Annotated in this window: 100 protein-coding genes and 5 pseudogenes (2 of these 105 running past the window's edge); 56 read left to right on the top strand and 49 right to left on the bottom strand. The window is 43.9% G+C overall.

Annotated elements, in window-relative coordinates:
* A protein-coding gene (locus tag ACHUFI_RS02725) for an aminoglycoside phosphotransferase family protein (RefSeq protein WP_394246735.1) crosses the window boundary here: on the top strand, nucleotides 1-883 show its 3' portion. The gene continues 86 nt to the left of window position 1, outside the view; the window shows 883 of its 969 coding nt (coding positions 87-969); the start codon falls outside the window, past its left edge; it ends in the stop codon at nucleotides 881-883.
* A gap of 82 nt (nucleotides 884-965) precedes the next feature.
* Here ACHUFI_RS02725 and ACHUFI_RS02730 read toward each other — a convergent pair whose 3' ends face one another.
* Nucleotides 966-1,463 carry a GNAT family N-acetyltransferase gene (locus ACHUFI_RS02730; RefSeq protein WP_394246736.1) on the bottom strand — a complete coding sequence of 166 codons (498 nt, stop codon included), beginning with the start codon at nucleotides 1,461-1,463 and terminating at the stop codon, nucleotides 966-968.
* Between the two features lie 154 nt (nucleotides 1,464-1,617).
* On the opposite strand from ACHUFI_RS02730, the gene ACHUFI_RS02735 reads away from it, so the two are divergent.
* Entirely contained in the window at nucleotides 1,618-2,799 is a 1,182-nt protein-coding gene (locus ACHUFI_RS02735; protein ID WP_394246737.1) for an MFS transporter, read from the top strand.
* An 82-nt stretch (nucleotides 2,800-2,881) separates the two neighbouring features.
* Here the strand turns inward: ACHUFI_RS02735 and ACHUFI_RS02740 are convergent, their stop codons facing one another.
* Nucleotides 2,882-4,618 (bottom strand): SgrR family transcriptional regulator, encoded by a 1,737-nt coding sequence (locus ACHUFI_RS02740; RefSeq protein WP_394246739.1) that lies wholly within the window; start codon nucleotides 4,616-4,618, stop codon nucleotides 2,882-2,884.
* Between the two features lie 91 nt (nucleotides 4,619-4,709).
* Here ACHUFI_RS02740 and ACHUFI_RS02745 point away from each other — a divergent pair, with 91 nt between their 5' ends.
* Nucleotides 4,710-5,933, top strand: a complete 1,224-nt coding sequence (locus ACHUFI_RS02745) for an MFS transporter (protein WP_394246740.1) — start codon at nucleotides 4,710-4,712, stop codon at nucleotides 5,931-5,933.
* Nucleotides 5,934-6,073: 140 nt separating this feature from the next.
* On the top strand, nucleotides 6,074-6,982 hold the full coding sequence (locus ACHUFI_RS02750; RefSeq protein WP_394246741.1) for a LysR substrate-binding domain-containing protein: 909 nt from the start codon (nucleotides 6,074-6,076) through the stop codon (nucleotides 6,980-6,982).
* A gap of 44 nt (nucleotides 6,983-7,026) precedes the next feature.
* On the opposite strand, the gene ACHUFI_RS02755 is transcribed toward ACHUFI_RS02750, so the two are convergent.
* From ACHUFI_RS02755 to ACHUFI_RS02765, 3 genes are all read right to left on the bottom strand, one after another.
* A complete protein-coding gene (locus ACHUFI_RS02755; protein WP_394246742.1) occupies nucleotides 7,027-8,544 on the bottom strand; it encodes a DUF1254 domain-containing protein in 1,518 nt (505 codons plus the stop codon).
* 158 nt (nucleotides 8,545-8,702) lie between these two features.
* Nucleotides 8,703-9,218 (bottom strand): hypothetical protein, encoded by a 516-nt coding sequence (locus ACHUFI_RS02760; protein WP_394246743.1) that lies wholly within the window; start codon nucleotides 9,216-9,218, stop codon nucleotides 8,703-8,705.
* A gap of 205 nt (nucleotides 9,219-9,423) precedes the next feature.
* Nucleotides 9,424-10,110 carry a DNA-3-methyladenine glycosylase I gene (locus ACHUFI_RS02765; protein ID WP_394246745.1) on the bottom strand — a complete coding sequence of 229 codons (687 nt, stop codon included), beginning with the start codon at nucleotides 10,108-10,110 and terminating at the stop codon, nucleotides 9,424-9,426.
* A 147-nt stretch (nucleotides 10,111-10,257) separates the two neighbouring features.
* Between ACHUFI_RS02765 and ACHUFI_RS02770 the strand changes: the two genes are divergently transcribed.
* A complete protein-coding gene (locus ACHUFI_RS02770) occupies nucleotides 10,258-10,884 on the top strand; it encodes a hypothetical protein (RefSeq protein ID WP_394246747.1) in 627 nt (208 codons plus the stop codon).
* A gap of 86 nt (nucleotides 10,885-10,970) precedes the next feature.
* Here ACHUFI_RS02770 and ACHUFI_RS02775 read toward each other — a convergent pair whose 3' ends face one another.
* The 3 genes from ACHUFI_RS02775 to ACHUFI_RS02785 form a co-directional block, all read right to left on the bottom strand.
* Nucleotides 10,971-12,164, bottom strand: a complete 1,194-nt coding sequence (locus ACHUFI_RS02775; protein WP_394246748.1) for an EAL domain-containing response regulator — start codon at nucleotides 12,162-12,164, stop codon at nucleotides 10,971-10,973.
* 433 nt (nucleotides 12,165-12,597) lie between these two features.
* Complete coding sequence (locus ACHUFI_RS02780; RefSeq protein WP_394246749.1) at nucleotides 12,598-13,083, bottom strand: hypothetical protein; 486 nt, start codon at nucleotides 13,081-13,083, stop codon at nucleotides 12,598-12,600.
* Nucleotides 13,084-13,086: 3 nt separating this feature from the next.
* Nucleotides 13,087-13,947: a hypothetical protein gene (locus tag ACHUFI_RS02785; protein WP_394246750.1), complete on the bottom strand. Its 861-nt coding sequence runs from the start codon at nucleotides 13,945-13,947 to the stop codon at nucleotides 13,087-13,089.
* Between the two features lie 1,115 nt (nucleotides 13,948-15,062).
* On the opposite strand from ACHUFI_RS02785, the gene ACHUFI_RS02790 reads away from it, so the two are divergent.
* The 8 genes and pseudogenes from ACHUFI_RS02790 (at nucleotide 15,063) to ACHUFI_RS02825 (ending at nucleotide 22,882) form a co-directional block, all read left to right on the top strand.
* Nucleotides 15,063-15,428 carry a RidA family protein gene (locus ACHUFI_RS02790; protein ID WP_394246751.1) on the top strand — a complete coding sequence of 122 codons (366 nt, stop codon included), beginning with the start codon at nucleotides 15,063-15,065 and terminating at the stop codon, nucleotides 15,426-15,428.
* A gap of 146 nt (nucleotides 15,429-15,574) precedes the next feature.
* Entirely contained in the window at nucleotides 15,575-17,038 is a 1,464-nt protein-coding gene (locus ACHUFI_RS02795) for a serine hydrolase domain-containing protein (protein WP_394246752.1), read from the top strand.
* A 310-nt stretch (nucleotides 17,039-17,348) separates the two neighbouring features.
* Nucleotides 17,349-17,657 carry a PTS sugar transporter subunit IIB gene (locus ACHUFI_RS02800; RefSeq protein ID WP_394246753.1) on the top strand — a complete coding sequence of 103 codons (309 nt, stop codon included), beginning with the start codon at nucleotides 17,349-17,351 and terminating at the stop codon, nucleotides 17,655-17,657.
* A 96-nt stretch (nucleotides 17,658-17,753) separates the two neighbouring features.
* Nucleotides 17,754-19,088, top strand: coding sequence for a PTS sugar transporter subunit IIC (locus tag ACHUFI_RS02805; protein ID WP_394246755.1), 1,335 nt, complete (start codon nucleotides 17,754-17,756; stop codon nucleotides 19,086-19,088).
* Nucleotides 19,089-19,191: 103 nt separating this feature from the next.
* Nucleotides 19,192-19,491, top strand: a pseudogene (locus ACHUFI_RS02810) (PTS lactose/cellobiose transporter subunit IIA); the annotation flags it as partial.
* A 77-nt stretch (nucleotides 19,492-19,568) separates the two neighbouring features.
* Entirely contained in the window at nucleotides 19,569-20,909 is a 1,341-nt protein-coding gene (locus ACHUFI_RS02815) for a 6-phospho-beta-glucosidase (RefSeq protein ID WP_394246962.1), read from the top strand.
* A gap of 85 nt (nucleotides 20,910-20,994) precedes the next feature.
* Nucleotides 20,995-21,732, top strand: coding sequence for a chitin disaccharide deacetylase (chbG, locus tag ACHUFI_RS02820; RefSeq protein ID WP_394246756.1), 738 nt, complete (start codon nucleotides 20,995-20,997; stop codon nucleotides 21,730-21,732).
* Nucleotides 21,733-21,886: 154 nt separating this feature from the next.
* A complete protein-coding gene (locus ACHUFI_RS02825) occupies nucleotides 21,887-22,882 on the top strand; it encodes a LacI family DNA-binding transcriptional regulator (protein WP_394246757.1) in 996 nt (331 codons plus the stop codon).
* 112 nt (nucleotides 22,883-22,994) lie between these two features.
* On the opposite strand, the gene ACHUFI_RS02830 is transcribed toward ACHUFI_RS02825, so the two are convergent.
* Nucleotides 22,995-23,618, bottom strand: coding sequence for a heme-binding beta-barrel domain-containing protein (locus ACHUFI_RS02830; RefSeq protein ID WP_394246758.1), 624 nt, complete (start codon nucleotides 23,616-23,618; stop codon nucleotides 22,995-22,997).
* A 316-nt stretch (nucleotides 23,619-23,934) separates the two neighbouring features.
* Between ACHUFI_RS02830 and ACHUFI_RS02835 the strand changes: the two genes are divergently transcribed.
* Nucleotides 23,935-24,735, top strand: a complete 801-nt coding sequence (locus ACHUFI_RS02835; RefSeq protein WP_394246760.1) for a PhzF family phenazine biosynthesis protein — start codon at nucleotides 23,935-23,937, stop codon at nucleotides 24,733-24,735.
* 44 nt (nucleotides 24,736-24,779) lie between these two features.
* Nucleotides 24,780-25,808 (top strand): S66 family peptidase, encoded by a 1,029-nt coding sequence (locus ACHUFI_RS02840; protein ID WP_394246761.1) that lies wholly within the window; start codon nucleotides 24,780-24,782, stop codon nucleotides 25,806-25,808.
* Nucleotides 25,809-25,934: 126 nt separating this feature from the next.
* On the opposite strand, the gene ACHUFI_RS02845 is transcribed toward ACHUFI_RS02840, so the two are convergent.
* From ACHUFI_RS02845 to ACHUFI_RS02855, 3 genes and pseudogenes are all read right to left on the bottom strand, one after another.
* Entirely contained in the window at nucleotides 25,935-27,458 is a 1,524-nt protein-coding gene (locus tag ACHUFI_RS02845; RefSeq protein ID WP_394246762.1) for a phospholipase D family protein, read from the bottom strand.
* A 119-nt stretch (nucleotides 27,459-27,577) separates the two neighbouring features.
* Nucleotides 27,578-27,706 (bottom strand): annotated as a pseudogene (locus ACHUFI_RS02850) (helix-turn-helix domain-containing protein); the annotation flags it as partial.
* A gap of 86 nt (nucleotides 27,707-27,792) precedes the next feature.
* Nucleotides 27,793-29,377 (bottom strand): annotated as a pseudogene (locus ACHUFI_RS02855) (sigma-54-dependent Fis family transcriptional regulator); the annotation flags it as partial.
* A 268-nt stretch (nucleotides 29,378-29,645) separates the two neighbouring features.
* Between ACHUFI_RS02855 and exaC the strand changes: the two are divergent.
* The gene (gene exaC, locus ACHUFI_RS02860; RefSeq protein WP_394246763.1) at nucleotides 29,646-31,166 is read left to right on the top strand and encodes an acetaldehyde dehydrogenase ExaC; all 1,521 of its coding nucleotides are present in this window, start codon (nucleotides 29,646-29,648) and stop codon (nucleotides 31,164-31,166) included.
* Between the two features lie 202 nt (nucleotides 31,167-31,368).
* Here exaC and ACHUFI_RS02865 read toward each other — a convergent pair whose 3' ends face one another.
* Nucleotides 31,369-31,614: a Rho-binding antiterminator gene (locus tag ACHUFI_RS02865; protein WP_394246764.1), complete on the bottom strand. Its 246-nt coding sequence runs from the start codon at nucleotides 31,612-31,614 to the stop codon at nucleotides 31,369-31,371.
* 145 nt (nucleotides 31,615-31,759) lie between these two features.
* On the opposite strand from ACHUFI_RS02865, the gene ACHUFI_RS02870 reads away from it, so the two are divergent.
* On the top strand, nucleotides 31,760-32,257 hold the full coding sequence (locus tag ACHUFI_RS02870) for a hypothetical protein (RefSeq protein WP_394246765.1): 498 nt from the start codon (nucleotides 31,760-31,762) through the stop codon (nucleotides 32,255-32,257).
* A 1,038-nt stretch (nucleotides 32,258-33,295) separates the two neighbouring features.
* On the opposite strand, the gene ACHUFI_RS02875 is transcribed toward ACHUFI_RS02870, so the two are convergent.
* The 4 genes from ACHUFI_RS02875 to ACHUFI_RS02890 form a co-directional block, all read right to left on the bottom strand.
* Complete coding sequence (locus ACHUFI_RS02875; RefSeq protein WP_394246766.1) at nucleotides 33,296-33,565, bottom strand: hypothetical protein; 270 nt, start codon at nucleotides 33,563-33,565, stop codon at nucleotides 33,296-33,298.
* Nucleotides 33,566-33,668: 103 nt separating this feature from the next.
* Nucleotides 33,669-34,415 carry an NUDIX hydrolase gene (locus ACHUFI_RS02880; RefSeq protein ID WP_394246767.1) on the bottom strand — a complete coding sequence of 249 codons (747 nt, stop codon included), beginning with the start codon at nucleotides 34,413-34,415 and terminating at the stop codon, nucleotides 33,669-33,671.
* 185 nt (nucleotides 34,416-34,600) lie between these two features.
* A complete protein-coding gene (locus ACHUFI_RS02885; RefSeq protein WP_394246768.1) occupies nucleotides 34,601-35,257 on the bottom strand; it encodes an HAD family hydrolase in 657 nt (218 codons plus the stop codon).
* A gap of 148 nt (nucleotides 35,258-35,405) precedes the next feature.
* The gene (locus ACHUFI_RS02890) at nucleotides 35,406-35,849 is read right to left on the bottom strand and encodes a CopD family protein (RefSeq protein WP_394246769.1); all 444 of its coding nucleotides are present in this window, start codon (nucleotides 35,847-35,849) and stop codon (nucleotides 35,406-35,408) included.
* 395 nt (nucleotides 35,850-36,244) lie between these two features.
* Between ACHUFI_RS02890 and ACHUFI_RS02895 the strand changes: the two genes are divergently transcribed.
* The 6 genes from ACHUFI_RS02895 to ACHUFI_RS02920 are packed head-to-tail and all read left to right on the top strand — an operon-like array spanning nucleotide 36,245 to nucleotide 42,886.
* On the top strand, nucleotides 36,245-37,159 hold the full coding sequence (locus tag ACHUFI_RS02895; RefSeq protein ID WP_394246771.1) for a protoglobin domain-containing protein: 915 nt from the start codon (nucleotides 36,245-36,247) through the stop codon (nucleotides 37,157-37,159).
* A 14-nt stretch (nucleotides 37,160-37,173) separates the two neighbouring features.
* Nucleotides 37,174-37,524 carry an STAS domain-containing protein gene (locus tag ACHUFI_RS02900; protein ID WP_394246772.1) on the top strand — a complete coding sequence of 117 codons (351 nt, stop codon included), beginning with the start codon at nucleotides 37,174-37,176 and terminating at the stop codon, nucleotides 37,522-37,524.
* A 16-nt stretch (nucleotides 37,525-37,540) separates the two neighbouring features.
* Nucleotides 37,541-37,972: an anti-sigma regulatory factor gene (locus ACHUFI_RS02905; RefSeq protein WP_394246773.1), complete on the top strand. Its 432-nt coding sequence runs from the start codon at nucleotides 37,541-37,543 to the stop codon at nucleotides 37,970-37,972.
* Nucleotides 37,962-38,546 (top strand): SpoIIE family protein phosphatase, encoded by a 585-nt coding sequence (locus ACHUFI_RS02910; RefSeq protein ID WP_394246774.1) that lies wholly within the window; start codon nucleotides 37,962-37,964, stop codon nucleotides 38,544-38,546. Before ACHUFI_RS02905 ends, ACHUFI_RS02910 begins: the two co-directional genes overlap by 11 nt.
* Complete coding sequence (locus tag ACHUFI_RS02915) at nucleotides 38,539-41,787, top strand: hybrid sensor histidine kinase/response regulator (protein WP_394246964.1); 3,249 nt, start codon at nucleotides 38,539-38,541, stop codon at nucleotides 41,785-41,787. The genes ACHUFI_RS02910 and ACHUFI_RS02915 overlap by 8 nt, the downstream gene beginning before the upstream one ends.
* Nucleotides 41,780-42,886 carry a response regulator gene (locus ACHUFI_RS02920; RefSeq protein WP_394246775.1) on the top strand — a complete coding sequence of 369 codons (1,107 nt, stop codon included), beginning with the start codon at nucleotides 41,780-41,782 and terminating at the stop codon, nucleotides 42,884-42,886. Before ACHUFI_RS02915 ends, ACHUFI_RS02920 begins: the two co-directional genes overlap by 8 nt.
* Nucleotides 42,887-42,938: 52 nt before the next feature.
* On the opposite strand, the gene ACHUFI_RS02925 is transcribed toward ACHUFI_RS02920, so the two are convergent.
* The 4 genes from ACHUFI_RS02925 to ACHUFI_RS02940 form a co-directional block, all read right to left on the bottom strand.
* Nucleotides 42,939-43,340, bottom strand: a complete 402-nt coding sequence (locus tag ACHUFI_RS02925) for a hypothetical protein (protein ID WP_394246776.1) — start codon at nucleotides 43,338-43,340, stop codon at nucleotides 42,939-42,941.
* Between the two features lie 137 nt (nucleotides 43,341-43,477).
* Complete coding sequence (locus tag ACHUFI_RS02930) at nucleotides 43,478-43,810, bottom strand: DMT family transporter (RefSeq protein ID WP_394246777.1); 333 nt, start codon at nucleotides 43,808-43,810, stop codon at nucleotides 43,478-43,480.
* Between the two features lie 122 nt (nucleotides 43,811-43,932).
* Complete coding sequence (gene fghA / locus ACHUFI_RS02935; protein ID WP_394246778.1) at nucleotides 43,933-44,772, bottom strand: S-formylglutathione hydrolase; 840 nt, start codon at nucleotides 44,770-44,772, stop codon at nucleotides 43,933-43,935.
* 193 nt (nucleotides 44,773-44,965) lie between these two features.
* Nucleotides 44,966-46,114: an S-(hydroxymethyl)glutathione dehydrogenase/class III alcohol dehydrogenase gene (locus tag ACHUFI_RS02940; RefSeq protein ID WP_394246779.1), complete on the bottom strand. Its 1,149-nt coding sequence runs from the start codon at nucleotides 46,112-46,114 to the stop codon at nucleotides 44,966-44,968.
* A 356-nt stretch (nucleotides 46,115-46,470) separates the two neighbouring features.
* Between ACHUFI_RS02940 and ACHUFI_RS02945 the strand changes: the two genes are divergently transcribed.
* Complete coding sequence (locus tag ACHUFI_RS02945; RefSeq protein ID WP_394246780.1) at nucleotides 46,471-48,801, top strand: hypothetical protein; 2,331 nt, start codon at nucleotides 46,471-46,473, stop codon at nucleotides 48,799-48,801.
* A gap of 148 nt (nucleotides 48,802-48,949) precedes the next feature.
* Here ACHUFI_RS02945 and ACHUFI_RS02950 read toward each other — a convergent pair whose 3' ends face one another.
* On the bottom strand, nucleotides 48,950-50,857 hold the full coding sequence (locus tag ACHUFI_RS02950) for a bifunctional metallophosphatase/5'-nucleotidase (protein ID WP_394246781.1): 1,908 nt from the start codon (nucleotides 50,855-50,857) through the stop codon (nucleotides 48,950-48,952).
* 264 nt (nucleotides 50,858-51,121) lie between these two features.
* On the bottom strand, nucleotides 51,122-53,200 hold the full coding sequence (locus tag ACHUFI_RS02955; protein WP_394246782.1) for a bifunctional diguanylate cyclase/phosphodiesterase: 2,079 nt from the start codon (nucleotides 53,198-53,200) through the stop codon (nucleotides 51,122-51,124).
* A 290-nt stretch (nucleotides 53,201-53,490) separates the two neighbouring features.
* On the opposite strand from ACHUFI_RS02955, the gene ACHUFI_RS02960 reads away from it, so the two are divergent.
* On the top strand, nucleotides 53,491-53,964 hold the full coding sequence (locus ACHUFI_RS02960) for a PaaI family thioesterase (RefSeq protein WP_394246784.1): 474 nt from the start codon (nucleotides 53,491-53,493) through the stop codon (nucleotides 53,962-53,964).
* Between the two features lie 118 nt (nucleotides 53,965-54,082).
* Here ACHUFI_RS02960 and ACHUFI_RS02965 read toward each other — a convergent pair whose 3' ends face one another.
* Nucleotides 54,083-54,385, bottom strand: a complete 303-nt coding sequence (locus tag ACHUFI_RS02965; RefSeq protein ID WP_394246785.1) for a type 2 periplasmic-binding domain-containing protein — start codon at nucleotides 54,383-54,385, stop codon at nucleotides 54,083-54,085.
* Nucleotides 54,386-55,075: 690 nt separating this feature from the next.
* On the opposite strand from ACHUFI_RS02965, the gene ACHUFI_RS02970 reads away from it, so the two are divergent.
* From ACHUFI_RS02970 to ACHUFI_RS02985, 4 genes are all read left to right on the top strand, one after another.
* Entirely contained in the window at nucleotides 55,076-57,055 is a 1,980-nt protein-coding gene (locus ACHUFI_RS02970) for a methyl-accepting chemotaxis protein (protein ID WP_394246787.1), read from the top strand.
* Between the two features lie 278 nt (nucleotides 57,056-57,333).
* A complete protein-coding gene (locus ACHUFI_RS02975) occupies nucleotides 57,334-57,801 on the top strand; it encodes a hypothetical protein (RefSeq protein ID WP_394246789.1) in 468 nt (155 codons plus the stop codon).
* 268 nt (nucleotides 57,802-58,069) lie between these two features.
* On the top strand, nucleotides 58,070-58,885 hold the full coding sequence (locus tag ACHUFI_RS02980) for an arylamine N-acetyltransferase family protein (RefSeq protein WP_394246791.1): 816 nt from the start codon (nucleotides 58,070-58,072) through the stop codon (nucleotides 58,883-58,885).
* Nucleotides 58,886-59,145: 260 nt separating this feature from the next.
* Nucleotides 59,146-59,709, top strand: a complete 564-nt coding sequence (locus ACHUFI_RS02985; RefSeq protein WP_394246793.1) for an outer membrane beta-barrel protein — start codon at nucleotides 59,146-59,148, stop codon at nucleotides 59,707-59,709.
* 48 nt (nucleotides 59,710-59,757) lie between these two features.
* Here the strand turns inward: ACHUFI_RS02985 and ACHUFI_RS02990 are convergent, their stop codons facing one another.
* Together ACHUFI_RS02990 and ACHUFI_RS02995 are read right to left on the bottom strand one after the other, a co-directional pair.
* Nucleotides 59,758-60,780, bottom strand: a complete 1,023-nt coding sequence (locus ACHUFI_RS02990) for a GGDEF domain-containing protein (RefSeq protein ID WP_394246794.1) — start codon at nucleotides 60,778-60,780, stop codon at nucleotides 59,758-59,760.
* Between the two features lie 91 nt (nucleotides 60,781-60,871).
* Nucleotides 60,872-61,486, bottom strand: coding sequence for an outer membrane beta-barrel protein (locus ACHUFI_RS02995; protein ID WP_394246796.1), 615 nt, complete (start codon nucleotides 61,484-61,486; stop codon nucleotides 60,872-60,874).
* Nucleotides 61,487-61,873: 387 nt separating this feature from the next.
* Between ACHUFI_RS02995 and ACHUFI_RS03000 the strand changes: the two are divergent.
* Nucleotides 61,874-62,600 (top strand): annotated as a pseudogene (locus ACHUFI_RS03000) (response regulator transcription factor).
* A 13-nt stretch (nucleotides 62,601-62,613) separates the two neighbouring features.
* Nucleotides 62,614-63,954 carry a sensor histidine kinase gene (locus ACHUFI_RS03005; RefSeq protein WP_394246798.1) on the top strand — a complete coding sequence of 447 codons (1,341 nt, stop codon included), beginning with the start codon at nucleotides 62,614-62,616 and terminating at the stop codon, nucleotides 63,952-63,954.
* 113 nt (nucleotides 63,955-64,067) lie between these two features.
* On the opposite strand, the gene ACHUFI_RS03010 is transcribed toward ACHUFI_RS03005, so the two are convergent.
* The 3 genes and pseudogenes from ACHUFI_RS03010 to ACHUFI_RS03020 all read right to left on the bottom strand — a co-directional run bounded on the left by ACHUFI_RS03010 (nucleotide 64,068) and on the right by ACHUFI_RS03020 (nucleotide 65,714).
* A complete protein-coding gene (locus ACHUFI_RS03010; protein WP_394246799.1) occupies nucleotides 64,068-64,373 on the bottom strand; it encodes a DUF1330 domain-containing protein in 306 nt (101 codons plus the stop codon).
* A gap of 122 nt (nucleotides 64,374-64,495) precedes the next feature.
* A pseudogene (locus ACHUFI_RS03015) lies at nucleotides 64,496-64,615 on the bottom strand (cupin domain-containing protein); the annotation flags it as partial.
* Nucleotides 64,616-65,015: 400 nt separating this feature from the next.
* Nucleotides 65,016-65,714: a glutathione S-transferase family protein gene (locus ACHUFI_RS03020; protein ID WP_394246800.1), complete on the bottom strand. Its 699-nt coding sequence runs from the start codon at nucleotides 65,712-65,714 to the stop codon at nucleotides 65,016-65,018.
* A 260-nt stretch (nucleotides 65,715-65,974) separates the two neighbouring features.
* Here ACHUFI_RS03020 and ACHUFI_RS03025 point away from each other — a divergent pair, with 260 nt between their 5' ends.
* Both ACHUFI_RS03025 and ACHUFI_RS03030 read left to right on the top strand, forming a co-directional pair.
* Nucleotides 65,975-67,144 carry a MerR family transcriptional regulator gene (locus ACHUFI_RS03025; protein ID WP_394246801.1) on the top strand — a complete coding sequence of 390 codons (1,170 nt, stop codon included), beginning with the start codon at nucleotides 65,975-65,977 and terminating at the stop codon, nucleotides 67,142-67,144.
* A 16-nt stretch (nucleotides 67,145-67,160) separates the two neighbouring features.
* On the top strand, nucleotides 67,161-67,697 hold the full coding sequence (locus ACHUFI_RS03030) for a GNAT family N-acetyltransferase (RefSeq protein ID WP_394246965.1): 537 nt from the start codon (nucleotides 67,161-67,163) through the stop codon (nucleotides 67,695-67,697).
* A 75-nt stretch (nucleotides 67,698-67,772) separates the two neighbouring features.
* Here the strand turns inward: ACHUFI_RS03030 and ACHUFI_RS03035 are convergent, their stop codons facing one another.
* On the bottom strand, nucleotides 67,773-68,321 hold the full coding sequence (locus ACHUFI_RS03035) for a TetR/AcrR family transcriptional regulator (RefSeq protein ID WP_394246802.1): 549 nt from the start codon (nucleotides 68,319-68,321) through the stop codon (nucleotides 67,773-67,775).
* Between the two features lie 253 nt (nucleotides 68,322-68,574).
* Here ACHUFI_RS03035 and ACHUFI_RS03040 point away from each other — a divergent pair, with 253 nt between their 5' ends.
* Nucleotides 68,575-69,177 (top strand): hypothetical protein, encoded by a 603-nt coding sequence (locus tag ACHUFI_RS03040; RefSeq protein WP_394246803.1) that lies wholly within the window; start codon nucleotides 68,575-68,577, stop codon nucleotides 69,175-69,177.
* A gap of 151 nt (nucleotides 69,178-69,328) precedes the next feature.
* On the opposite strand, the gene ACHUFI_RS03045 is transcribed toward ACHUFI_RS03040, so the two are convergent.
* The gene (locus tag ACHUFI_RS03045; RefSeq protein WP_394246805.1) at nucleotides 69,329-70,477 is read right to left on the bottom strand and encodes an S-(hydroxymethyl)glutathione dehydrogenase/class III alcohol dehydrogenase; all 1,149 of its coding nucleotides are present in this window, start codon (nucleotides 70,475-70,477) and stop codon (nucleotides 69,329-69,331) included.
* Between the two features lie 298 nt (nucleotides 70,478-70,775).
* Between ACHUFI_RS03045 and ACHUFI_RS03050 the strand changes: the two genes are divergently transcribed.
* From ACHUFI_RS03050 to phnE (ACHUFI_RS03085), 8 genes are all read left to right on the top strand, one after another.
* A complete protein-coding gene (locus ACHUFI_RS03050) occupies nucleotides 70,776-72,881 on the top strand; it encodes a sensor histidine kinase (RefSeq protein WP_394246807.1) in 2,106 nt (701 codons plus the stop codon).
* 307 nt (nucleotides 72,882-73,188) lie between these two features.
* Nucleotides 73,189-75,132, top strand: coding sequence for an ATP-binding protein (locus tag ACHUFI_RS03055; protein WP_394246967.1), 1,944 nt, complete (start codon nucleotides 73,189-73,191; stop codon nucleotides 75,130-75,132).
* Nucleotides 75,129-76,481: a sigma-54-dependent transcriptional regulator gene (locus tag ACHUFI_RS03060; RefSeq protein ID WP_394246808.1), complete on the top strand. Its 1,353-nt coding sequence runs from the start codon at nucleotides 75,129-75,131 to the stop codon at nucleotides 76,479-76,481. Before ACHUFI_RS03055 ends, ACHUFI_RS03060 begins: the two co-directional genes overlap by 4 nt.
* 248 nt (nucleotides 76,482-76,729) lie before the next feature.
* Nucleotides 76,730-77,950, top strand: coding sequence for a glycerophosphodiester phosphodiesterase family protein (locus tag ACHUFI_RS03065; RefSeq protein ID WP_137359361.1), 1,221 nt, complete (start codon nucleotides 76,730-76,732; stop codon nucleotides 77,948-77,950).
* A gap of 278 nt (nucleotides 77,951-78,228) precedes the next feature.
* A complete protein-coding gene (gene phnD / locus ACHUFI_RS03070) occupies nucleotides 78,229-79,269 on the top strand; it encodes a phosphate/phosphite/phosphonate ABC transporter substrate-binding protein (protein WP_137359362.1) in 1,041 nt (346 codons plus the stop codon).
* A 97-nt stretch (nucleotides 79,270-79,366) separates the two neighbouring features.
* A complete protein-coding gene (gene phnC / locus ACHUFI_RS03075; RefSeq protein ID WP_137359363.1) occupies nucleotides 79,367-80,137 on the top strand; it encodes a phosphonate ABC transporter ATP-binding protein in 771 nt (256 codons plus the stop codon).
* Nucleotides 80,125-80,937, top strand: a complete 813-nt coding sequence (gene phnE, locus ACHUFI_RS03080) for a phosphonate ABC transporter, permease protein PhnE (protein WP_394246810.1) — start codon at nucleotides 80,125-80,127, stop codon at nucleotides 80,935-80,937. The genes phnC and phnE (ACHUFI_RS03080) overlap by 13 nt, the downstream gene beginning before the upstream one ends.
* Nucleotides 80,937-81,740 carry a phosphonate ABC transporter, permease protein PhnE gene (phnE, locus tag ACHUFI_RS03085; protein ID WP_137359365.1) on the top strand — a complete coding sequence of 268 codons (804 nt, stop codon included), beginning with the start codon at nucleotides 80,937-80,939 and terminating at the stop codon, nucleotides 81,738-81,740. Before phnE (ACHUFI_RS03080) ends, phnE (ACHUFI_RS03085) begins: the two co-directional genes overlap by 1 nt.
* 87 nt (nucleotides 81,741-81,827) lie before the next feature.
* On the opposite strand, the gene ACHUFI_RS03090 is transcribed toward phnE (ACHUFI_RS03085), so the two are convergent.
* From ACHUFI_RS03090 to ACHUFI_RS03100, 3 genes are all read right to left on the bottom strand, one after another.
* Nucleotides 81,828-82,607, bottom strand: a complete 780-nt coding sequence (locus tag ACHUFI_RS03090) for an HAD family hydrolase (RefSeq protein WP_394246813.1) — start codon at nucleotides 82,605-82,607, stop codon at nucleotides 81,828-81,830.
* Between the two features lie 160 nt (nucleotides 82,608-82,767).
* Nucleotides 82,768-83,196 carry a MarR family winged helix-turn-helix transcriptional regulator gene (locus ACHUFI_RS03095; protein ID WP_394246815.1) on the bottom strand — a complete coding sequence of 143 codons (429 nt, stop codon included), beginning with the start codon at nucleotides 83,194-83,196 and terminating at the stop codon, nucleotides 82,768-82,770.
* A gap of 5 nt (nucleotides 83,197-83,201) precedes the next feature.
* Nucleotides 83,202-83,849 (bottom strand): cytochrome b/b6 domain-containing protein, encoded by a 648-nt coding sequence (locus tag ACHUFI_RS03100; RefSeq protein ID WP_394246816.1) that lies wholly within the window; start codon nucleotides 83,847-83,849, stop codon nucleotides 83,202-83,204.
* A gap of 138 nt (nucleotides 83,850-83,987) precedes the next feature.
* Between ACHUFI_RS03100 and ACHUFI_RS03105 the strand changes: the two genes are divergently transcribed.
* The 3 genes from ACHUFI_RS03105 (at nucleotide 83,988) to ACHUFI_RS03115 (ending at nucleotide 86,775) form a co-directional block, all read left to right on the top strand.
* Entirely contained in the window at nucleotides 83,988-84,443 is a 456-nt protein-coding gene (locus ACHUFI_RS03105) for a c-type cytochrome (protein ID WP_394246818.1), read from the top strand.
* Between the two features lie 59 nt (nucleotides 84,444-84,502).
* A complete protein-coding gene (locus tag ACHUFI_RS03110) occupies nucleotides 84,503-84,949 on the top strand; it encodes a hypothetical protein (protein ID WP_394246819.1) in 447 nt (148 codons plus the stop codon).
* A 185-nt stretch (nucleotides 84,950-85,134) separates the two neighbouring features.
* On the top strand, nucleotides 85,135-86,775 hold the full coding sequence (locus tag ACHUFI_RS03115) for a methyl-accepting chemotaxis protein (protein WP_394246821.1): 1,641 nt from the start codon (nucleotides 85,135-85,137) through the stop codon (nucleotides 86,773-86,775).
* A 111-nt stretch (nucleotides 86,776-86,886) separates the two neighbouring features.
* Here the strand turns inward: ACHUFI_RS03115 and ACHUFI_RS03120 are convergent, their stop codons facing one another.
* Nucleotides 86,887-88,308, bottom strand: coding sequence for an aminotransferase-like domain-containing protein (locus tag ACHUFI_RS03120; protein ID WP_394246822.1), 1,422 nt, complete (start codon nucleotides 88,306-88,308; stop codon nucleotides 86,887-86,889).
* A gap of 96 nt (nucleotides 88,309-88,404) precedes the next feature.
* Here ACHUFI_RS03120 and ACHUFI_RS03125 point away from each other — a divergent pair, with 96 nt between their 5' ends.
* Nucleotides 88,405-89,313: a DMT family transporter gene (locus tag ACHUFI_RS03125; RefSeq protein ID WP_394246824.1), complete on the top strand. Its 909-nt coding sequence runs from the start codon at nucleotides 88,405-88,407 to the stop codon at nucleotides 89,311-89,313.
* 6 nt (nucleotides 89,314-89,319) lie between these two features.
* Here the strand turns inward: ACHUFI_RS03125 and ACHUFI_RS03130 are convergent, their stop codons facing one another.
* From ACHUFI_RS03130 to ACHUFI_RS03140, 3 genes are read right to left on the bottom strand one after another with little or no spacing between them, the layout of a single operon-like run.
* Nucleotides 89,320-91,026, bottom strand: a complete 1,707-nt coding sequence (locus tag ACHUFI_RS03130; protein WP_394246825.1) for a S8 family serine peptidase — start codon at nucleotides 91,024-91,026, stop codon at nucleotides 89,320-89,322.
* Nucleotides 91,027-91,064: 38 nt separating this feature from the next.
* Complete coding sequence (locus tag ACHUFI_RS03135; protein WP_394246827.1) at nucleotides 91,065-92,126, bottom strand: tail fiber protein; 1,062 nt, start codon at nucleotides 92,124-92,126, stop codon at nucleotides 91,065-91,067.
* A gap of 40 nt (nucleotides 92,127-92,166) precedes the next feature.
* On the bottom strand, nucleotides 92,167-93,705 hold the full coding sequence (locus ACHUFI_RS03140; RefSeq protein WP_394246828.1) for a carboxypeptidase regulatory-like domain-containing protein: 1,539 nt from the start codon (nucleotides 93,703-93,705) through the stop codon (nucleotides 92,167-92,169).
* Nucleotides 93,706-93,864: 159 nt separating this feature from the next.
* On the opposite strand from ACHUFI_RS03140, the gene ACHUFI_RS03145 reads away from it, so the two are divergent.
* The 4 genes from ACHUFI_RS03145 to ACHUFI_RS03160 all read left to right on the top strand — a co-directional run bounded on the left by ACHUFI_RS03145 (nucleotide 93,865) and on the right by ACHUFI_RS03160 (nucleotide 99,410).
* Complete coding sequence (locus ACHUFI_RS03145) at nucleotides 93,865-94,617, top strand: helix-turn-helix domain-containing protein (protein ID WP_394246829.1); 753 nt, start codon at nucleotides 93,865-93,867, stop codon at nucleotides 94,615-94,617.
* A gap of 137 nt (nucleotides 94,618-94,754) precedes the next feature.
* The gene (locus ACHUFI_RS03150) at nucleotides 94,755-96,815 is read left to right on the top strand and encodes a VIT and vWA domain-containing protein (protein ID WP_394246831.1); all 2,061 of its coding nucleotides are present in this window, start codon (nucleotides 94,755-94,757) and stop codon (nucleotides 96,813-96,815) included.
* A 226-nt stretch (nucleotides 96,816-97,041) separates the two neighbouring features.
* Nucleotides 97,042-99,009, top strand: a complete 1,968-nt coding sequence (locus tag ACHUFI_RS03155; RefSeq protein WP_394246833.1) for a CHASE3 domain-containing protein — start codon at nucleotides 97,042-97,044, stop codon at nucleotides 99,007-99,009.
* A gap of 170 nt (nucleotides 99,010-99,179) precedes the next feature.
* Nucleotides 99,180-99,410 carry a hypothetical protein gene (locus ACHUFI_RS03160; protein WP_394246834.1) on the top strand — a complete coding sequence of 77 codons (231 nt, stop codon included), beginning with the start codon at nucleotides 99,180-99,182 and terminating at the stop codon, nucleotides 99,408-99,410.
* Between the two features lie 57 nt (nucleotides 99,411-99,467).
* Here the strand turns inward: ACHUFI_RS03160 and ACHUFI_RS03165 are convergent, their stop codons facing one another.
* Nucleotides 99,468-100,412: an NADP-dependent oxidoreductase gene (locus tag ACHUFI_RS03165; RefSeq protein WP_394246836.1), complete on the bottom strand. Its 945-nt coding sequence runs from the start codon at nucleotides 100,410-100,412 to the stop codon at nucleotides 99,468-99,470.
* A gap of 106 nt (nucleotides 100,413-100,518) precedes the next feature.
* Here ACHUFI_RS03165 and ACHUFI_RS03170 point away from each other — a divergent pair, with 106 nt between their 5' ends.
* Nucleotides 100,519-101,439, top strand: a complete 921-nt coding sequence (locus ACHUFI_RS03170; protein WP_394246838.1) for a LysR family transcriptional regulator — start codon at nucleotides 100,519-100,521, stop codon at nucleotides 101,437-101,439.
* Between the two features lie 16 nt (nucleotides 101,440-101,455).
* Here ACHUFI_RS03170 and ACHUFI_RS03175 read toward each other — a convergent pair whose 3' ends face one another.
* The 6 genes from ACHUFI_RS03175 to ACHUFI_RS03200 all read right to left on the bottom strand — a co-directional run bounded on the left by ACHUFI_RS03175 (nucleotide 101,456) and on the right by ACHUFI_RS03200 (nucleotide 108,270).
* A complete protein-coding gene (locus ACHUFI_RS03175; RefSeq protein WP_394246840.1) occupies nucleotides 101,456-102,802 on the bottom strand; it encodes a heavy metal sensor histidine kinase in 1,347 nt (448 codons plus the stop codon).
* A 24-nt stretch (nucleotides 102,803-102,826) separates the two neighbouring features.
* Nucleotides 102,827-103,510, bottom strand: coding sequence for a heavy metal response regulator transcription factor (locus tag ACHUFI_RS03180; RefSeq protein WP_394246842.1), 684 nt, complete (start codon nucleotides 103,508-103,510; stop codon nucleotides 102,827-102,829).
* Between the two features lie 106 nt (nucleotides 103,511-103,616).
* Nucleotides 103,617-103,997 carry a DUF3316 domain-containing protein gene (locus ACHUFI_RS03185; RefSeq protein ID WP_394246843.1) on the bottom strand — a complete coding sequence of 127 codons (381 nt, stop codon included), beginning with the start codon at nucleotides 103,995-103,997 and terminating at the stop codon, nucleotides 103,617-103,619.
* A 161-nt stretch (nucleotides 103,998-104,158) separates the two neighbouring features.
* On the bottom strand, nucleotides 104,159-105,721 hold the full coding sequence (locus tag ACHUFI_RS03190; RefSeq protein ID WP_394246844.1) for a methyl-accepting chemotaxis protein: 1,563 nt from the start codon (nucleotides 105,719-105,721) through the stop codon (nucleotides 104,159-104,161).
* A 308-nt stretch (nucleotides 105,722-106,029) separates the two neighbouring features.
* Entirely contained in the window at nucleotides 106,030-106,377 is a 348-nt protein-coding gene (locus ACHUFI_RS03195) for a DUF3316 domain-containing protein (protein WP_394246845.1), read from the bottom strand.
* 273 nt (nucleotides 106,378-106,650) lie between these two features.
* Nucleotides 106,651-108,270 (bottom strand): response regulator, encoded by a 1,620-nt coding sequence (locus tag ACHUFI_RS03200; protein WP_394246846.1) that lies wholly within the window; start codon nucleotides 108,268-108,270, stop codon nucleotides 106,651-106,653.
* A gap of 261 nt (nucleotides 108,271-108,531) precedes the next feature.
* Here ACHUFI_RS03200 and ACHUFI_RS03205 point away from each other — a divergent pair, with 261 nt between their 5' ends.
* The 4 genes from ACHUFI_RS03205 to ACHUFI_RS03220 all read left to right on the top strand — a co-directional run bounded on the left by ACHUFI_RS03205 (nucleotide 108,532) and on the right by ACHUFI_RS03220 (nucleotide 111,619).
* Nucleotides 108,532-109,404 carry a LysR family transcriptional regulator gene (locus ACHUFI_RS03205; RefSeq protein ID WP_394246848.1) on the top strand — a complete coding sequence of 291 codons (873 nt, stop codon included), beginning with the start codon at nucleotides 108,532-108,534 and terminating at the stop codon, nucleotides 109,402-109,404.
* A 124-nt stretch (nucleotides 109,405-109,528) separates the two neighbouring features.
* A complete protein-coding gene (locus ACHUFI_RS03210; protein WP_394246850.1) occupies nucleotides 109,529-110,047 on the top strand; it encodes an RNA methyltransferase in 519 nt (172 codons plus the stop codon).
* 285 nt (nucleotides 110,048-110,332) lie between these two features.
* Entirely contained in the window at nucleotides 110,333-110,647 is a 315-nt protein-coding gene (locus tag ACHUFI_RS03215; protein ID WP_394246851.1) for a hypothetical protein, read from the top strand.
* Between the two features lie 132 nt (nucleotides 110,648-110,779).
* A complete protein-coding gene (locus tag ACHUFI_RS03220; protein ID WP_394246852.1) occupies nucleotides 110,780-111,619 on the top strand; it encodes an SGNH/GDSL hydrolase family protein in 840 nt (279 codons plus the stop codon).
* 18 nt (nucleotides 111,620-111,637) lie between these two features.
* On the opposite strand, the gene ACHUFI_RS03225 is transcribed toward ACHUFI_RS03220, so the two are convergent.
* From ACHUFI_RS03225 to ACHUFI_RS03240, 4 genes are all read right to left on the bottom strand, one after another.
* A complete protein-coding gene (locus ACHUFI_RS03225) occupies nucleotides 111,638-112,675 on the bottom strand; it encodes a sensor domain-containing diguanylate cyclase (RefSeq protein WP_394246853.1) in 1,038 nt (345 codons plus the stop codon).
* Nucleotides 112,676-112,851: 176 nt separating this feature from the next.
* Entirely contained in the window at nucleotides 112,852-113,007 is a 156-nt protein-coding gene (locus ACHUFI_RS03230; protein ID WP_394246855.1) for a DUF3012 domain-containing protein, read from the bottom strand.
* Nucleotides 113,008-113,136: 129 nt separating this feature from the next.
* Nucleotides 113,137-113,493, bottom strand: coding sequence for a ribosome hibernation-promoting factor, HPF/YfiA family (gene hpf, locus ACHUFI_RS03235; protein WP_394246856.1), 357 nt, complete (start codon nucleotides 113,491-113,493; stop codon nucleotides 113,137-113,139).
* Between the two features lie 446 nt (nucleotides 113,494-113,939).
* The gene (locus tag ACHUFI_RS03240) at nucleotides 113,940-114,821 is read right to left on the bottom strand and encodes a LysR family transcriptional regulator (RefSeq protein WP_394246858.1); all 882 of its coding nucleotides are present in this window, start codon (nucleotides 114,819-114,821) and stop codon (nucleotides 113,940-113,942) included.
* 157 nt (nucleotides 114,822-114,978) lie between these two features.
* Between ACHUFI_RS03240 and ACHUFI_RS03245 the strand changes: the two genes are divergently transcribed.
* Nucleotides 114,979-115,343 carry the 5' portion of a RidA family protein gene (locus ACHUFI_RS03245; RefSeq protein WP_394246860.1) on the top strand. It continues 34 nt past the right edge of the window, so only the first 365 of its 399 coding nucleotides appear in the window; the start codon lies at nucleotides 114,979-114,981; its stop codon lies beyond the right edge, outside the window.

Below are 115,343 nucleotides of genomic sequence, written 5' to 3' on the forward strand. Positions count from 1 at the left end.
TGGGTATGGTGAGTTAGTCAGATTACATTTCGAGGGTTACCCGAATGTGATTGTTAAGCACGTATGCTTACCGGATAAAACTGAGCACCCTAAAGGGTGGAATACAAAACTTTCTCACCAACGTAAGGTTCGCTCTTATCAAGTAGAAACTGCTTGGTACCAACACTACACACAGCAGCCAGATCCGCAATGTCCAATGCCTAAAGGTTTGTTGTGCGAGCAGTCCGATAAAGAGTGGCTAATTGTAATGGAGGACTTGGCTGAGGTAGGTTTTATCGATACCCATGCTGAGGCAGACTTTACTATTATTGATAGCTGTTTACGTTGGTTAGCCAATTTTCATGCGAAGAACATCGAAAATCCGGGAGCTGGGCTATGGGAGCAAGGTACCTATTGGCACTTAGCGACACGCCCTGATGAACTTGCTTCAATGACAGATGTGGCTTTGCAGGCTCAAGCTGATCGCATCGATGAAATATTACAAACCGCCCCCTATCAGACGCTAGTTCATGGTGATGCCAAGCTTGCAAATTTCTGCTTTAGTGAAGACGGCACTCAAGCGGCAGCTGTCGATTTTCAATATGTTGGGCGCGGCTGCGCAATGAAAGACGTCGCTTTATTTATGAGTAGTGCGATACCACCAGGCGAATGTGAAGCGCAAGAACATAGGCTGCTAGAGTGCTACTTTGGTCATTTAGAGGTGGCTTTGGCGCAATACAGACCTGATATTGAATTCAAATTGCTCGCTCAAGTTTGGCGCCCACTGTTTTATATTGCTTGGGCTGATTTTCATCGCTTTGTTAAAGGGTGGAGCCCAGAACATTGGAAAATAAACCCTTACACTGAGCAGTTAACGCAGCAGGTGATATTAAACTTGAAGTAGGAGTGAAAAGAGTAAGCTGAACATAGCTTTATGTTCAGCTTCTGGCCTCGCGAGTGTATAGCTAGGGCGAGGCCACAGCGTTTTATGCTTGAGGGCGTATTCTTGCCATGTAGTAAGTATTGACGAACTGTCCATCTCGGAATGAAGCGTCTTTTGCTTCCCCTTCGATTTCAAATCCCATCTTTTTATACAATCCAATGGCTTTTTCGTTGTCGACATTTACTTCGAGTTGAATGCGATGAATATTTAGCCAGTTATCGGCCAAATCGATCACCGTTTCAATGAGCTTAGTGCCAATACCTAGCCCATGATATTTGTCGTGAATGCCTAAACCAAACGACGCGGTGTGCTGTAGCCTTGGCCTTTGAGCATGGTGAAACCCAATATTCCCCACGACTTTGCCATCCACTTCTGCAACGTAGCTATAAATACCCTCTGGCATGTCGGTGAGTCTTTTCTGCCACATGGTGATCGAAGGGTTTGGGAGTTGTAATGTCTCTCGGATGGCTTGAGGTTGGGTATAGATTTCACACAAGCTTTCAGCATCAGAGACGAGTGTCGGACGAATATTAATTTCCATTTTTGAACTCCCATTAAAACTAAGTAATTAGTGAGATATTTCACTAACCTTATGATTGATATAACCTTATTTGAAATTATATGCAAGGTTAATAGGTTGTTAAAATAAATAAAACAGGAGTATGATGGAGCATTAAAGGCAAAGGGAATCGATCATGAATCAGCCAACAGCAACCTGGAAAACGCCTCAGAATTTTCTTCTGCTTATCTCGATAATTGTTCCCATCGCGTTTTCGAGTTGGATGGCGTTACTCAATAATTTTGTAATCGAGAAAGCGAACTTTGATGGCGCGGACATTGGTCTGTTGCAAAGTGTTAGGGAAATTCCAGGCTTTCTCGCGTTCACCGCTGTTTTTGTCTTATTGTTCATTCGAGAACAAAAGTTCATGTTGGTTTCCCTCGCGATGTTGACTCTGGGAACTGCCATGACAGGCTTCTTTCCTTCTCTGATCGGTCTTCTGTTCACAACCGTCTTAATGTCGATTGGTTTTCATTATTTCGAAACCCTCAAGCAATCTCTTTCTCTGCAATGGTTAAGCAAAGAAGAAGCTCCAGAAATGTTGGGTAAGTTGATTTCAGTCGGGGCGCTGGCTTCATTACTGACGTACGGTGCGTTATGGGTCATGTTAGAGCAATTCGCGCTCGAGTTTGTTTGGGTATACAGCATCATGGGCGGGATTGGTTTTGTGTTAGTCATGGTGATGGCGTTTGCGTTTCCTGAGTTCAAAACAGAAACCCCGCAAAATAAACATCTGGTGGTTAGAAAACGTTACTGGCTCTATTACGCTCTGACATTCATGAGCGGCGCAAGAAGGCAGATATTCACAGTGTTTGCTGGCTTTTTGATGGTAGAGAAGTTTGGTTATTCGGCGGCAGATATCACCTTACTATTCTTGATCAATTACTTGTTCAATTTCTTGTTCGCTAAACGCATTGGTAAATTCATTGGCGTGGTCGGTGAACGTAAAGCGCTGATGTTTGAATACATAGGCTTGATTGGGGTATTTGTTGGCTATGGACTGGTACAAAGTGCTGAATGGGCTGCGGCGCTGTATGTCATTGATCATCTATTTTTTGCGTTGGCGCTTGCGATTAAAACCTATTTTCAAAAAATCGCCGATCCGGCAGATATGGCCTCAACCGCAGGTGTATCGTTCACGATAAATCATATTGCTGCTGTGGTCATCCCGGTGACATTTGGCATCATTTGGTTGAGCTCTCCGGCCACGGTATTTTATATTGGCGCGGCAATGGCTGCGGTCTCTTTACTACTGTCATTGAACATTCCTAAAACGCCGCAAGAAGGGAATGAAGTGCGAGTCTTTAGCTGGCGATAAGCGATAGCTAAATTCAGTGACGATGATTGACTTTAAAGGAAAGCCGCGACGTTAAGTTAGCGGCTTTTTTGTTATGCGAATGCTACCTACGCATGGTCACTTGATTAAAATCGATCCAGCCATTGGCGAGTAACTCCATAGGGTTGACGGTTTCTGCTTGATTCAGCTGCTGCTTAACATGAAAAATTGGTCGGTAGATCCCTGCATTAATTAGTTGCTGTTCGATCTCAAGAAAAGCGGTTTGTCTTTGGTGGTGATCGCTGAGTGACCACACGTGTTCAATTTGTTGATGTAGCCAGGTTTGCTTGTCATCGGTTAGGCAGGTTGTCAGAGCGGAAGTCCCGAGTAGCCACCCCATCCAACTCCTATCTAGATTGTCTGAAAATACTTCTCCAGAGATGATGATATCTGCGTGTTCTAAGTTCTCTGATAAGCAGAATTCGGGAAATTCTAGTACTTCAAATTCGCATGATAACCCGAGCAGATTCAGCTGCTTGCAATAGTATTCAGCCACTTCAATGTGGTGGTATAACTGGTAAGTGAGAATTTTTAGAGCCTGTTTCGGCTTACTCATGCTCTTGGCTAAATTTGACGGGCAATCACTCGTAATTAGGTTGGCTTTCGATTGAGCGTTAGCTTCTAAGGTGTTTAAGCTCGGAGTGGATAGCATGCCTTTCGCTGGTTTAATATCGCCGACAATTAATGATTGGGGAATGTAGAGTAACAGAAGTAGCTCACTGAGTTGCTCGCAGTTATTTGGCTCGGATAACCATGCATTACCTTTTGGGTTAATCAAGGCGTACTCACACCCTCGCTCCCATTGTTCACTCTCTTGAAACTCAAGTGCATCCGCTGATTGGTAGTGCTGGTGAGCGTTGATGATGTCGCAGTGTAATTCGAAGTCTTTGGCTTGGTCGCCAATGTTCCACATTTCTACGCCATCTACCCATGGGCGTAGCCCGTGATAGTGTCTAAAAGCGGTGAGTCTTGTCAGCCATTGAGTTTGTTCTGTTAGCTCAAAACTACCACTGCCGATCACGCGCTCCTCATGCACTTTGGTGATCCCGGCTGCGCTGCTACTGACTAGCCCCTCTAAGTATCCAGAATAAGCATTGGTTTCGAACGCTATGTGTAATGGAGAAATAACAATGATGTTCGAAATGCAGTGAAATTGCTGGCTATTTTGATGATTGGCGTTGATTAGGCGTACAAAATGATTCTTTATATCTTGAGCGAAAATGGTGGAACCATCATGAAAAACTAGCCCTTTACGTAGGATGAAATGCCAAGTGTTCCCTTCTCTATACCAGCGCATCGCTAAGTCACCCACAAAGGTGTGTTGTTTGGCGTCAAACCTCAATAAATTGCTGAATAGGTAGCTGGTGATATGGCTTTCGGTGCGCCTTGACACGTATATGGGATCCAGACAGTGAGTGCCGCGATAAAAGGGTATTTGCAAGATGTCGAGTTTGTCTGGCGAAGCTTGGTAGCGGTCGATGTAACCACGTAGGAATAAGTCGCGCTTGTGTTCATCGACCAGTTCTAAAGCCTGTTCAACCTTGTTGTCTGCCAGTAAAGCATCGGCTCTGTGCTGGAGTGTTTCATTGAGGCATTTAAGCAGGGTGATTCTAGGAAGGTTTCCTCGTCCTATACCCGATTGCCAATCTATCCACTTTTCATTTACTAGTTTCTTCACAATCAATTGTGCATTGCGACGAGTGCAGCCTAGGGCTTCGGTGAATTCATCTAACGATAAATTGGTGATCTGATTGATTTCAAGTCGCGTGCGAAGAAATGCCAATGCCTTCCAATAATGCATAAAGGTGAAATCCTTATTTTATATTTCTATTTTTATTCATCTTTTAATTTCGATAATAGAACCCCTCGCTGATTTTTAAAAGGAAAGAAAAATGGAAACGGTAGAACAGGGACATAAACATAAACAACCTTCCATCTGGCAAGTTCCGAGTTTTATGGTGTTGTTTTCAAGTGCGTTTTTCGTAGCATTTGGCGCGAAAATTTATGACTTAGCGTTGCCATTATTGGTGTATGAACTGACTCAGTCGTCGCAGATGATGGGGTGGATGCGCGCTGTCGAGTTTTTGCCAAATTTATTGCTCGCGGTGTTCATCGGAGTTTGGGTCGATAAATTTAATAAAAAGCGCTGGTCGCAGTGTATGTTGCTCGGGCAAATGCTGATGCTGGTGGTGTCTTACTTGGCTGTTCGCTGGTTGCCTAATCCTTTGATTGCCTTATTTCCGTGCGCGTTTTTGATGATGGCGTTTAATTACGGTTATCACAACGCACGCATGGGCATGATGAAAAACGTGTTGCCACAAGCGCAGCAGAACACCGCTACCGCACGTATAAGTTCGTTGTATAGCTTTTTAGAAACGGTTGGCCCAGTGCTATCCGGTGGCTTGCTATTGATGTCTGCGATTCACAATGTGTTCTTGTTAGTGGCGGTTTTGTATTTACTGGCATTTTGGCAGTTAAACAAGTTGGAGCTAAAACCGAGCAGTTACGTGCCATCTCAACCTGTATTCAAAGCGCTGGCTGAAGGCTGGACGATCCTCTACGCCAATAAAAACATGTGGCACATTACTTTGGCAGTGATGGTGATTAACACCACTGGGGCAATTTTTTGGATTCAAGCCATTTACTTTGCAAAATCAGAGTTAGCACTCACACACATGGAAGTCGGTTATTTAATTGCCGCCTCGGGTATTGGTGGGCTATTAGGCTCGTTCACTGCCGATAGAATTCGCCTACGAATGGGGTTAGGAACTTTGCTTATTTGGTCTATTGCCTTGGAGTCGGTCGGCTTTATTTTACCTGTCGTTTTTGATGGTTCGTGGGCGCTGACTTTGGCCTTTTTATGGGTAAGTGCGATTGGCCTATACAGTAGCATTTGCATTTGGAGCTACCGCCAAGAGGCGTTTGATGAGCAGTATTTAGGACGTGTGACAGGCATTACTGGCTCGCTATTTAAGTTGCTCATGCCCTTTGGATTGGCCGCGTCAGGTTATTTGGTGGACTTAGTCAGTATTCAGAGCGTGTTCATTGGCTGTTTTGTCGCTCAACTGCTAGTGGCGCTGAGTCTTATGTTTAGTCCTGTGAGAAGACTTGACTGAGTGTTAACATTCAAAGTTGAACTTCTTGGTGTTTTTCAGGACTTAATAGCAGTTTAAAGTATTTGATGTTGAAGGTTTTAATAGTTCACGTTAATACTAAAGTGACTCAAATCGACTTACAGTGAAATTGGGAGCAGTCTTTGAAAAACACAATCGACCTAAATTTGTATCGGTTTTTAGATTTGCTCTATGAGCAAAAGACACAAGCAAAAGTCTGCCACATTTTGAATATTAGTCGTGCGACGTTTAATCGCCATTTGTCCGATTGTCGGGATTTGTTCGGTAATGAGTTGTTTATCGCGACGAAAGGTAACTATGCCCCGACTCTGTTTACCACACAGCTTATGGCCGTGGTTAAAGAGCCGTTGGAGCAGCTTGAACAGGTTCAACAATTGTCTCAGTCTTTTGAAGGTACGGATTCTAATATCGAGTACGTGTTTCATGCTGCGAACCCATTAAGCACTCTGCTTACAGTGCCGCTGTTACAGGGCCTGACCAAAGAAGGCAAAGCACCAAAGATCTCAATGATGGATTGGAGCTTGGAAGGCGTCGAGTTTCCTAAAGCGGGTTCATTGGCCATTGGCGTTGCGGGATACCCCAACGATGTAAATGAGCGAATTGTAGAAAGAAAAGTTGGGTCATTAGAGCTCTACTTATACGTGTCTATATCTCATCCGCTGGCGTCTAATGATTCTGTTGAATTGAGTGAGCTGCAAGCTTGGGAAACCGTGCGTGTTTCCATGGGGACACTCGACTCAAGCTCTTATTATGAACGCTTGAGAAAGCGAACGGGGGTGACATTGGATCAGAAGCTGACAGTGGCGTCGGTATTTTCAGCGTTAGAGTGTGTTGAAGTGAGTCAGTCAGTGTTTGTGTGTTTTGATATGGAGGCGAGCAGCTTACCGGAAGGGGTGAGCAAAGTACCACTCAACTTTAATGGTGAGAGAGTCTTGTTTGATGTTGGAATGCAGTATCACCGAGCTTGCTACCAACACCCTGTGGTAAAACGAATCGAAGGTATATTGGCAAAAAGCTTAAAGAATATTTAAAAAAATCGCGCCATCTAGGCGCGATTTTTGATTGAGGACTTGGATTATTTTACCAGCTCAATATCACTTGGTTTCCAAGTTTTGTCATACCAAGCCTCTTGCGGGCCATACAATCTCAAAATCGTGAACCATCCCTTTCCAGGTACGGTTTCGATCCAGTTAGATTCTTTCCCTTTAGGAGCTTTCGGCCCGAAGTATAAATCGACAGAGCCATCAGAGTTTTTCACGAGTTTATCTCGTTGGTTGTTCTTACTTGGCCACGGTTGACCTGTCTGCAATTCAGAACGTGTTTGTGGATCGTAAGCCACGACAGACCAGAAATTTTTCGCTGGTACATTCGCAGGAATGTTTAACTTGTACGTTTTACTGCCATCTAGGTAGTCGCCACCTTTTGATTTGTCGACTAAAGCATATTGTGAGCCTTTATCGATCATCTTGAGTGCCATCGCTGGCGTATTCACCGTGGCCATGTAGAAGAAATAGGTACGTGCATCTAGATTACGACCACCTTCCCCTTTATCTACCAACCATTGGTAATCTTTTCCGATAAATGCGGTTTTCCAAAGTCGGTCGCTGTAGATATACGCGCCTTTATCTCTAGGTTGGAACAGCAATGCACGAGCGGTTGCGTTACCAATTGCGACTCCGTCTTTCATCAGCTTTTGCATGCGTTCATCAGGTGCAAACGGTTTGTTCTTTTGAATACCGATACTCGACATCAATCCGCGTAGCTCTGGGTCAATGAAAGAAATCGGTTCTTTATCTAATACTGATTTTAGCTCGGTAAAGAAATGCTCGTCATTCGCATGAATGGTATTGAACGACTTGCCGCTTCCCGAGATGAACTCCATTTTTGGTTGATCGTTTTTCTTTGCGAGTGGATAAATTTTTAGTTTTTCTTTGTAAGCGGTGACCGCTGCATCGGTTTTGCCATCTTTCAAGAAACCGCGCGCGATAAACCAGTTGGTGTAGCTGGTAGAGCGAGAAACAAAGTAGCCTTCGGGTACATCCCCTTTGTAATCTGGCGGAAGGATCAGGTATTTACCGCCTTTTCCTTTATCTGGCCCAACAATACCTAGGTCGGTGACGAAGCGGAAAAATGCGTCATTGACGGTAGTCGGCCCCATACCTTCCGGCACTTCAATGACAGTCGGGCCGTCTTTCTCTAAATCTAGAAAAGCTGAAGCGTAAACGGTGTCAGTGTTACCCGTTAAAAACAGAGGGTTTGAGTCCATCAACTTGTCGAACACGACGACTTGGTTTGAAGATTTAACACCAATCTGTTCATGTCCTAGTCTAAGCGCCTCGATAGAAGCCATAGGGATGGCGTTTAAAAAAACTTCTGTTGAGCGAATGGTGTCTAGGTTGTCATAAACCTTCTGAGTGGTTTCTAGCGTCGGTGCACCATCGATAAAATTCAGTTCCCCAATGCTTGTTTCTACGGTGTCAGGCGTCATGATACTCGCGGGGATATCGGTATTGTAGTTCTCAGCTGCCAGAACCTGATTAGAGAAAATAATACTGGTTGCTAATGCAAGAGCTTTCAATTTGGATTTAAGCATGTGTTCACCTTGTGGGTCGATGTTGATGGGTTAACTATATGCTAGCTCACAAAATAAATTTGATATCCGGTAGGCTCAAAATTGAGCACTACAACAAAACAAAAAAGCCACTTTGCGAAGTGGCTTTTGTTTTTCAATGATTTATGAAGAAACAACGTTTAGAAATTAAAGCTTGCGGTGACTTTAACTACGTCTTCTTCGAATGGTTTGCCATCGACCATAGCGGAGTCGTTGATCTTGCCATAATCAACGGTTAGGCCAATCATACGCCAGTTGACGGTAGCGCCTACAGAGCCGTATACGTTGTCGATGTTGATGTCACTGGTCGAGGAATCATCGAAGCGCACGTCGGCATTTAAGTAGTTGATGCCCACTTTGGGGATGATATCGAACTCTGCGACTTCAAATTTGTAACCAATGTTTGAGTACAAGCCCCAGGCGTCTTGTGAGTTAGGTTCATCTAGCTCTACGGTATCTGTTCCTAGCATAAAGCCGCTCCCTACCACGATATTGTTGGAAAGTTCACGGCTATAACCGAAAGTGACGAGTTCTTGATTACCGATAAAGGTAGCACCACCTTCGATGGAATTGTTTCGATCATTGGCGAATGAAGGCAGCGATACACACACTGAAGAAATAGCAATAGCAGGTAGGATTAACGCATTCTTTTTCATGATGTTTTCTTTCTCATTTGGGGTTAATGGAAAGAAGCTTACTGAAAGGTCAGACTAAAATTTGAGTGTCTGGACCCTCAATTTTGAGTTCACGTTATGCTGACATCATGGGAATAAATTGACAAAAAAGAAGGGAACTTACACGAACTGGTATGGAAACCAGTTCGCATTACTCTGGGTATTCAAAGCGACGCTTAGGTTCGCGCTAAACTCGGTTGTCACCGCCACTGTAGGCAATAATTTGGCTGATTTCACTTAAGCTGCGCCCCGACTCTTGCTGCCATTGATTGAATGCCTTTGTGGCTGCAAGTTGGGCTCGTTTGGTGTCTCTGCCGCTATCAATGATGCCCGTATTTCTCAAATGGGCTTCCACATCTGAAGACAAGATAAAGGTGTCTTTCCCCATTTGACGCAGCGTGTAAGCACCTGTGTTTCCGCCTAACCTTTTGCCATGTTTTTTTAAATGCGCCCAGAGCCCAGTGATGTTCTCTGAAGGCCAGTGCGCCACCATTTCAGCAAACGAATTGGCGTCTTGCTTAGCAGCATTGATCATCGCGGCATTGGCAGGAATGGTCATTACTTTGGTTAAATGGCGAATGATTCGAGGGTCTTGCGCTTTTTGTTCCCACATCTCATTAGGAAGTAACAGCATTTTTTCGATATTGAAATTGAAAAATACTTCTTCGAAGTTAGGCCACTTCTTACGCACCACTTCCCAAGAAATGCCGCATTGAAATACTTTTTCGGTGAAAGCCGCTAGCCAGCGATCATCGGTAATCTGTTTGAGTTCTTCAACCGCCAAAGGCGCACGAACTATGCTTTCGAGTTGCTCTACTCCACCTTTTCGGTGAGCTGCGCGTTCATAAATATTTTGAAATTTTTCTTGAGGCATAGGTTTGATTTATCAATTTGATGTGGCTCTCAATAGTAGCGTCATCTCAAAAAAAATAAAAGTTTGCGTGTCGCGATTCGCTGATTGGAATGAGCAAATCATTGTATGTGCTATGGTTAATGCATAACAAAAACAGAGGGATAGAAAATGGAATTTGACTGGGTTGAATGGTTTGGTTACCTAGCATCTCTGGTGGTATTAGTGTCACTCACCATGACATCGATAGTGAAACTTAGGGTCATTAACTTTATAGGTTGTTTGCTCTTTGCGGCTTTTGCTTATTTTATTGATTCATGGCCGACCATGTTGATGAATTTAGGTATTGCAGCGATAAATGTGTATTACCTGTATCACCTGCATTTTACCAAAGAGCATTTTAAGTTGATCTCTGCCTCTGTTGACTCAGAGTATTTCGATCATTTCATCACCACAAATCAAAGTGAGATTGAACAACAAATCTCGATTGCTGATCTTAAATCCGCGGATACTTCTTTCTACATGCTTCGCAACAACAGTATCGCTGGCGTACTGGTAGGCAATAAGACATTAGATGGCACCATGAGTATTCTTCTGGACTACGTAACGCCCGAATTTCGTGACTTTAAGTTAGGGCAATACTATTACGAAGCTCACCCTGAAGTGATGAGAGCAAGAGGAATTGTTTCTCTACAGGCGGTTGCATCGAATGAAGAACATCGTCGATATTTGGAAACGGTGGGTTTTCATTATCATGTTGAAACTGATGGCGCAGAGGTGTACACCAAGAAGCTATAATCAGATTAGAAGCCCAAAAAACCTCAGGACATTCCCTGAGGTTTTTTATGCGCAATGCATGTCACGTTCAACCCTAAGTAGCTAAATTAGGCGCGAACTTTGGTCCAACTATGGTACCAATGAATTAAGCTTTCTAATGGCTTTGGCGGGCAAATCAGAAATCCTTGAACAAGCATATTTTGATACCGTTCTTCGAGGTAACTGAGCTCGTCGATACATTCCATCCCTTCCGCTATCAGCAAGAAATTGAGATTGTCGGCAATATCAACCAGTGTTTGTACGATGACTTGGTTAAACGGATCGTCGTGAATGCCTAAGATTAAGCTTCGGTCTATTTTCAGCTCCGTAAATGGTAAACTCCTTAGCTGTTGTAAGTTGGTAAAGCCAACCCCAAAGTCATCCAAAGACAGCCCAAACCCTCGCAACCGAAAGCGATTAAGTGACTCAAGCTGCTCTGTAGTTTTTACGGCGTATTCTTCAGTGATTTCAATGATGAACTGCTCATGCTTAAGATGGTGCTGATTGACCAATTTGTATAGGTTTTCGACATGAAAGCTGTCATTTAGTTGGCTTGGTGAAAGGTTCAATCCTATGTGAATATCGGCACCAAAGACTTTCATTATCATCGGCATATCGTGTAGTACTTGATCGATGATTTGTTCCGTGATTTGGTCAAGCAGTCCATGTTCAGAAGCGACACGAATAAATCGTGAAGGAAGGATTGCGTTGGCTTCTCCGGGCTTACAAATTCGAGCGAGCACTTCGATGCCCGAAATTTGTTGGGTATGTATATCAACCTTAGGTTGGTAGTAAGGGGTGACGTAGTGTTCGTTAAGGCATTGCTTGAGGTCTGCAGGTAAAAGCGCGGTTGTGTCTTTGCTGCGACGTAAATTCAGATAATGGATTTTTGAAATTGCAGTTTTGAGTTTCTCAGTGTCGACAGGTTTGGTGATGTTTCCGATTAAATGAATTCGGTGTTGCCTTGCAATGTTAGCAGCGAGGTTGATCACTCTGGCATCCATCTCCGAAACTATGCACACGCCACCTTGATAGTCTATTTCACCCAGTTGTTTGATCACTTCCATGCCATCAATATCGGGCATGTTAAGGTCGGTGAACACGGCACTGTATTTCTCGGGATTCGCTTTAATTTCAGAAAGGGCTTTCCGCGGATTAGAATAAGTAACCACATGTAAGAAGCCCAATTCAGCGAGCAGGGATTTGACTACCATAAGAATGGCAGGAGAGTCGTCGATGACGACGATATGCTTTTGTTTCATAAGCCAGCAACCTAGGTAAATTCTTGACGCTTCATCGTTCTAAATTATTGTTATTTTTGTCGAAGTACGTGGCACTCGTATGACATAGCCGTCTGTATTCATTGTTGTTTTTAAGTACGCCTTTCTGTACCTCTCCTTAAACTTAGCCAAGCCACATCAATTATCAAGAGTAACGTTTAATATTCATTTAGTTTTATATTGATTTTTAATGGTTGAACGAATTACTTTGTCTACTTGTCGAGTGACACTTTGCGCCTCAGTGGACACTAAGTGTGTTTTAGACGCTCTAGGGAAGTCTGGTTACTAAAGCCAAGAAAGAAGCTACTGATTGGGGGACTAGAGGGGAAAGGTTGCAAACAAAGAAAACCCCGCTTGGCTTTCGCCTAACGGGGTAAAGTTTCTTCGTAGAAAAATGGCAATCTAGTGTTGCAATTTATTTTTCAGAAATTTCTAGTTTAATAATCTGTCCTTCATAATGGGTAACGCGGACTGGAAGCCCTTCTTTAATTGGGCCTCCAATGTTCTTGGTTTTATTAAAAAAGCTCGTGAATTCATTATGTGAGTACTTAAATGTATATTCATTGATGGAAAACGATTCCTGATTACCATTTTTAACAATATAATTGACATTTTTCACAATCCCTGTACTTACATAAGCGTCCCCTTCTCTATATTTTTTCATTATCTCATTATATTCATATATTATACTAAACCATGAAGATATAAAAAGAAGTCCTGTGAATAAACCCATACCAATTGAAAATAATTTACCTCTCTGAATTTGTTCTTTTTTAATAAAAATATGCTTTGCTCGGAAAAATAAAAATATAGATCCTAGAAAGAAAGCAAGCATTAATGTAACAACGCCCAATTGCCCAAGATCCAAGCTAGAGGATTCGTAGTAAGTTGTGTATTTCATGATCTATCTCTCTGCTTGAGACCAAGCATTACCTTGGATCCAATTACTACTTAGAGGTGTTGGGGGATTCGCACCCATATAAAGTCTGTGTCCGAGTGCATTTGCTTGAATAAAACCATAGCTTGGGGGCCAGGACATTGGATGAATATCCCAAATACCATGACAATGGGCCTCGTTTCTTGGATCATTTTGTTTTGTGTTGTAAGAAGAACACCAAGACTCCCGAGCTAATACATCAAGGTAAATAATTCTATCGTTTGTATTAAATATATCTTTTAACTCAGGATCAGTTTTCATCCATTTTATCCAACCTGGTGAAATTGTTGTATAGCTGCAGGCTGGTGGCGTGTATATTTGACTAGAATTTTTGCGGTAATACTTGCTAGGTACTTCAATAATCCTATTATTCCATTCTGGGATTTGAATACGAAGCCCTCGTAAGAACTCCCAAGAGATATCTAGCCCGCAGGTTTCGGCTTTAGGGTCAGAGAATAGGGCGATGATTTTGTTTAGCTCCTTCTTAGAACTGTACTGTTTGACGATCTTCCCGGTTACAATTGCCATATCGACGCCTGGCAGACCTAGGAATCCTGCGGATACCCCCATCCCCCATACTTCACTATTGAGGCTTTGAACATATACACCTTCTAGCCCAATTCCAACAAATGGTCCTCCTGAAAAAACGGCTACTGGGCCTTCAGCAACACCACGAACGTCTCTAGAATTGTACGCTACAATAGACATTGTCATTTCTGCATCCAATGCTGTGTGGATGCCATATTCTCCTGCAACAACAATGTCTTCCATGTTTGATGTTACTGTTAAGCCAAGAGATTGATTTCCGGCTTGAGCGCTGACTCCCATTTGAATTGCGCCAATCTTTTCCGGTTCTACCCAACTCGACGGATGCGGACAGTGAGATCCGCATTGGGCACTTGAACGAACCCGGCGTGAGTTAACATTATGTGTTGGGGCGGGTTCAAAGTATCTATTGGTAGCTAGTATATTCAAATAAGGTGTATCTCCAGAAATTAGCTCAATAGGTAATAGAGCCTCTAAATGATAAAACTCGCCATCGAAATACGTAGAGTGTGTGATATTTTTATGTTCATATTTTGGTTTGGGTATATAAAATTGGATGGTGTTTGTATATTTAACAATTGATCCCGTCAATTGTTTGTTTTTTAATTTTATAGATTTGTGTTAGATGATGTATTTTTCAGTTCCACTATTAACTTTTTACTCATTAGGGTTTGTTTTTTTTAGGACTGCACCCTTTCAAAATATCTTGTAGGTAAGTAACGAGGGAGGGAAGTGTCAAAGTACTTAGGATAAAGAAAACCCCGCTTGGCTTTCGCCTAACGGGGTAAAGTTTCTTCGCAGCAATCCAGCTACTGCTTACCTCAAAGAGGTAAGGTGCTCCAAGCATCTTCCGTGCTACTGGTTAGATCCGTTAACCCATCTCCGTTTAATCCGTCGCCGTCCTAGCGGTGTCCTTACTTGCCTATCGTCCTGATGAGCTGAATCTCTTCCCGAAATTTTCACGTCTGTGAGCTTATGTCACCAAAGGTACTTCTAGTTCATTCAGTGAATTACATCCATGCGGATTACTCTTCCTAAGTAACCCCCCTTCTTCCTGAAGGTCGTTACTCCATTAACCTGTCCAATCCTGCCAACTTCCTGTCGATAAATTCATATTACTACTTTGAACTTTTTTACCAAGCAAACGTTTAAGTAATAATTGTGTTTCAGTGATGTTAATTAACTAAAATACTATTATAAACAATGATTTAGTCTTTATTTTAGTTTGTGTTTTAGGTAACAATCCTTTCGGTCTTACAGCTCTTGTGAGAGATCTCTTACAGGGAGAATCTCTTTAGGCTAGTTCTGATATTGAGTTGTAAACGATTTGCTCCCTTTCTCTGAAAAAGCATGCTAAAAAAGTGGCTAGTTTTATTGAGGTATGAAGGAAATATAGGATGCAGGTTCATCACATTAACCCAACCCCACGTTGGTCTGACGTAACGGTATTCAATGGGATTGCCAATTTTGTCGAAGTGGCAGAAAGCGATACGTCTGGCGATATGAAAAGCCAAGTTCAGCAGATATTTGATCAAGCAGAGCAGATGCTTGAGTTAGTCGATAGTGATAAGTCACGAATTATGTCGGTAACCATTTATGTTACTGACTTCGCGAACTTCGACGCATTGAATGAGGTTTGGGAAGCGTGGTTTCCTAAGGGCTGCGCGCCAAGCCGAGCGTGTGTCAAAGTAGAATTGGCAGACCCAAATCTATTGGTTGAAATGGCGTTCGTTGCGGCAGCTGGCGATAAATATCAAAATTAAGAAAATACTGCTTTAAAAATAATGACTTATTAATATATTCAATCTGTTTTGCCTGTCGCAAATAAGATGCAATATTAAATAGAGTGTATATTTATTTTATAGAATGCGACTCATGAATTGTCTCGTTTACCTAAAGGAGTATTGCCATGAGTCGATTTTTGTTCATGCCCCGTTCGAGGGTATTGAAGTTAAGCTTAACCTTGATTAGCGCTGTATCACTCGCCGCTTGTTCGGATTCTTCTCCCCCTAACGATCTCTCCCATCTCGGTACATTTTCTTCTTCTCGTCCAGATGTCCCTTACGTCAAAATCTATCAGTCTAATGACAAAGATTATGTGATTTCTCCTTGGGGCGGCATAGAGCTCATAGTGGATGAGAACGGAAAACTGTCTTCTGCTGACAAATCTGTGGGGCTAGTAGGCGAATTTAGCAATGTCCAAGATGGGTTATACGAGCAATTGGATTACACCATTTATGGTGAATCGGTCAGCTTAAAGCGGGTCGACGAGCTTGAAGGCGCTGAGCTTGTCAGCAAAATGTATCAAGGCATTGAAGGCTTCGAGAATATCAGCAGTGGCAATACGCAGTGTGGTAGCACTTCCTTACAGACCAATTTGAATAACTCGTCATTTGATAGCGATTTGATTGGTCGATTAGTCGAGAAAGCCCAATCTGATTTCCACCCACTCAACAAAACGACCAGTATTGTTGTTGCACATAATGGCGAAATTGTTATCGAAGAATATATGAACGGTTGGAGTGCGGATTACCCACATACGATCCAATCGATCACTAAGAGTTTAACGTCGCTGGCTGCTGGAGCGCTGGTACAAGAAGGCAAAATCGAAGGTGAAGACCAAAAGGTGGCTTCATTGTTACCAGATTACGCCGATGCGTTGACCGATAAGAAATCTGAACTGACTTTAAAACACTTCCTCACCATGAGCGCAGGCCTAGAGTGGGATGAATGGAGTACATCTTACGATAACGATACCAACTCTCGTAATATAGAGATGAACAGCCCTGATGCGGTGGAATATGTCCTGTCACAAAAGCTGGTTAAAGAGCCCGGAGAGCAATTTGTATATAACGGAGGGCTAGTCACTGCCGTGGGCAAGATCATCGAGGAGCACTCTGGAAAAGGAGATGCTGGCGAGTATTTGGTGTCTGGGCCACTCTCAAATTTGTGCTTTAAGAACGCTTACATGCATATTCAAAATCAGAGTACTTACAATTTTGCTGGTGGTGGTTATCTGCGCTCTCGAGATTTGTTGAAACTTGGTTTGCTCGTTAAAAATGATGGGGCGTGGAATGGGGCTCAATTGGTCGATAAGCAGTGGGTAGCCCACTCACTAGAAGAAGAAATGACGACCAACTGGAATGGAATGCGTTATGGATACTTCTGGTGGATGCAGGACTACATCATTGAAGGTGAGACTTATAATGTTGTTTATGGGTTAGGTTACGGTGGACAAGTTTTGGCAATTGTAGAAGAACTGGATCTTGTCGCAGTGAGAACAGCAACGAACTTTCGAGGAAGCAATGCCTTTGACGGATTTATGAAAGATTATGTAATTCCGGCATTTGTTCGTACGCAGCCAAAAACTTAGCAAGAAGCTGAATAATAAAAAGCCCTAATCTTTGAATAAAGTTTAGGGCTTTTTTGTTGGAGGAAAACATCCAAGAGTTCGGTGTTAATAATTAAAAAATCAATGGAGTGATAATATTTACTGCTAGTTTTGTTATTAACATTCATGATGCTCTGTTAAGGGATGGATGTTTTTTGTAATAGAGGTTTATTATCTATATTGAGATCTTAATCACGCGCAACGCAACCGGTTGCGCTTTTTGTTTACAAAATGATCGTATAAGATTTGTTCATCAAGGTGATTATAGTTTATACAGATATTGGAGAGCAGAATGAAAAAGATTTTACTTTGTTGCAGCGCGGGCATGTCAACCAGCATGCTAGTCAAGAAAATGCAGGAAGCAGCAGTGGTTAAAGAGATTGAGTGTCATATCGAAGCAGTATCAGTCAGTGTTTTTGATGAGTTGATTCAAGATTTTGATGTATGCCTTTTGGGGCCTCAGGTTCGATTCCAGCAGGATGAACTGCAGAAGGTAGCGGATCGCTACAACAAAAGGGTCGAGGCCATCCCAGCAATGACCTACGGAATGATGAAAGGTGATGAGGCGCTCAATCAAGCGTTATCTCTGATTCCTAATTAATAAGTTTATTTAAACTTAAATACAATCAATTAAATATTTTATTCATATCTGCATTTATTTGTGGGTAGGGGTAATACATTTAAAAGGAATTAAGTTATGTCGTTATATAATATGGTGATCAACTTTGTTGAGAATAAAATTGCACCGATTGCAATCAAAGTTGGCAACCAAAAACATGTAAGAGCGATGCGTGATGGTTTTATCGTAGCCATGCCATTTATTATTGTCGGAAGTTTCGCATTAGTTTTTGCTTTTCCTCCATTTTCAGAAGATACCACGAATAGTTTTGGCCGAGCATGGTTAGATTTTGCGAGTGCCAATTTTGACAACATTATGATGCCTTTTAATATGACCATGGGCATCATGGCGGTCTTTGTTTCCATGGGAATAGGTTTCAACTTAGCGCGTGCTTATAACATGGATGGTATTACCAATAGTGCGTTGGCGTTGATGACGTTTTTATTGGTGGCGTCTCCCGCATCTGAAGGAGCATTGTCAATGGGACATCTCTCGGGTACGGGAATTTTTACCGCGGTGATCAGTGCGTTTTTCGCCGTTGAACTGAATCGAATCCTTCAGAAATACCACATTACCATTAAGCTTCCGGAACAAGTTCCTCCTGCCATTGCCCGTTCATTTGAAGTCTTGATCCCGGTGCTATTTGTCTTCGCGACTGTCTTCCCGCTTAGCCTTTACTTGCAAGCTGAATACAATATGTTGATTCCTGATTTGGTGTTAGAGGCGTTTAGGCCATTAGTCAGCGCATCCAATACGTTACCCGCGATCATCGGGGCATTACTGCTTTGTCAATTGTTATGGTTTGCGGGGATTCATGGGGCGGCGATTGTTGTTGGGTTATTGTCACCCATCTTCCTGACGAACATCAGTGCTAACCAAGAAGCTTACTTAGCGGGTGAAACGATCCCTAACGTATTTACACAACCATTCTGGGATTTCTATATCTTCATCGGTGGCTCTGGCGCAACGCTAGCACTGGTATTGCTTATGATCTTTAGCCGCTCTGTTCACCTTAGAAGCCTTGGTCGAATGAGCTTTGTCCCTGGCATGTTTCAAATTAACGAGCCAGTGATATTTGGTAGCCCTTTAGTGCTTAATCCTACGTTATTTATTCCCTTTGTATTTGCGCCGGTTTTAAACGCTATTGTGGCGTATACCGCTGTCCATATGGGGTTTGTGGGTATGGGCGTTTCTCAAACCGCTTGGACGGCACCCGCTTTACTGGGCGCTTCGTGGGGCTCTGGCTGGACCATTTCGCCGGTTATTTTAGTGGTCATTCTGTTGGTTATGGATCTGTTTATTTACCTTCCATTTTTCAAAATGTTTGAAAAGCAATTGTTGAAGCAAGAAGGTGAAGCGGAAGAAGCGAAGAAGGATTCAGCATCGCCGACCGGCTCTGGTGTAACGGCCTAACGTTTATCGTATTTAACAATGTATTGACTAATTGGCTGTGTTCATTCACAGCCGTAGCAGAAATTTTGAGGTTCTGATGAGTATGAAAATTGAAGAAGGCACGTTGGATCAAGAACAAGTCGTGATGGAGATCATCGTTAATGCAGGTGAAGCTCGAAGCTTGTGTTTTGAATCATTGCAATTGGCTAGAAAAGGCCAGTTGGAAGAAGCTCGCGCCAAGGTAAAACAATCACGCGAGTGTATTAACCAAGCGCACCTGACTCAAACTCGCTTGATTGAACTTGATCAGGGAGAGGGCAAAGTGCCAATGACGCTAGTGATGGTACATGCGCAAGATCATTTGATGACAACCATTGCAGTGCAAGAACTCGCCGTTGAAATGCTTGAGCTACACGCTCGGCTAGATGAGCAACAATCTGATCAGGAAGCGCTGAGAGCCGACCTTCGAGCACTTCGCGTTAAGGGGGAGTCATGACAGGGATGCGTAATAAAAGCTTAAAAATCGCCATTATTGGTGGAGGCAGCAGTTATACGCCAGAGTTAATTGAAGGCATCATCAATCGTCATCAACAGCTGCCTATTTCGGAAGTCCACCTCGTTGATGTAGCGGAGGGAAGAGACAAGCTCTTTATTATTGAAGCACTTGCTAAGCGAATGGTGGCGCGTTCAGGTTTAGACATCAATGTTGTTGCGACATTTGATAGGCGTGAAGCGATTCGTAACGCTGACTTCGTGATGACTCAGTTCAGAGTTGGGGGCTTATTCGCGCGCGCGAATGATGAAAAAATCCCTCTCAAATATGGTGTGATTGGGCAAGAAACGACTGGGGCGGGCGGATTCGCAAAAGCGTTGCGCACCATTCCGGTCATTTTAGCTATCTGTAAAGACATCGAAGAATTGGCACCTGATGCATGGATGTTGAACTTTACTAACCCTGCGGGGCTGGTCACCGAAGCGGTGCAAAAGTACAGCTCAGTAAAAACAATCGGCTTGTGCAACGTTCCTGTTTCGATGCAAATGATGATCGCAGACATGATGGAGTGTAAGCCAGAACAACTCTCGTTAGAATGTGCGGGATTGAACCATCTCTTATGGGCTCATAAAGTGTGGCTAGGCGGGCAAGACATCACACAGACGGTCCTGAAGAAAGTGGGCGATGGGGCGAACTTCAGTATGAAGAATATTTTTGAAGAGCCGTGGGAGCCAGAGTTTTTGAATTCACTTGGCGCGATTCCATGCCCTTACCATCGATATTTTTACCAAACTGATGCCATGTTGGCAGAAGAAAAACAGGCGTCCCTTAATGAGGGGACTCGCGCTGAGCAAGTCATGAAAACGGAAGCGCAGCTGTTTGAACTGTATAAAGACACGAGCCTTGATCATAAACCTAAGTTACTAGAGGAGCGGGGCGGCGCGTATTATTCCGACGCGTCTTTGAACTTGGTTGATGCTTTATATAACAACCTAAATACAATCAATGTGGTTAATGTTCGAAATAATGGTGCAATTGCAGCATTACCCGACGACGTTGTGATTGAGTGCAGCGCCGTGATTGGCAATTGGGGGGCAAAACCGTTGGCATTTGGAGAGTTTTCACCTGCTATCACTGGGCTTGTGACTCAGGTTAAGGCTTACGAACAGTTGGCGGTAGAAGCGGCCGTATATGGCGACTATGATAAAGGTTTAATGGCATTGACATGTAATCCTTTAGTTCAAGATATCAGTAAAGCGAAGAATATCTTAGACGAGATTTTGAAGGTCAATTATGACTATTTGCCTCAATTTCATGGCAAGAAAGTGTCTTCCTCTCAAATGGCTTAAGGTTTGAGTGTGTCGATTCTCATTGTCGGCGTTCAGTATTTGGTGAATGTGAATTCGCCAAATACTCCAATAAGGAAAAACAAGAATGCACGTCATATTTAACGCTGATGACTTCGGGCTTAGCCGAGGGGTTAATACCGGAATCATTGAGTCTTCTAATAATGGAGTTGTTCGCTCCACAACGTTAATGGTGGGAATGGAAGCGCAATCTCATGGGCTTTCACTGTTGGCAAGTGCACCTAATTTGAAATTAGGGCTTCACCTCAGGTTAACTGCAGGCCAAGCATTGGCTAAAAAAGGCACCTTGACTGATGGTGCTGGGCACTTTCTTAGCCAAGATAATTTTTGGCCTCGAATGCATTTTGATGAAAGTGAGCTTTATGAAGAGCTTTCATTGCAGGTTGACGCTTTTAAAAAATTAGGTGTTCCTCTTAGTCATATAGATAGCCACCATCATGTGCATACACACCCCAAAGTGTTTCCTGTCGTGTTTGAATTGGCGCAGAAACATAACGTGCCATTGCGGGGAGGCGAGACACTAGCGGCCAACCCCAGAGTATTGCGTTATCAGTTCAGTGACGTGTTTTATGGGGATTCGATTGATGTGGCCACGATTGTTAATGAGATAAAACGTTGTCGCTTGCATACCGATGTTGTCGAATTTATGTGCCATCCTGCTCATGTTGATCACTCACTAAAAGCACAAAGCAGTTATCACCAACAACGCGCGACAGAATTACAAACCCTGATAAGTGAAGAACTGCAACAAGCACTCCACAAAGCGCGTGTATCGGTGACGGATTACTCAATATTTTGTCAATAACGATAGCCGCTTCAAAAATTAGAGGTTAGCAACCTGTCAGCTATTGCCCCCCCTTAGTCAAAAGGCAAATAATGCTGACAGTTTGCTACTCTATTTTCTTTCATTTACATCACCAACGGTACAACCCGTTGTTCACTAAGGTAATTAAGTATCCATGGCTAGGATTAAAGACGTCGCTGAATTGGCTGGCGTGAACCGTTCGACCGTTTCAAGAATTATTAACGGAGAAGGAAAGTTTCGTGCGGATACCGTAAGAAAAGTCGAAGCGGCGATGGCGCAGCTTAATTATCGACCGAGTGCGATTGCCCGTTCTTTGGCAACCTCTTCTTCCAATATGATTGGATTATTGGTGACTTACTATACCGGTGGATTTTTTGGCGAAATGATGGACCAAGTCCAAGCCGAATTGGATTTGAATAAGAAATTTTTGATCACTGCTCAAGGGCACCAAACTGAGCTTGGAGAGCGTGAGGCGATTCAACGTTTTAATGATTTACGGTGCGATGGCTACGTCTTGAATAGTCGTCATTTGAGCGATGATGAATTACGAGAGTTAGCCAAACAACCCACGCCGTTTGTGATTCTTGATCGCATGGTTGAAGGGTTAGAATCACGCTGCGTAACTTTTGATCATGTTCTTGCGGCAAAAGAAGCCGTCGATCATTTGATAGATCAAGGTCATAAAGTGATTGGGTGCATCACAGGATCGCCAGCTCGAGTTTCCAGTCAGCTGCGAACTCAAGGTTATCAACTGGCCTTGCGGCAAGCGCAGCTTACGGTATCTGAATCATTAATGGCTGAAGGCGATTATCGGCAGGCTAGTGGTTATGAAGCGGCAAAAGCATTGATTCAATCTAACCCCGATATGACGGCTATTTTTTCTTGCAGTGAAGAGATGACAGCAGGAGCCGTTCAGTATTGCCATGAACACAATATTGCGATCCCTAATCAAATTGCGTTGATAAGCTTTGATAGCATAAATCGATGTGAAATGTATTACCCAACGGTTTCGTCAGTGCACTTTCCTATCAGTGACATGGCACGGTTAGCAGTATCGATACTAATGAAGCAGATCGGCAATCAGCCTTGTGATTCAACGCATCAATTAAGTCATGAATTAAGAATACGTAATAGCTCGATTAAGCGCTAAAAAGAAAGCCCCACTCACGTGTTGTGAAAGGGGGCTTTTTTGTTCTGCATGTAGCTACTCATTGTGGATTAGGCTGACTTAATTGAGCATCAAACCGCCTGTATCATTATGACTATTTTACCTTTTTTAGAGTACTAGCATCGGTGTGTGAGAACGCTTGACCGTAGATCTCTAACGCGGTGGTTTGAGAGTAAGTGAGCGTGTCATCTGCAATATTGATGTTCATTGTGAAATCAGTGGTCGCAGCGTTCTTTGTCATGTAGTTCGACTCTGCGACACCGTTGCCAGAAGCTGTTAGCGTCATAATATTGCCGGCTTTACCTTCTGCGGTAACACAAGTTGTACGCGGTACACAGAAAGAGTTGTAAACAGTTTGATTCGCTTTGTCATAGATGAAGTAGCCACGTTGATCGTGGAATTTACTGTCATCTGTTTTTCTGAACACTTCCTGTTTGTAATACAGCGCGACTAGGTACTGATCACTTGCATTGGTCGCATCCGCTGCTACTTCGAATGTCATGACTTCGTAGAATGGCGTCACCGCTGATGCGCCAACCCCTACTGCAGATCCTTCTTGGCTAGGCGCGATGTCTACACCTCCAGAGTCAACCGATTCCCAAGTACCCACTAATTGAGCAAGTGGCCCAAAGTCTAAACCGTTAATTTCGGTGCTTTGAGTGGCCATCGCTGGCATGGAAAGCGCGGCTGCAACGCCCAGAGCTAACATCTTTTTCATAATTACTTCCTTTAATTGACTGACTTATTATGCGCTGCAATTTAACCCTAAGGTGGTACTAATCACTTAACATAGATCAATAAAATGATATTTACAGAATGTTATTCTATTGGTGGATGAGTGCTGGCTATTTATTGATCTGAAATCACAACATGTTGATGTCCCACGGCATTTTCGTGTCATTCTTGAGTGGGTTTAAATGCGACCTCGAGTGAACCTCGTAGAAGGGCTAAAATCGACTTTTATTATTGCGGAGAAGTATTTAAGCGTTTATGTTCAAACTCTTACGTTATGAATTTAAGCTCATGGAGATGGAATGGATATTGAAACTTATCAAGTAGACTCATTTACCAATCAGGCCTTTAAAGGAAACCCAGCTGGTGTTTGCATTACCCACTCTTCATTAGACTCAGCGTTAATGTTATCAATTGCGGACGAAATGGCGGTGTCTGAAACCGCATTCCTTAATTTAGAGAACATGAACCTCAAGTGGTTCACTCCGCGACTTGAAGTGCAATTGTGTGGTCACGGCACGTTAGCAGCGGCTCATATTCTGAAAGAGAAGGGGCTTGTGAAGGTTGGGGAAACGCTTTCTTTTGAAACGCTTTCGGGTGTACTTCAAGTTCAGGTTCGTGACGAAGACTTTAAAATGGACTTTCCAGCGCCATCGATAAACTATGAAGTCAATTCGAACGGCGATAAGTTGACCGCATTAGGGTTAGATGAATCTCAAGTCTTGGCATACGGCTGCTTTGATGGAAAAGAGCTGATTCAAGTACAAGATGAGAGAACGTTGCTTTCATTGCAGCCCAACTTCGAAGAGCTATCGCGCATGCAAGGCAGAGGCATACTAGTGACGGCGCTAGCGAGTTCAAGTGAGTTAGATTTTGTCTCACGTTATTTTGCTCCGTGGGTCGGCGTTAATGAAGATCCTGTGACTGGGTCGGCGCATTGTGCGTTAGCCGTGCATTGGCAGAAAACCTTCCAACACACCAAGTTAAGAGGCTACCAAGCTTCTCGACGTGGGGGCTATGTTGACGTTGAGTTAAATTCGAATAGCCGGGTCTCGCTAGTCGGTGCGGCTGTGACCACGCTTAAAGGCACATTGGTCGTCTAATGTCATTTCTCATGGCGTCATCATTGTTGAAATAGGAGCCATTTATGCAGTATCCAGCCCCGTTGAAACCGGGCAGCACCATTGCCATCACCGCTTTCTCATCGGGTGTGCCACAAGCGTGCCATGCGAGATTAGATATTATTATCTCTGCGCTCAAAGCGCTCGGCTTTCAAGTGATCCAAGGGGAATGTCTGCGTCAGGATATTCAACATGTCAGCGCTCCTAAAAAAGAGCGAGCAGAAGAACTGATGACGTTTCTTTGCGATGATTCGATTGACGCTGTTATCCCGCCGTGGGGGGGCGAATTCGCCATGGAGCTTCTGCCTTTACTCGATTTTGACAAGCTGAGTTCAGTTTCACCTAAGTGGGTGGTGGGCTTTTCAGATGTCAGCACCATTATGATGGCATTAACCACTCGGCTAGGCTGGGGAACCGCGCATGCTGCTAACTTGCTCCAGCTTCATCCCAATGAATCAGAACCGTTGACCGCTAATCTTCTGGGGTGGTTGGGGCTAGAGCCCTCGCAAAGTTTTACTCAGCACTCATCAGCCAATTTTGAGTCTATGGGGGAATCATTTGCTGATAATCCGCATGCTTTATTGAACTGTAAGATACCAACGTGCTGGAAAATACTTGGAGAAGACGAGCAAGTGACCTTCAGCGGGCGCTTGATCGGCGGTTGTTTTGATACTCTCACGCACATTATTGGTACCGAACACTTTGACCTAGATCGATACGCAGCGAGTGTGAAGGAAGAAGGCGTGATCCTGTATTTAGAAAATGCGGAAATGTCTCCGACGGTCTTAAAACGTGCATTGTTAAGCCTTAAATTTAAAGGTGTATTTGACGTTATCAACGGGTTATTGATAGGCCGGAATGCCGTCATGGATAATGGTGGAAAAGCCATTTCTGGGTTGGACGCGTCGATTGATGTGTTAACGGATGTCGATATTCCGATTGTTTACGACGTCGATATAGGGCACCTTCCCCCAAACCTTACTTTGGTCAATGGTGCGCTCGCTAATGTGACGGTGAAATCAGGAAAGGGAGTCGTGACCCAATCGCTGACTTAGCGACTTAAATGACAAAATAATGCAAAAAAGGGGGCGATGTTTGAGTATATAGTAAAAACCGCGCCCCTTTGATTAAGTAATGCTAAGCCCATAACTTAGTTGCCCACCAACTTAACCTCACACCGGTTAGAGTTGATCCTCAATTGGCAGTATCCCACTTATCCAAGCCCCCATTCTTCTCCAAACACTGGCGTTGGGCTCCGTATAGAGCGTGGTATTGGTTTTATGATCGCGCCAAGCCACATCGCCATCTTCAATGACAACTTGGTAAGCGTTACGTTTAAGTTTTTCGTCTAGTTCTCGGTATGACTGCCCTACGTATTCTGGCTGTTCTATGATGACGGCCATCTCGGTGTTAAGCAGTGCAGAACGAGGATCCCAGTTCATTGAACCAACGAATAGCGTGTCCTTGTCTAGAAGCATTGCTTTTGCGTGAAGACTAGAGCGGCTGCTGCCCGTCATGCTCCAGCTCGATTCTAAGTTAGCGCTCGATTTCACTTCCCATAGCTGCACGCCTCCTTCGACTAGGTCTTGACGGTATTTGGCATACCAACCGTGAACCGCGAACACATCGTTTGATGCGAGTGAATTGGTAATAATGATGACTTCTTTACCTGATTGAGCGGCATCAACCAACTCTTTTGTTCCGGTTTCTGTCGGGACAAAATAGGGTGAAATCAGTACTAATGAGGTTTCGACTTCTCTTAGCAAGGTCGATAAGTTATCGACAAGGCTGCTGCCTTCTCCGCTTATCTTGCTGGGATCGTCGTAAAGTAAGTGGGCATCTCCCCAATAAAGAGTGATATCTCTTTCTTGCATCTCTTGATAAAACTTCAGTTCAGTAAAGTCGTATTCACCTGATGAAAACTTCTTATCTAATTGAGAGCTTTCTAGCCATTCATTGACTTCCTTCTGGGTAATGTGAGTATCGGATTGCGATATCCACTCCATGGGAATCGCAAAATTACTGTTCCAGTACATATCAAACTGGGTATCTATTTCTTGGACAGTATTGCCATAGAGAAGTACATCAAAATCACCAAATTCAACGCTTGATTCAAATGAAAAATACTCATTTCCAATGTTTCGGCCGCCGACAATTGAAGTGACACTATCGGCTGTTAAAGATTTGTTGTGCATCCGTCGATTAAGGCGGTCGAAGTCGCTAAGAAAGGCGACCGCACGTGAAGAACGGTAGTGGTGTGGGTTGAACAATCGAACTTCAATATTGGGGTGCGCGTTGATATAACCTAATCCTTTGTCGTCACGTTTTTGCATGTCATCCAGTAGCAAGCGCACTCGAACGCCGCGTTCAGCCGCTTCAAACAAACGCCAAGTGAGTAACTGGCTTGTTTCGTCATTGCGATAAATGTAGTACTGCAAATCCAAGCTTGTTTCGGCGCTTTCAATGAGTGCTAATCGTGCGAGTAGCGCATCGTGGCCTAAGACTAAAGGGAAGAAGCCAGATTGATTATCCGGCTTGGGTTCTTTTGGTGTCAGATAGTTAGATAGTGTTGAGTCTGCTTGATATCCGTACACATAACTCGCGTGTTTACTTTCAAGATCTTGTTGGGGAATAGCTCCACACGCGGTGAGCAGAAGAATCGGGATGAAAGCTAATAATCGAGTGAAATGAGCGGTCATTTTCATAGAGTTCACAATGAGTTTTGGTTAAATCCAGTGTAATTGACAATAGGGCCACTGTAAGTAGCCCTATTGATCGCTTTAAGAAAAGAGTCACATTTTTACACTAGCGGAGTGTGTCGTCGCTATAAGATCCCAAGGCTTTTTAATTTTCGATAAATGGTGTTGCGGCTGATGCCTAATATACGAGAGGTCTTGCTGATATTCCCCTGATTCGCTTGGTAGGTTTGAAGTAATGTGTCTTCAATGGTTTGCTTGAGCTCGGTTTGTGGCGGTGTCGCGGGATTGGCAACAGTGCTTGCTGAGTTCAGGTTAATGTTGGCCGTGACTTGTTGAGAGTGACCTGTAAGCTGCTGAGCGAGCTGACTAGGGACATGTTCGAGTGTGAGCAGAGGCTCGTCACTCGATAGCAATGATGAGACTTTGAGTAAATTGTCGAGTTCACGAATATTGCCTGGCCAAGCGTACCCACAGAACAAGTCCATTAGATGCGGGCAGATCGCTTGGTTCGAAAGCGCGTGTTTAGAATGAATGTGTTCAATGAGTGCTTGTTTGTCTTGTCTGTCTCTAAGGCTAGGTAAAGTAAACGCTAACCCATTCAGTCGATAATAGAGATCCTGTCTGAATTCACCAGTAGCGACTAACTCTTCTAAGTTCTTGTGAGTGGCAGCGATGATCTGGCAATCAACGGAAAAGCTCTGGTTTGATCCAACAGGCACCACAGATTTATCTTGCAGAACATGCAAAAGCCGACACTGAGCTTCCAAAGGCATATCGGCAATTTCATCTAAAAACAGCATGCCTTTATCGGCTTGGCGAATTTTCCCTTGGAAGCCTTTGTTATTGGCGCCAGTAAATGCCCCTGGGGCATAACCGAACAGTTCCGATTCAATTAAATCTTTTGGTAATGCGCCACAGTTAACCGCAACCAAAGGGGAGGATTTTCTTTGGCTTTGCTTGTGTAGCGCTTTAACAAACTCCCCTTTTCCGACCCCTGTTTCACCCAAAATAAGTAGGCTAATGCCCTTGTCGACGACTTTATTGGCTTGCTGCCACGCGTGCTCGATTTGTTGTTCTCCATGGTGGAGATCGCAAGAAGCGGACAGCGAACGGGTACGCCTTGTCGCGCGCTTCAACTGCTGCTTTTCGAATACAAATGGCTGCTGGGAAGCATTTCTGTTTAATAGAGTATCAATACACTCACCGACCATTGAAGGGTGATCCAGTAATTGGGACGCGACTTGATTATGTGCTAACACTTCTCCGGATTCGTTGGCGATAACGATGCCCTGCCAACCGCTGTGGAGTAATGACTTTTCACACGCGAGATCAATGCGAGTTGAGCCTTGTGGGATATGGCTCAGCAATTGGTTTTCTATCAGCTGAACCATGTTCTGAACCAAAAGTTGAACTGACGCGTCGTGCTGTTGTTGCTCACTGGTAATATCCAAAATGCCGACCATATTTCCTTGGTGATCAAACACTGGGCTTGCTGAGCAGCTAATAAAACGGTGCTGGTGGATAAAGTGCTGCTCACCGATGATAGATACGGGTTTGGCTTCGATGATCGCCGTACCAATGGCATTCGTTCCTTTGAGTTGCTCCTGCCAGCAAGCTCCAGAGCTCAAGGCTATCGTTGTGAGCTTTTCCTTAAACCTTTCTTGCCCCCAGCTGGCCAGAATCACGCCTTCGATATCGGTGAGGATCAATCGACTGTCGGTACGAGCAAACATCTGGTTGAACAGTGGTAAGGCAACCCCTTCCACAATCTGTATTAAATCTGAAGATTGATAACGTCGCTGTTTCAGCATGGATTGAGATAAACGAATGTCATCGGGCAGTTTTCGCTGCTTTAACCCTGCTGCCGTACTTCGATTCCAAGAGGATGAAAGCCAATCTGATGAATGTGTGTGTTGAAGTTGCATGACTGTTCCATGTCGTGACAGTGAGGGTGTACCAAATTGGAACAGTTGAACAATGGACTGCTTTCCATACGGCCGTTCAATGCCAACTCACTTTAAGTTTTAAATGTTTGTTAATCATAGTTTTACATTTTATTAACAACAAGTTTTCAAGTTATGGCGTGTGATTTGCGTTGTTACTGATGTGAAGAAAACACGAAGCATCAGTGTTTTAAACAAAAAACATAAACATGACACAACTCATCAATGAGAATGAAAGAAGGATCTAACTATGATTTATGCGCAGCCGGGTAGTGATAATGCAGTGGTGAACTTTAAAGCTCAGTACGATAACTTTATCGGAGGCGAATGGGTAAAACCTGTCAGCGGCGAATACTTTGATAATACTTCTCCTGTCAATGGTCAGACTTATTGTCAGGTCGCTCGATCTACAGAAGCGGATGTCTCTTTGGCACTTGATGCAGCGCATGCGGCGCGAGCAAGCTGGGCAGCGACCAGCGTGACAGAGCGTTCTAATATTCTTCTTAAAATAGCGGACCGTATTGAAGCGAATTTAGAAGAAATTGCCGTGGCTGAAACGTGGGAAAACGGTAAGCCAGTACGTGAGACTCTTGCTGCTGATATTCCACTTGTTGTGGATCATTTTAGATACTTTGCGGGTTGTATCCGAGCGCAAGAAGGCAGTGCGGCAGAGCTAGATTCAAACACTGCGAGCTACCATTTTCCTGAGCCAATAGGTGTAGTTGGGCAGATCATTCCTTGGAATTTCCCAATTCTAATGGCAGCTTGGAAACTCGCTCCTGCTTTGGCCGCTGGGTGCTGTGTGGTGATGAAACCTGCCGAGCAGACTCCGACATCTATTTTAGTTTTGATGGAGAAAATTGCTGACCTACTGCCTGCTGGTGTTGTGAATATTGTGAACGGTTTTGGTAGCGAAGCAGGACAAGCACTCGCGACTAGTGATCGCATCGCGAAACTGGCGTTTACCGGTTCGACAGAAGTGGGTCATCATATTCTTAAGTGTGCGGCCGAAAGCCTTATCCCATCAACCGTTGAGTTGGGCGGTAAGTCACCGAACATCTATTTCCCAGACATTTTTGATCATGAAGATGAGTATCTAGATAAGTGTGTTGAAGGCATGTTGCTAGCGTTCTTTAACCAAGGTGAAGTGTGTACGTGTCCATCTCGTGTGTTGATCCATGAATCGGTTTACGACAAGTTCATCAGCAAAGTGGTCGAGCGTGCTCAAACGATCAAGCAAGGTAACCCATTAGACACTGATACTCAGGTTGGTGCGCAAGCCTCACAAGAGCAATTCGATAAGATTTTAAGTTACTTGGAAATCGGTCGTCAGGAAGGGGCGAAAGTGCTAACGGGTGGTGAGGTGTCACCTCAGCCAGAAGATCTTGGTGGCGGCTACTACATTCAGCCAACCATGCTTGAAGGCAATAACAAAATGCGTGTCTTCCAAGAAGAGATTTTTGGCCCGGTGATCGCGGTGACGACGTTTAAAGATGAAGCTGAAGCTTTGGAAATTGCCAACGATACTGAGTATGGCTTAGGTGCCGGAGTATGGACTCGCGATGCGAACCTTGCATATCGCATGGGTCGTAAGATCGAAGCGGGACGAATTTGGGTTAACTGTTACCACGCCTATCCAGCGCATGCTGCATTCGGTGGATACAAAAAATCGGGCATCGGCCGTGAAACTCACAAAATGATGCTCGATCATTACCAAAATACCAAAAACCTTTTGATCAGTTACGATACCAACCCTCTAGGTTTCTTCTAATTGTTGGTGAAATACTGAATTCACGTAACACGCAGTTGGCTTAGGGAGTCAATCTATTTAGCTCCCGGTAATAAAAGCAAAATACACCACGAGTTATCGTGAAACACAGCGCTGAACTTTCAAAGTTCAGCGCTTTTTTACTTTTTGCCTTCTTTGTATCGGTGTCTGACGTGGTGCTCTGAACACTGATGCTCGTCAGCCATCACTCAAAAGAGACTTGTTGAAAATGAGGGTTTTCAACGCGAACTTCGAGCTTAGCAATATCATCGAGGACAACCAGTTCAAGCGAATCTTGGATAGAGACTTGAATACATTCTTCTTTTTGGTCATTACGTTTGGTATCGATTGCCGTACATTCAAGGTGTTGTCCCGACTTTAAATGAAGCGTAATAGGGTAGCGATACATACACACGATCTCTATGTAGTCGTATTGATTGCAGCTGATCATGCACTTACTCCAATTTTGGGGCTCAACGACGTTTAACTTACCTAAAGGTTGGCAGCTCGGCAATGGCTTTTGTTTGATAAAAAACATAGTGACATTGAAAAATATAATTAGTATTTAGGTCGGTATAAATTGTTAGGAGGTCAAGATGAAGCTACTGGTGGATAAAACGGGCGAGCAGTTCTTAGAAGTACTCGAAGAGTTGGGGGATTCGGTTCGTGTACAGTTCATTAGTAACGAAGGAGTTCGCAAAGGTAAGCCTTTTAATGATTCGATGACAGGGCTGTTTCTGACAGGTTGGACGAATAGAAGCACCTCTACAGCGATGGGGCTAGAAAAGTTTAAACAAGGCGTAATTCAAGATGCGGCGGTGAGCTTTGCGTTACACCAACTCTATCCATTAGGGCGTAAGGTAAAATTACCTTGCGGCAGTGTCGTGACGACAGCAAGTTATGCTAACACTCACGATGATGGTTATTACATGTTTGTGAGATTGAATGGCGAGTTAACCCGTTTAAAAATGACGCCAGATTGGGTCTTAATGCCATCCGATACGCTGTTAAGGTTGCCTTATTATCCTCGTCCTAAAACCCAGCAAGAGTTAGCTGAAATTGAAGCTTTTGATGCTTGGGCTGGCGGTTTTTAATCTTAGTAAGGCAACTGATATTTGGTTTTCTTATTGACCAAATAAATCCCAACCTCTCTTAGCTGAGCTTTCAAGTCGAGTAATTTTATTTGAGTGATGATTAAGCTCAGCGCGTGCGAAGCGGAACAAAAAAAGAAACCAGATGCGACGAGAAGGTTGGATGGTTCGTTATCTATATTCCATAGAAAATGAATGGTTAGCATAAAGAAAAAAAGCGCATTAAAGGCAGAAAAGGTCTCTCGAGAGTTACACTCGTAGCTATTGGTGGAGTGGTTGTAATGAATAGTGATGTTGGAAGCTAGCCCTCCAAGTTTTATATCCACAATATTGGTAGAGGAGGTGTATCTCAATTCATTGAGTCTTAGGATTTGTTCAATACGTTCAAGCATTCTGAATTTATCTGCATGGCATGATGACTTTGCTCTCCAGTATTGGGTCTTTTCAACGATCTCGCTATTGTTAAAGGCGGTTGATTCAGCGAGAGAAAAGAATTTGAGAGAGACATGGAAGAACGGTGAAACTCATAAATGAATCATTTCAGAGTTACCTCGAATTGGGCACAGGTTTGATTTGGCAGCATCCATTCGGGCAATTGTCCTTGGTTTATTTGCATCGAAAATTATATCGCCCGACGTAATGTATATCAGTGTCTATACTCTATTCGACCCCTAGGTCTAGAAGTATGTTAGTTAGGCTAGTTTCGACAATAAAAACAATATGGATATTAAAATGAAAACCAATAACCACGCGTATTTGGAGGAATCGAAATCTATCGTTGTGCTTAGAAATCGATTTCTTTGTTTATGTAATAGTGAGCTGACTGCCAACGTGCCGTTAAGCCATGTTAAGTTAGATGATAAGACCAAAACTGTGCAGTTGAGTCGCGCAGAATCACTGCAACTACAATCGCGTGATTACCAGGTTATGACGACATTTATCAAGCAGCAGAGAACTCAGAATCGGCTGTGAGAGTGGGAAGTGAAGAATCAAGCATGCGTATGACGCATGCTTTTTTGTATCTGATTAGCGTTAACGGGCTTATTTCGTTTGCTTGTCTGGTAATAAACCCGAGACTTTAAACCCGATGGCATAGCTTACGACTGCCACGGTAACAAACACCATTCCCGCGTAGGCGTAGGCAATGTATTTGGAAATACCAAAGCCCATGACTAGGCTAAATACGATGTCTTGAAAGGCTTGCTGAGGCCAATGTGTCACCGCAAAGTTTGCACTATCGACAATCAGAAAAATAAGGCCAAATAGACCCAGAAGAGCAGCAATAATACTGCACACGGTTCTTCGATTCATGTATTGAACCCCTTAAATAATTGGCCGTCATTCTATAGTGCTTCCGGCGGCTTAACTACCTACGGTGTCTAATTCTGAGTGAATAACCTTACTCTAAACCAAACTACTTAATCGGAATGTCAGAGAAAAACACTTCATCTTTTTTGTATGGCCCTTGATTTCTATCGAGGTCGATCAGCGGTAAACCGCGCTTGTTCAAAAGGTGCTCAACTAATTGGTGATTGAACAAATGGCTGCTGGTGTCCGCGAGAAAGTCTTCGGCTTTGATCCATTTTGCTTCAGCGATTTCATCGGTGTCTTTTATGGATATGTCGTAAGAGTGCGCTTTTAGGCTACAAATAAAATACAGGTTTGATTTACCAAATTGGTAAGGGTGACGAGTCGCCATGCCAAGAATGGACTGGAAAGTCGCTGTGATGCCAGTTTCTTCGTAGACCTCTCTTACAATCGCTTCTTCGATGGATTCTGCCAGTTCAATGTGCCCACCTGGGAGTTTGTAACCTGTCATACCGTGTTCGCGGATCATCAGAATTTCGTTGTTAGGGCTGGTGATAAAGGCTCCAGCACCCAAAGTATGAGTCGGTACAAATGGGACGAAGGTTGATGGTTCTTGCTTATGAATGAGTGTAATTTCTGTTTCCAAGCAATTGTGGAACACAAAACCGAGTTCAGTCGCATAGCGAATGAAGTGCGCAGAGGTAATAGGTAGCGTAAGCCAGGTAATGCTTTTGTTCTGTTGTAGAGAGAATTGCAGGATGGTTTTCAGCTCTTGAGAAAAGTCAGTCTCTTCTGCGGGCAAAGTGGTTGGATCGATAATGATCCCATTAAACTTATCGAGTTCGAATTCCACTGTACTTCCTTGATTGATACTGTTGATGCCACATTACCGTTAAAGCGAGAAAATCTGCAATAAAAAATTGTGCTACAGCGAAAAATCAATGTTAGTCGAGTGGGCAGAACGATTGGTCGTTACTGCGAACGACCAATGAAATTTCAGGAATGTGCTCGAGAGCGAGCAGAACTAATGTTCAGCGATTACTGTGCTGTTTTTAATTGCGCCAGTACATCTGTAAGTGAAGGGAGAATGATATGCCCTAACTGTTTTACTTCATCGCATGGCTCAACCAAATCAGGAATTTGGAAAGTGATCATATTTGCGGCTACTGCGGCACGAGTACCATTATTGGAATCTTCAAATGCGACACATTGGTTAGGCTCGATGCCTAAACGCTGAGCGGCCAACAAGTAGATTTCAGGATGAGGTTTTCCGTGGGTAACCTCGCAGCCTGTGCTAAGGGAGTCGAAGTATTGGTCAAGTCCGGCAAGTTGCAGTTTGATTTCAGCCACATCTTTTTGAGTGGATGTCGCCACCGCTGTGGGTATGTTATTTGCCTTTAGCCACGTTAAGAGTTCTATCACGCCTTCTTTAACGGGAATCGCTTGGTGTTTCACCACTGCATTGTAACGTTCACGCCATTCATCATGTAATGCTGGGTAATCAAGGCTTGGTCCATAGCCTTCGCGCAGAAGCTTCTCAATAGTGGCTGAGTTACATCCAATAATGCTTAGATAGACGTCTTCTAAAAATTCTACATTCTGAGCGTCACACGCTTCTTGGAAAATACGCTTACATACTCGCTCGGTATCAAGGAGTAATCCGTCCATGTCGAAAATGGCGGCTTGGAATGTCATATCAGTACTTCTTATCTGTATTTAGCGAAGCTCGCATTCTTACATAACGTTGCCCTGCCTTCTATAGAGAAAGGGTAATTGTTTCGTGTGCCTGTAACTAATTATAGACCGTCGAATCTTCTATGGCTCAAGTGGTTATCGCATGAACTTAATAAAACCAACCGGTGCGAAATGAGACACCTACTATCACGAATAGAACAGATAGGATTGTGACAGGAATGATGTGCCATGCCATTGTCTTTAACGTGTCAGGGCATAGATTAGGGATGACGCGGAATCTGGCACTCAGTGCAAAACAAAAAGTAATCAATAGCAGAGAGAACTTTAGCCATAATACATGCGTGATTGGGTTTGCAAAATCTACCCATTGGCCGATGTCAGGAATCATATGGAAGGCGAGCAATACTCCCGTAATGATCTGAGTGACCAGTGCTGGCATGCCGATCTTTTCGTAAACGGACTCAAATTCTAGCAGCGCCTCCGGTGAGCGTTGTTGTATAACTCTAGGTAGAACAACAACGGAAAGTACGATATGGCCACCTGTCCAAATCGTTGCTCCAATCACGTGCAGCAGTAACAATATTCCAAACATCGCTTAACCCCTCTTTTCTATTTAATGCATAAGCTACCTGAATGAGAATTGTTTACTTATGAGGTAAATCAAGGGGATTACTGGTATTTATAAAATTAACAAGACAGATATGTTTGCCGTAATGTCACCTGTTCGGTCTATCGCTCTCAAGTTTCTTCGATTTTCTTACTGTATTTGGATGGTGAGTTACTTATTTGGATTGCAAAGACTAATTTGCTAAGTCAGGTATTCATACCGCTCTTACGTGGTAATTGGTTGGCTAATAATTGCTCAGGTTGTCAAATTATTTACTACTCTATTAATAGCGCAACTGGTTGCCTTTCTAATGTCCAAATATATCTCACCTAGGAATACTGGCAGATCGAGCAAATGTATCATTGAGCGGGGAGAATCAAATGTCACTAAATTCAAGTACCTTTACTGTTGTCGACACTGAATCTTTGTTGAAACTGCATGATTTAACCGAAACAGATTTAGCCTTGATTAGAAAGTTCGGTCAAATCATGGTCCCTAGACTTGATGAATACGTGAAGCATTTTTACGACTGGCTTGAGCTTATGCCAGAGCACGAACAATTTTTTACCGACCAACAGAAGTTGAATCGAGTGAAAGACGCTCAGGTTCGTTATTGGAAAGCGTTTTTTAATGCTAAGGTTGACGAGCAATATATCTTAAGCCGACGTGAAGTCGGGGAGGTGCATGCACGTATTGGGCTGCCGCTTCCAAGCTATTTTGCCAGCATGAACATTTCGATGGTGATTTACACCAAGCGTATGTATGACGGCAGTTTATACAGCGATGAGTACAGCTCTCTCGTGACCGCGTTTACTAAATTATTACATTTCGACACCACGTTAGTGGTGGAAACTTATTCTCGCTTGATTAACAAACGTATTGCCGAGCAAAGCGAAGCGCTTATGGCGATGTCCACGCCAGTGACCATGATTTGGGAAGACATTTTAATGCTGCCTATTGTAGGCATTATCGACTCGAAGCGCGCGCAAGATATCATGACGACTGTGCTGAATAAGATCGCAGAGAATCGTGCCAAAATTCTGATCATGGATATTTCCGGAGTCGCCGTTGTAGATACTGCCGTCGCCAATCATTTTATTAAAATTACCAAGGCGACGAAGCTGATGGGCTGTGAATGTCTGGTTTCTGGTGTGTCGCCATCTTTGGCGCAAACCATGGTGCATTTGGGGATCAATGTGGGTGAGGTCTGCACTAATGCGACCTTACGAGATGCGCTAGAGAATGCATTTAAAATTTTGGACTTGAATGTACGCCCTGTCGATGACGTGAACTAACGAGTGCCTCTGTAGTGCAAAGCATAATTGCCATCAACAAAATAGAACACGCTTTAGTGGTGTCTATTCAGGTGGACCTAACCTTAAAGCTATTAAACAGTTTTCGTTCAGAATTGCTGGAGAAAGTTCGAAATAATGTGGTGAGAGGAGTGTTATTGGACATGTCCGGTGTGAAAACCTTTGGGCGAAACGAAATGTCCGAGTTGGTCAATACTGCTCATATGGTCAATGTCATGGGGAAAAAGTGCATTTTTGTCGGGCTAAGACCCGGCGTAGTGATGGGACTACTCGACATCGAATTTAATGTGGAAGAGATAGATTCAGCCGCTAATTTAGAGCGCGGATTACAACGTTTGTTAGATTGAGGGTGAGAGAGCGTACATGGAGTCTCAAACACCAAAACCAAGCTACGATAGTTTTTTTGTAAAGAATGAGGCCGATGTGATGTCGGCAGTGATGAGTACTTACATTTATACCAAACGCTTAGGTTTTTCTGTTGCTTTAATGAGTGAGGTATCTACTGCGGTATCTGAGCTCGCCACCAATGCAGTGAAATACGCTAATGGTGGCGTGGTTGAGTTATCGTCTATCGAAAGTTGTGGACGAACTGGCGTCCAAGTTGTCGTGAAAGACCAGGGTGAAGGGATTCAGGATATAGACCTGGCTCTATCAGATAATTTCTCCACTCAAGGTTCGCTTGGTTTAGGGTTACCTGGGGTAAAACGTATGATGGATGAGTTCTCGATTGAATCTTCCTCTAAGCATGGAACGACCATTCAACTGGTAAAATGGAACTCAGGCTGTGGGCTTTAGTTACTATCACCGGATTGAACCTTATCTGGGTGAAATTGAATCAGGCGATGGTTTGGTTATTCAGCAATCGGATGAAGACTTGCTGGTGGTTATTATCGATGTGCTTGGTCATGGTGCTAAAGCCGCTAAATTAGCCCGTCAGATGGAAAGTTTTATCGAATGCAATTTAACGTTCGATTTACTGTGGTTGATGACCAAGTTACATACGCAGTTTTTGGGGCATCAAGGGGCAGCGGTCACTATGGTGTATTTCGATGGCGAAACTAAGAAGATAAAAGGAGTAGGCGTTGGTAATACTTTAGTGAGGAAGTGTGGAATGCCTTGGCACTCTTTTCATTCTCAGCCCGGAATTGTTGGCGAGCTATTACCTACATTACGATGTTTCGAAGGAAAATTTGTGAGTGGAGATGTCTTTTTGTTTACGACTGATGGCATCAAAGAAAATATTGATGCCCATGAATGCGCGCCAGTGCAATATCAATCGTTGCAACTATTCTCTAACTATTTGTTTGAGCACTTTAGCAAGCAATATGACGACTCGACGGTAATTGTTGTGAGGTACGATGATGAGTAAGCGAGTGTCGTTTGATCTGTATCGAAATGACGTCAGTATGTTGTCTTTAAGGCACAAATTGACCTCCATTTATCAGGCCCTTGGTTACAGTACTTTTGAGCAAGATGCTTTAATGGTGAATGGGGGTGAATTAGTCAGCGCACTCATTGAGCTCACTTCTCATCTAACATTACATGTGGCGATAAGTGAAGACATGGTTTCGATCGAGGGGCAACTTGCGTTGCCCAATGAAACCGTCTCTTTGTTGTCTAAGTTACGTTTGAACCTTGATGTCTACTCAGACTCTTTTGTGTGGAACCTGCCGACTCAATCTCGCTTATCTATTGAAGCAATGGACAACCTCTGTTCGCTTGTCAAAGTAAAAACCAGTGAAGAACTAATGGCAGAGCTGACAGAGCGTAACTCAGAACTGGCGGTTCATCGTGATGGTTTAGAGAAAGAAATTGAAAGCCGAACCCACGATTTAAGAATGAGTGAGGAGCTGTCTCGTACGATCATTGATGGTGCGCCGTCGAGCGTGGCCATTATTGATTCCATCGGCCGCATCCTGTTGTGGAACAAAACGGCTGTTGAAGTGTACGGTTACTCTGTGGAAGAAGCGCTCGGTCAAAATCTCATCTCTTTATTGAAAATGGAGCTTCCTGAAGAGCTAAAAGCCATATTTTCTAAACCACTTATGATTGAAGATCATCAACTGGTGGCAGGTGGCTTCTTCGAACTTGATAGTTATACGCGCCGTGACCTGACTATTCCTATTGATTTAGGTATTTCCATTTTTCAGCTTAACGAACGCTGCCAAGCGGCGATGTTTCTTCGTGATGTTTCTTCTCGGAAGTTCGTTGAAGATCAACTCAATGAAGCGAGAGATCGTGCTGAAGAAGCAGTGGAAGTGAAATCCATGTTTCTGGCCAATATGAGTCATGAAATTCGCACACCAATGAACGCCATTATTGGGATGTCTCACCTAGCTTTAAAAACGGATTTGAACGGCAAACAGCACGATTATGTTTCAAAGATTAATGCCTCTGCGACGCTGTTGCTCGGTATTATTAACGACATTCTGGATTTCAGCAAAATCGAAGCGGGTAAGCTGTCGATTGAACATATTGAATTTAGCCTTGATGACGTATTGCGCAATGTCTCAATGGTGACTGGGCAAAAAGCGTTTGAAAAAGGGTTGGAACTGCTGTTCAGTTTGCCACGCAACGCTGCAGATAAATTTTATGGCGACCCACTTCGTTTAGGTCAAGTCATCATAAATCTGGTAAATAATTCGGTGAAGTTTACCGATGCCGGTGAAATTTCCGTATCGGTTAAATCGTTACAACAACAAGATAGCCGAATTGAGTTGGAGTTTTCTGTGGTCGATACCGGAATCGGTATGTCGAATGAGCAGATCTCTAATCTGTTCAAGGCTTTTACTCAAGCCGATGGCAGTACGACAAGAAAATATGGAGGCACAGGATTAGGGTTATCGATAAGCCGCCGATTAGTTGAGTTAATGGGGGGGAATCTGAAAGTAGAGAGCTCTCCGGGAGAAGGCAGCTGCTTTACGTTCAATATTTGGCTTGAAGCGGGAGAAAGCCCTGAATTACCTCATGCTCTAGTACCGTCTTCTTTAGGCAAGCTAAAAGTTTTAGTGGTGGATGACAACGAGCATGCCCTGATGATCATGCAAGACATGCTCAATATTTTGCCTCAAGGAGTAGAGTTAGCAAGCAGTGGCCAACAAGCGATAGAGAAATTAGAACATGCCGCTGCTATCGACGATCCATTTAATCTAGTGTTCATGGATTGGAATATGCCAGAGATGGACGGCGTAGAAACCAGCTTGAAAATACGCCGAGTGATCAGTGATCAAGCTCAGCCCAAGATCGTGATTGTTACCGCTTACGACAAAGAGGAAATTGCGGACACTTATGACTCAATCGGTGTGGCAGGCTATTTATCAAAGCCTGTCGGGCAATCTTACTTGTTCGATATATTGGTTAAGCTCTTCTCGGACGAGCCTTGGAAAGAAATCAGCCGCCATTCCAAATCTAAGCAGCGGGATGCCACTATTTTCAATGGCCTAAAAGTGTTGCTGACCGAAGATAATGAAATTAATCAGCAGATCGCGATGGAGCTAATGGAAGCTGAAGGCATGCACGTCACGGTTGCCAATAATGGATTAGAAGCATTAGAGCAGTTGAAACTGTCGATTGAGCGGCAAGAGCGCTTCGATATGATCTTTATGGATCTGCAAATGCCAGTCATGGACGGCTATGAAGCGTCGAGGAATATTCGTAATAATCCCGAACATGATGACACGCCATTAATAGCCATGACCGCTCATGCCATGGTTGAAGAGCGAGAACGTTGCCTGAGTATCGGCATGAATGATCATGTATCTAAGCCCATTGACCCTGACCATCTGTTCAATACTATCCAAAAGTGGAGTGGTCGTAGCCCTGCAGACAATGAAGATCATGCTATTTCCCCTTCTGCACTAGGCGGTGGGCCCTCGATTTCAGAGTGTCGTGATGAGCCTGAACCGAGATCGAATCAACCAAGTAGCGCTGAAGATAAAGAAAACTTAGATTTGAGCGATATTCCATCACTTGATTACAAGAACGGATTACTGCGTGTTGCCGGGAATAAAGAGTTGTATCGACGGTTGTTATCGCAGTTCATTGATCGCGAATATAACGTCGTAGAGCGATGCCAAATTGCCCTTGAGAAGAAAGATATAGCGCTTGCCAAACTGCATGCACATACTTTAAAAGGCGCTGCTGCCAATTTAGGCGTGGTGCGATTGTCTGATATTGCTGCGCGCTTAGAGAACGATTTACAGAGTGCAGAGCTTAGCAACGCAGTTGAGTTTATAGAAAATAAACAAGGGTTGCTCAACGAAGCCCAACAATGTATTGATTCACTTTTCAAAGACATAGCAATGGCGCTCAACCGACCTCCGCCATGCAGTAATCGTGATTCAGATCTGGATCCAGAATTAGTTGCAGTAACTCATCAACTCTATGTGCTGTTGCATGATCTAAATTCAGAAGCGATAGATTTTCTGGAAGAACATTATTTGCAGCTCCAGACTATACTTACAACGGAAGATTTTGAGGTTTGCTGTCGATATATAAACGATTGTGACTTTGAGCAAGCGAGTACGGTACTAAGGAAAGCCGTCAGTATTTACCCATTCGACCTTGAAAAAATCGAGGGAGAACGAGGTTCGAGAGGCTCAGATGAATAAAGATGTTGTGCTAGTGGTTGATGATAATTCCGAAAATCGGGTTTTATTGCATAGTTTGTTAAAGCCTCATTTTCAGGTGCTTATCGCTAAGAACGGTACGCAAGCAATAGAAGCCGCTTCAAAGCATATGCCAGATATCATATTGCTCGATATTATGATGCCAGTGATGGACGGTTATGAAGTGTGCCAACGATTGAAAAGCGATCCAGTAACCGAAACGATTCCTGTTATTTTCCTTACCGCGAAATCTCAGATTGAAGATGAAGAAAAAGGCTTCGCGATGGGAGCCGTGGACTACATTTTAAAACCGATCAGTCCTCCAATCTTATTGTCGCGAGTGAATAATCACCTAAGGCTCAAGCAAGCGATGAACTCCCTTTCTCGGCACAATGATCAGCTTGAAGAAAAAGTAAAACTGAGAACTCATGAGCTTGAAAGCCTTCAGGGGGCGACCATCAGTGCCATGGCATCGCTTGCCGAAACACGAGACAACGAAACGGGTAATCATATCCGGCGAACCCAGCGTTATGTCAAAGCGTTAGCTGAAGAGCTGATAAGGCTCAACCTGTATCAAGGTCAACTGGGTGAAGAACACGTCACCCCTTTGTATAAATCAGCGCCGTTGCACGATATTGGTAAAGTGGGGATTCCTGATCAAGTGCTGCTTAAACCCGGTAAACTGACCGAAGAAGAATTTGAGGTCATGAAAGATCACGCCAAGTTAGGCAAAGAAGTGATAGAAACGGTTGAGCAGTCTATTAACTTTAGTAATGACTTTTTAGTCTACGCCAAAGAAATTGCTTATTGTCATCATGAAAAATGGGATGGCAGCGGCTACCCTCAAGGTTTAAAAGGCGAAGAGATTCCGTTAAGCGCTAGGTTAATGGCCATTGCTGATGTGTACGACGCGCTGATCTCAAGACGGGTATATAAACCGCCGTTTAGTCATGAGAAAGCGGTGCAAATTATTATGGAAGGGCGGGGCCAGCATTTTGACCCTGTGCTTATCGATATTTTTAGTGCAATGGACCAAACGTTCCGATCAATCGCTGATGAGTTTCAGGATGACGATGTTTCGGATAAGCCAGAGGCGTCTTAGTGGCTTGACCCTGCAAAGTTGAATCCGCTGGCTAAATCGATGTTCCTCTAGGCTAACGTACGTAATTGGCTTGAATGCTCACATACCAGTGCTGCAATTTTCCGTCTGACTTCTCTATCCATAAGTCGTTGGTGTACTGCTCTATTTTTCCGTTTACAGACATTGAAAATGTGTTTTCGTCAAACTCGCCGAGCTTAGCGAACTTGTCCGTTGTGATTAAGAACGGCTCCATCTCTTTAATGTCACTGACATCGGAGACGACAAAATAGTGGTAAGTATATGGCTGACTGGCATCGTTGGGGTTATTGCGATAGGCAACTAACTTGAAAGGTTCAGTCAGTGGTTGCTCGAAGGTTTGTTGGTCTAAAACCGATGGGATAGGAACAAAAAGCCACGCGGTAAAAAGCCCACCCAATAAAACCACAAGAAAGAAGAAATACTTTATTGCTTTCATAGCAACCTGCACAAATGAATAATGAGGTTGCTATGGTATCAGGTTTGATTTTGTCATGGTAAGCCTTGATATGCGTGGTTTAACGAATGATTGCGTTAAATCAACTTAGGCGCAAGTGAGTGCAAACCTAGCTTTATTTAGTGGCTGTGACCTTGAGACAGGTTGATTAATACCACGCCTGATGCAACCAATAACATACCAATCCAAACCGTTGTATCTAGATGCTGGCGATAAACAAAAGTTGAAATTAGGCTGACTGTCACAATCGCTAATCCGGCCCATAATGAGTGAACAATACCAACGGGTAGTTCTTTCATTGCTTGCCCAAGAAACAAGAATGCTGCCAAATGGCCAGTGATGACTAAAATGGCTGGTACGGGTTTATCTAAGCTAAAGCCATCTGTGGCTTTTAATGCTACGTGAGATAACGCTTCGGCCATTACGCCCATCAGTAAAAAGAACCAGCTCATATCTTATTTCCTATTAATTTTTTGATTATCAGTTGTCAGAACTTTGGTTGTGTAGCGGTTAGTTTCAGACACAAAAAAGCCCGCACCTAAGAGGCGCGGGCAGCTCTTTAGGTTGTCGTGAATTACTGGTTTAAGTAAGTCGCGTGGAACTTGATGTGATCGTCGATAAAGCTCGAAATAAAGTAGTAGCTGTGGTCGTAACCCGGCTGCATACGAAGCTCTAAGTTCGTGTCATGTATTTTAGCGGCTTCAATCAGTTGTTCTGGTTTTAGCTGTTCAACCAAGAAGTTATCGGCTTCACCTTGGTCTACTAGGATCGGCAATGCCATTGGTGTCGATTTTAATAGTTCAGAAGAATCGTATTGCTTCCAAGACTCGATATCACCGCCTAAGTATTGGCTGAATGCTTTTTGCCCCCAAGGGCATTGCATTGGGTTACTGATCGGGCTAAATGCTGAAATAGAGCGGTAGCTGTCTTGGTTTTTAATACCGATAGAGATAGCACCGTGTCCGCCCATGCTGTGACCTGAGATAGATTTCACAGGTGTCACTGGGAAGTAAGCTTCTACTAGTGCTGGAAGTTCAGTCACCACATAGTCATACATTTGGTAGTGTGTATTCCAAGGTGCTTGAGTAGCGTTTAGGTAGAAACCTGCGCCTTGGCCCATGTCGTAGTTTTCATCATCAGCAACGTTATCACCACGTGGGCTGGTATCTGGTGCAACAATCGCGATGCCTAGTTCAGCCGCGGCTTTGAATGCGCCTGCTTTCTGCATGAAGTTTTCATCGGTACAGGTTAGGCCTGAAAGCCAGTACAAAACAGGAACTGGGTTTTCCTTGCTCGCGTTTGGCGGCAGGAAAATCGCAAAGCGCATGTTGCAATCTAGTGTTGCAGAGTAATGGTTGTATTGTTTGTGCCAACCGCCAGCAACTTTGGCTTGGCTGATATTTTCAAGAGACATGATTTCTCCAAAGTAGTGTAATGCTCGCGTGGCGAGGTCGACAGCGTAAATGGTGATTCCATTTAATGGCGTCTAAATGAGTATAGATGTTATTCCCCTCGCGTTTAAAGGCAGTGGAACACGAGGGAGAGAACGGGTTGGTAATGCGTAGCTATAACGGTTACCAACCCAGTGTTACTTTATTGCGAGTCGGTTACTTATCCATATGTAGAACAGTACGGATAGACTCACCTTTGTGCATTAGGTCAAACGCTTCGTTTACATCGTCCAGAGCCATAGTGTGAGTGATGAACTCTTGTAGTCCGAACTCACCCGCCATGTAACGGTTTACGATTTCTGGAAGCTCAGAGCGGCCTTTAACACCACCGAAAGCAGAACCACGCCATACACGACCCGTTACGAGTTGGAACGGACGAGTTGAGATTTCTTGGCCTGCACCCGCCACACCGATGATGACCGATTCGCCCCAACCTTTGTGACAGCACTCAAGTGCTTGACGCATCACGTTGACGTTACCAATACATTCGAAAGAGTAATCCACACCGCCGTCAGTCATCTCAACAATCACGTCTTGGATTGGCTTATCGAAGTTTTGTGGGTTAATCACATCCGTCGCACCAAGTTGTTTCGCTAGCTCGAATTTGCTCTCGTTGATGTCAACACCGATGATACGGCTAGCGCCTGCCATGCGAGCACCGATGATTGCAGAAAGACCGATACCACCTAGGCCGAATACCGCAACTGTGTCGCCTTTTTCAACTTTCGCTGTGTTCAGTACTGCGCCCATGCCAGTGGTAACGCCACAACCTAGTAGGCAAACTTCTTCAAGAGGGGCTTCTTTGCTTACTTTCGCTAGTGAGATTTCTGGAAGTACTGTGTACTCAGAGAAAGTCGAACAACCCATGTAGTGGAAAATTGGCTCACCGTTGATAGAGAAACGGCTCGTGCCATCTGGCATTAGGCCTTGACCTTGCGTTTCACGAACTGCTTGGCATAGGTTAGTTTTGCCTGACTTACAGAATTTACATTCGCCACACTCAGCGGTGTAAAGTGGAATAACGTGGTCGCCCACTTCAACGCTTGTTACGCCTTCGCCAACCATTTCAACGATACCGCCACCTTCGTGACCAAGAATAGAAGGGAAGATACCTTCAGGATCGTCACCAGATAGTGTGAATGCATCCGTGTGACAAACACCAGTGGCTACGATACGAACCAGTACTTCACCGGCTTTAGGCAGTTCAACGTCAACCGTTTCACGCTTAAGCGGCTCGCCAGCAGCCCATGCGACCATAGCTTTAGATTGGATATGAGTTTGACCCGGTTTGATTTCAATCGTCATTGGATTTTCCTATATAAGTCGTGGAAGCGGAGGCTCAGTAGCTTGTTGGGAATGAGAGTTCACCGTAAGTGTTGAAGTCATTCGCTTTAAGGTTAGTCGAGCTTGATTGTTTCCGCTGTCTCGTTTTGTTGGAGCCAGTATAGGTATTTGTGGAAAATTGATAATCCCATCAAAATGAAAATTATTTTTACGTATATGTAATAATTGCTGTTTCTTTATTGTGGCATGGTAAATATGTGCTTCTCCTGATAATTAACTCAGTTAATTCAAATGAAAATCATTCAATAGTTCAAATAATTTATAAATTTGATGTGATATAAAAATGCATTCAACATGTTTATGGATGACCTAGGTAGATGTTTAAAAAGACTTTATTGCCAGTATCGTTACTTACGTTGGCAGCATGTGGTGGTTCGAGTGATGGCGAATCTCAAGATGCCTCTGCAAGCAGCGTGTCGATTACTGCTTTTGATGGATATTTGAAAAATGCGTTAATGTTTGTTGATAAAAATGACGATGGGGTATTTAACGTTAACGACGACGTATTACTGGGTTTAACCGATGAAAATGGCCAAGTGGATGTAGGTTCAACCAAGCCGACGGGGACATTAGCGGTGCAAACCTTGGTGTTAGGGGAAGCGGCACAATCCTATTTGGTCTCTATTGATTCGAAATACGAGAATGTGTTTACCGTTGATATGGATAGGCCATCACAACCTCTTGATAGTGAGTTTGTACTGCGCAGCCCTAACTCTTCGAATACGATTTCCCCGCTGTCAGATTTGGTTCACTCAGAAATGAGCATGGGTACGATCGACAATCCAATCACAGAAGAGGACGCACTTACCGCAATTAGAAGTGCTCTTGGGCTAAATAATGATGCTGATCTTTATAAGGACTTTGTGTCTGGTAAGGATGCTGATGTCACCTTGCACAAAATAGCGCAAATATTGACGGCTTCAAAAGTTGCCTTTCCAGCAACATATCGACAAAAAGCAAAAGAGTTTGCGCAAGATGCGAGGCAAGCGGTCGATGGTATGACGGAAGACGAAAAGTCAGACCCGAACTATCGCGCTCCAGTCAACGGGGATCCAAGCGATGTAGAGCGCCCATCACATCAAACTTATGTCAATGAGGCGGTCTCTAAAGAGGTTCAGCAGCAATTTGATGAACTCGAACTGACATATGGGCAATCTTCAACAACTCCTGTCACTCTATTTTCTATCGATATCTCGGCGCTATTTAAAGATAAAGATGTCGACGAAGTTGATACCAGTCTGCTGTCTCTCAATACCTCGGAAAACTCCTCTATTTTGGATACCTTAGGGCAAGAAATCGGCTTAATTGCGTACATCTTTGATGAAGAATTGAGAGTTGGGTTGAATTCAACCGATGCGATCAGTAAGGCGGGAGATTTCAGGCTAAAAGTGACGCTGAATCCGGAATCTAATGAAATCAACCGTCAAGTCGCGATGTTCACCTTTCATATCGATGCTACCGATGTAGAGTTTCCTGAGGTCGATGAAAACGCGAAACAAATACTGCAAGCGCAAGTTGATGAGTGGGCGTTAAGCAAAGGCTATGACCTTGGAGAAGGCTACACTCTGGACGTGAGTTCTCTTTTCTCGACGGCAGATGACGAAGCATTATCGTATTCTTATTCCACCAATGCTGTGAATAATGGATTGAACGTGGAAACCTCTGCGTCAAACACACTAGTGCTGAAAGGAACACCGGCTAAGTCGGCTTCAGAAGATAGCATTGATTATTCATTGTTGGTGACCGCGACAACCAATCAGGGGGCGGCGCAAACCGTCGCGCTGAATCTACCTGCTGTTCAAGATGAACAAGAACCGACAGGCTTGTTAGATCTCAAGCACTTAGAAAGCAAAAAGCTGTACCGTGTGGTGAACAACAAATACGCCGATGTGACGTATTGTGAAGTGCTTAAACTTGCCAATGGCACGATTTATCGCTTGCAAGGTGAAGCTGGGGAAAGGTGCCCGTCACAAGAACCAAGCGATATTGTGGGTCAGTATTCCATGGCTGATGCTAAGCTCTATGCGTACAACGATAAGCATCCGCAACATTCAACAAGCGATCGCGAACTTGTAAGTAACATCTTAGATCATGAAGTAAATAATACTCAGGTTCAGCGTTACTTAGTCAGCAATGGCCTAACCCCTGAATCTGAATTTAACGCCATTCAATACTACGATGAGCCAATTACGGTCAATCGATTAGTCGCTCAGGTTTATTCATATCATAGTGACTTTTATCGCGCGGTAGAGTTATCCGCTCCGATCAATGGTGAGTACCATTCGCTGAACATGATACCTGTTCTTTATAGTGATAGAGCAGAGATCATCATGACTCGTTTGGGTGGCGACTTAAACTGCCAACAATTGACATCGGTATACAGTAAGTTCGAATTTGGCGAAATAACTTACGTAGATTCGGTTGCCGAGTATGCTGAGCAATTGAACGTCAATGTTGCGGATATATGTACCTCGTTTGAATTGCCCGTCGATATTGGCAATGATTTCGTCAAGTTGTCTGTTAATCATGGCGGCCGAGATGAACATAATAAATACGCTTACGAGCTACTACCGGATATAGACGACGATACCGCTCCCCAAGGTCTACGGATATTGGAATATCGTGATTGGCGCGCCTTAAACGATTAGTAAACAAAAAGCCCACTCTGATTGCTGTATAGCGAGAGTGGGCTTTCTTTATGTGGATGCGTAGTTCACATCCACCTCATGTTTTACCTATCTTATGACGCTCAATAGGAGTAATCACTTGGAGTCGGGAACCGACTAGATGAACGCGTTAGTTAATCGCGGTAGCAATCGTAATGTCACGTTGGATGCGTGTTTTTTCTGCATCGGTGGTGGCGTTTGCTAATTGGCTTTGCTTGGTTGCGAGGTACGACTCAAGCGCTTTAATATTGGTGAACTTCTTATCGCTGACGTTAATCGAAGCGATGTTGGTGTATCGGCCATCTTCACTTGTCGGAACGCTGATTTCACCGTTATTGATAAGCCCTTTTACGATCTCGCGCTCTCCGCTAAATCCTTCTAAGCCCGCCAGTTTCCAGCGTTGCATCGCTTTGCCTTGGTATTGACCTTGCTTTACTTCAGTTAGATAACGAATGGTCAGGTTACGAATTGTGCCATCTTCTTCACCGAACTCCTCTTTGGTATCCGATAAAACAGGGAACTCTCTGCCTTCTAAAATACCGCCTGTTTTGGTTAGGTGGCCCATGCGGTAGCTATTCATACCGATGCGAATCGGGGTGTCATTGGTGATGCCACGACCATCGGCAAACTGCAAATCTGTGATACGTTGACCTGCTGGCTGTGTGAGGTCGATGGTGTACGTCACACCCGCAAAGAAATCATTGGTAGAGTATTTAGATGCGCGGCGCTCTGGATTGAAGCTGTAAGTCACATCGCCAGGCTTAACGCTATTGAAATAACCTGCTGACCATTCCATGTAGGTTTTCAGCTCTTTGCCAGTCATTTCATAAACCGTGATTTCACCACCAGCATATTGGTAGTTGTAGGCAATGTCTTTTGCTTTGATTTCACCGACGTTAAGCTCTGCACGATCGTTATCAATCTGTAGCGCAATCACGTTAGCTTTTGGCGCGTAATGCATCCCTACTTCTTGGTATAAGGCACTGATGCCAGTGTCTTGGATGTGAACTTGAGGAATGCCTTTGATTTCGTTCTCAGGAACCAGATCCACACCGCTTAGCTGCGCTACCACTCGGTTTGCGTTTTCACGCAGGCGCTTATGGTAAGGTGCGTAAAGCTCCTCCATTTTCTCATCTGACTTAATGCCGTTGATCTTGTAGGTAAAGCTGTCTTTGTTGACCAAAGTGTATTGGCCATTCTTTTCTTCAAACTGCAAATCCACTCGTGAAAGGGCGCGGCCATATTTATCTGGTTCCGTTACGATAACGCCGTTCACTGTGACTTTGTCGATTCTGGTGTGCATGTGCCCGGCAATAATCGCGTCCAATTCTGGGTTTGCGTTTGCAATGTCGGTGACGCCGGTATCGGCAATGTTGTTTTCGTTGTCTAGCCCCATATGAGCGACGAGCACGATCGCATCCACTTGGTCATCGATCTTCGAGATAACCTTTTTCACTTCAAGTGAAGGGTTGGTGAAGGTCATGCCTCCAAGTCGATTTGTACCTTCGGCAAACACTTGGGTCATTGGCGTATCCATACCAATAACACCAATTTTGATCCCTTGTTTTTCGATGATCTTGTAAGCCGGTAAGAAAGGATTACCGTCAGGGCGTTGAATGTTGCCTGTTAATGCTTCGCCTTGAAATTGAGTCAATGAACGATTGAGAACCTTAAGGCCAAAATCAAACTCGTGATTGCCGAGAACCCAGACGTCGTAGTCCATTTCGTTGAAACCCAACATCATTGGTGAAGTGGCTTCATCTTTAAAGGTTTCGACAAAGTTACCTTGAATGGTATCTCCGGCATCTACCAAGATCACGTTATCTTGTTCGTTGCGAATTTTCTTAACTTTTGTAGCGATCTGGCTAAGGCTACCACGCATGTTGAGCTTGTCGGCCGCATAATTCCAAGGCATGAAATGACCATGCAAATCAGAGGTGCCAAGAATCGTAACATCCACAATATCGCCATCTGCAGCGAAGGTGTTACCAGATAACGCAAGAAAAATGGTTGAAGCTAAAAAGTGTTTTTTTAACATGGAGTGATTACTTTTTATCGGAAAAGGAACTGCGAATAGTAAGAGTTCATTGCCACTAAAAGTAAGAGATATGTAGGGTTTTAAGTGAAACAAAATGAATTAGGTTGCACACTTGTGGGAGGTGTCTCAATATTGGTGCCAGATAGAGAACGCTGCCTGTTATAGAAATATGTCTTTAGTTTTCATCGGGTTATTTTTCTGGCTCTTGCATTCACATGAATTATTGATTGGTGGTGCTTGAATAAGCGCAACCAGTACTATCGTTTAAGTGAAGTTCTCTAATTGTGCGATAGGAACGGGCTTACTAAACAAATAACCTTGCCCGTAATCACAACCATATTGCTTGAGTAATTTGAGTTGCTCGGCGCTTTCGATGCCCTCGCCAATGACACTAATTTGTAAGGTGTGTGCCATTGAAATTAACGCCTGAACAATTTTTTGATCGGAGCGGTTGTAATCCATTTCGTTGATAAAGCTACGATCGATTTTGAGTTTGTTGACGGGCAGTCGCTTCAGCATGGCTAATGACGAATAGCCCGTACCGAAATCATCGATGGCGATAGATACGCCTAGCTCTTTCAGTTGGTGCAATATGTTGATGGCTTCTTCTACGTTTTCTATCAATGTCGATTCAGTAATTTCGATTTCAAGATAACTGGCCTCGACGCCGACTTCATCAATGATTTGGCGAATGTTGTCGAGCAAGTCGACATCCGTAAATTGTCTGGGGGAGAGGTTAACCGCAATGCGGTAGCTCTCTGCGGTGTGCTGTTGGCGCATTTTTACGACTTTGCACACTTCTCTAAACACGCAGTAACCGATATCAATGATCTTGCCTGACTCTTCTGCAATACCGATAAATTGGTCGGGGTAAAGTAGGCCTTCTTTCGGCCTGTTCCAGCGTATTAACGCTTCATAACCACAGATCTTATCGTTACTGAAATCGACAATTGGCTGATAGTGAAGAACGAACTGTTTATTGAGTATGGCGTTGTTTAGCCCTTCTTCAATAGATTCTTTATGCATGGCTTTCTCACGCAATGTGCTATTGAAGAAGCAGTAATTGTTTTTACCATCTTTCTTCGCAGCGTACATTGCCATGTCGGCATTACGAATTAAGGTAGTGACGTCTTGCCCGTCGGACGGGAGCATAGTGATACCAATGGAAACAGACACCGAAAACTGTTTTTTTCCGATTACCACGGGCTGAGAAATGATCTCGATGAGTTTGTTGGCAATTGCCTCTACTTCTTCGACGGTTCCGTACTCACTGAGCAAAATCGTAAATTCATCACCGCCATGTCGTGCCACGACATCATCCTTACCCACGATTGAAGTTAAACGTTCAGAGATTTGCTTGAGTAGGTTATCGCCGGCTTCGTGTCCTAATGAATCATTGATGCGTTTGAAGTCATCGAGGTCGCAATAAAGCAATGCGGCTAGTTGGGTTCCATCACTGGTTTGCTTAATCGTGTGTTTCAAATACATATTGAGTAGGCGGCCGTTCGCTAGCCCTGTTAAGTAGTCATACAACGCAATTTGCTCTAACTCACGAGTTTTCTGCTTAACGACTTTTTGCAATTGTTCAGGTTGACGTAGCACAAACCACATGACCCAAGAAGAGGCGAACGCGATGATGATACTGGCGGCGTAGCCGAGAAATGAGAGCCAAGCGTGGCTGTTGTCGGGGCGACTAACGGCTAACGTCCAAGTGGCATTGGGAACATTGATGATGCTAGAGCGAGAAGGGGAGGTAAGGGCCCCTTTTGATTGGGCGATGGTTTCTGTTTGTTTGGTTTCGGGAGAGACACGTGATAATTCGTAGCGATAACCCTTAGTTTCCAGTTGAGCCAAATCGGTAGAATCGAGTAAGTTTTCTAAGAAGATTAAAGCTGACGTAAAGCCCCAAAAACGCTGCTCTAATCCTTCACCAAGAAAAACGGGGTTACGACCAATCACAGCCACGCCGCCTTGAATCAATTCAAACGGGCCAGCTAAAGTTAGTTTATGTTGTTCGATGGCAAGCAGCGCTTCATCTCGGCGTTTGTCATCCATCAAAATGTTATGGCCAATGGCTCTTTCATTACCTTCGAGAGGATGGATTTTTTGGATGATGCCATTAGGTGCCAGTTGTAGGTTAGAGATTCCGCCTACGGTTTTCAGTATCTCGTCTGACATGAGCTCAAAGTCTTCGATGTCACCACCTTGCTGACGAACTTCTAGCGCAAGTATGTGAGTTGCTGCTAAAGACTGTGTAAGCTGACGTTCAAATGCATTGGCTTGTGCGTTGACAATGTCGCTAAGTAGTATGTGTTGCTGATGAGCATTTAAAGCTTTGCTCATGTGCGTCCAATACACACCGACTGATCCAATCAGAATAAAAAGCGCTGCACAAATTATAAACCGATTGGGTAAGTTCACTCTAGCCACCGAAACACAAAGTATGGATATATAAATATTAACAGATTTATAAATTGCCGTGATTCTTATTGAGTGATATCCGAATAAAGTCAAAGATTAGAATCGGTTAAATACTTCTATTCTATTAGTCTTGTTTTGAAAGCGATCTTACAGCGCGTTTTATTAATTGAGTCATACTTGATGAGGTGAACTGCGATGAAGTAAGGAGTGCTATGAATACCCCTCATATGTTTCAAGATTCAATTCCCCATAATCATTGTTATGGTTGCGGCCCGCACAATGAACATGGCTTACAGATAAAGAGTTACTGGGTCGGCGACAACGAATCAGAATGCGTTTTCACACCGAGCGCCCATCACTGTGCTGGGCCAACGCGCTACTTAAATGGTGGGGTGATTTCGACAATTATTGATTGCCATTGTGTTTGCACAGCGATTGCTAAAGGCTATCAGATGCAAGGGAGAGACATAGGGCAAGGCAAAACGATTTGGTTTGCAACGGGTAAGCTTGAGGTTTCATTTTTTAAACCTGTCCCCATAGACAAAGAAGTGGTGTTGAAAGCGACGATCATAGAAGCGAAAGAGACCAAAATAACACTTCAGTGTCAGCTTATGAGCAATAGCGAAGTGTGTGCTGAAAGCCACGTAATTGCGGTAAAAGTACCTAACACTTGGTTCCAGTCTTGATATTCACAAACCCCAGTAAGCACCTCCATATTGTCATGATGATGGTATGGAGGTTCTCTAATTTTTGGCTGTTGGAACTTCTCAATATTGCGTGAGAGCTTTGTTATCGATTAATAAATCAACGTTTGTAACTGAAGGGGCGCGTGAGTACGAAATGTTCGTAGGAAAAGCTTTTTGACGTAGGTGGCTTCACATCCAGAATTAAATCTACCTGATCAGTGATGAGATACTCACGAATTAACTCCTGACGATGGGGGATCTCCTGATAACGGATGGCGATGTTAGTTCCCGCGATGGTTTGCTCTGATTTACCGATGATCTGTTGAATCAACGAGTCAAAAGCCGAGACCACAAACTGATGATGGTGCTGGGTTGGATCGAAGTCATCCAAGCTTGAAAGGGCGTCATCGATATTGAGCATGGAAGATTCCACTTGCGCATAAAAACTATTCGCGACTGAGCTCGGTACGATCCCACCTCCTGAGCGAATAAAAAGCGGTTTTCCGACCGTCTTATCTTGCAGTCGTTTGATAGCATTGCTGACTGATGTTTGTATACCGCGATAAAGATACGCAGAAGGTTAAGATCAAAATGCTTTTGCTTCGACACAATCGGTTATCCAGATTTCAGGAAGTCATGTTTAGCATACCTCAGTGAAGTCGTTTCAAACAGATAGGTGATGGGAAGGGGATCAAAGCTCTGTCAGATGAAGCGCTTGATTTCGCATTCTATTAGGTTATTTTTTTGGTCAATAAGATCGAAAAAGGAAGCCATTTTGTTCATTCAGTTTTAATTGTTGCGCTAGGTCAGGAAAGCATAGAAAAGAGTGATGGCAAAGTAGAATAATGACCTACAATTATTAAGGTATTTCTAATTTGACTGCTACTAATTTTATAAAATCAACCCATACTCCGAGCGTGATCGATATCTATAAAATATCATGTTCTGTTCGTGTTTTACTTTTGGGAAACATACATTTTAAACGCTAACCCTTTAGGGTTATTGCAGTTGGATTCGTAAATCAATATTTTCGTGCGTAAGCCAATAGCCACGAAGTATCTAGGGCTAAAAATTGAGACGTGAATGTCGACGTGTAGCTAGGAAAATAATAATGAGTATATCTGACCTATCTTTTAAGCAAAAAGTTATCGCTTTGCTTACCTTACCGATCTTGGGCTTTCTCTGGTTAAGTGTAGCCTCTATCTCTCAGAGTGTTTCGACAGCCAACGAAATGTCTTCCCTCAACCAAATGACGCGCTTATCTGTTGTGTACAGTGAATTAGTGCATGAGCTACAAAAAGAGCGAGGGATGACCGCGGGTTATCTTGGTTCAAAAGGCACTAAGTTTGTTAGTGAACTGCAATCACAGCGTCGTTCTTCGGACGGTAAACGTCAGACAAGAAATGAGTTTTGGCAGAGTGAAGGAATTGAACTCACCACGATCACTCAATTAAACCAATCGATTTCTCAAAGCCTCAATCAGATAGACACAATCCGCCGTCAGGTAGACGCTCAGTCGATTAAACTCTCTGATGCTCTTGCTTACTACACGCAAATTAATGCTCAGTTGTTGAGTGTTTCTGGGTTGATTGCTGAGCTCAGTACAGATTCTCAAATTACCAATGAAACCATCGCTTACTACAATTTCCTTCAAGGTAAAGAACGAGCGGGTATTGAGCGCGCGGTGCTTAACAATACGTTTTCTAAAAATGAGTTTGGCCCTGGAATGCTAACTAAATTCATTTCTTTAGTAACGGAACAAGATACGTACTTTAGGAACTTCAACGTGCTTAGTAACGACGCAAACAAGCGTTTCTTTGAACAGCAGATGAAAAACAATGCAGTGCTTGAAGTGACGAAGTTACGTCAAATCGCAAAGTTAAAAACCAGTAATTTCGATGTTGACCCTGTGTTCTGGTTTACTCAATCGACGGGGCGAATTGTTCAACTTAAAGGTACAGAGAATAAAATTGCAGAGTCGCTGATTGAGCTTACACAACAAAAAGCTAGTGAAGCGAAAGGTGAGTTAATTCTTGGTATTTCGAGTTTTGCCTTTATCGTTATTGTTGCTTCATTCATTTGCTACAAAACAGTGAGTGATTTAACGAAGCGTGTGAAAAACCTGACTTCTGTAATGGCGAGCGTGAGAAATGATAATGACTTGTCAGTTCGAGCCTTACATTGTGGTAGCAGTGAATTGGGTCAAATTTCAGAGTCTTTGAACGAAACACTTGAGAAGTTTTCTGAGGTGATTAATAACCTATCGAGTTCAAGCATGACATTGGCGTCGGCGGCAGAAGAAACGTCTCAGACTTGTGAATACAACTCAACGTCGATGTTGGAGCAACAAGATCAAATTGGTTTGATTGCAACAGCAACCGAAGAGTTATCAGCAACGGTTAATGAAGTGGCAGATAAAACTCAGCAAACCGCTGAATCAGCGAAACTGGCAGACGATCAGGCACAAGGTGGCCTTGCAACGGTTCAAAGCTCTTACCAATCGATTGAAAGCTTAGCCGCTGAGATTGACGGTTTAGCGGAGAAGATTACTCACCTTCACGAGAGCAGCAATAACATTAATAACGTGATTGATGTGATTAAGTCGGTGGCAGAACAGACTAACCTGCTGGCTTTGAATGCTGCGATTGAAGCGGCTCGTGCGGGAGAGCAGGGCCGTGGGTTTGCAGTGGTGGCGGATGAAGTTCGAACACTGGCTCAACGTACTCAGGAATCGACCTCAGAAATCGAAGGCTTTATTTCTTCACTTCAATCCGATGTCGAAGCAGCATTCAGCGTGATTGATAACAGTCAGAAAAAAGCGCGTACTGCAGTGACCGACTCACAAGATGTCGAGCAAACCTTACAAGGCATTTCTGAATCAGTGAGTGAAATCTTCAGCATGGCTGATCAAATCGCCACCGCAACAGAAGAGCAAGCTGTCGTGACTCAGGACATTGCGAAGAATGTCATGACAGTTGAAGAGAAATCGACAGAGTCGACCACGGGCGCGACTCAAATTGCTACAACCGCGAGAGAGCAAGCTGAGCTAGCCACTTCTTTGAAAAACATGGCCAACACTTTTAAAAGCTAAAAGCTAAAAGCTAAAAGCTAAAACGACAAACAAACGCCTTAATTTATTAAGGCGTTTTTTTATTCTAGTCGGATTGGCTTCCTTTCCTTCTACCATATTTTGCAACCCCCTGACTTTTCTTGATAGTAGCCATGTAAAATCCCGAAAACGCTACCTATGTTAGTGTTTTAGTCTACTCTGTTTCTGTGTGATGGTGTTTAATTTTCTGTTTAACTTTTTTCATTACGGCGGAGTCTTACCTAACAATTGAACATTGTTTTATATTTATGGAAGTTGCAATGAAGTATCTAGTTTTCCCTTTCTGTTTCCTTTCTTTATGCGCAGTGGCTAGTGAGAGTGACCATTATGTGAGTTTTGGTGTCTCTGACGGGCACACCGCGTTCTACTCGTCAGAATTTAATCCAAATATTGGCTATCAGTATGTAAGCGAAAATACCCATCGTTGGAGCATCAGCGCTTCTCATGGGGTTGATTCCAATTACAGTACCTTGGTAGGAGGATATGATTATTTTTATGATTTAAATGATAGGTGGGCATTGCTCGCGGGGGTCACTACCGGTGTTGCGTTTTCATCGGGCTATGAAGATGGCGCCTTAGCCGGTGCGAGAATCGGGGCTCTCTATGAGCCGGTGAGTAACTTAAAGCTAGAGTTTGGATACCGTGCTCAGGATACAGTAAGTAATTGGAAGGACCGCGACATGTCGAGAATTGAGAGCCTGTATATCGGTGTCAATATGAAGGTGTAATGGCGAGATAAGTCTTTAGGGATTGTATTGGGCTTTCAAGAAGGGAGTGGGATAACTGCTCCTTTCTTTGATTTTCATTCTTTTCATGATTACGTGCCCACTTTAGAAAAAAGTGTCATTGTCAAACGCACTCCTCATGTCGACAAATTAGTGTTTGACCTCAAGTTAGGTTTAGGTTTTATGGTGGGTACCATCTTGATTATGGATTGGGTTAGAAGTGTCGAATGACCTTTGTGCCCAAAGCACAACAACACCAGAGGCTTGGATAATGATGACTACAAATGACTTAGCGGCTTACTTTACAAAAATGGGCTTAGTAGATAACCCACCAGTCACTGTTGAAGGGTTAACGACGTTACATCGCGCACAGCACCGTCGTATTCCATTTGAGAACTTTGACATTCAATTGGGAAGAAGCGTTTCCGTAGATTTTACCGACATCGTCGAAAAAATAGTACACAACGAACGTGGAGGGTACTGCTTTGAATTGAACGAGCTGATGTATCAAGTACTTGATGCGTCGGGTTTTAAGGTCACGAGGCAGCTTGCTCGTGTTCATAAAGGCCCAGAGCCAACGGGTCGTAGCCATCAGTTTTCACTAGTAGAATTGAATGATCAAAAATGGGTGGTGGACACCGGGTTTGGCTCACACACTCCTCGCACTCCATTACCTTTAGAATACGGTGTGGAAATAAAGACAGATATTCAAACTTTTCGATTTGTAAAAAGCGAAGTATACGGATCGATGCTTCAGGTTTATGAAAAAAATGAAGAAGGCATTTTAGATTGGCAAAACCTATACAGTTTCGAGTTCGCACATGTTTGTGCTGGGGATATTCAAACCAGTAACTTTTTCGTATCTTGCTATCCTGAGTCGTTTTTTTTCAAGAATCGTATTGCGGCATTTCCTAGCGAGAATGGTATCGTGTTGTTGTTCAATCACAGCCTTAAATTGGTCAGCCAAGGAGCGATAACGGAAATTGAGTTGCAAGAAGATGATTCCTATTTAGAGGCAATTAAACATCACTTTGGTATTGATTTAGGTGTGCCTATTCAGGAGTTAAAGCCTGTTGAGGTGTCCTAGCCGCGTTCCTTCTTAGCGTTTAGGTAGTGTCATTCTAAACGCTTTTTCTGATAGTTCTCCCAATCTCACGTTTATGCAAAATCACGACTGATCAGAACTGTGATTTTGCTTCCTACATCTACAGCTTTGTAATCCATTTTGATTACATCGGTTACAACGCCTTACCCATCGATTTTACGGGAATTGTTATCCTAATTACCGATAAATAAATGCGCCAATTATTGGTGCGATTTTCAAACTGATTTTGTTTTGAGGTAAAAATGAAGAGATGTATTTTAGCTTTAGCCTTAGTTGCTGGTTCTAGCACTGCGTTGGCGAGTGAAGTTTATGTAGGTGCTGCTTATTCCCAGTTGGGTTACGGAAAAGTGGCTTATTCTACTGAAGTAGAAAGCGATAACGGCTTTGCCGCCACTCTCGGGTACAACTTCATTTTTGGCGACACTTTTACCTTAGGAACTGAGATTGAGTACAAAGATCTTGGCGGCGTAGTTGAGAAAGAAAGTGTAGGTACGGGCAACTATGTGCAAATGGACTTATCCGCTACTTCAGTTGGCGTAAACGCTGTGCCTAAATTTTACATGAATGATAACTTCTACATTCTTGGTAAAGTGGGAATGCACAACGTAAGCTACACAGCTAAATTTGATTCGAATGTCGCAATGGGTTCCCAGAAAGAGGTGAGTGACTCTTCTGTTGAATTTGGGTTCGGTGCGGGTGTTGGTTACCACTTCGGGCAGTTTACCGCTCAAACAACGTATGAAGTCATCACCATTGATAGCACTGAAATCAGCGCTATTAACATTGGTGCACAATACAACTTCTAGTAAAAATAAAGAGCCGTATTGGATTACGGCTCTTTATTCTCGCCTAAATTAAACAATCAGGCTGCTTCGGTTTTTGAAAATACTGGATGCGCCGTGACCACGAGCAAGCAGCAGATTGTCTTCCGCTTCATACCAAACATGTTCTATGGTCGCGAACTTTTTAAGCTCTGCTATGCCCGCACTCAACGTTGTTGTTATTTTTTGGTCGTTGAACGAGAACGGTGTTGAAGCGACAGTCTGCTGTATGTCGTTGACCAGCCGATATTCATTGATAGGGCTTTCGCCAAAGTTATCGTTTTTCACTAAAATAACGAATCGCCCCTCTCCTAAGTAGTACAAAAACTGCCTATCAATAATGGTGTAGGCTCTTTGTATGATTTCGATAAAAAGCTTGTCTGAAAACGCATAGCCAAATTTGCTATTGATTGATTTGAGGCTATCAATGTCAAACATAATAAAAGCGTTATAGGTTTTAAAATCATTATTCAGCATCTGTATTAAAGAGTTCCGACTCAATGCGCCGGTGAGTTGGTCGTGACTTCCGAGGTATTGCACATAAGACTTAGAGCCTTCTCTTTCACTTTCGTACTTTCGGCTCACCGCTGTGATAACGAGATAACAGCAACAGAAATTCAAAACAGAAAGTAGATAGTCATACTTACTGTAGAGTGCTATTTCATGAAGTAAAATAGAGACTTGCGCGAGTAATAAAGCAACAGAATATATGAGTGCGTTTTTACTGCCTAGAAGAAGATAAAATAAAATAGGTACACAGGCTGACCAAATATATATCCCTTCTTCTAATGGTTTGTCATATTCTGCGAAACATGAAACCACCGCGATAAAAAACACATGAATATGGGAGTGTAAAGTGATGCTTTTATTTTTTCGTATTTCAGACAGAGTAAATAAGGCCAAGAATAAGTAGAATAATTCTAAGACTGATAAAATATAAGACTTATTTGGAAACAGAAAGCTGTTTCCAATTGATAGCGGAATCGCAAGGATGACCAAAGTGATGCATAAAGCAGTAAGGACTTGCTTTCGCATCGTTTCATTCGAATTAATCATGTGGTTACCACAATTCAAGTTAAGGGGTGCGAAGCATTTAGTGCAATATACGGGCTAGATAATCCTCGTATTCAGTCTAAAGGGCTATGAGTTAAAGGGTAAATTGGATTCCAAGGTTAAATGAGCGTTCAGAGCGTTGCCGTTTTGCCGCTTCAAAGCCCGCAACAAGTCCAAATACTCGTCCAAATTGGAATACGTTCTTTAACTTGATGGTGTCTTTTTCTTGCTCTAAGAAGTCTCTTTGGTATGAGAGGTCGACTAGCCAATGCTTCGCCACTTGAACCCGAGCGCCTGATTTACAGTAGGCCGCCTGTTCACTGTAAGAACTGCTATAGTCGCTGTCGGCGCGGTAGTTAACGGCACCACAAGAGATAGGAATAGAAAACGCTTCGTTGATTGGGGCGTTAAAACCCGCACCTATGCTCCACTTGTCAACCTCTGAACTCATTCTGGTGACAAAATCGGCCTCTCCTTCTATGAAGAACCTTTCAGCGATATTTAGCCCTACGTCAAGGTACAAACCGCCTAGTGTTTTGTCTTCATCGTTTTCGTATTGGTTGTTGAGGTAAGGAGAAAGGGCGCCTGATTCAAATGTAGTCTGTTTGTAACCAAAACCAATGTAAGAAAGCTCGTTAACGATATTACTGCTCGCAAAAGATGGGAAAGAGAGTGTTAATGCAGTAATATTAAGTAAAACTCGGTTCATATTGAAATAACTCATGGTAGGAAACGGATAATCGAATATTAAAATCCTTTGCTGAGTTATTCGAATGAAGAGTTGTAAGATTTGTAAGCGATATCTTTCATCGGGATAAAACTAAGCATAATAAAGCACTTTATTTTTTCTCTAACTTTGAGAATCTTTTTAGTTTTCACGAATATTGTGATGTTGCATTGTTTTATATAAGTAAATATGAAGAATTATATTTAAAACCTAAAACTTGTTAACGGGTCGTTGTGTTTTTTTGTGCTAGTTAATACGCGATGAATGCTCATTTGTAAGTTATGTACTCATTGTGTGTATTTGTTCACCTTTTAATTAAAACAGCCTTATATATACTCCACAAAATTAGTGTGTATTAAGGAGTGGTTAGTGAAAAAAGGAACAATACTGATCATTGAAGATGATTTAGAGATCAGCCGCTTAATTCAATTGTATCTGGAAGCGGACAGCTTTGAAGTGTTCTTGGTTAGTGATGGTGAGCAAGCGATAGAAGCCATTCGAACCATTAACCCTGACTTGGTCTTACTGGATCTAATGTTACCTGGATTAAGTGGCGCGGATATCTGCATTCAAGCGAAGCAGTTTTACGAAGGGCTGATTTTAGTGCTTACCGCGTCAGAAGAAGAGATGAATGAAGTGAGTCTATTACGATTTGGTGCTGATGATTACTTGACAAAACCCGTCAGGGGGCATGTTTTGTTAGCGAGAATTGACGCTTTGTTGAGAAGAAAGTCAGGTCGTCTTTTGGCACATAGAAGCCTTTTGACACATACAAGCTTTGATGCAAACGTCAAAGAAACCTCATCGTCTGATTTGGTTATTGATGCTGTAAGTAAACGGATTTTCTATAGAGGTGAAGACTTAGGCTTAACCACTTCGCAGTTTGAAATTTTTCAGATATTGATTGAGAACAGAGGAAAAGTAGTGACGCGTGAAAGCTGTTGTCAGCTTTTTAGAGGGATCGAACTGGGGTTTAATGACCGTTCGGTTGATATGCGGATCTCTGGGCTAAGAAAGAAGTTGGCGCGTGCAGAATGTTCAGGAACGGTAATTAAGAACGATTAGAAATAAAGGGTATATGCTTGTTGAGTCTTGAATCGGTGACCAATATGTTTTCGAGGCTGTATATCGGCATCGCTCTCTCCATTTTGTCGATTGTCATGTTCGCTTTTTGTCTTGGCGAAAGTTACTTGTACAAGAGTAACGTAGAAGCGTTTTTAAGGGATGGGCATCTCTTTTTAGATAATTACCAAGCGAGCCAACTTGATGACAACGGCTTGTTTGTTGATCTTCAGGAAAGTGGAACGGTTCGGACTTACACCGCTCAAGTGGCATTGGTGTCCGGATGGGATCAAGAAGCGCCGTGTAACCTTTGTAAACAAGTATTAGTCATCGATGGTCTGCCGATTTATGCTGACGATAAGTACTACACGACCGTTATGTTGATACCCGATTCAACAGACTACTTAGTGTTTTCTAAAGATAAAAACTATTTTGCCTATTCTACACCTTGGTTTAAAGCGACTTCATTTTTGTTTTTGTTGTCGTTTATTTGTGGCGTGATCCCCATTTTTATCTTTGCCATTTACCTTCCAACTCGGCATTTGCAGTTACAAATGGCCGAATTCCAGAAAACTCAGGCGCAATTCAGTGAGGGACACTTTTCGAAACGTGCGAAAACCGCTTTACCCTATCCGATAGGCGATGTTGCAAAGAACTTCAATAAAATGGCGGATGAAATAGAAGCTCGACTGATCCAGAGTCAGGTTTTTGCTCAAGCTATCCCTCACGAAGTCCGGACACCTCTGAGCCGAATCCAATTGGTTTGTGACCTGATTCGAGTTAAATCCCCAGAGTTTGATACTCAGCTGCTCGATGACATTGATTTATATGTCGAAGACATCAACACGCTTACGGAAGATATTATTCAGCTTTCACGCCTGACGTCTCAGGAATCCTCTTACTATGAGGCAAGAAAGGTAGAGTTGGATATGACGAATTTTTTGAATTCAAGAATCAGTGCTTTGCAAGCTGACGGAATTGCACTTGAAAGCGAAGTCGCTGATTGTTTTAGTCTTTATTGTGATCCAACGATGGCGAGATTAGTGATTGATAACCTGATCAAAAATGCTGTGGAATATGCGTCTAAGCGCGTTCTTGTGAGCTTGAAAAGCAACACTACTCAGCTACTGTTCACTGTTGAAGATGACGGAACAGGAATCCCTGAAGAGAAGCGCGAGGAAGTCTTTGTTCCATTCTCTCGTTTGGACAAAAGTCGTAACTCTAAAACAGGTGGGTTTGGCCTAGGCCTCGCCATCACGCTAGCGGCTGCTAAGCGGTCTGGTTGGGAACTTGAGGTTTCCGAAAGTCGGTATGGTGGAGCTCAATTTACACTGTTAATTCCATTAAATGGCAGTCAATGTATACAGCCAAAACCGATTGAACGATGATGTCACCGCTCATGAAGGCATAGTTTGTAGGATGTTGCTCAGTGACTGCGGTTGTTTAAGTATTACTGAGCATTCTTACAACATATCTATTGATAGACGAGCTGCCCGCGACTTTATGCAGCTTCTTTGTGATAGCTGGCAATAATCGTGATGTGGGAGACTGATTTTACAAAAAATTGCTCCTTTACGGCCTGGTATTCTTCATTGCCGAAGAAGTCATCTGCGGAAGATTGTGTTGGGAAGCGAATGGTAAATACGCGATTAATCGGTGTGTCGACCTCAGAAAGAAGCACTTCGGAAATTACAAAGTCGTAACCAAACCCTCCCTCGTAGCGAGCTAGAATAGGTTTCATTGCGGCACGGTATTGTGCGTAGATTTTGTTATCAGAGACTTCTAGCCCCACTAACATTTCAAACATGTTTCGCTCCTATTTGTTTTTCCGGTTCATTATCTTTTATCGGCAGTTGATAGCGGGTTACATCGAAGCCCAATCATTTTTTGAGGAAGCTCTAATTAATTCCATTTTTGCTGTCGTGTGCGCTACTTTAAGCTCGCTTGGATAATCAGCAGTTCGATATCTTTCTCAGAGGTATTCATTAACCCATGTGTACCAAAAGCCTTGTTGACGATCATGTCTCCTGAGGTAACGCGTTGCTCCTTTATCCAACTCCCCTTAGCGATTGAAAGGGGGAGCTCTATCTGAGCGAAAACTTTGGAATGCACTTACCGAGTGCTCACTGAATTTGTAATGCCAATGAGAGCAACTCCTCAATCATCCATGTTTCTAAAAAGTGTGAGCAGATGCCATCAGTGGATAAATGAGATGAGATAGAGACATAAAACAAACGAGTGTCTCATGGTATGGACTACTAAATAAGTTGCATTTGAAAAGTTATTATATTTATAAAATCAGCAAATAAAAGAGGGCTGTACATTTTACTGGAGATGGGAAGTACGGTGGCAGGCATTTGACTAGTTAAATGGCGGGGCTTAAGTTGGTAGGTTTTGAAGCAGACTGCACATAGAAGTTGGTTGGTCTCTATGTGCAGGCATCTAAAGGTTAGCCGCAGCAGCTACTAGAAGCACACGCACCTTGTTGTTGAATATCTTTGCCTTCTGCTAGATAAGTATTCGTTAAGTAGAAGTCACTAAATAACTCGATAAAATCCTCCGATACCGACTTTTCTGCAAGGCCGGTAGACAGCAAGTTCGCTTGCCATGCTTGCATTTTTGGTAAACCACACAAGAAATCGTAGCCTACTTTGTCTTTCACTATTGCTGCACGGTGAAGTAATGGAAGCCAAGCCATATCCACATTGCTAAGCGCGTTTGATTTGAAAAATAACGTCTCTCCGCTGAGTTTATCTTCAGCCTTTTTAAAAGCTTTGATCAGCTTCTCTGAGCGTTCCTCAAAGGTTACTGAATTCTTGCTGCTCATGGTGCCACATTGAGGTAAGTAGTGCTTTGAACCTAGGTAGCTCCATGCTCTGTCTAATGCTCTTTGCTCGTTTGTTACCCCTTGCTCTAAGGAACCAAACTCATCTTCAATATACTCAATAATCGCGTCCGACTCGAACAGTGTTGTGCCAGATTCAGTTATAAGAATAGGGACTTGTCCGTTAGGTGATACTTCCAAGAACCATTTTGGCTTATCACTTAAGCTGATGTAATCGATCTCGTACGGAATCTGTTTTGCTTCTAAAGCGGCAGTGACACGTTGAACGAACGGACAAATTTTAAAGCTTACTATTTTGATCATCTTAATTTACCTAATGTGTATTGATTTGAGCCATTTGGCTGTCTTGTACTTAATAAGACGACAGCGGATCGAGAAAGACGAAAAAAGACTGAATTTTTTAATAATGCTTTTTGAGTGAAGCGTAACTGATTGAAAAATAGTGCTATTAAACTCAGTGTTTTCAATGCATATCGTAGAACAGTGAAAGAATGACTATATTAAGTGTTGACCTGACTAAAGCTTCATAGTTTATCTTGCTTACCGAATGACGAGGAAAGTGCATGTACCGAATATCTGAATTGGCTGCCTTAGTGGGCTTGAGTCGCTCAACGCTTTTGTATTACGGAAAGTTAGGTTTGATTACGGCGAAACGCCAAAGTAATGGGTATCGAACTTATTCTGAAAGAGACCTGCAACGCGTACGTTTATTACAACGCTTACAGGCAGGCGGATTAACGTTAAAAGAGTGCCAAGCTTGCTTGGATGCAAAAGTGGATCGCCAGTTGCTGCTGAATCGTTTAGAAAAGTTAGACGATGAAATTGAGCAAAAGCAGCAGTCGCGAGATCTACTGGCGGCTATGTTAGGTCAAGGAGACTTAAAAGATTGGCATGAGTCGATAGACAAAATCGCGCCAGATGCACACCTCGATTGGTTAATACAGCAAGGTTTTGATGAGAAACAAGCTTTGCGCTTGAAATGGTTATCAAAAGATATGAACGAGCATGATCAATACATGGCGGACTTTGAGCACATTTTTGATGGCATTGAACGGTTAGGCCCAGGAGCACCCGAAGATACCGAAAATGCGTTACGCCAAATACCTTGTACTCCGAAATCTTTACTGGAAATTGGATGTGGTAAAGGAGTAGCAACTCAAGTCATCGCAGCCTCTCTCGATTGCCCAATCACAGCTGTCGATAACGATGCTAACGCACTAGAGGTGTTGACGCAGCGGCTGCTAGAACAAGATAACGGTCATAGGGTTAGTGTGGTATGTGCAAGCATGACGGATTTACCCTTTGAGAAGCCGGCATTTGATGTTATTTGGAGTGAGGGCAGTGCCTATATCATGGGGGTTAAACAAGCGATGAAGCAGTGGATGCCATACTTGAATACAGGTGGTGTGCTGGTGGTTAATGACTTGGTTTGGTCAACCGAAACACCAAGTAAATCCGCTTTGGAGTTCTGGCAAAAAGAATACCCGGATATGACGACAGCTAAGGAGCGAGTCAAGCAGGCACAGGCGCTAGGTTATCAAGTTTTGAGTCAGTTTCCTTTAAGCCGTGCTGGGTGGGATGCTTATTATCTTCCCTTAAAAGCACGCTTGATGGCCCTCGAGACGGAAATGAAAAGCTCTATGGCTTATCAAGATATGAAAAGAGAAGTGGACACCTACTTTACGACTCAAAAAGAATACGATTATCAATTTTTTGTGCTTAAGAAAGCATGATTGGACAGTGAATATGATGAATTTTAGACCGTTTTCCCAGAGTGAAATCGACACAATAAAACAACTTTATACCGATACTTTTTCAGATTCTGAAGGGGAGAAAGAAGGCATCGCCGTTGGTCAATTGAGCTACGAGTTATTGACCACAACCCCCGCAGATGATTTGCATTGCTTTGTTGCTGAGAACAATGAGCAACTTCTGGGGGCGGTGATTTTTTCTAGAATGTCTGTTGCTGCTGGGCAATGCGTTTACTTGTTGTCTCCAATGGCAGTCAGTACTCAAAACCAGAAACAAGGGGTTGGGCAGACGTTAATTCGTTTTGGGCTTAATGCTCTTAAAGAAAGTGGCGTTGAGCTCGTCGTGACTTATGGCGATCCGAATTACTATTCGAAAGTGGGGTTTGAATCAGTTTCGGAACAAGTGATTAAAGCACCTTTCTCATTGAGCTTCCCACACGGTTGGTTGGCTCAACCATTAGTTGGAGAGTCACTCCCACTCATTTCTGAGACGCCAACTTGTGTTGAAGCACTCAACAACGCGGCATACTGGTGATCTTATAAGCCACGCTGACGCATAGTGCGAAACAGACAAACGGCGATACTAAAGATGCACTTAGCAACTTAAAAACTAAGGGGCTAAGTGTTTCTCGACTATCGACGAAATTGAGTCCCTAGACGCTGGTTTACCGCTGACAACCTGTTGAGTTAGCAACCCGAGCAGTAGCGTATAAAGCATTTCTGGCTGCTTGTCATCAACGTAGCTAGCCAATAAATTTTGATACTTATCATTTGCTAAGATCATGTTGCTGTCTTGAGCGACATGCTCTTGTCCAATGACATCGATATATTCCATTACCAGCTTCATTTCTTGAAAGTGGCGGGGCGCTAATATATTGAAAATTTGGATAAAGTTATTCACTTTCTCATCCAGATTGGCAGCGTTGGCTAAGGGATTATTTGCCAGTACGAGTTCATCGAATTTCACCATCGCTTCGGTAGAGGCTCTAAAAAGCGCATCCTTGCTTTTAAAGTAGTGATAAACCGCACTTTTGCTCATGTTTAAGTGTGTGCAAAGTTGTCTCATTCCGAGATCTTTGTATCCAAACTCAAGAAAAATCGTCGCTGCTTTTAAGGCTATTTCTTCGCGTTTTTTGTCATGATCGACAATCTTAGGCATGAGGTTTCCTTTTTCAATAACGTAGAGCCTCGGCTCTTTGGTGGGGCAAAGTAAACCAGAATATAAGAGAAAACGCTAATACTCTGAACGTCCGTTTCGGACGGCTTGTTGGTGATGCTGCTTCATTGCAACCTTCACTTCCATCAAGGATGTCTTACAAATTCATTTTAGTCCAATTGGTCTTTTTAGGTTTACTTTGTTTAATTGATCTTTTACCTTAAAAAGACCAAGTGTTCTAAAATAGGTGAGAAACATGAAAATTGACTGGGAAATTCCAAAAGCTCGCGATGGCTTTCGCGGAAAGTTAGATAAGTTTATTGGCCCGGGCGCAACATCAGCAGAGAAGAATTTACAAGGCTATTTACCTTTAATAGCCGGTGCTGCGATGCTGTTTTATGCGTGGAGTACCCCTTTGTCCTGGACTTTAACCCAATATGTTGTCGCGGCTTTGCTTACGATTGATATGCTCGGTGGGGTTATTACGAATGCGACCTCCAGCGCTAAACGTTGGTTTCACCGCGAAGGTGAAGGTTTTAAGCAGCATATGAGTTTTATTGGTACGCATTTTATACAGCTAGGTTTGTTTAGCTGGGCATTTTTGGACCTAAATTGGGGGTGGATCGCACTGGCTGGTGGTTACGTAATGCTCGCGAGTTGTCTGATTTTACTGACACCACTGTACTTGCAGCGACCGGTCGCCCTTATCTTGTATTCGGTGAGCATTTTACTTTCCCTATACGTACTTGAAACGGTGCCGGGGTTAGAATGGTTTTTGCCAATTTTTTACCTTAAGTTGTTGGTTAGTCATATTCTAAAAGAAGAGCCGTATCGTCCGGAAAATGAATCCGTTCATTAAGTGGGCATTGGGCTAAGATTTGCCACCGCTTATGGAAATGAAAAAGTGGGCGGAAATGAAAAAAGCCCAAGATTGTCTCTTGGGCTTAATATCGTAGAAAGGTTTAAATGCTATTTCATCATGCCTTGTCTATGACCAGCATGGTGCAGCACTATTTGTCCATGTATAGAACAGTACGGATAGACTCACCTTTGTGCATCAGGTCGAATGCTTCGTTTACATCTTCAAGGCCCATTGTGTGAGTGATGAACTCTTGAAGACCAAACTCGCCTGCCATGTAACGGTTAACGATTTCTGGAAGCTCTGAGCGGCCTTTAACACCACCGAACGCTGAGCCACGCCATACACGACCAGTCACAAGTTGGAACGGACGCGTTGAGATTTCTTGACCTGCACCGGCTACACCGATGATGACCGATTCGCCCCAACCTTTGTGACAACACTCAAGCGCTTGACGCATCACGTTGACGTTACCAATACACTCGAAAGAGTACTCAACACCGCCGTCAGTCATATCAACAATCACTTCCTGGATTGGCTTGTCGAATTTCTGAGGGTTGATACAGTGTGTTGCACCCAGTTGTTTCGCTAGCTCGAATTTGCTCTCGTTGATGTCAACACCAATGATGATTTCAGCACCCGCCATACGAGCACCAATGATTGCAGAAAGACCGATACCGCCTAGGCCGAATACCGCAACGTTGTCGCCTTTTTCTACTTTAGCCGTGTTAAGAACTGCGCCCATACCGGTTGTTACACCACAGCCTAGAAGACACACTTCTTCAAGTGGTGCTTCTTTGCTTACTTTTGCTAGTGAGATTTCTGGAAGTACTGTGTACTCAGAGAAAGTCGAGCACCCCATGTAGTGGTAGATTGGCTCGCCGTTGATAGAGAAACGGCTTGTGCCATCAGGCATTAGGCCTTTACCTTGGGTTTCACGAACCGCTTGGCACAGGTTAGTTTTTCCCGATTTACAGAACTTACACTCGCCACATTCCGCAGTGTACAGTGGGATAACGTGGTCGCCGACTTCAACGCTTGTTACGCCTTCGCCCACCATTTCAACGATACCGCCACCTTCGTGACCAAGGATTGAAGGGAAGATACCTTCAGGGTCGTCACCAGAAAGCGTGAATGCATCCGTGTGACAAACACCAGTCGCAACGATACGAACCAGTACTTCACCGGCTTTAGGCAGTTCAACGTCAACCGTTTCACGCTTAAGCGGCTCGCCAGCAGCCCATGCGACCATAGCTTTAGATTGGATATGAGTTTGACCCGGTTTGATTTCAATCGTCATTGGATTTTCCTATATAAGTCGTGGAAGCGGAGGCTCAGTAGCTTGTTGGGAATGAGAGTTCACCGTAAGTGTTGAAGTCATTCGCTTTAAGGTTAGTCGAGCTTGTTTGTTTCCGCTGTCTCGTTTTGTTGGAGCCAGTATAGGTATTTGTGGAAAATTGATAATCCCACCAAAATGAAAATGATTTTTACGTATATGTAATAAAGGCAGGTGGGGCTAGATAAACGATGAAACGTCTATACTCAATGCTATATCCGCAGACGCTCAAGTATCCGGCTTGGGGTAATTAGGGCTAACTATGAAAGTAGTGATAGGGCTATTACGTAAATTGAAAATCAGCAATAGACTGATGTTTGGTTATTTGGCTTTGTTTCTGCTGATTTTAAATGGCGCGAATCTCGTTCATTACTTAACCGTCCGAGATTTACTGCAGAATAAAATTGAACGTGAGCTTCAATTGACTACGTCTTCTATCGCCAACAGCATTCACACCACTGCGAATACCACCATCCGTAATTACTTGAGAGCAATCAGCGAAACCAATCTGATCTACGTTCAAACCCAATATCAACGATTTAAAGCGGGAGAGATCACGGAATCAGAAGCTAAGCAAAATGTGTCCCAAATGTTTATTCAGCAAAGGATCGGAGAAAGTGGTTACCCGTATGTTGTCGACTCAAGAGGTATCATTCAAATTCACCCCAAAACGGCATTGATCGATCAGAACTTAATGGAGTTCTCTTTCATGCAGCAGCAGGTGAAAACGAAGAAAGGCTACTTAGAGTACGACTGGAAGAACCCTGGGGAGAGCAAAGAGCGGCCGAAAGCGTTGCACATGATTTACTTCCAACCGTGGGATTGGATTATTTCCTCATCCTCTTATCGTTCAGAATTCCTATCATTGATTAATATTACTGACTTTCAAACTTATATTTCCTCTCAAAAATTTGGTGAAACCGGGTATTCCTATGTGATTAATTCACTAGGTGACGTGGTGCTTCATCCATTTATCAGCGGTAATTTTCTTGATGTAAAAGACTCGAATGGCTTCGCGTTTGTGAAAGCGATTTTGGCGCAAAAAAATGGGGCGATTACCTATACCTGGCGTAACCCAAATGAAGGTTCTTATCGAGAGAAATACGCCATTTTTCAATATATCCCGGATTATGATTGGTACGTGGTGTCTGCCACATACAGCGAAGAGTTGTTCCGACCGGTGGAAGAGTTATCGCAGATCTATTTGGTTATATTGTTCGTATCGGTCGCGGTACTTATCCCTTCTAACTTGTTGTTGAGCCGCTCGATTGTGATCCCTCTTAAGCAAGTGATGGAATCATTAAAAGCAGCAGGCTCTGGGCGTTACGATACGCGAATGGAAGAGCGAGAAGAATGCAATGACGAGTTAAATGAACTCAGTCATTATTTTAATCGCTTCATGCATGAATTAGAGCAATCAAACAAAGAGCTGCACCTTCAGATCGAGAAAAAAATTCAAGCGCAGCAGCAACAAATGGATTTAAACCGTCAGCTAGAAGACTTAAACCAAAGCTTAGAGAACAAAGTCGTAGAACGAACTCATGACTTGCAAGTCAGTATGGCGCAACTCCAAGAAACCCAAGAGCAGTTGGTAGAAGCTGAAAAGCTTGCCGCCTTAGGAGGTTTAGTCGCGGGAGTGGCGCATGAGGTGAATACGCCGTTAGGTATTTCAGTTACAGCCACTTCTTTGATCGGGGAGATCATCGATGAGCTGAATCGAGCTTTTCTCAATCAAACGTTAACCAGCGTGCAATATTCAGAATTGATGGAGCGACTTGTTGAAACGAAAGCCATGCTCGAAAGTAATCTAGCCAGAGCGACGAAATTGATTAAGGATTTTAAGCAAACCGCAGTCGATCAGGTTTCTGAGAACCAAAGTGAGTTTTTGATAGAAGACGCTCTAAAGGCACTTGTCAGTAGCTTGCACTCTGAAACCGCGAAAGTTCCAGTGACGCCATTGCTGACGGTTGAGGGAAAGCTTGTGATGAACAGTTTGCCTGGGGTACTGACTCAAGTGGTTTCGAATTTGATCATGAACAGTGTGAACCATGGGTTTCCGCAGGCGCACCTCGACTATCTTCAACATGAAAATATCATGCCGAATATCTCCCTCGTAATTACACAAGCATCAGACGTGGTGACCTTTTGTTATCAAGACAATGGCATCGGGGTTGATGCGTCACTCCATCAAAAAATCTTCGAACCTTTTTATACCAGTAAGCGCGGGCAAGGAGGATCTGGGCTCGGGCTTAACTTAGTCTTTAATATGGTTAATCAAAAGCTTGGAGGAAAACTGCAATTCTCATCCATACCAAACCAAGGTGTTGAATTTACCTTAGAGCTGCCAGTTAATTTACCTGAGAGTTAGGAGGAAAAAGCCACCTTTTTTGACTATTAAAGACAAAAATTGTGGACTCAACACAAGCGATTATCGCAAAAAAAGCCCCCCACACTTTATTAGTGAATTGTTATGGTGTTTTATAAGAAATGTTAATGATTGCTTGGTGTTTTATATAGTGTCACTAGGTGATTGGAGTGAGTAAACCGCGGTGAGTCATCGAAGGTTTAGTCTCTAACTTACGAAAATAATTAGCAAAATTATTCATTTAAACCATGCGCAGTCGAACTATCAAGAGGGTGGTGTAGTGAACAGTGACGTTTATTCAGCCAAAGAGATCGCTGAACCCAATGTGAGTTCTCGACCTTTAAGTGCGCTGAAATCACCCCGAAGAAAATGGTTTGGTTGGAAAGGTATTGAGCAACGTTTAGTGCTCGCGTTGGCCATGCTTTCAATGACGACGATCTTTCTGTCGGTGGTTTCCACGTTTACCTTTAACGATCTTAACCAGCGCCTCGTTGAGCTCAAAGAAAGTGAGATTCCCGCACTGGATCAAGCGGCACGCTTGAACGACATGGTGCGCGTGATCATTGTCGCTTCTTCTCAATTGAGTGATGCTGAATCTAACCTTGAGCGAAAACAGTTTCTTCAACGCATTGAAGAAGCGATTGCTGTGATGGATGGCATCATGGTTCAGTTCCCTGAATATCACTCCTATTTTAAAGACCTGATCGCGCAAGTGCATAACAGCTTGAGTTTACTCTACCAAAGTGAAATCGAGTCCGATCATTTGAATAAAGAATTACGCAACTTACTCGAAGGCTTTTATCCTTTGTTGCAATTGGCCAGTAACTCACTGGATGCACTGCCACAGGCCAGCAAAGAGAGAATTCAATACACCCAGTTAAAGTCGCTGCTTTATTATCAATTGGGTTTGGTAGAGAAGTTATATAACGATTCGAGTTTTAATGAATTGGATTACACCAGCTATCGTTTAGAGCAAGTGGGTGAAGAGTGGTGGGCACTGTGGGTGAATGGTGATTTACGCAGTGAATTTCCTGAACTCGATAAACAATTAGCGGTGATTTACAACTTAGCCTCAAGCTCAAGTAGTCTGTACTCAGTGAAAAATAAAGCGCTAGATTATCGCTATCAAGAACAATACTTTCTACAAAATAGCCGAGAGCACCTTAATCAGCTAACCGTACAAATCGAAAGCAACACCAGCAAAGTAAACCGCAATATCGATCAATCGATCAATCAGGCTCAAGAGTCGCTGCACTCAAATCAACGTCTATCATTATTCCTTTCTCTATTCAGCATCTTAGCAGCGGCTGCGATTTCTTGGTTCTACGTTCGTAAAAGCATTCTAGAGCGTTTATTGCAGCTAAAAGACAACATGTTCGCGATTTCGACGGGTCATTTAGATACCGAAGTTGCGATCCGCGGGCGGGATGAAGTAACGCAAATGGCGAAGTATTTAAAAGTATTCCAAACCACCGCCAAAATCGTTAAGCAGACCAACCGAAAACTAGAAGCCGAGGTCGAAGAACGCACCTTGGCAGAAGCGAAATTACGTGTGACTCAAGATGAGCTAGTGCAAGCGGGGAAACTGGCAGCGCTTGGGCAATTGAGTGTCGGAATTACTCATGAAATCAATCAGCCGTTGACCGCAGTAAACAGCCATGTGCGCAGCGCTCAATTGTGGCTGGATAAAGATAGGCCAGACAAAGCTGCGCTCAATCTACAAAAAATTGAAACCTTACTCGAAAAGGTGGCTGCTATTACTCGCCATCTGAAAGCATTTTCACGCAAGAGTGATGGCAAAATCGAGAGTGTAGAACTGCAGGGCGTTATCAGCGATGCTATTGAGCTATTCGAAACCAGACGTAATAACGTGGCGATTGTTTATAAGAAAGGCCCGATTCCTAGCGTTCGAGCTAACAGCATTCGCCTTGAGCAAGTGTTGGTGAACTTGATCAGCAACGCGTTAGATGCGGTCGAATTGAATGACGCTCCGAGCATCGAAATCGCAACTTTAGAATCGGATGCCACAGTCACCATTTCGGTCAAAGACAATGGTCTCGGCATTCCAGTAGAAGACATCCCACACTTGTTCGACCCTTTCTATTCCCGTAAATCATCGGGTAAAGGGTTAGGCCTCGGCTTATCCATCGCATACAACATTATTAAAGATTTTGGTGGCTCGATTCATGTTGAATCGGTAGAGCATCAAGGCACAGAATTTATCGTTACTTTACAAAAAGGCACTCACTCATGACCCTAGAAAAACACATAGTTCTTATCGATGACGAAATAGATGTCGTGGAAGCCGTGAGTGAAATGCTAGAACTGGAAGGCTTTAATGTCACCACGTTTACAGACCCAAACCAGGGATTGAAATCATTAACCGCCAGTTGCCAATCTGTGGTGTTGTGCGATGTGCGGATGCCGAAAATAGATGGCTTAACACTGCTGAGTTCTATCCAGCACCGAGCGCCGAATGTACCAGTACTATTAATGAGTGGGCATGGTGATATTCCAATGGCCATAGAAGCGATGAAGCTTGGTGCATTCGACTTTCTCGAAAAGCCGCTGAATACCTCAGAGTTAGTGGAAAAACTCGATTTAGCATTGACTCAAAGTCAGCAAAATTTACCTCAGGTACCAGATGGTGAAGAGAGCGCTGAACTACCTATTGAGTCGGTCGTGATTGGCCAATCCAAGAGTATGGATACGATTCGAAAACAAGTGTTGGCACTGGCTCATACTGGCGTAGATACCATCATCAACGGTGAAACCGGGACTGGTAAAGAAGTGATCGCTCGAGCGTTACACCAATTTAGCCGCCGAAAACCCAAGTCGTTCGTTGCGATTAACTGCGGCGGCATGACAGAAAGCATCATTGAGAGTGAATTGTTTGGCCACGAAGCGGGAGCGTTTACCAGTGCCAACAAAAAGCGCATTGGCAAAATTGAACAGGCAAATGGTGGCACCCTGTTCCTAGACGAAATAGAGAGTATGCCAATCGCTGTCCAAATCAAGCTATTGCGCGTGATCCAAGAGCGCGTGATTGAGCGAGTGGGCGGTAATGAATTGATCCCTGTCGATATTGTGGTGGTCGCTGCCAGTAAAGCCGATTTAGCCAGCCTCAGTGAATCGGGTGAGTTTAGAGCCGATCTGTTTTATCGATTGAATATCGCTAGCCTAAACTTGCCAGCGCTACGCCAACGGAAAGAAGATATTCAGCTGCTGTTTCGCCATTTCGTGATCCAAGCGAGTAAGAAATATAAAACCCGCCCATCTACGATTTATCCTGAGCAAATCCAGCAGCTTAGTAGGCACGAATGGCCGGGCAACGTTCGAGAGCTTCGTAATGTTGCTGACCGATTTGTACTTGGCATTGTTGGTGATGGATTTGACCTTCAATCCCCCATTTGTGAATCGACCAATGAAGATTTTGCTTTTGAAAAACAGATGGAACAATACGAGCGAAATGTACTGACAGAGGCCTTGATTGAAAGCTCTGGCAACATCAATGAAGTGTCAGCGAAGCTGAACCTTCCCCGTAAAACCTTGTACCGAAAAATGAAAAAACATCAGCTTGATAAAGAGAGTTTTAAAGCCTAGATAAGCGATAAAACACACAAGACAAGAATGACCCATTATTAGAGTTAATAGTCTTGAGTGTTTTTCAAGTGCTTGTATTTTAAGTGAAATTATAATTGGCATGAAGCGTGCAATTCACTGGCTGTGGCGTTAGTCCACAGGAGGTCAACATCGGCCGTTACCGAAAGCTTGTATCACGGTAGCACTCCGCTTCGCTGACCGAACAACGGAAAGTACAAGAACATTGCTTGTTGCAAGGAGATACAAACATGAAGCAAATACTGAAAGGTTCAATTGCTCTAATACTAGGTATGACTGCGATGGGAGCAACTGCTGCGCCTAAGTCTGCTGATTTAGGGCCTCGTCCCCTCTTTTTAGTCAACAATATGGACGAAGGACCTTTGAAATCTAAGCTACTGAGTTGTAGTGAAGGGCCTTTTCATCGAAGTGATTTTTCAATTGGCCACCGTGGTGCTGCCATGCAGTTCCCAGAGCATACTAAGGAATCGTATTTAGCGGCGATTCAAATGGGTGCCGGTGTCGTGGAATGTGACGTTACCTTCACCAAAGACAAAGAGCTTGTTTGTCGCCACTCGCAAAGCGATCTTCATACTACGACGGATGTGCTAGCGCACCCAGATCTTGCGAAGAAATGTTCAGTGCCTTTCAAGCCAGCAAACCCAGCGACAGGCGAAGATGCGCAAGTAGAGTGTCGTACGTCTGATTTTACTTTGGCGGAATTTAAAACGCTGAAAGGAAAAATGGATGGTGCAAACCCGAAGGCAACCACGGTTGAGGAATACATGAATGGCACACCGGGCTGGCGCACTGATTTGTACAGCCAAAGCGGGACTTTGATGACACATGCAGAAAGTGCAGCTTTATTTAAAAAGCACGGAGTTAAAGTGACACCTGAATTGAAGTCTGCTTCTGTCGACATGCCTTTCAATGGCTTTACTCAAGAAATGTACGCGCAAAAGTTAGTCGACGAGTTGAAAGCGGCTGGCTTTAAGCCATCTGAAACGTATTTGCAGTCGTTTAACTTAGATGACGTGAAGTACTGGATTAACGAGAATCCAAAGTTTGGTAAACAAGCGGTGTACTTAGATGATCGTGTTTATGACCAAGCTGATTTCGTGGCGTCTGTTGAGAATATGAAAGACTTGCGTGATGCCGGCGTCAACATCATTGCGCCACCACTGTTTGCTCTTGTTGAACTCGATGACAAAAACGACCTTGTGGCGTCTAACTATGCGAAGTTAGCCAAAGAAGCGGACCTCGATATCATTGCTTGGACGCTAGAGCGCTCTGGCCCATTAGCACAAGGTGGCGGTTGGTATTACCAAAGCGTTAAGCAAGGCATCAACAATGATGGCGATATGATGAAAATGCTGGACGTACTAGCGCAAGATGTGGGCGTGCTTGGCGTATTCAGTGATTGGCCAGCAACGGTTACTTACTACGCAAACTGCATGGACAGCCAATCTTAATAGATGGCCTGTAAGTGGGTTTAAAAGCCATAGACATAAAGGTCCTTGGTTTAAAAAATGGATAGTTTAAAGAGCCTTCTGGCTCTTTTTTTAGCCATAAATATCATGGGACATAAATGACCCAAATGCAGTCTATGCGCTTGGACACGAGTGACCCATAATCAATTGATGAATTGAGTATTTTGTTTAAGTTGTTGAATTTTAATGATTTAATTGTTGGCATGATGGCTGCAATAGAACTTGTGACTTTCAACAATAAGTAAAAGTAAGGTTTGAATATGAAAATCAGTGTTAAAGGACTGTTAATCGCTAGCTCATTACTACTTCCTTCAATGGCTATGGCAAGCGACTGCTCTAGCCGTGGTGTGTTAGACGATCGATACTGTGATGAAAACCAAGATTTAGTGGCGGATTCACCGAAAAATCCTGATGAGTGGAACGATCCAAGCACGCTTGTATTTACGTACACGCCAGTAGAAGATCCTGCATTGTATAAAGATGCATTCGCAGACTTCCAAGCGCACCTAAGCAAGATCACTGGCAAACGAGTGATTTACTACACGGTTCACTCGAACTCTGCGCAAGTAGAAGCGATGCGTTCTGGCCGTTTACACGTTGCTGGTTTCTCAACGGGGCCAACAGGCTACGCGGTTAACCTAGCGGGTTACGTACCAATTGCCGTTAAAGGTGATGAGTCTGGTTTCCAAGGCTATAACCTAATTACTATCGTTCGTAAAGACAGCGGTATTAACACTATGGCTGATCTGAAAGGGAAAAAGGTTGCTCACACTTCTGCGTCTTCCAACTCTGGTAACCTTGCTCCACGTGCGCTATTCCCTGCTAAAGGTCTAGTGCCAGATGAAGATTACAAAGTGTTGTACTCAGGTAAGCACGACCAATCTATCCTAGGTGTTTATAACGGAGACTATGATGCAGCACCTGTGGCATCTGATGTGTACGACCGTATGGTGGCAGCAGGGCGTGTTGACGACTCTGAGCTTAAAATCATCTACCGCAGCCCACGTTTCCCAACGTCGGCATTCGGTTATGCATACAACTTGAAACCTGAGCTTGTTGAAAAGATCAACGAAGCTTTCTTCAGCTACCGCTTTACGCCAGAAATGAGCGCAGCGTTCAAAGGTGCAGACCGTTTCTCTCCAATTACATACCAAGAAGAGTGGGATGTGATTCGTGATATCGCACACGCGACAGGCACAGCTTACACAAAAGCGGGCTTGAAAAAACTGGCTGAAAAAGATGCGGCTAAACGCGCTAAGAAAAAAGCAGCGGAACTGGCTAAGCAAGCAAACAACGGTTAATTCTTAGCTCTCCCCCGAGCACTTATCTCAACGAAAAAACTATGCCCTCATAGGTAGGGCATAGTTCATCCTAAATTTTTGTATAAGGAAATGCAGTATGGCCGTAGCAAGCTATGACGGAATAAAGATCAACAACCTTTTTCATGAATATGTGGCAGGCAAGCCAATCCTTAAAGGCATTAACATTGATATCGACGAACCGGGCATCATCGCAATTATTGGCCCATCGGGCACAGGTAAAAGTACCTTGCTGCGTTGTATCAACCGTTTGAACGATCCAAGCCAAGGAGAAATCCTTTTTGACGGTGCAGACCTAACTCAGCTTCAAGGTCAGGCACTACGTAAACAGCGCCGCCATATTGGTATGGTGTTTCAAGAGTACAACTTAGTTGAGCGACTTACGGTTATCGAAAACGTACTGAGTGGCCGTTTAGGTTACATGTCAGCGTGGAACGCGTGGCGACGTAACTACTCCTCAGAAGACCTTGCTAAAGCATTTGAACTGCTAGAGTTCGTTGGCCTACAAGATTTCGCGAATCAACGTGCAGACAGCCTGTCTGGTGGTCAGCGCCAACGTGTGGGCATTGCTAGAGCAGTCATGCAAGACCCGTATATTCTACTGGCGGATGAACCGACTTCATCGCTAGATCCTAAAACCGCCGTTGAAATTATGGAACTAATGGAAACCTTCGCTGAGCAGAAGAACATCCCAGTTTTAGTCAACATCCACGACGTGAACCTTGCTAAGCGATACGCAAAACGCATCATCGGCATGTGTAACGGTAAGGTGCATTATGACGGTAGCCCTGAAGGCATTTCCGAAGAAGATCTGAAGATCATTTATGGAGGTGAATCATGGCTGGATTAACCCAAGGCGCAGCAGCAAGCGGTTCGTCTAAAAATTACGATAACCCCTTTAAAGTCTCATGGATGAACCGAGCTATCATAGCGGCGGTTGTCGGTTATCTTTTTTACAGCGTTTCGACATTAGGCCTAACTTTTGACCGATTAATTATCGGATTTGGTGAAAGTGAACGCTTACTATCTAGAATGTTTCCGCCGGACTTTTCTCGTACCAGTTTACTGCTGAGTGGCCTTGCTGAAAGTTTACAAATCGCCATTATTTCGAGCTTTTTCGGCATTGTGATTTCACTGTTTTTAGGCTTACTGGCGGCTCGTAATATGATGCCTGCGATTGTCTCTACCCCGATTCGTGGCTTCATCGCATTATGCCGTTCATTCCACCCTGTGATTATTGCCATCTTGTTTGTAAAGGCGGTCGGTTTTGGTGCGCTAGCCGGGATTCTTACTCTGGTATTCGCATCCATTGGCTTCATTGCCAAGTTATTTGCCGAAGCGATTGAGGAGATTTCCTTTAAACCTGTTGAAGCGATTAAAGCGACAGGCGCAAGCTTTGTGAGTGTGATTTTGTATGCGGTAATGCCGCAAGTATTTACTCGTTTTATTGGATTTGCTAGCTACCAGCTGGACTCGAATCTGCGTAATTCGACCATGGTCGGCATTGTAGGGGCAGGCGGCTTAGGTGGCACCTTATTCTCGGCTTTCCAACGCTTCGACTACGATTTTGTAGCCGCTATTTTGATCACCATTATCGCATTGATTCTAGTGGGTGAGTTTCTATCGAACATTGTTAGGAGAATCTTCTAATGACAACGGCAAATATTGATAAAGAATGGCAACGCTTTACACCGAATGAACGTATTGCCCGCTTTGCTATTTACTTGAGTTTGGTAATGGCCATTGTGTGGTCTTGGCAAACGGTGGAAGTGATTCCTGAATTTTTGTACGACGCACCTGCGCAATTTGCAGACATGTTCCAACGCATGGTGCCAATGGACTATGCGTTTTATCCAGAATCCATTCATGCCGCGATGATCGAAACGCTACACATTGCGACATTAGGTACATTATTTACTTTGGTATTTGCGATTCCTTTAGCCTTACTAAATGCGCCAAATATCACCCCAAATAAAGCGCTAAATTGGGTGGCTCAGTTTTTCCTAGTGTCTTCACGTTCTGTGAACTCATTGGTCTGGGCACTGTTATTTATCGCACTATTTGGCCCCGGTGTTCTTGCAGGCATTATGGCTATTGCAATCCGCAGTATCGGCTTTGTAGGGAAGCTGTTAGCGGAAGCCATTGCCGAAGTGAACATGGGGCCGATCGAAGCACTGCGAGCAACGGGTGCTTCATGGATGAGTATTTTGCTTAAAGGGTACTGGCCACAAGTCATGCCTGCATTTTACTCAATAGTTTTGTTCCGTTGGGACATCAACGTTCGTGAATCTGCTGTACTTGGACTGGTGGGGGCCGGTGGTATTGGTGTGATTCTTAACGACGCACAAAACTTGTTTGAATGGCAAAAAGTATCAATGGTCTTAGTGAGTATTTTTGCTGTGGTAATTATTGCGGAAGCAGTGGTTATTCATATCCGAAACAAACTTATCTAGCGGTTATTTGATACGCTAACATAAAGCGGCCTAAGGTACTTTCTGTCAACCTTAGGCTGTTTTTCTACTCATTAAAACAGCGCCGTATTAGCGCTGGATTGCTAACAAATCTCGGCTAAATTGCGCAAAACCAAACCCACCAGATTCAGACATTACCATGCTCGGGTGATGTTCTAGCTTATCCCAGTAATGTTGAATGTTGGCCACGCCAACGGTCAGTGGTAACCAACCAAACATTTGTTCGTCGTTCATTGAATCGCCCACATAGCAAACCCGCGTTCGGATCTGTTCTGCTGAGAAACCTTGATTGGTTAAGTAGCGCTCTACGGCATTTCTTTTCGAATGCTCACCATACCAAGCGTTAATATGAATCGAACTTGCCGTGGCATGCGCGCCCAACGCGTGGATTCTTCTTAGTACCGCTTGAACGATCTCGGGATCTACAGGAGAACGGTTTTGGCCGATATCAATCGCTACTTCGCATAATCGGTATGACTGGTCGAGCGTTAACGAAAGGTCTGGGTAATCGAGCAAAATAGATTCAATTTGTTGTTTTAACTTTGCTTGATTTGCGCGAATTTGCTCTAGAGGGACCTCGGTTGATATTTGTAAAGATCCCGTCTCTTTTTCTAAGAGAAACGCTCCGTTTTCGCCAAGTACCGCGTCCACTGGCCATAGCTGAGCGATATGGTCACACCAACCGGCACATGCCCCTGTTACCGCAACAACCTTAATGCCACTATCGCGTAGATTTTGTAAAGCGATGAGCGTATCGGGTGGCAATGAACCTTGCCAAGTTAAGGTGTCATCGACGTCAGTAAATACCCATTTGATGTCTTTCCATTCTTGGCTTAATTGATCCTTCATGACTTTGACTCTGCCAGATTTATTTAGTGATTATTGTGATTTTTACTCTATCAATTCGGCGTTAAGAAAACAGTGAGCTATAAGGTGGTGTTTTCGAAATGTAACGGAAAGGAGAAAAAAAATGCCAGCGATTCGCTGGCACTTGGGAGAGGAAAGATGCTTAAACGGCTGCGACCATTTTTTGTAAAAGCTTAATGATCTGCTGCTGCTCTTCTTCGTTTAATGACGCCAACATTTCTTCATTGACCGCTACAGGTAGTGGGAGAAGATCCGATTTGATCGCATGGCCTTGCTCAGTTAAGTAAATGCGAAATGAGCGTCGGCTATTCGGGTCATTGCGTCGTTCAACTAACCCAAGCTTTTCCAGTTTGTCGAGCGTTCGAGTGGTGGTTGAGTTTTCAACTTTAGACTTTGCGGAGATTTCTCGCTGAGTCACGCCTTCTTCTTCCCATAAGCACATTAGTGTCGGCCATAAAGCGAGAGTCATGCCTTGCTCTTTCAGGCGCGCTTCAAATTTTTTGGCAGCTTGGCCCGCAACTACGTTAATCAGCCAGCCAAAGCTCGATTGTCGATCAAATTTTTCACTCATGCGTGTTATACCAGGGATGATGCAATAATTGTCATGGTAACTAATCCCGCTGCAACTAGCATCAAAAAAGCGCGGCGTTGCGAGACAAAACTTGGTTGAATACTCTCTCCATCCTTTGTTAACGCTTGATCTTGAAAACCTGTGAACATGGCTTTAACCAAAGGCTTTCGCTTGAGTTTGTATATTAAAATAGCCATGACATGAAGCAAAACCAGTGCAGGCAGTACTCTCGCTAATATGAAATGTATGGATTCGAAAAGATCAAACAGTGTATCGGTTAACCACCATTGCGCGAACGGTAAGTTATCTAACATGCCGGCTAGTGCTAATCCACTTAAACACTGCATCAATAGGCCTGTGATTAATGCGACGACCATCCAGCCGCCAGCGGGGTTGTGACCAGCGGCATTATCCTGTGTTTGTTTTCCACGTAAATAGCGGACGGTTGCCAGTGGAGAACGGACAAATTGAGAAAAACGATTGGTCTCGCTACCAACGAATCCCCATAGAATTCGCCATGTGATTAAGGTAAACAGTGCAAGCCCAAGAGGTAGGTGAGGGCCATTCCCCGTAAACCCAGTGCCAATCAAGGCAATAAAAACAATAGCTTGTATCCAGTGATATAGGCGAGTGGCTAAGTCCCATACTTTCATTTTCTTTCTCCCAATTCATTATTTAAAACAGTGATGGAAATAATTTACACAACAATAGTTGCGTACGCAACTATTGTTGTGTAAATTAAATGGTAAGCAAGAAAACAACACCACTCACCGAACCATGAGGATGCCAAAATGAAAAACTCTGCACTTACTCTTTCACTTGTTTTGACTACTGTTGCTTCGCCAATATTTTCAACGTCAGCGGTAGCAAACGCTTATGAGGCTGAAATAAGCCAAAGACAAACGGCATTTTCTTCGATTGAAGATGACCTAAAAAGTGCGAGTCGATTACTCGACGGTAAGAGTACGGATTGGGAAGCGTTGACTGCAGTTAGCCGTGAACTGATCGAGCATGGAAATACGTTGAACGAATCGTTCCCGGAAGGCAGCCAAAAAGGCAGTAAAGCGAAAAAAGAGGTATGGACGTCACCGAGTAAGTTCAACACTTTGCTGGCGCAGATGGATGCTGGTTTCGAAGCGCTTTATAACGCTAGCGCCCAACAAGACCCAAACAAGGCTAGCGCAGGAATCAAACAAGCAGAAAAAACCTGCAAGAGCTGCCACCGTTCTTACCGTTCGCGTTGGTAGCAATCGTCTCCACTCAAACTAGCTTCTGTAATCCTGCAAAACATATAAAAGGCATCACCATGAAAAATACCATTCAGATTGTCCATCGCAGCGCAGCAATGTTGGCGTTTCTCCTAATTTTGAGCTTCTTTTTGAGTTCATTATTGGTTGAACTTTTTGGCAACCAGCAACAAGTATTGGCGGTTAAAACCGCTATCTTTTATACGATTTGGGTGTTGATCCCTACTATGGCAATAACGGGCATTACTGGAGCAAAGATGGCACCGAACGCGAAATCGGGCGCGTTAGGAAGAAAGAAAAAACGCATGCCATTCTTGGCTCTAAACGGTTTGTTGGTGTTAACACCTGCGGCAATTTACTTACAGCATTTAGCCAGTGTAGGGCAGTTTGATGAGGTTTTTTATGTGGTTCAAATTGTGGAATTGATCGCTGGGTTTACTAATTTAACTCTAATGGCACTCAATATCCGTGATGTAAAAAAATTGAAAGCGCACGCCGGTGTATAGGTAAGATTGGTCCAAAGAAAAGGCAAATTGAACGACGAGTAAATGAACGGAAGATCTTGTTCCAACAAGAGATTTGATAACTGCTACGCTTAATATAACTTCGTCGCTGAAATAGCTATCTAAGTTTCATAAGGATGGTTTATAGTACGCGAGTTTACATTACAACCAGTGTGGTTATGAAGCTTATGAATATAAATAAATTTTCTATCAAAACGAAAATTGCAATTCCCTTAATTGTGATTGTGTTTGTTTTCTCTACGGTGACTGTTCTTAATGTTGTGAAGTCTAATCAACAAGCTGCGATTAACCATGAATTGAACAATGTTGTTCAGCCAGTCTTAGATGATTTAGAAGATGCGTACCGAGATATTTACCAAGTTATTTCGGCTGCTCAAGGGCTATTGTTAGCTGAAGGGGATTCCGCCGCCGTTCAATACCAAATCGGTGAATTTAAGGACAATGCTTATAAAGCCGTCCCGCGCCTTGAAAGTATTCAAACGTTATTAGATCACGGTGTGCTTGGTAACGAGTCTCGCAATGAATACAACAAGCTCATTCAAGCGGCGAAAAAGTGGATTGCTTTGCATGAGCCTTTGTTCGCGAATCCTGCTGATGCGAAACAATATAATGCCGATACTACCCCCGAAATTGACCGTGAATTCGCCATTGTTAGAGATCAATTACGCTCAATCCGTGGCCTTATTGAAGTGAAACAGGGCGCGCTACGAGCTCAATCAAATGCGTCAATTCAATCTAGCAAATTGGTGATTGAAGTGGGGATGGGCGTTGCGATTTTGGCGGCGTTGGTTGCCATGTGGTTATCGAATCGATTTATTATTAAGCCGATTCAAAACGTTGAAAAAGCTATGAGCGAAATTGCGTCAGGTGACGGCGATTTATCACAACGTATGCAAGTCGATGGAGACGATGAAATTGCTCGCTTAAGTGCGGCGTTCAATCAATTTGTGGGCAAAATCCATCTAACGGTAGAACAGGTGATTATTGCTTCAAATGCTGTGCGTGCAGAGATGGAGAACATTAAGTCTTTGACTCAAAGTGTCGCTGAGTTTTCTTCGAATCAACAGCAAGAAAGTGAAGTCGTTGCGGCCGCAGTGCATGAAATGCAGGTTACCAGTGAAACGGTTAGTGGCAATGCGACAGACGCCGCGAGCGCAAGTAACAGTGCGAACGATGAAGTGGAGTCGGCGAATAATACGCTTGCTCAAACGGTTGGTTCGATTGAGCAACTGGCGAACGATATTGAGAACGCGAGTGGTGTGGTTCATGAGCTAGATACCGATGTTAAGAATATCGCGTCTATCTTAGATGTGATTAAAGGCATTGCTGAACAAACCAATTTACTGGCATTGAACGCGGCGATAGAAGCGGCACGTGCCGGAGAGCAAGGCCGTGGCTTCGCGGTAGTGGCGGATGAGGTTCGTGCTCTTGCGAGTAAAACTCAAGAAAGTACCGGTGAAATTGAGTCGATGATTGAACGCTTAGAAGCCGGAGCGAAGCAAGCTGTAAGTGTCATGAATGAAAGTAAGCAAAGCAGCGAAACAACAATCGAGAAAGCGGAAACAGCGGCGTCGTCGTTAAGTGAAATTCGAAACTCAATCGGTTTAATGAATGAGATGAACACTCAAATCGCGACAGCGGCTTCACAGCAATCGAATGTTTCGGAAGATGTGAACCAGAATGTTCAGCGTATCGCGGAAAGTACCATGCACATGGTGGAAATGGCGAGTAGCGCTGAAAATGCTTGTATGGCACTCGCTGTACAATGTGAAGCCTTGGATGAGCTAGTTTCTCAGTTTGAAGTTTAAACTTTTTTAATCACAACATTGTTTGAACGTTTAGCCCCCTAAACCTATCGCTAGGTTTAGGGGGCTTTGTTTTATCGAGACCGATATGATTCTGGAGCGCGTATTTTGGTCTTAGGGTTGGACATTCCTATAGATGATTTCTGCCAACTTTTGTATTCCTTTGTCCCATTGAGCGTCATCTTTAAAATTAGCCACACTCAAGCGGATACAGTTGATGTATTGCTGGTTAGTAGCAAAAACGGTTCCCGGTAAGATGTTGATTTTATGCTTCTTACATTCCAAATAAATCTGATGGCTGTCTGCGTGTGCGGGTAATGTTAACCAAGTTAAAAATGATCCATTAGGGCGGCTCAAGTGGTATTGCCCTTTTAATGCTTCATAGTGGTCAAGAGCGTGAGTTAACTTGGCTGAAAACTGCTTTAAGTTATGTTGATAAAAACGTTTCATCTTGTCGACGTGAGTTCGATATTTACCGGTTGTCAGGAATTCGCCTGTCGCCGATTGAGTCAAGTTTAGGCTGCCCATGTTTTCACAAATCATGTGCGCTTCTATTTGTTTTTGAAATCCATCGGACAATAGCCACCCAATTCGCAGTCGGGAATCGAGCGTTTTTGAGAGTGAGTTGACGTAGATAACTCGCCCGGTGTTATCAAGGCTTTTCAGGCTCGGAACCATTTTCCCGGCGGTTAGCCCACCAAACACATCATCTTCAATAATCGGTATCGATTGAGTCGCATCAAGTAGCGCTTGTCGTTTGGCTAACGGCATTTGAGAGCCTGTTGGATTATTGAAGTTCGGGGTTACTAGTATGGCTTTCACGTCCCATAACGCTATCGCTTTTCTGACGCTTTCAATGTCGATTCCGGTGCTTACTTGGCTTGGTATTTCGAGTGCTTTTAAGCCCAATGACTGCAATAAAAGTAAGTTTCCGAAGTAGCAAGGAGATTCAACAATGACGATGTCTCCGGGGTTAGTGAGGACTCTGAGTGCTAAGGTAATGGCTTGTTGAGCGCCATTGGTGACGGCGATTTCATTTTTTGAAGAACTGATGCCTAAGTCTTGGCTTATCTTAAGCAATTGTTGCACCAAACGTTCATTCCCCGGAGGAAGTTGGTAATGGCTTGGCATTTGGGTTTGATGGCGGCTATGTCGACCAATTGTGGCATAGAGGCTTTTGATTGCGGGAAAGTCGGTATTGGGGTGAGCTGAACCGGTGGCGAGCAGTTGATTGCCCTCAGGGTAACCTAAAATCGATTTAGCCATAGAGAGTAAATCGACTTCCATTGGCGCAGACGTTTTCGTACTGGTCGTCGCTTGAGCCGACGACACCCGATACCCTGACCGAGGCACGGAATAAACACAACCCACCGCTTCTAACTCTTGGTAAGCACGGATTACCGTATTTTTGCTTACATCCAATTGCTCACAGAGATGGCGAATCGAGGGCAATTTGTCTTCTGCACGAAAAACGCCTTTGTCGATTGCCTGTTTTATGTACGTTTCCACTTGCAGGTATTTATTGCTCGTTTCCATTCTGTACCCATTAAAGTTTCTATTTCTGTCTCTTTTTAACGCCTCTGTACCTTATTAAAGTAATCACATAATTCATAAATTACCAGAGGTTTATAAATGCTAATAAAAATGATTCCTTTCGTTTTCGTCATGCTATGGGCCTCTGGTTTTATTGGTGCACGTTTAGGCTTGGAATATGCAGAGCCAGCCACTTTGCTTACGATTCGCATGGTGCTCAATGTTGGGTTCTTTCTTCTGCTGATTGCGCTGTTAAAACGTAAGATCCCGACAGGAATGGGGCTGGTGCACAGTTTTGTGGTTGGCATACTCATTCATGGTTTTTACCTTGGGGGCAGTTACCTTGCCATCGGTTCAGGCATGCCGGCAGGACTGAGTTCGCTGCTTGTGGGCTTACAACCGATTGTGACGGCGTTGGTGATCGTGGGGTTCACGGCGGAGCGTTTTAAGTTATCTCAATGGATAGGCTTAGGTCTTGGCTTTATCGGTATCAGCTTGGTTTTGATCGGAGATATCGAGTGGCAGAATGATGAGCATAAGCTATTTGCGTTTGGTACCAGTATGTTGGCGCTCATTGGTATTACTTTTGGCACGCTTTATCAAAAACGTTTTTGCCGCGGAACCGATATGGTTGGCAGTGCGATGATCCAATACTTCGCTGCTGGGTTACTGTTTTTACCGGTTGCTTTGCACTATGAAACGATGGAAGTGCAATGGACAATTGAGTTTATCTTAACCATGACATGGTTAGTGGTTGTTTTGTCCTGTGTTGCGATTTTGCTGCTGTTATACATGGTGGAGCACGGTGCATCTTCCGCTGTTGCTTCGGTATTTTATATGGTACCTCCGGTTACTGCGATTCAGGCGTGGCTAATGTTTGGTGAATCCTTTGATGCGCTGGGCGCACTTGGATTCTTGATGGCAGCTTGCGCCGTCTATCTTGTGGTGAAAAATCCGAACTTTCGTTTGGGTAGAAAGTCGATGGCGAACCTCGAGCCGAATCAATAATGGTTTTCACTGATTAGCTGGAGGATCGACAAACGAGATGTTCGCTTGCCAACCTTGACCTTGTGTCCTGTCGTTGGCGACGAACCACATGAGTACTTCATTCGTCCAGCTCGTCAGTGACGGAGGGAGTTCAGTACCACTGAAGATTGCCATGATTGGCGCATTGGTTTTTTTGCCACTGAAAAGGTAAACCATGTCATGGCGACTTTCAGTATTAAGCTCTGAAAAGTCGATTTGAACCACTTTTCCTTTCGGTGCCGTGATTTGCCATTTGCAGCTTGTATTATACGAATATGGCTGGTTTTGGCTGCCATCGCTAATGGTTGCAGGCGTGGTGATGTAAGCGGTGCCAGAACAAAACGCATTCACCATGTCTTTATGAATTGCTTGGTACTTAAGCCGCCAAGGCTGTTTAGTTGCACTCGACGACGTGTAGCGCACGAGCAACTGAGGGTGTTGCAAGTAAAGGTCTTTAGGAACATCAGACACTGAGTATTGCGCAATCATTTGATGAGTCGGTAGAGTGAGAAATGCTAGTGTGCCATTAGGGTCGTTGAGATGGCTGATATTGAACTTCATCCCTTTAATGGTGCCTTGTGGGTGGAGCTCCCACTCCATCGGCTGCTTTATCGAGTCGGCGGGGTAGATATAGCCTTTTGATGTATTAAGCGCCTGATGATTTTCCGTTCCTTCAAACAGTAATGGGCACTCAATGGCTTTCGCCATATTCAGTGAACCAGAGCCTAATTTTCCCAGAAATTGTGGTTGCGAGTGAGCTAATAAGTGGGCAGAGCTGACTAAACAAGCCTTGATTTCTAAAGGGGTAAGCGTTGGATGTTTCGCTTTTATGAGCACTGCCGCTGCGGCAACAATAGCCGCCGAACTTGAAGTCCCACTTTTTGTTATTTTGTCCGTATCAGAGCTGATGCCAGCGGCAGTGATGTCTTCACCTATGGTTGAAATATCAATGAAGTCGGCGTAATTAGCGTCTTCCATCTTTTTTCCATCACCTGAAAGCGCGCCAACAGCCAGTACACTTGGGTAAGCTGCTGGGAATAGATCTTTTTCGGTAGGGAAGTTCCCAGCCGACGCAATAATGAGTATCCCTTGTTTTTCTGCCTTATCAAGAATAGCTTCTTGTTTCTCTGTTAAGTGTTCGACTCCCCACGCTGTCAAAATGATATCAGCACCTGTATCTATGGCGTATTCCAGCCCTTTGAATGCATCTTTTAGGTAGAAGCTTTCAGCCTGATCCTCTAAGGCTTTGACTGGCAATATTTGTGCATATTGCGGGCTTGATTCCCCATAAACATGAGCAACGAGTTCGCTGATAATTCCGGCGACATGTGTGCCGTGATAATACTCTGGTCTGCCATTCGGGGGTGCAACATTGTTATCGGCGTCACTGATATCCCATCCATGTACGTCATCGATATGTCCATTTAGGTCGTCATCAATATTGTTGTCTGGAATTTCTCTTGGGTTGGTCCAAATTAAAGGGGCAAGGTGAACGTGTGAATATAGAAAAGCGTCATCGACGATGGCTAGGACAACCGGGCTCTTTGGTTGGCTTTTGGTCATGTCAGTGGACGCTATCGTTGTTTGTAACCCGATCAACAAGATGCCGCTGACGAACGTGACTTTCCTAATATACCTAGCAATAGCTCCGAACCAAGAGGCCATCAGTGATTTAGATAAACGGTTGAGGTTCATAGTGTCTCCCAATGGATCTTGGTTCATTGCTTTGTTGATTAATGCATTTCAATGCCACCTTTTTCACCTAGACGTCGTGGCGTCAGGCCAGGACCGCTGCCGGCATGCACTGGAACTCGGCCTCTAAGATCAGGAAGTGCGAATGTTGTACGTCCGTCGCCACCATAGGTCGTCCCAAGTAATGAGAATAGTGCTTGGTTGGAAGAAATCGCAAGTAATTGACCATCACACAGCGCCCACCCGCGTGGAGCAAAGTTTCCTCCGAACATGATAATTTCAGCAATAAATGGCTCGGCACTACTACGTGAAGGGAACAGCCCTTGCAATGCAATAATGAAGTTTACGGTATTGTATGGTTGCATGTTGTTCACGCCCATCAAGACTTGGTCTCTAGAGGTAGCAACCCAGTTACCGCCATCCCATTGAAGAAGGTCGCCTGCATTACTTGCTGAGTTTAAGCCGATGGTTTGTGCTTGTTCATCGACCACTATAGGTGCGATTCCTGTGTAAGAGGCGGCGCCATCTAAACCATCAGCGCCAGCTGGACCTTCTGGTCCAACGGGTCCTTCTGGACCGGTCGCACCGATAGGCCCTTCAGGTCCAACGGGTCCTTCTGGCCCGGTTGCACCGATAGGCCCTTCAGGTCCAACGGGTCCTTCTGGACCGGTAGCACCGATAGGCCCTTCAGGTCCAACGGGTCCTTCTGGTCCGGTTGCACCGATAGGCCCTTCAGGTCCAACGGGTCCTTCTGGTCCGGTTGCACCGATAGGCCCTTCAGGCCCAATGGGTCCCTCTGGTCCGGTTGCACCGATAGGTCCTTCAGGCCCAACGGGTCCCTCTGGTCCGGTTGCGCCGATAGGCCCTTCAGGTCCAGCGGGTCCTTCTGGTCCGGTTGCACCGATAGGCCCTTCAGGTCCTGTGGCTCCAATTGGCCCTGCAGGACCAGCCGGCCCTTCTGGGCCTGGAATGAGTTGAATGTTATCTATCTGTGCTTGCAGATCATCAATTGCATCCTGAGGGCTTTTCGCGAATACGTTGCTGCTAAAGCCCGCAACAAGCAAAGTGGTAAAAATCCCAGAAAGAACGAATATCTTGTTCATTACGTATCTCCTTTTTCTGGGGTGGTAAGGGCACTTTCTATCAATTAGAAAGCAGTTGAATACTGACCCACGTTTGTTGTGGGGTAACCAGCATTTGTCGTGTTGTAAAGCCTGCCGCTTTAATCTTGATGAGGTGTTCTCCACCGCTTATCTGTTCAAAATTAAAACGGCCATCTGACGTTGAATTGGTCGTGCGGAGAGAACGAACTTTGAACTCGTTCACGACGGTTTTCTCTATCGTAATTTGAGCGTTTGCAACCGGACTCCCTGTGATATCTGTGATTTCTCCATGTATGTATGAGTCTCCAACATCGAGCTGAATCTGAATGTTGGTGGTTTCAAAAGGGTCTAACGAAACACCACTAATATGAGTGAGGGGTTTGGAGTAAGAAGTCAGGTTAATGGGACCACTCGGGAGGTTACTAGCAGAAAAGTAGCCATGTTCGTCGGCTTTGAGTGTGATGTTCGCGCCACGTAATGAAGTGCTAGATAGCTGCAAGGATAGATTAGGAATCGCGTAACCATTTTCGTCAACAAGTTGCCCCGACAATTCAGCCATGGAGACAGGTTGCAAGCGAATCACAAGTGTTTGCGTGCCTTCATCGATAGTTAGATTTGATTGCTGGTGGCTTTCAAAAGGGCCTCGCGTTCTAACATGCAATTGGTAGTCATTAGTGGTCGGAAGATCTTTGAGGTAGAACGCTCCTTCAGCATTGCTAGTGGCCTTTTTATTGATGTTGAAAGATGAAGAAAGCAAGTGGATGCTTTCATTGGCTATTGGACTTCCTAAATGATCAACGAGCTTTCCGGTAAGCGTGTGCAGTTGTTCAATGTTGTGCAAGGTGATCGCCGGTAAATCGATTGTCGGGCTGTCTGGTTTGTTAGAAAAGACTTTATGGGTTGGGTGGTAACCTTGAGCTTTAAAAGATAGGTAATAATGCCGCGAGGTTTCTGTCGTAAATTCATAGTAACCTCGCTCATCGCTGTAAATCGAACGTTGAGGGTTGCCTGCCATTGAAACTTCAACGTTGGCCACGCCTTGATAGTTCGTATCTATGACTTGGCCAAATATTTGAATCTCGGCAATTAATGAGAGCTCAAAGGTTAAGTTTTGTTCGGGGTACGTTAAAGGAGACGTGGTGATAAAGCCTTGTTCACTCGCGATATTCACTTGATAGCGACCGGCTTGGACCCCTTCGAAAGCGAAGCTTCCATCAGATGAAGTCAAGGTATAAAGCGGTTTTCCTAATGGGTAGATCGCACCTGAGCTCCCGTCATCTCTAATACGGCGAGCAACGATCTTTATCCCAGAGAGTGGCTCATTACTGCTATGCACGACCAGACCTTGAATATCAGTCGTGTGATGAGCGCTGTTTTCTGCGGCTTCTGGAGTAGCAACTTGGGTTTGAACTTGAGAATGTTCTTGGGTGGCAGAGTCGACTTGACGTGAAATTTCCTCAATTGCGACTTGCGACTTAGGTTGGAAATTCACAGAGATTACAAATAGCCCGATACAAACTAAGGCTACACTAACGATTAACCATAGTTTATTGGAGGTGGTGGCCGACGAAAGACTCATTGTCCAAGTCTAGAAAGTGTTTTCTATACGTTGAATAAGTGAGAAAGATAACATCGGAAACTCCCTTTAATGATAAATACATCAGTAATAACTATAGGCAATGAAACCTTAATCACCAAACGGCTTCACAAGAAATTACAAACGGACGAGGGGACGGTTTTGTCGGAATCTATTCAGTTAGTTGCAGAGCTTAAAAAGCAATTAAAATTACACGGTGTGACTTATCAAGACATTGCTAAGGCATTGTCGTTAACAGAAGGATCTGTGAAGCGTTTATTTGCTCAGGGGAGTCAATTGAGCCTAGACAGGCTTGAGCAGATTTGTCAGTTGATCGGCTTGGAGATGGCAGAGCTGTTTAGATTGGCGAGTCGTGCCTCACAACAGTTGATGTCTTTGGAGTGGCGCCAAGAAGAGCAACTGGTGGCAGACAAAGGTTTACTGCTCGTTGCAGTTTGCGTGGTCAATGGCTACAAGTTTGAACAAATTGTGGAGCAGTATTGCTTTAGTGAAACCGAATTGATTCAAATGCTGGCTCACTTAGACCGGCTTAAAGTGATTGAACTGTTACCTGGAAATCGCATTAGACTCAAAATATCGCCATCATTTTCTTGGTTGGCGGGAGGGCCAATCCAACAGTTTTTCCAGCAACAGGTACAAGCGGAATTCTTTAAATCTAATTTTACTCAGCCAGACGAAAAGCTGTTGATGGCTACTGGCTTGATGTCGATACCGAGCAATCAAAAGCTTCAGCAACGTCTTCATAAATTGGTTCAGGAGTTTTACTCCACTTGTCAGCAAGACGATGAGTTAGATATGGATCAGCGTCATGGGACGTCGATGATAGTGGCTATTCGTCGTTGGAACTTCCCGTTATTTGATCAACTCGAGAATAAATCCAGCGATCCCAAATAAAAGTTACCTATAACACTCCTCTAAGTTACCTATAAGGTGACTTGGCGTTTATTGCTATTGCGATGATGGAATATTAGGCACTCTTCAGGTCAAGGAAACAGCGGAATACATTCTGCGTTCTAGCCAAGGAGCCAAATATGCCTATTACTAAACCATACCTATTTTATTGGAAGTGCTTACTCGCGATTCTATTTTTGATAGTGAGCACTTCTAGTTTTGCTAGCGGGTTACTCAATCCGATCAATAGTCAGTATCAAGCGCTTAAAATCCAATCCCATCACGTTAACGTTGTCATTGAAGATGGCTACGCGACAACGACCATCGAGCAGGAGTTCTATAACCCAAACCAATCTGAGTTAGAGGCGTTGTATGCTTTCCCGATTCCAGATAAAGCGGTAGTCGGGGAGTTCATCTATTGGATAAATGGACAGCCGGTAATAGCGGAAGCCGTTGCTAAAGCCCAAGCGGAGCAGATCTATCAAGACCAAAAAGCGCAGGGGAATGCGACCGCAATAACCGAGAAAAATGAATATAAAACGTTTGAAATGAGGGTCTTCCCTGTCCAACCACAGCAATCCGTGAAAGTAAGGCTGGTCTACCTGCAAGATTCACTGCTGGATCATTCCGTTGGTCACTATGTATATCCAATGGAGGAAGGCGGTGTCGATGAACAGCAAGCCGCATTTTGGAGCCGAAATGATACGGTAGAGCAGGACTTTTCATTCAATATCGAGATTAAATCGGCGTACCCAGTTGATGGCGTGCGTTTACCTAAACACCCACAAGCCACGTTTAGTCAATATAAAGTGCAGCAGCAAACCATTTGGCAAGCTGGCCTCTCAAATCGCTCAGCGATAGATGTTGCGAATACCAATGATGATGACAACCACTCCGCCCAAACCACGCCGTTTCAGCTTAACCAAGATATTTCGGTTTACTGGCGTTTGAAAAGTGGTTTGCCGGGTCGATTAGATATGGTGGCTTATCGCGACCCTCAACAAAGTTCGCGAGGCACGGTTAAGTTGACCTTTACGCCGGGTGATGACCTTTCTGTTGTGAACCAAGGCCGTGATTGGATATTCATTCTAGACAAGTCGGGTTCGATGGCTGGTAAGTATCAAACCTTAGTGGAGGGAGTGAGACAAGGGCTCGCGCGTCTGCCAGCCAACGATAGATTCCGTGTTGTGATGTTTAACAATGGTACAGAAGATTTGTCTCAAGGTTACCAGTCAGTCACCCCACAAAATGTACAAGCAGTACTGGATCGAGTTAGCCAATCGTCTCCGGAAGGAGGGACGAATTTATATGCAGGCTTAATCGAAGGGTTCGGGAGTTTAGATGCCGATAGGGCTAGTGGTGTGGTGTTAGTGACAGACGGAGTCGCTAATGTGGGGGTAACACATAAACAGAAATTTTTGGATCTAATGAAAGATCACGATGTGCGTTTGTTTACTTTTATTATGGGTAACAGTGCAAACAAGCCATTGCTAGAGCCAATGACTCAAATCTCAAATGGATTCTCGACGGTCGTCTCTAACTCAGATGACATTCTTGGTCATATGATGAATGTAACCAGTAAACTTTCTCACCAAGCGTATCGCAATATTAAGCTTGATGTGGATGGCGTGAAGATTGCCGATCTTACTCCGTCTCAAATCAATAGTTTGTATCGTGGTGAGCAGTTAACCGTGTTTGGGCATTATTTCAAATCAGGGACTTCAAAAGTGACATTGACTGCGACGGTAGCGGGTCAAGAGCGCCAGTACCGCACACAAATTGAGTTACCAGAAGTGGCCAATACCAACCCCGAATTAGAAAGGTTGTGGGCGTTCTCTTCGATTCAAGATATTAATCAGCGCATGAACTATCTAGAGCAAGCGGACTCTGACTCGGAAAAAGCGATTGAAGCGTTGGCACTAGAGTACGGTTTTCTAACGGATTACACCTCGCTGCTAGTGGTAGAAGATGCGGTGTTCGACCAACTTGGCATCGACAGAACCAACAAACTGCGCGTGGAAAAAGAGCAGTTGGCTCGAGAGAAGAGAGCAAGTCAATCAAGTAACCAACGCCGAGCCGATGAAGCTCAACCTATGTTTAACCAACCTGCGCCAAGCCATTCTGGAAGTGGTGGGGGAAGCTTAGGCTGGGGAGTATTATTGCTATTACCACTCGTACGCTGGATGCGAAATAGAAACTGAATGACTGAGTGGTAAAGGGTGATAAAGATAGAATAGAAACAATGAAGCGAGCGGTGAGAAATCACCGCTCGCTTTTTGTTTTTAGAACAGTAAAAGGTTAATAAATGAAATCTTAAGAAACCCATTGCTTATTGTGGTTAAGGGTGTCTAGTATGAATACGCGCCATAAAAACAATTCATACGGCCAATTTAAACGTCAGGGATATAAGTAGGTTAGGGACAACATATGAAGAAAATATCAGATCTTACAATCAGGAGTAGGCTGCTGTTTGGCAACATCGTTACTGTCGGGATTATAGCGATACTGTGCACCGTGGTTTGGAACTCAATTCGAACGATGAATCAAACGGACAATATGGTTACTCATACTTACAACGTGATTGATCATTCAAACGCTTTAGTGAATGCCATGGTCGATCAAGAAACGGGGCTAAGAGGTTACGCGATAGGGGGCCAAGAAGACTACTTAGAACCTTATCACTCGGGCAAAAAGGCGTTTAGTGAACATTTAGAAATAGTGAAAGGCCTAACCAGTGATAATCCAGAGCAACAAGCGCGTTTTGATGAAGTGGCGATAGATGCTGCGAGTTGGCAGGAATATGCACAAAATACCATTGAGCTGCGAGCGAATATTTATGAAGGGGAGTCTTACGTTAATGCACTCAAAGGGCTCATTGCTAGTGGTATCGGTAAAGCTCAAATGGACGGAATAAGAGCCGAGATCGATATTGGTCTCCACGAAAATGGAGACGAATTGCTCGAAAGTATCGTGAATATGGAAACTGGATTACGCGGGTTCATGCTCAATCGAGAAGAGACGTTTCTGGAACCTTATTATGATGGTCAAGAGAGAATTGAACAGCTACTCAGCACTATGCCTCCATCCCGTCTGACTCGAAATATCAATGGTTGGATTAACGATTATGCTACCAAGGCAATTGGTTTGGTTAGAGAGGTCAATCGCTATCGCTCTATCGATGATCTATACGTCAAATTAACGAAGAAGCAGGGCAAGCAATACATGGATGGCTTGCGTGATAAAGTTGCTGAAATTGTGGCTGTAGAGCAAGTTCTGATGAAGCAACGTCAACAAGCAGCAGCCTCCGCGTCTAACTTAGCGCTGACGGTAATAGCGGTTGGGGGAATCTCTACCGCCATCTTCAGTTTTGGTTTCAGTGCCCTTATTTCCAAAAACATTACTTCGCAAATTAGTGCAGTGATTGATATTGCTAAACAGTTAGCGAAGGGAGATCTTACGCTGAAGATCGAAAAAGGTGCGGATAATGAAATCGGCCAATTAACCAATGCGTTGAAATCAACCGCAGACAGTTTGAAAGAGATCATCGGCAATATGGCGGTCGCCAGTGAGAGGTTAAGTAGTTCATCGAGTCAGCTAACCAGTATTACTGTCAGCACCAATAATGGGGCGAATGAGCAAATGCACATGACAGATCAAGTGGCGGTCGCGATGAATCAAATGTCGATTTCGGTACAAGAAGTGGCGAAAAATGCGGTTGATACGGCGCAATTTGCCAGTGATGCAAATGCGGAAGCCAAGCAAGGTTTGGCGGTGGTTAGAGAAACAATCGAAAGCATCAATACTTTGGAAACTGAGCTTGATGGCACTATGGGGCAATTAAACGGTTTAGCTCAAGAGGCCAATAACATTGGTGGGATCTTGGATGTGATTTTGGATATTGCCGCTCAAACGAACTTACTTGCGTTGAACGCGGCGATAGAGGCTGCACGTGCTGGTGAGCAAGGGCGAGGTTTTGCGGTCGTTGCCGATGAAGTACGCGGCCTCGCGCAAAGAACCCAAGACTCGACTTCTGAAATTCAAAGCTTAATTGAACGCTTACAGAGTGGTACGCAAGATGCTGTCGAAAGTATGCAAAAGAGCAGTGATATTGTTCGCTCAAGCGTCGTAAAAGCTGAGAAGTCGGGTGGCGCATTTGACACTATTACTAATTCGATTGGAAAAATTCACGATATGAGCACGCAAAGTGCCAGTGCATCAGAGCAACAAAGTGTCACGGTTGAGCAGATAAATCAAAACGTGATGAGCGTGAATAAGATTTCTCGCGAGAGTGCTGACGGTGCCGAACAAACCGTGGAATCGAGCCAAGAGTTGGTGAGCCTGTCCGAGCAATTACAGGGTATTGTTGGGCAATTTAAGGTGAGTAAGGCGAGCTAACCCGTTCCACTATTTAAAAAGCGAGCTTAGGCTCGCTTTTTATTATTTGGGCCAACGTAAAAATTTATCGTTTAGAAAAAGGTGATACATAACTGAAATCACTATGAAAATACTGATACTAATTGGAGGAAAGTAGCGAGTCTTTTTTTGCCAATTTGAAGTTCAATATCATGTTGGTGATTATCGCCATCGCTGCGATCATCGTCGCGACGATCATTTGTATCTATCTGCTCATCCTAAAGCCAATGCAATCGACACTGGTTCAAGCTACCGCCAATATTTCGGACATGGCTGCTGCGATCAAAGTGACCGCTCAGGCCTTGGAAAGTAGTACCGATAAACAGCAACAAATCTGGAAGGAATTAGAGTCCGCTAAGGCCGAAGGATCACCAAGCCAATGAGAGTTAATGGCAGCTTTTGAACGCTGCCATGATTGAGGGAACAAACAGGACATAGTTTCAGCGTTTATATAAAGGGTCGACGATAAGCACAATTTTGCCGAGGGCAAGGTATTGTTCGCTGCGCTGGTGGGCGTGTTGGATTTGATCGAGTGGCCACACGCTATCGATCGGGACAAATAACTGGTGGCTCGCCACTAAGTCGAGAACATTGTCGAGATCTTCTTTGTTGTTTTCGACCCACATTCGAGTGAAAGCTATCCCGTGGACACTTGTCTTTGCATCTGGGATTTCATCAAATGTTGAGATCAGCCTTCCTCCTGATTGCACTGAACTCACTGTTTTATCAAGCAAAGCTGCCCCAGGTTTCGCGACAAAGGCTAGATCAAAATAGCCTAAGTTTTCCCATTCACTATCCCCCTCGACATGGAATTCGTCAGCCCCCAAACTTTTGACATAATCTTGTTTAGATTGCGAAGCGGTGGCGACAACATAGGCACCCGCGGCCTTGGCTATTTGAACTGCGAACGAGCCAACCGCTCCAGAAGCGTTGTGAATGAGCACTCTTTGGCCCGCGCGGATCTTCCCGTGTTTATGCAAGCCTTGGTAAGCCGTGACAGATGCCAAAGGAAGCGCAGCTGCATCAATGAAAGTCATGGCATCTGGTTTTTTGCTTACTAGGGTAGCGTCAACCGTTACAAATTCAGCGTTTGTGCCTTGTTGGTCTATCGGGGTAAATGAAAGCACTTTGTCGCCTTGGCTAAACCCCGACACTTGTTCACCAACTTGCTCGACGATGCCTGAACAATCCCAGCCGAGTATCAGTGGTAATGTATGAGTGTCAGTCTCGGCCATCATGCCATTTCGCAGATGAAAATCGACAGGGTTAACCCCCGACGCGACGACTTTGATTAATACTTGATTAGCATTAGGGACTGGGATCGGTCGCTCGTCAACGGTCAGTTCAGAGTGATTACCGTATTGTTTGATGAATGCTGCTTTCATATTTTTCTTCCTTGTTTGTGATAAAGACAGCTTCAGTATTCATGGGAATAACTATTTCTTCTAATTGATACTTGATATAACCATTATTCCCTAAAGGAATGTATTTATGGCAAAAGTTGATTTAAACCTAATAGTGATTTTCGATGCGATTATGCGGGAGCAGTCGATTTCGATAGCTGCTGAGCAGCTTGCCATGACGCAGCCATCGGTTTCTAAAGCGGTGTCTCGAATGCGTTATGCGTGGCAAGATCCTTTGTTTATTAAACATGGACGAGGTATTACTCCCACGCCTTATGCGAAGCAGTTGTGGCAAGAGATCTCTGAACCATTGCACCTGATTAATCATTCGGTGTCCCCTCCAACTTTTGACCCTATGACATCATCGACTCAATTGAGAGTGGCGCTTACGGATGGGATTAGCAGTCTGTTTTGGCCTAGGCTAAGGCAGATTATTGAATCAAGAGCGCAGGCCATCGATCTCTATTCTGTCCCTTTTAAAGGCAATGGACAGAAGCTGTTACTGGATGCTGAAGTGGATTTGGTTCTCGATTACTACCCATCCACTCATCCTCATATCACTGTGAATGATTTGTTCGAAAATAACTTCACGTGTGTAATGAAAGCTGATCACGAATTGGCGGATAGGGAGCTTGATCTGCAATCTTTTTGCGATGCTGACCATTTACTGGTGTCGTTATCGGGCGACCCAAGTGGCGTCGTAGACAGCAGCTTGAAAAACTTAGGTCTGAAAAGGCGAGTGGCCATGACAGTGAATAGCTTTTCGTGTGCCATCGAACTGCTACAAAGTGCCAATCTAATCTGTGTGATGCCATATTCAATGGCCAGTAACGCGATTGCAAAAGGTCAGCTGATACAGAAAGTATTACCTTTAAAGGTAATGCCAGCCCCTATATCGATAGCTTGGCATAAGCGCAACCAACGTAATCTAGCGCTTAAGTGGCTAATCAGAGAAGTACAAGCAATCGTGTGTGACGAACCAGAGGTTTTCGATTGGAAAGAAAGTTAATCGGTTAAGAGCGTGTCTAAGGATTACTTCCTATTGTTTCGATGGTTAACGTGAACGTTGTTTTCCCTTCTTCTGAAACTAAATCTATGTCGCCATTATGAAGCCGAGCGATAGAGCGAGTAATGGATAACCCTAACCCAGCTCCCGCACTTGAAGTGTGGGCCCTTGATTTATCTACCCGATAAAAACGGTCGAAAATATAGGGTAGCGAGGCTTCTGGTATCACTTCACCAAAGTTTGATACCGCAATGTGGCTGTGGGAAGCGCTTTGGTTAATAGTGACGTCGATATTGGAGTGATCATCACTGTGACGAACGGCATTAGATAATAAATTACCGATCGCGCGCTTAATCATGTTTTTGTCCGCGGTGACGCGTGACGTGCCAGATAAAGCGATCGTTATCTCTTTTTCATCTCCCGCCATTTCGTAATAATCCGCGAGCTCTTCAGCAAGATCGGCTAACTCAAAGGCTTCATTTGTCTTAAGCAGCAAATTATGTTCAGACTTAGCCAAGTAGAGCATGTCAGTGATGGTTTTTGTGATTCGGTTAAGCTCTTCGATATTTGAAATCAGGATGTTTTGATATTCATCAGACGATCTAGGTTGGGAAAGTGCGACTTGCGTTTGAGTCATCATATTGCCCACTGGGGTTCTGAGCTCGTGCGCGATATCCGATGAGAACTCAGATAAGCGCTCGAAGTCGCCTTCAAGCCTATTTAGCATCTCATTAAACCCTACTACTAATGGCATGAGCTCTTTAGGGAAACCGTGAGCTGGAACGCGAATATCGAGCTGATGAGTCGTGATATTGCTAACGTGACGTTCTAAACGTTTGATAGGTGCGAGCTCTTTTCGAGCGATCAGCCAGCCAAGTAAACCACTGATCACACTAGCCAGTAGGGTAGTGAAAATCAGCACATTGCTAAACCCATGAATAAAAACCTTATGGTGGTTGATTGTCACACCGATGACGGCGTGCACACCGGGGCTGTTTTCTAAGTGATACATCTTAGCGCGAAAGCTATCTTGCCCGTTGCTCCATTCAAACTTCATATCACTATCTCTGACCGTAAACCCATCCGGTAAAGAGACATTTTGAGAACGGTATATGAGCTTTTCGTCTTCAATTAGCCATAGTTTTGTATCGCCGGCTTCGAAAAACTCCCCAAACTTTTCGATAAAGTTGCCATCCATACGCAGTTTATCGATTGTTCGAAACTTTTGATCGATGTGGAAGTAATCCTGCTCATAAAAATGGTGCTTAATAGAGTACAAAGTCACCCCACTAAAGACGCACAGTACAATTAAGGAAGCGGTAAAGTAGGAGAAAACTAATCGGTTGGTGATGGATTTAAATAACATTGCGTTAGGCTTTAAAATATGGAGTTAGGCTTCTGGTTCATCAAGTAAGTAACCCATCCCACGAATGGTATGGATGAGTTTAGGCTCGAAGTCTTTGTCTATTTTGGCGCGTAATCTTTTGACCGCGACATCAATCACGTTAGTGTCACTATCAAAATTCATATCCCAAACGGAAGAGGCTATTTGCGTTCTCGACATCACTTCTCCTCTTCTTTGCATAAAGAGCTCAAGCAAGGAAAACTCTTTAGCAGTTAAATTGATGATGTGGCTTTCTCTGGTTACGCGTCTACGCAGTAAATCAATGGATAGATTTGCGATTGTGAGAGTAGACGGTGTGTGATTTGTGGGAGATTGACGTTTTAATACGTTGCGGATTCGTGCCAACAGTTCAACGAATGCAAAAGGCTTAACCAGATAATCATCGGCGCCGAGCTCTAATCCTTTGACTCGGTCTTCAACTTGGTCGCGAGCGGTGAGCATAATGATGGGCGTTTCAATGTCGCTGCTTCTTAAGGTTTGAAGAACTTGCCAGCCACTTAACATTGGCAGCATGACATCAAGTAAGATGATATCAAAGTTATCGCTCGTAGCCTGATAGAGGCCGTCAACGCCATTTGAAGCATACACACAGCTATATCCAGACTCGGATAGCCCTTTTACTAAGTATTCGCCAGTTTTGGCTTCATCTTCGATAACCAGTATTTTCATTGGTGCCTATAAGGAGATTGTGGCGAGGTATGTACCACCTAGTTTCGAGGTTGAATTTTGAAAAATGTGTTGAAGGTATAGACTCTTCAACACATTGACCAGTAGGTTAGCTATTTCCATCACGTCGTAGGTATTGATAATGAAGGTTGACGATGCCTTTATATTGCAGTTTGCCATCTTCATTCATGAACTCTTGTGTGGTGACATAAGCGCCATCTTTCAAACTAATGCTATTAGTTTCTTTGGAAGTATACGTGTAGACATTGAATTCCTGCTTGAGTTCAATTGGAGAGCTTTCTTTGAGGTTATTTAGAAGCTGTAAAGCGTCTTCGTAAGCGGTAGCTTTGGTCTCTGTTGGGGTAGTTTGAATCGTTTTCTGCGTTGATACAACCGTGTAGTTGCCACTTGCATTAAGTGAAGCGGCAAATGAAGGGGCACTAAGTACGAGTGCTGCCGAAGTTAGTATACAGGTGATAGTCTTTTTCATAATTTCGTTCCTAGTCTTTGGTTCGAAATAAGACTATCAATGTGAGGCTGACAACAATGGGTCGCGAAAATGACATTTGTGTCATGTTTCCAAATTTGTCACCCTGATAAAGAGCCGAGTAGAGAATCGGATCTTTATATAGAAGGTGGGATATGTATGCTTTAGCTGGTTTTTCTGAATTGAACGACGAGTTTACCCTGGGAGTCTAAGTTGGTGACTAAGCCTTCGCATTCGTCTCGTGTGTCTCCTGCCAAAATGCTGGTTGCCGCGCAGACTTCACTGATGGATTGTACGCTTGAGTTCATGTCCTCGGTCACTCTTGCCATCTCCTCAATCGAAGTCGCAATTTGATTGTTTCGGTCTGAAATATCAGAGACTTGATGGATCAGTACGTCGAGCTTTTCCCCGGATACTTCTGCGCTGCTGACACAAATCTTCGACAATTGATTCCCTTCATCCATGGCTTGCACGGCTTTTTGAGTACTGCTTTGAATCAGAGATATGACTGCTTGAATTTCTTCTGTGGATTCATGACTTCGTTGGGCAAGTGTTCTTACTTCATCTGCCACGACAGCGAAACCTCGGCCTTGCTCGCCAGCACGAGCGGCTTCTATTGCAGCATTGAGTGCCAATAAGTTGGTTTGCTCGGCAACACCTTGGATTACGGTCAGTACGTCGCCAATAGTTTTTCCATGCTCTTCTAGCTGTCCAATAACACTTGAGGCTTCATTGAGTTGTGTGGCTAGCATTTGAATGGATTCAACAGTTTGCTGAACCGCGGTAACGCCTTCAGTAGCAGCGGTATTAGCACTAATGGTCGCTTCTGAAGCGCTCTGTGCATTATGAGCAATTTCATTGGCAGTCGAGTGCATCTCGTTGATGGCTGCTGCAACTTGCTCTGTTTCAGCTGTTTGCCCTTCGAGATTGACGGCGGTGGTATCACAGTTTTTAGAGGATGACTGAGCGGCATTACCTATTTGCTCGTTAGAGTCTTGTATGCGCCCGACAATAGCATTGATTTCGGATTGGCGCATTTTCATTGCCAGTTCGAGCTCTGCAAAATCATCGATATGTTGGGTATAAACCAATTCCATAAGCGGGTTGTCGAACACCTTTCTTGCTTGCTCGGTTAGGCTTTCGAGGCGACGTGTCATACTGTAGATTGTCGCGACGGCGCTTATTAAGAAAAACCAAATACCCGCACCGGAAAGCAGAGATGAGTCGATGAACGCGCTAATTGTAGCAAGTGGCACTAGAGCGAGGGTGACTCGCTGCCACAAGCGAGTACGTGGCCCTTTGAGCTTAGAAGGTACTTTCCCTTGTTTTAACTGCGCATAAATTTTTTCGGCATTGTCGACGTGTTCACGACTCGGAGACAAACGAACCGATTGATATTCTATTGTTTTGCCATTTTCTTTGATTGGTGAGGCAAACGCATCCACCCAATAGTGGTCCCCATTTTTGCATCGGTTTTTTACGATGCCCATCCAAGATTTACCTTGCTTCAAGTGCTCCCACATGTCTTTAAATGCTTCCGAAGGCATATCTGGATGGCGGACGATATTGTGAGGTTGACCTTCTAGCTCTTCGAGCGTAAAACCGGCTACGTCGCAGAATTCTTTACTGGCATAGGTAATGTGGCTGCTTGGAGAGGTGACGGACAGTAAGTTGAAACTGGCTGGGTAAGTCACTTCTTTTTGTGTGACAGGTTGATTGATTCTCATGAACGCCTCGAGCAGGGATTTGAGTTATTGAAAAAGCCAAATCTTCGGACGTTGAATAGGTGCGTTAGTTATATTTTTTGTGCACCTTAATGGTATAGCTTTAGTTGATGTAAAACTCAATAAACTAAGCGCATATTTGCTGTAAATCTGATTTACGTGCAAGTCTGTTCATTGGTTTTAATTGGCGGGTTTCTTGGAGGGAAACGAGGTGCTATTTTCTGCGAACAAAAACGAGTTAACCCGCAGAGCTTAACTCTGCGGGCTAGGCTGCTTTCCATTGCATTATCACGTTCTCTTCTTGAGGTGAACTAGCTGTCGCGCTTGTCGTTGAATTTGTATTGGTAATCAACATCTAGGATTGCACGATATTGAATTTCACCACGCTCTACTGCGAACTTTTCAACCGTCACTTCCATACCATCAATTTTGAATGTCTGTGCTTTAGGCGTTGCGCCGGAAGATGGCAATGCTTGTGAGAGTTCGTAAGAGGACTTAGTGTTTAGCTCGTCCATCATGTCGTATCCAGCTTCAAATGCTTCTTCTTGAGTCGCGTAGCCGTCTGATTTGAGTTGCGTACCTGTGCTGTATGTTGAGGTCGCTGCGAATGCTGTTGAGCTAAGAACAAGAGCTGATGTAAGGATGATTAGTTTTTTCATAGGATTACCTTCTTTGTAATAGTTATTACCAGTTTGTTGGTGACATTAATCCTATCAATCCCCAGGTAAATTGGGTGTCAGTGAACGTAAAGTAGCGGTCATTTTTAGTAAAGAGAACCTTACTTATGTCAAGGAATTGTTTAAGTGATTCTCTAGATGAATATCTATTTAGGCTTGGAATTTGCGCCTGACTTTATGGTGACAAAGCGAAGCTTTAAATGAAAAAAGCCAATCACAGAGATTGGCTAGTTGAGCGAGTAGTCGCAGCTCTTTCTATAACGAGATAGAGAATGCAGGCGGCAGAGCCGTTCTTGGTTCAGCGTTGGTTAGGCTGTGAAGCCAGCGAGCCCAATTGGGCGGCAGTGCGAGCTGATCGAGTTCAAAGAGTAAGTCTGGGATATTTAGGCTCGGCCGCTCTTTCGCCCCTCTCAATGCGTATAAATATTCCATTTTGACTTCAGTTGAATAGGGGTACTGTGCAATGACCTTTTCATAGGCTGTGATCAAGTGAGCGTCGTTTTTATCCAATTTTTTCAACTCTCCTGTTAGGCGAGCTAGCATTTGATGATCAAAAGGAGAGTTACCTAAGGTCAGTGAAGGTGATGAGTTATTTGTAGAGTGGGTAGGCAGCAACTTTTCCATGTACTGACGTAACCAGTTTTCCCCTAAAAACTCTAAGATTGGAAGTGCTTCCCGCACGATGGTGGCTGGGCACTTAGACAAGTTGTCGTAGTGTGTTGAAACGGCCTGCAATACTTTCTTATGGGCGCCTTTGAAGTTTTGTTCATGTATCCAAATACGGCATTGGAATAACTGCTGATAACACAGTAAGTGCGCCTTACGAGAAGTCGTGAGCTTTTTTTCGGCATTTTGTACAAATACGCTGAAGTGCTCAAGGAGCTCTCGTTTCGCACTGCTGCGTTCACTGTGCAGGTAAACGGCTTCAAGGTAGTGGCTATACTCAACGATGGAGTTTAGCCAGTGGCTATCGGCTAATGAAAGGTGGCGAGAGAATGAGTGACCAATTGTGATGAGGCATTCTCGTCTATTGAGTAGCGCAGCGAGGCGGCTCGCATGTATCGCGCGTTCACTGATACTAGGTGTTAATTCAAATCCTTTTAATGCCCAGTTTAGAGCATCGGAAAACTTCCCCTGTTGCTCGTAAAGGTTGGCTAAGCAATCCATGATTTTAAGCGATAGAGGTTTTTGAACAATGTAGTCAGAAAGCTGATTTATGGCTTCATCTACGTTGCCTTCTTTTGACACCAACATAGCGTGTGCGTATTGCTTGGTTGGATGGCTAGAGGACGTAGAATACGCGAGGTACTCTGTGAGAGTGTCCCACTGATTTTTCTGAATCAATAAATCGATTAGGCTCGATTCTAAACTGATGGCGAAATCGACTTGCTCCATCAGCACGATAAGATCACCAGTTAGCGAAGGTGATGGCGATTTGAGCCGTTCAATAATTTGTTGCAGCAGTTCACTTTCTTTATAGATGGCGTTGATCTTGTCGCCGAGAGACTTGGTATTAATCGGCTTAGTTATAAAGTGCTTAACTTTGCCCGAAAGTGACGTCAACACTGTCTCATGGCTCGAGTCCCCGGAAATAATTAATACACCGGTAGATTCATCGATAAGACGGTTTTTGTATAAGAGAGTTGTTAGTTCATGGCCAGTGAGCGTCTGCTCTAAATGGTAATCCATGATCAAAATATCGTAGTGGCGAACGCCTACGGCTTTGATTGTTTCTTGGTAAGAATCGACCGCAACAATCTGTTCGTACCTTAGCCCCAGGCCAACGAGCTGCTGTTTGATTAGCATTGAAGAGGTTTTTGAGTCATCAATGATGAGAATGTTGATATCATCGAGGTACTGCGTTTTTATCTCCACTGTTAATCCTTTACAAATGACGAGACTTAAAGTGAGTGTAAGTAACTGAATTTAAGTGTTCAAGTTAAGTCGATAATTTTGCTGATGGTTTCGCAATCTCTGACAGATGCTGAGTAGAACTTGCCCAACTATTAATGGGTAGGTTAGGTGTCGGTTTGTCTAATCCACCTGCGATCCTACATCAACATGTGACATACCGTATTATCTAAAATACACTAACCTCTGAAATTAAAGTATTTATTAAGAGCGAGAAACGATTCAATGGCTAATTGGGAAGGGGTGAGCGAATTTGTCGCCGTTGCGGAGTTGGAAAGTTTTACTGGCGCGGCTAAAAAGTTAGCGACATCAGTGGCTCAAATTAGTCGTCGTGTTTCCCATTTAGAAGAACGTTTAGCGGTGAAATTGCTAAACCGTACCACGCGTAAAGTTTCGCTGACCGAAGCGGGTCATGTCTATTACCAGCAATGTAAGCAATTGGTGGAAGGACTAGAGTTAGCGGAGCTTGCGGTCACCCAAATGCAATCTACGCCTAAAGGCCTACTTAAAGTGACGGCTCCCGTGACCTATGGGGAACGTGAACTGGCGCCTCTGTTACACCAGTTTATTCAGCTGCACCCACAGGTGGAGCTCGACTTAATGCTGACCAATCAAAAACTGGATTTGATCGATCAAGGTGTCGATGTCGCTATTCGGCTAGGGCGTTTAGAAGATTCCAGCTTAATTGCAAAACGTTTATCCCAGCGCCAACTCTTCGTGTGTGCGAGCCCTGAATATTTAGAACGATATGGTGAGCCGCATACATTATCGGAATTAGCGAATCACCAGTGTTTGGTGGGGAGCTTTGCCCATTGGCGTTTCAAGGAAAATAAACAGCCTCGGGCAGTGCGTGTGAGTGGTCGTATTAAATGCAACAGTGGTTTGGCTCTGCTAGATGCTGCGAAACAAAGCGTAGGGTTAGTTCAATTGCCCGATTACTACGTGAATGAAGCGTTGGAATCTGGTGAATTAATCGAAGTGCTGACGGATTATCGTGATGATAAAGAAGGCATTTGGGCACTGTACCCTCAGAACCGAAACCTATCACCAAAAGTAAGATTGCTTGTCGATTTCCTTTCTGATCAGCTATCCAACTAGCTTTGCTACTTTCTTCGACATAAAGCGGTATTCAGCGCAACTTTAGCTTTGAGAGCCTCTTTGCTAGAATGCCGCCCTAGCAAGTACCCTATGTACTGAAGTTGATGTTGAAGTGAGAATTACGATGAAAACGAGCCATGTCACGATTGGTCTAACGAACCCCAAAAGCCCAACCAATGTCGGTGCAGTAATGCGCGCTGCAGGCTGTTACCAAGTTGACGAGGTGAAATACACCGGGCAACGTTATGCTAAAGCCGCTAAGTTTCATACGGATACTAAGAGTGCGACACGCACTATTCCACTTTCTTCGGTAGATTCTTTTTTAGATGACTTAGAGCCAGACACTCAAATCGTGTGTGTCGAATTGGCAGAAGGTGCAACGCCACTTCCGCGCTTCCAGCATCCTGAAAAAGCTATCTATATCTTTGGGCCTGAAGACGGTTCAATCAGCCAAGATGTTGCAGACAGAGCTGACCATGTCGTATACGTTCCAACCGTTGGCTGCATGAATCTAGCCGCGACAGTGAATGTACTGCTCTACGATCGCTTGGCAAAATCAGACACACTCGATGATAGTGAAGAATTGATTCGTAGCAGCCGCGATAATCGTAACCACTTAAAAGTGAAACCGGTAGAAGCGTAAATCTTAAAGTGTTCGCTTTGAGAAAGGGTTGTTAAAAAAGCAGAGCCATATGGCTCTGCTTTTTTGTTTTCATGTTAGAAAATTGAAATCGATGGGTTTTCGTTGCGTTCAGTCAGAACAAAAAAAGGGCATAAGCTAGCACTAAAAAGTTATTCAATTTTTTCGAACATCAATAACAATTTACTATGGTTTTTTGCGATTGGAATCACGCATATGATTTATCTCAAGCGCTTAGACGCAATTTACAAAAACGTATTATCAGCCAATATTCAAGAGAGAATCATTATGAAAACATTAATCAAAGCAATCGTATTTACCGCTCTAACTTCTACTTTAGCTTACGCAATGCCAGCAAGTGACTACACCATTCGAGTCAATGCTGACCGTAACCGCGCAGATGTTACGGTATTGAAATCTGGTGAACCTGTTAGTGATGTTGCCGTGAAAGTGATTGGCAATGGTACCAAGCACTATGTGACTGGTTCGAAAGGCTCATTCATGGCGGCGAACTTATTCGATAACGGTCGCTCATTTACGTTCGAAATTGTTGATGAAAATGGTACTGTTGTTCGAGAGCAGCGTTACTTGTCTTCATTCTAATTGAAAGCATACCGAGACAGTCAATGGCCTGAAGACCTTTCAGGCCTTGTTATCTGTCATTTTGCTTCTACTGTATTTTCCCTGTTTATCTTTTAGTATGTAGATTCATCTTTTGAATTGAGATTCATACTTATGGATAAGGCTTCCCTTCTTAATGCACTCCACTCCGATACAACTCTTGATTTGTATTCACTTTATCAGCAAGTCGGTGCGGACATTTCTCTGTATTCCTTATTGGATGCTTTAACTGCGATTAAAAATGAGCATGGCTTAGAAACTCGGTTAAGCGCATTTAAAACCCAAATTGAACGTTTATTAGAATCTCCGGAGCTTGCAGGTGACGACCCTATGTCTAAACGTCGTTTGGTTGAGCGACTTGAGCTTGAGCAGAGAGGACATAGTATGAGTCGTTATATCTTAGCGACCGATGGACACCGACACTTTACCCCTCAAGCCGACTTAGTCATGTTTGGGGATTCGATCACTGAGTGGGGGCCGTGGCTCGATGCTCTTCGTCGGTATTCACTTGTGAATCGAGGTATAGCTGGAGATACGACAGCGGGAATGCTGCGCCGAATCGACACGACCTTGAATGTGAGCCCTAAGCTTGTGTGCGTTATGGCTGGCATTAACGATTTAGCCCAAGGTTACTCGGCAGAGGAAGTGTACGTTCAATATAAAGAGATGCTCGATACTTGGCGCAAGCATGATATTGATGTCATCGTTCAATCAACCCTTTACGGCGGTGAAAGGCTAGCTGGACTTAATGTGATGGTGGCTGAACTCAATCAGCGATTAAAATCTTATTGCCAAACGCATGCGTTACGGTTCTTGGATATCAATGCCGTATTGGCTCCAGAGCAATTACTATTGAATGAATTCAGCTGTGATGATTTGCATCTAACGTCGTGCGCGTATGTAAATTGGTTAAAGGTATTGGAGCCAGAACTCGAAGGTTCTGGCCTTATTTAGCTAGGAGTCGAGCGCAGATTAGATCCCTTGAACCCAGCATGTGACTTGGTTGCGGCCGGACTTTTTCGCGTTATATAAGGCGTTGTCCGCCCGAGCAATGACATCTCGAAAATTGATGTCGTTGGGTTTAGGGCTAGAAATCCCGATACTGACGGTACATTTGAGCTTCTTTTTGTTGAACAGTACCGTCATTTCCTCAATCGATTGGCGGTATTTTTCTGCGAGATGCAATGAATCCTCTTCTGAGATATCCCCTAGTAATAGCACGAACTCTTCACCACCGATTCGAGCAAACACGTCATCTTTGCGTTTAATACTTTGAATTTTACGCGCCATAGCCATCAGGACTTCATCGCCACCTAAATGCCCGTACTTGTCATTGAGGGATTTGAAATTATCAATATCGATGATTAATAACGCGTGGTTTTTGTCGAACGCTCTAGGTTTGTTGTTGATGAGTTTTGTGGCTTCTATGAAAGCTCTGCGGTTCAGTATGCCGGTTAGGGTATCGATGTTTGCCAAGGTCTCCATTTTTACGACTTGTTTTTGCACTCGTATTTGTGAAGCGATCCAGCTAACCAAGCTACTCAGTACTCGGGCGTCTTGTTCACAAAAATGGTTCTTGTTGTGATGAGCTATGTTAATTGTGCCATAACACTTCCCTTCACTGATTAGTGGAGCGTCCATGCAAGACATCATTCCACCTTCTGCAAGCCATTGGCAATCTAGGTAGGTTTCGGCACTGGTGTCGTTGCAGATCGCCAGTTTTTCTTGAGCGAAGACAGAACCGACCATGGTGCTTTCAATTGGAATTGGGCGATCGACAGGAATGGCTTTATTGCCCGTAATTGCAAATAGAGAAAGATAATTAGCATCTTGCTGCATAGTTACACTTACGCGATCGGAGTGAAAGATCTGATTGATCCAATAAGAGGTACTGTGTAGAAGTTCGCCGAGCGTTTTAGCTTGAGACAGTTCATCAAAAAACTCGAGTGGAAAATAAGCTTGCTTAGGTTCCAAATCAGACGGGTCTTTGTCGAGTGAACTAAAGTGCATTGTGAGTCCTCTCTGATTATCTTAGGTTTCTTCGCCCCATTATTACTTTAGAGCTTAGGTAATAGAGTAGAACTTTTCAATTCTCATAAATAAGAACAAGCAGCTTACTGACATAGATGTAAAAAGAGCAGGTTGATTACCCGCTCTTTTTTCTTCGTATCGAGATAACTCTGAGTCTAGAAGATACAGTGCTTGCCAAAATCACCGGCTTCGTTGGCTGTCCAGTCGCCTTTTGGTTTTTCTTTCATGTCTTCACACCAGGTTTCACTACCGACTTCAGTGCAAGCCATCAAAGTCATTGCTAGCGCTATGATTAATGAAATCTTCTTCATACTACTCTCTCATTTTCCGTTGAAATTAATCTAACCATGCATTTGTGTATCGTAACGCCAATGTTTAAGAATGCCAAACATGAAAAAAGCCAGCATTTCTGCTGGCTTCTCGAATTCTTCAATGTAAGTTTAAACGAGTTTCATCTCTTGGATGATGTCAGAAGCGATTTCAGGCTTCGTGCTGGTTGGCTTCTCGTGTAGATCAGACTTTAGCTGGCCTTTTCGGTTTCTCAAACCTGACTCGAGCTTCTTCAGTGCTGATGAAATAGCAGGGTACATAATGTCGTTTGTTGCTTTAGCTGAAACACGTACGCCTTCGTAATTAGTGAATACTTCTACTTCGTGTTGGCCGTGTTCTTTTGTAATGATGATGTCGCAACTGATCAGTTGTGGAAAGTGACCTGATACCTTCTCAAATTTTTGTTCTATTTCTTTACGTGAGTCGTCGTTAATTGATACGTGATGTGTTTGAACGTTTACTTTCATAAATCATACCTTTCCAATGACTGTGTCATTTAAACGTAGCAAACTCAGTGTATTTTGACCAAGTGTGGATTTACACATGTGTGATTAAGTTCAGTGTTATCAAATAATCTCGCGGTTACCCCTTGAATCCCAGCAAAGTCATCAGCATATTATGTTTCGTGATTTCGGCTAATGGCTAAAATCTACTCTTTCCTCTGCGTTAGCCCCTCTTGTGTTTTATTACTCCCCTTATCGATAGACTTTTTAGCTTAGTCAGTTTTCCCACCTTTGTGTGCTATCTAACGGTATTTTCTGATTAAAGCCGATAAATGCTTCCGCTATGTAAATAGCGACATGACGTTTTCGGATTGCTTTCAACCCATTGCGTGATGTTTGTATGAATCTATAGCCTGACTGCTACAAAACGACGTGGAGTTTATCAACGCGCCCGTTTAAATGTTTATGAATTAATCCGTGTAGTTGAGGTATTGAATGCAGAGATCATGAAAAGCTTGGGCTTGAGGGGAAATGGTTCTGTCTGCCAATCGGAAAATCCCAATTTGGCGTTGTAATGGTGGATCAATCAATGGAATCCAGACTAGCCGAGTTTCGTTAGTTGGGAACGCGAGCTTAGGCAGTGTTGTGACCCCAATACCTAACTCTAAAACCGAAAATAGAGATGTAATATTTTCGACAGAGTACAAAGCTTGCTCACTGAGCGTTCGTGCGGGAGTAGGGTCGAGCAGTGTGCAAGTCCCATTACGAATGAAAGGTTGTTTTAACAAAGTTTGCCACTCAATACCCTCTGGCTGGTTCGCTATAGGGTTGTCTTTTAAGCATACCACTCCTATTGGGTCGGCTATCAAGGGGGTGAAATCAATGGTCTGCTCTTCTAGATTAGAGCTATTTCCAAGTGCTAAATCGACTTCGCCAGAAAGTAACCGCGCCTCGACACCTGCTGCATTATCATCAATCAAACTCACTTCTACATTGGGGAACCGCTCACAAAAGGCACCCAATACGCTAGGGATCAATTTTGCTGCGACGGAAGGAACGCTCGCGATTCGAACGCGGCCTTGCTGGCCAGCCGCAGCTGCACGTAAATCGTTATCTAAAGCTTTGTAAACATTTAAGAATTGAATGATTTTTGGCAGGCAAATTTCGCCAAAAGGAGTGAGGTTTGATTTGTTTCCTGTTTCAAACAACGGCTGACCTAGGATTTTTTCGAGCTCTTTTATTGAGGTTGAAAGGGCCGCTTGAGAGCGATTTGCTCGATTGGATGCCGCGCGAAATCCTCCTTCTTCGACGACCAAAACAAAATGTTTTAATTGTTGCAGCTTGATACTCATTTGCTCAATCCCTTCTCAGCCCTTTATTTACCTTACTTTTAGCAAGGTGATAAGTTTTTTTTATCAAATGTAAAAAATTTACCGTTAGATTTATCAAGTGTCAATTGGCAGTATTTAACCATCTTGAAACATATTTGTTACAAAGTTGGATTTAGTCGTGAACGAATTGACCAAAAAACACCCTGTTAAAACTTCTCTTTTTGCATCGAAAGCGCCACTGGAATGGGCGATCGTCAGTAACGGTACACTCTATACCGCTCAAATCCCAATTGATGATACTGGTGCGGTCGTTGAAGGGGGAATTGAGGCGCAAACACGCCAAACCTTCAATAACCTTGTTCACACCTTGGAATGTGCGGGTGAGTCGCTCGACTCTGTTCTGCAAGTGCTGATTTATGTGACGGATCGAGAGTACCTGAAAACCGTTAACAGTGTGTATGCAGAGTATTTTGAGGCCCCTTACCCAAATCGAGCAGCGATGGTGGTTGCAGGGTTGGCGCGTGAAGAAATGCTGGTGGAGTT

The sequence above is a fragment of the Vibrio profundi genome, assembly GCF_043642225.1.
Classification (GTDB): Bacteria; Pseudomonadota; Gammaproteobacteria; order Enterobacterales; family Vibrionaceae; genus Vibrio; species Vibrio profundi_A.

Coding starts and splice junctions, on each gene's coding strand:
- ACHUFI_RS02730 (WP_394246736.1), bottom strand. CDS start 1,463: ATGGAAATTAATATTCGTCCGACACTCGTCTCTGATGCTGAAAGCTTG.
- ACHUFI_RS02735 (WP_394246737.1), top strand. CDS start 1,618: ATGAATCAGCCAACAGCAACCTGGAAAACGCCTCAGAATTTTCTTCTG.
- ACHUFI_RS02740 (WP_394246739.1), bottom strand. CDS start 4,618: ATGCATTATTGGAAGGCATTGGCATTTCTTCGCACGCGACTTGAAATC.
- ACHUFI_RS02745 (WP_394246740.1), top strand. CDS start 4,710: ATGGAAACGGTAGAACAGGGACATAAACATAAACAACCTTCCATCTGG.
- ACHUFI_RS02755 (WP_394246742.1), bottom strand. CDS start 8,544: ATGCTTAAATCCAAATTGAAAGCTCTTGCATTAGCAACCAGTATTATT.
- ACHUFI_RS02760 (WP_394246743.1), bottom strand. CDS start 9,218: ATGAAAAAGAATGCGTTAATCCTACCTGCTATTGCTATTTCTTCAGTG.
- ACHUFI_RS02765 (WP_394246745.1), bottom strand. CDS start 10,110: ATGCCTCAAGAAAAATTTCAAAATATTTATGAACGCGCAGCTCACCGA.
- ACHUFI_RS02770 (WP_394246747.1), top strand. CDS start 10,258: ATGGAATTTGACTGGGTTGAATGGTTTGGTTACCTAGCATCTCTGGTG.
- ACHUFI_RS02775 (WP_394246748.1), bottom strand. CDS start 12,164: ATGAAACAAAAGCATATCGTCGTCATCGACGACTCTCCTGCCATTCTT.
- ACHUFI_RS02780 (WP_394246749.1), bottom strand. CDS start 13,083: ATGAAATACACAACTTACTACGAATCCTCTAGCTTGGATCTTGGGCAA.
- ACHUFI_RS02785 (WP_394246750.1), bottom strand. CDS start 13,947: ATGGGAGTCAGCGCTCAAGCCGGAAATCAATCTCTTGGCTTAACAGTA.
- ACHUFI_RS02790 (WP_394246751.1), top strand. CDS start 15,063: ATGCAGGTTCATCACATTAACCCAACCCCACGTTGGTCTGACGTAACG.
- ACHUFI_RS02795 (WP_394246752.1), top strand. CDS start 15,575: ATGAGTCGATTTTTGTTCATGCCCCGTTCGAGGGTATTGAAGTTAAGC.
- ACHUFI_RS02800 (WP_394246753.1), top strand. CDS start 17,349: ATGAAAAAGATTTTACTTTGTTGCAGCGCGGGCATGTCAACCAGCATG.
- ACHUFI_RS02805 (WP_394246755.1), top strand. CDS start 17,754: ATGTCGTTATATAATATGGTGATCAACTTTGTTGAGAATAAAATTGCA.
- ACHUFI_RS02815 (WP_394246962.1), top strand. CDS start 19,569: ATGCGTAATAAAAGCTTAAAAATCGCCATTATTGGTGGAGGCAGCAGT.
- chbG (WP_394246756.1), top strand. CDS start 20,995: ATGCACGTCATATTTAACGCTGATGACTTCGGGCTTAGCCGAGGGGTT.
- ACHUFI_RS02825 (WP_394246757.1), top strand. CDS start 21,887: ATGGCTAGGATTAAAGACGTCGCTGAATTGGCTGGCGTGAACCGTTCG.
- ACHUFI_RS02830 (WP_394246758.1), bottom strand. CDS start 23,618: ATGAAAAAGATGTTAGCTCTGGGCGTTGCAGCCGCGCTTTCCATGCCA.
- ACHUFI_RS02835 (WP_394246760.1), top strand. CDS start 23,935: ATGGATATTGAAACTTATCAAGTAGACTCATTTACCAATCAGGCCTTT.
- ACHUFI_RS02840 (WP_394246761.1), top strand. CDS start 24,780: ATGCAGTATCCAGCCCCGTTGAAACCGGGCAGCACCATTGCCATCACC.
- ACHUFI_RS02845 (WP_394246762.1), bottom strand. CDS start 27,458: ATGAAAATGACCGCTCATTTCACTCGATTATTAGCTTTCATCCCGATT.
- exaC (WP_394246763.1), top strand. CDS start 29,646: ATGATTTATGCGCAGCCGGGTAGTGATAATGCAGTGGTGAACTTTAAA.
- ACHUFI_RS02865 (WP_394246764.1), bottom strand. CDS start 31,614: ATGATCAGCTGCAATCAATACGACTACATAGAGATCGTGTGTATGTAT.
- ACHUFI_RS02870 (WP_394246765.1), top strand. CDS start 31,760: ATGAAGCTACTGGTGGATAAAACGGGCGAGCAGTTCTTAGAAGTACTC.
- ACHUFI_RS02875 (WP_394246766.1), bottom strand. CDS start 33,565: ATGAATCGAAGAACCGTGTGCAGTATTATTGCTGCTCTTCTGGGTCTA.
- ACHUFI_RS02885 (WP_394246768.1), bottom strand. CDS start 35,257: ATGACATTCCAAGCCGCCATTTTCGACATGGACGGATTACTCCTTGAT.
- ACHUFI_RS02890 (WP_394246769.1), bottom strand. CDS start 35,849: ATGTTTGGAATATTGTTACTGCTGCACGTGATTGGAGCAACGATTTGG.
- ACHUFI_RS02895 (WP_394246771.1), top strand. CDS start 36,245: ATGTCACTAAATTCAAGTACCTTTACTGTTGTCGACACTGAATCTTTG.
- ACHUFI_RS02905 (WP_394246773.1), top strand. CDS start 37,541: ATGGAGTCTCAAACACCAAAACCAAGCTACGATAGTTTTTTTGTAAAG.
- ACHUFI_RS02915 (WP_394246964.1), top strand. CDS start 38,539: ATGAGTAAGCGAGTGTCGTTTGATCTGTATCGAAATGACGTCAGTATG.
- ACHUFI_RS02920 (WP_394246775.1), top strand. CDS start 41,780: ATGAATAAAGATGTTGTGCTAGTGGTTGATGATAATTCCGAAAATCGG.
- ACHUFI_RS02925 (WP_394246776.1), bottom strand. CDS start 43,340: ATGAAAGCAATAAAGTATTTCTTCTTTCTTGTGGTTTTATTGGGTGGG.
- ACHUFI_RS02930 (WP_394246777.1), bottom strand. CDS start 43,810: ATGAGCTGGTTCTTTTTACTGATGGGCGTAATGGCCGAAGCGTTATCT.
- fghA (WP_394246778.1), bottom strand. CDS start 44,772: ATGTCTCTTGAAAATATCAGCCAAGCCAAAGTTGCTGGCGGTTGGCAC.
- ACHUFI_RS02940 (WP_394246779.1), bottom strand. CDS start 46,114: ATGACGATTGAAATCAAACCGGGTCAAACTCATATCCAATCTAAAGCT.
- ACHUFI_RS02945 (WP_394246780.1), top strand. CDS start 46,471: ATGTTTAAAAAGACTTTATTGCCAGTATCGTTACTTACGTTGGCAGCA.
- ACHUFI_RS02950 (WP_394246781.1), bottom strand. CDS start 50,857: ATGTTAAAAAAACACTTTTTAGCTTCAACCATTTTTCTTGCGTTATCT.
- ACHUFI_RS02955 (WP_394246782.1), bottom strand. CDS start 53,200: ATGAGCAAAGCTTTAAATGCTCATCAGCAACACATACTACTTAGCGAC.
- ACHUFI_RS02960 (WP_394246784.1), top strand. CDS start 53,491: ATGAATACCCCTCATATGTTTCAAGATTCAATTCCCCATAATCATTGT.
- ACHUFI_RS02965 (WP_394246785.1), bottom strand. CDS start 54,385: ATGCTCAATATCGATGACGCCCTTTCAAGCTTGGATGACTTCGATCCA.
- ACHUFI_RS02970 (WP_394246787.1), top strand. CDS start 55,076: ATGAGTATATCTGACCTATCTTTTAAGCAAAAAGTTATCGCTTTGCTT.
- ACHUFI_RS02975 (WP_394246789.1), top strand. CDS start 57,334: ATGAAGTATCTAGTTTTCCCTTTCTGTTTCCTTTCTTTATGCGCAGTG.
- ACHUFI_RS02980 (WP_394246791.1), top strand. CDS start 58,070: ATGATGACTACAAATGACTTAGCGGCTTACTTTACAAAAATGGGCTTA.
- ACHUFI_RS02985 (WP_394246793.1), top strand. CDS start 59,146: ATGAAGAGATGTATTTTAGCTTTAGCCTTAGTTGCTGGTTCTAGCACT.
- ACHUFI_RS02990 (WP_394246794.1), bottom strand. CDS start 60,780: ATGATTAATTCGAATGAAACGATGCGAAAGCAAGTCCTTACTGCTTTA.
- ACHUFI_RS02995 (WP_394246796.1), bottom strand. CDS start 61,486: ATGAACCGAGTTTTACTTAATATTACTGCATTAACACTCTCTTTCCCA.
- ACHUFI_RS03005 (WP_394246798.1), top strand. CDS start 62,614: ATGTTTTCGAGGCTGTATATCGGCATCGCTCTCTCCATTTTGTCGATT.
- ACHUFI_RS03010 (WP_394246799.1), bottom strand. CDS start 64,373: ATGTTTGAAATGTTAGTGGGGCTAGAAGTCTCTGATAACAAAATCTAC.
- ACHUFI_RS03020 (WP_394246800.1), bottom strand. CDS start 65,714: ATGATCAAAATAGTAAGCTTTAAAATTTGTCCGTTCGTTCAACGTGTC.
- ACHUFI_RS03025 (WP_394246801.1), top strand. CDS start 65,975: ATGTACCGAATATCTGAATTGGCTGCCTTAGTGGGCTTGAGTCGCTCA.
- ACHUFI_RS03030 (WP_394246965.1), top strand. CDS start 67,161: ATGAATTTTAGACCGTTTTCCCAGAGTGAAATCGACACAATAAAACAA.
- ACHUFI_RS03035 (WP_394246802.1), bottom strand. CDS start 68,321: ATGCCTAAGATTGTCGATCATGACAAAAAACGCGAAGAAATAGCCTTA.
- ACHUFI_RS03040 (WP_394246803.1), top strand. CDS start 68,575: ATGAAAATTGACTGGGAAATTCCAAAAGCTCGCGATGGCTTTCGCGGA.
- ACHUFI_RS03045 (WP_394246805.1), bottom strand. CDS start 70,477: ATGACGATTGAAATCAAACCGGGTCAAACTCATATCCAATCTAAAGCT.
- ACHUFI_RS03050 (WP_394246807.1), top strand. CDS start 70,776: ATGAAAGTAGTGATAGGGCTATTACGTAAATTGAAAATCAGCAATAGA.
- ACHUFI_RS03060 (WP_394246808.1), top strand. CDS start 75,129: ATGACCCTAGAAAAACACATAGTTCTTATCGATGACGAAATAGATGTC.
- ACHUFI_RS03065 (WP_137359361.1), top strand. CDS start 76,730: ATGAAGCAAATACTGAAAGGTTCAATTGCTCTAATACTAGGTATGACT.
- phnD (WP_137359362.1), top strand. CDS start 78,229: ATGAAAATCAGTGTTAAAGGACTGTTAATCGCTAGCTCATTACTACTT.
- phnC (WP_137359363.1), top strand. CDS start 79,367: ATGGCCGTAGCAAGCTATGACGGAATAAAGATCAACAACCTTTTTCAT.
- phnE (WP_394246810.1), top strand. CDS start 80,125: ATGGCTGGATTAACCCAAGGCGCAGCAGCAAGCGGTTCGTCTAAAAAT.
- phnE (WP_137359365.1), top strand. CDS start 80,937: ATGACAACGGCAAATATTGATAAAGAATGGCAACGCTTTACACCGAAT.
- ACHUFI_RS03090 (WP_394246813.1), bottom strand. CDS start 82,607: ATGAAGGATCAATTAAGCCAAGAATGGAAAGACATCAAATGGGTATTT.
- ACHUFI_RS03095 (WP_394246815.1), bottom strand. CDS start 83,196: ATGAGTGAAAAATTTGATCGACAATCGAGCTTTGGCTGGCTGATTAAC.
- ACHUFI_RS03100 (WP_394246816.1), bottom strand. CDS start 83,849: ATGAAAGTATGGGACTTAGCCACTCGCCTATATCACTGGATACAAGCT.
- ACHUFI_RS03105 (WP_394246818.1), top strand. CDS start 83,988: ATGAAAAACTCTGCACTTACTCTTTCACTTGTTTTGACTACTGTTGCT.
- ACHUFI_RS03110 (WP_394246819.1), top strand. CDS start 84,503: ATGAAAAATACCATTCAGATTGTCCATCGCAGCGCAGCAATGTTGGCG.
- ACHUFI_RS03115 (WP_394246821.1), top strand. CDS start 85,135: ATGAATATAAATAAATTTTCTATCAAAACGAAAATTGCAATTCCCTTA.
- ACHUFI_RS03120 (WP_394246822.1), bottom strand. CDS start 88,308: ATGGAAACGAGCAATAAATACCTGCAAGTGGAAACGTACATAAAACAG.
- ACHUFI_RS03125 (WP_394246824.1), top strand. CDS start 88,405: ATGCTAATAAAAATGATTCCTTTCGTTTTCGTCATGCTATGGGCCTCT.
- ACHUFI_RS03130 (WP_394246825.1), bottom strand. CDS start 91,026: ATGAACCTCAACCGTTTATCTAAATCACTGATGGCCTCTTGGTTCGGA.
- ACHUFI_RS03135 (WP_394246827.1), bottom strand. CDS start 92,126: ATGAACAAGATATTCGTTCTTTCTGGGATTTTTACCACTTTGCTTGTT.
- ACHUFI_RS03140 (WP_394246828.1), bottom strand. CDS start 93,705: ATGAGTCTTTCGTCGGCCACCACCTCCAATAAACTATGGTTAATCGTT.
- ACHUFI_RS03150 (WP_394246831.1), top strand. CDS start 94,755: ATGCCTATTACTAAACCATACCTATTTTATTGGAAGTGCTTACTCGCG.
- ACHUFI_RS03155 (WP_394246833.1), top strand. CDS start 97,042: ATGAAGAAAATATCAGATCTTACAATCAGGAGTAGGCTGCTGTTTGGC.
- ACHUFI_RS03160 (WP_394246834.1), top strand. CDS start 99,180: ATGTTGGTGATTATCGCCATCGCTGCGATCATCGTCGCGACGATCATT.
- ACHUFI_RS03165 (WP_394246836.1), bottom strand. CDS start 100,412: ATGAAAGCAGCATTCATCAAACAATACGGTAATCACTCTGAACTGACC.
- ACHUFI_RS03170 (WP_394246838.1), top strand. CDS start 100,519: ATGGCAAAAGTTGATTTAAACCTAATAGTGATTTTCGATGCGATTATG.
- ACHUFI_RS03175 (WP_394246840.1), bottom strand. CDS start 102,802: ATGTTATTTAAATCCATCACCAACCGATTAGTTTTCTCCTACTTTACC.
- ACHUFI_RS03180 (WP_394246842.1), bottom strand. CDS start 103,510: ATGAAAATACTGGTTATCGAAGATGAAGCCAAAACTGGCGAATACTTA.
- ACHUFI_RS03185 (WP_394246843.1), bottom strand. CDS start 103,997: ATGAAAAAGACTATCACCTGTATACTAACTTCGGCAGCACTCGTACTT.
- ACHUFI_RS03190 (WP_394246844.1), bottom strand. CDS start 105,721: ATGAGAATCAATCAACCTGTCACACAAAAAGAAGTGACTTACCCAGCC.
- ACHUFI_RS03195 (WP_394246845.1), bottom strand. CDS start 106,377: ATGAAAAAACTAATCATCCTTACATCAGCTCTTGTTCTTAGCTCAACA.
- ACHUFI_RS03205 (WP_394246848.1), top strand. CDS start 108,532: ATGGCTAATTGGGAAGGGGTGAGCGAATTTGTCGCCGTTGCGGAGTTG.
- ACHUFI_RS03210 (WP_394246850.1), top strand. CDS start 109,529: ATGAAAACGAGCCATGTCACGATTGGTCTAACGAACCCCAAAAGCCCA.
- ACHUFI_RS03215 (WP_394246851.1), top strand. CDS start 110,333: ATGAAAACATTAATCAAAGCAATCGTATTTACCGCTCTAACTTCTACT.
- ACHUFI_RS03220 (WP_394246852.1), top strand. CDS start 110,780: ATGGATAAGGCTTCCCTTCTTAATGCACTCCACTCCGATACAACTCTT.
- ACHUFI_RS03225 (WP_394246853.1), bottom strand. CDS start 112,675: ATGCACTTTAGTTCACTCGACAAAGACCCGTCTGATTTGGAACCTAAG.
- ACHUFI_RS03230 (WP_394246855.1), bottom strand. CDS start 113,007: ATGAAGAAGATTTCATTAATCATAGCGCTAGCAATGACTTTGATGGCT.
- hpf (WP_394246856.1), bottom strand. CDS start 113,493: ATGAAAGTAAACGTTCAAACACATCACGTATCAATTAACGACGACTCA.
- ACHUFI_RS03240 (WP_394246858.1), bottom strand. CDS start 114,821: ATGAGTATCAAGCTGCAACAATTAAAACATTTTGTTTTGGTCGTCGAA.